The organism is Sulfidibacter corallicola, assembly GCF_017498545.1.
GTDB classification, from domain to species: Bacteria; Acidobacteriota; Holophagae; order Acanthopleuribacterales; family Acanthopleuribacteraceae; genus Sulfidibacter; species Sulfidibacter corallicola.
Window position 1 is genome coordinate 7,406,787 of record NZ_CP071793.1, and the last position, 115,343, is coordinate 7,522,129.

Genomic DNA, 115,343 nt, shown 5'->3' on the forward strand with positions numbered 1-115,343 from the left:
TGCTGGTGTCGCTGCGTTCGGCCGAGTTGCTGGATTTCCGGTTGACCCGCCTGGAAGCCAGTGTCTGGACCCCGGTTTCGGCCGATTCCTTCGCCGTCAGCGACAAGACCCTGACCTTCCAGAACCTGCCATCGGGCCAGTACACGCTCGAGGTGCGCAGCGCCGAGCCGGCCAAGCTCGGCAAGCGGCGTTTGAGCTACGGCTTCTCGGTCGAAACCGTGCATCCCAGCCTGTACCTGCCGTTCTTGGTGGAGGACGGCAGTTTCGGAACCTGGCTGGGCATTCTCAACCCTTCGGACAGCCCGACCGAGATCGCGATCGTGGGCCTGGACGCGGCCGGTGCCGTCGTCGAGACCAAGACCCGGACCTTGGCGCCGCGTCAACGGTTGTACCAGCCGTCGCTGGACTTTTTCGGCAAGGTCGGCAATGTCGAAAAGGCGCGCCAGATTCGCTGGGTCAAGGTGTTGGCGCCCCGGCGCCTGGTGGGCTTCTCCACCAGTGTCAGTCACGACGGTTCGCAACTGGTCAGTTCCGGGGCGCACCGATCGCTCCAATCCTCGGTCATGTTGCCGCACATCGCCCAGGCCACCCATCAATGGTATACCCGGGCGGTCCTGGTCAACGCGGCCGAGCGTCAGGGACGGCTCCAGTTTCATCACGAGCAAAACCAGACCGACCTGGAGAACGTGGCCAAGGACGGGCAGGCCGATTTTCGATTCTTCGACCTTTTCGGCGAGGCGCCGCCGGCTTGGGGCACCTTCCAACTCGACAACGGCGCCGCGGGCATCGCGGGTCTCGAGATCTTCGGTCGGAAGGACGGTGCCAAGCAGGCGGCCGCCCTGGAAATGTTGCCGACCCTGAACAACAATCCCAACTTCACCCGGGTGGGCAACGATTTGTATTTCACGCACGTGGCCAGGGACACCGTCAACTTCTGGACGGGCGTCGCGCTGATCAACCAGACCCAGGTGGCTTTGGGCTACCAGGTGTTCGGCTACGACGACGCGGGCAACGTGGTGGTGGAGCTGCGCGATCAGCAGCTCGGGCCGGGGGAGAAGTTCGTGGACACCGTCGCCCAGTGGTTGGGCGAGCCCTCGGCGCTCAGTTGGATCAGGGTTGAGGCCGACGCGGGCATCGCCGGGTTGGAGTTGTTCGGCACCAAGGCCGGCACCAGCCTGGCCGGCTTCCCGGCCGCCGATTACCTGACCGACCGGCTCTACTTCCCGTTCGTGGACGAGCGGGCGGGTGAGTCGTGGACGGGCATCGTGGTCTTGAACATCAGCCAGCAGGAGGTGGCGGTGACCCTGCGCGCCTTTACGGCCGATGGCGCCTTGGTGGCCGAACGCGTCGAGCGGCTGGGTCCGCGCGAGAAGCGGGTGGCGTTGCCGGCGGATCTCTTCGGTCAGGCCTTGCCGGAGACGACGGCGTCGATCGTGGTGGAAGCGGAGACCAAGGCCTTGAACGGTTTCCAGTTGTTCGGCTCTCTGGAAAACGGTCGAGCCGGCGGACGTCTGGCGGGGATCCTGGCCCAAACCGATTGACGGCGCCACGGTCTCTTCGCCTTTGGGGCCACCGGGCATCCGCCGCTCTGGATGCCAGGCCCCGACGCACTATCGGCATGGTTTGCATTTTTTTGCCATTCTGAGTTTTCAGGCCGCTTCATAGGACCAAATCTCAAGAATTATTCGAGGCCCAACGATGGGATTTTTATATCTGTAACCCATCCCGTGATCGTCGGCAGGAATCGCTGTCTCTTGTGGCTGTTGAGGTAGGTGATGAATTCCGACAGCCGCGACCATTTTCGAGGAGGCCTCGTTGAAACGCAACTGGTGCACCCTGATATTGGGAATTGGCCTGACGTTTTCTCCCGCCTGGTTACTCTTTGCCCAGCCACCGCTCGGAACCCCCGATGTGGATGATATCGAATACCCCGATGACGAACCGCCCGATCCGGCGGTGGTCTCCTTGGGGAAAACCCTGTTCTTCGACACCCGTCTCTCCAAAAACCAGAAGATGTCGTGCGCCACCTGCCACAATCCCGATCTCGGCTTCGGCGACGGCTTCGGCCTGGGTCTCGGATCCGAAGGAAACCGCCTCGGACGCAACACCCCGCACCTGTACAACCTGGCCTGGAACGTCTTGTTCTTTTGGGACGGTCGCGCCGCCAGCCTCGAGGACCAGGCCCTGGGTCCGATCGAGGCCGAGGGCGAGATGAACATGAATCTCGACGACCTGATCCCCCGACTGCAGAAGGTTCCCGAATACGTCGAGGCCTTCAGGAAAGCGTTCCCCGCGGAACAGGGCCGAATCGACAAGCACACCCTGGCCGCCGCCATCGCCGGTTTCGAACGCACCCTCATCAGTGACGATTCGCCCTTCGACCGCTACCTCGAAGGCGATGCCCAGGCCATGTCCGAGGAGGCCAAGCGCGGCCTGGCCCTGTTCAAGGGCAAGGCCAAATGTATCAACTGCCACAACGGGCCCAATCTCACCGACAACGGATTCCACAATATCGGTGTCGGCGACGGCAAGGACCCCGGCCGCGGCAGCATTCTCGCGGGCGTCACCACCCAGGGCGCCTTCAAGACGCCCGGCCTGCGCAACGTCGTCCTGACCGCACCCTACATGCACGACGGCTCGGTGGGATCGCTGGAGGCCGTGGTTCGCCACTACGTGGACGCACCCAAGCAGAAAAAGAACCTTTCGCCCTTGATGGTGGCGATCGAGCTCGACGATTTCGAAATTTTGGATCTGGTCGCGTTCATGGGGGCGCTGACCGATCCCGTGGAAATCAAACCGCCGGTGGTGCCCTGAACCGGGATCGGTGTGGGTTTCGCGGCACCACTGGTTCCGTATCTGAATGACTGCAAATCGAAACGTTCACTCGCGATGAGGAGACCAATATGAATGGGAAGTATTGTGGCCTTCGCGGCATGTCGCGCCTCGCCGGCCTCGCTGTCTTGCTGCTCGGCCCGGCATCGGCCTGGTCCGGGGAAATCAGCGGCACCATTTCCTTCGAGAAGAAAGCACCGGTGGTCGGGCTGATCTACCTGCCCGGCGACGAGGGCCTGGTCGGCAAGGACGGGCCCAAACTGGACCAGAAGGACCAGCGCTTCACCAAGCCGTTGGTGGTCGGGGCCAGGGGCTCCAAGGTCACGTTCAAGAACTCGGACACGATCGCCCACAACGTCTATGCCGAGGACACCAAAGCCGGGGCCAACTTCGACATCGGCTTGGCCCCGCCCGGTTCGGAGCACGAGACCGACATCGGTTGGAAGGAAGGCATGGTCGTTCAGGTCGGCTGTAAGATCCACCCCAAGATGCGGGCCTGGGTCGCCAACATTTCCAGCCGATTTCATCAGGTCCTCGAATTCGAGAAGGGGATCAAGACCTACGATTTCGCCTTTGAAGCGCCAGGCAACCTGAAAGAGGTCAGGGTCTGGCTGCCGCGCTACGATCCCGTGATGGTCGAGTTGGCCGTGGGCGAGGAGAAAACGGTCGACTTGATGAAAAAGGGCAAAAAATACGGAACCCTGCTGGTAAAACGCGGATGAGGCGTCGACCCGGCTCGGACCGCCGCATGCGATGGCACGTTGCGATCATCCGGCCCCGGTGCGCGATGGCGCTGGGAACCGGATTGGCCCTCACATGGTTGCTCGGCTGGTCCCTGCTTTCGGGGGAGATCCAGGAACCGGCGGAGGGGCCGCTCCCGGTGAACGACCTGTTGGCCCAGTCCTCGAGCCGCTTTGCCGCGCCCAAGGACACCGACCTGGCTCGGCTGGTCGAGGGCTATCGCACCGACTGGGAGCGGGTCTCGGGACTCGTCTTTTCCGGCATGCACTGGCAACAGTCGGTCGTCGTGTACGTCAACCGGGCCTCGGATGTCTATCGCCACAACCGGCAAGCCTATCTCGAAGAGTTTCAGCGCGCCGGGGAGGACGAAGATGACCCCGAATCCGCTCCGACCTACCGCACCTACCCGCGAGGAACGGTGATCCTCAAGGAAGCCTTTCGGATCGCCGACGGCCAGTCGGCCACGCCCCTGAACCTCAGTTTGATGGTCAAACGAGAAGCGGGCTTCGATTCGGCCCTGGGTGATTGGGAATTCATCCAAATCGCTGCCGAAGGGGACCTGATCATCCGTGGAACCAGTGAGAACCCGGCGTCGCGAGCCCTGTGCACCGACTGCCACTTGAACATGAAGCACCGCGATTTCGTCTACCACACGGCGGGCGGCCCTTGAGGACCGCGCCCGTGCCGGCATCGCGAATCGTGAACCCCCTGGACCTTGTTCTTACATGGAGCTGAGACATGTCGATGACCCGCTTACTTCGATTTCATGGGCTGAATGTCAAAACGCGGTTGTACCTGCTCTCCCTGTTCCTGTTCCTACCGTTCGGCGGCATCATTCTGTACTTCATGCTCACCGTCAACGAGATCAAGCACCAGGCCAGGGCCGTGTACGAAGACCACTTCATGACCGTGGTGGCGTTGAAGGATTGCCAGTTCGCCATTTCGCAACTGGTGCATGCCGGCGTTGGCCTGTCCTCCGAATCGATTCTCTTCGAGTCCGGTCAGGAGCAGATCCTGGCCTACGGTCAGGGCGAGGACAAGGCTGCCTCCCTGCCGCGCAATTGGACCATGTTCGATCAACGCTACCGCTCGTTGGACATGGCCCTGACCGTGGACCGCAAGGGTGCCAAGACCATTCTGTCCGAGAAAGAGCTGGTGTCCCAGCTTCGCCAGGGGATGGGCCGGTTTCAGGCCTTGCTGGATCAGGTCATCCGGATCATCGGCGACATCGACGAGGACGACTTCGAGGCATCCGAAATCAACGTGCCCGTTTCCGAAATGAGCTATTTGGGGATCGATCTCGAGAACACCATTCAAGATCTGGTTCTTTTGGAGGAACGGAAAGTCCAGGACATCGAGGATCGGCTCGAGCAGCGGGCCTCCCAAGTTCTGTTTCGGGTGCAGATCGCTTTCGTGCTGTTGGTCCTGTTCGGGTTTACCTACCTTTGGTTCCTGGCCCGCTCGGTCGGGGCGCCCCTCAGCGATTTGACCCAATTCTGTGCCGAATTCCTGGAAACCGGCAGGTTGGATCGCGCCATCGATATCGACGGTGATGACGAAATCGGTCGCCTGGGCCGTTATTTCAACGAATTCATGAAAAAGTTCCGCACGCTGCTGAAGCAGATTCAGGCCGGCGCCCACACCTTGAGCGAAGCTTCCCTGGTGCTTTCCGAGCAATCGCGCGAGATGTCGAACCACACCGAACAGCTCAATCAGTACGCCGGCGGGATCGCCGACCTGGTGCGCGAAATGGAGGAGCACGTCGACGATGCCTACCAGGGCGTCGACCAGGTGTCCGTGGGGATCACGGACCTCTCGCGTAACATCTCCGAAATCGACGAGGCGGTCGGACAGATCAGCGAAAACACCACCACCGCGGCCAACGAGAGCCGGCTCGCCGAGAACAAATCCTCGGAAGCGGCCTCCCAGATGGATCAGTTGGAGCAGAGCGTGTCCATGGCGCGCAACATCGTCAGCACCATCGAGAAAATCGCCGAGAGTTGCAAGTTGCTGGCCCTCAACGCCGGTATCGAGGCGGTTCGCGTCGGCGACCACGGCAAGGGATTCACGGTGGTCGCCAACGAAGTCAAGGAACTCTCGAAACAGACCTCGGCCGAGGTCAATGTCATTTCGGGCCATATCCAGGAAATGGTGGATGCGATCGGCGCGGCCAAGGGCCACATGGAGGAGATCGCCAACATCATCCGTCAGGTGGAAAAGAACAATTCCAGCATCGCCGATGCGGTGCACGCCCATCGACAGACCACCAACCGCGCCTCGCACCGCATGGGCGAGAACGCCGAAGCGCTGCGGAAAGTCCAGGCCAGTGTGCAGACCGCCACGGCCCTGTTCCAGAAGGTGGCCGGTTCCAACGCGTCCGAGGGTGCCAGTATTCGCCAATTGGTCACCGTTGCCGAACTGGTGGGTCGCAATGTCGCGGTGGTGGATGGTCACACGGCGCAATTGGCACAAATGGCGGAAAAACTACGGGAAAGCGTGGCGGGTTATCAGGTCTGAAGTGGGTGAGCCTGTCGCGCGAGCCTAGACCCTCGGTGTGGATTTACTCGTCAGCTAGACGGTGTGCCGTTTTGTTCGGTTTTTCCTGGAAATGATTGATTTGGGCGGGAAAAAGGTTTCCCCCGGCGTCGCTGCGGTATTACAATGGCGCTCGTGTCCCGAGACCTGCGCTCACGTGGCTTTTCTCCTGTTGTCACTTCGGGTTGGCCTCGATCGTCGTGTAAGTGGGATGCATCTGGGTTGCGTGGAGGCCTAAGAATGTTTTCTAGCTCTACAAGATTTTTTCCGATTGCAGCACTTCTCGCTGTCGCCGTGTTCACCTCCTCCTGCGGCACCGGTCAAGAGGCTCAGGCCCAAGCGCCCGCCTTTCCGCCGGCGGTCGTCGCCATTGCCGAACCCATGGTCAAGGAAATCGTGACCTGGGACGAATTCACCGGCCGTTTTCAACCCGTGGACCGCGTGGAGATTCGCGCGCGCGTCAGCGGATATCTCGAAGAGATTCGCTTCGAAGACGGCGAGATCGTCGAGAAGGGCGACGTGTTGTTCATCATCGATCAGCGTCCCTTCCGCATTGCCTTGGCCCAGGCCCAGGCGGATCTGGACCAGGCGCGTTCCCAAGTCACCCTGGCCGAAAAGGAATACGAACGCGTCGCGGGCCTTCGCAAGAGCCGCGCGGTCTCCGCCGAAGAGCTGGATCGCCGCACCCAGGAATTGGCCGTGGCCCGGGCCCGCGTCACGGCGCTGGCTGCGGGCGTCGAGGATGCCGAACTGAATCTCTCCTTCACCGAGGTTCGCGCCCCCATCAGCGGACGGGTCAGCGAGCGCAAGGTCACCCTCGGCAACCTGATCAGCGGCGGCTCGGCGGGCAGCACCCTGTTGACGACGGTCGTGTCGTTGGATCCCATCTACTTTTATATAGAGGCCAGCGAGGGCGATTTGCTCAAGTACGCCCGGGTCGATCCCATGGGCGTGGGTCCCGGCGTGCGGCAGCGGCGCACCCCGATTCACGTTCAATTGATGGATGAAGCCGATTTCGGTCATCGCGGCCACATCGATTTCATCGACAACGAGATCGATCCTTCCACCGGCACCGTTACCGTGCGCGGCGTGTTTCAAAACCCCAACCATTTGCTGAAGGCCGGCTTGTTCGGTCGCGCCCGCCTGGTGGGATCCGCACCCTTTCAGGCCGTGATGGTGCCCGACACCGCCATCGTCACCAGCCTGGGCCGCAAAGTGGTCTATACCCTGAACCAGGAGCAGATCGTGACGCCCCGCCCGGTGGAATTGGGCACCCTGTACGAGGGAGATTTGCGCGTGATTCGCGCCGGTCTCGAGCCTGGCGAAAAGATCATCGTGACCGGTTTGGCCAAGATTCGACCGGGCATGCCCGTACAACCTGAAGAGAAAACCATCGAAGAACTGCGTCAGCAAGCCGGAGCCGGTCCCGCACCGGGCTCCTGAGCCGCCTTGTACCTCACCCGGAAACCCTTTACCGATCAGGTTTATCTGTCAGGAAGCTTGCCAGCATGAAATTCACGCATATTTTTGCCGATCGACCCATTTTTGCGACGGTGCTCTCGCTGCTGATCGTGATCGTGGGTGCGATTTCCTATTTCACCCTGCCCGTCAGTCAAATGCCCCAGATCGCGCCGCCGACCATCGTCGTGTCGGCCAACTACCCCGGCGCCAGCGCCGCCACCATTTCCGACACGGTGGCCACGCCGCTGGAACAGGCGATCAACGGCGTCGAGAACATGCTCTACATGCTCTCGCAGTCCACCGGTGACGGCCAGATGCAGTTGACCATCACCTTCGAGTTGGGCACCGATCTGGAGGAGGCCCAGGTCCTGGTGCAGAACCGCGTGGCGATCGCCGAACCGCGCCTGCCGGAGGAAGTGCGGCGCATCGGCGTCACGACCCAAAAGAGTTCGCCCAACCTGATGATGGTGATTCACCTCTTTTCGCCGGATAACAGCTTTAATCAGTTGGACATCGGCAACTACGCGACGTTCCGGATGAAGGACGTGTTGGCCCGGGTCGAGGGTGTCGGTGATATTTTCGTCTTCGGTTCCGCCGATTACGCGATGCGGGTCTGGCTCGATCCCGACCGCCTCCACAGCCTGAACATGACCGCCGGCGACGTGATCGAAGAGCTGCGCGCCAAAAACGTGCAGGTCGCCGCGGGTGTGCTCAACCAACAGCCGCAGCCCCATCCCAGCGCCTTCGAACTGAGCGTCCAGACCCAGGGTCGCCTGCAGTCGCCGCAGGAATTCGAGGACATCATCATCAAGGCCGAAAACGGCCGGGTCGTCAAACTGGGCGACGTGGCCCGCATCGAACTGGGTGCCCAGACCTACGCCACGCGCAGCTACCTCAACGCCTATCCCGCCGTGGCCCTGGCCATCTTCCAGCGGCCCGGGACCAATGCGATCGCCACCGCCGACGAACTGCTCGAGCTGACCGCGGGGTTCGCCGAGAACTTCCCGCCAGGCCTGGCCTACGACGTGGTCTACAACCCCACGGCCTATGTGGAAGAGTCGATCGTCGAAGTGTACCGGACCCTGGCGGAAGCGATCATCCTGGTCGTGTTGGTGGTGTTGCTGTTCCTGCACTCCGTGCGTGCCGCGCTGATCCCGATCGTCGCCATTCCGGTTTCGCTGATCGGCACCTTCGCGGTGTTGGCTTCCCTGGGCTATTCACTCAACACGCTGACCCTGTTCGGGTTGGTGTTGTCGATCGGGATCGTGGTCGACGATGCGATCGTCGTCGTGGAGAACGTCGAGAGGAACCTGCGCAAGGGCATGTCGCCACGGGATGCCGTGCACACCAGTATGGACGAGGTGGGCATCGCCCTGGTCGCCATGGCACTCGTGCTGGTCGCCGTGTTCCTGCCGGCCGTGTTCATTCCCGGGATTTCGGGCCAGTTCTACCGCGCCTTCGCGATCACCATCACCGTGTCGACCGTGATTTCCGGCTTCGTGTCGCTGACCCTTTCGCCCGCGTTGGCGGTCATTCTGCTGCGGCCCCACAAGGTCGAAGAAAAGGTCCCGTTGTGGCGCATGCCGTTCCACTTCATCGTCACCAACTTCGAACGTATCCTGGTTCGCCTGACCGCCGGCTACGCCGCCCTGATCAAACGTCTGGTGCGCATGGGCGCGCTGGCCTTCGTGATCTACCTGGGCCTGATCGGGCTGACCTGGTTCCAGTTCGACCGCACGCCCACCGGGTTCATTCCCCCGCAGGACCAGGGCTACTTCATCTGCGCCATGCAGTTGCCGCCCGGTGCCTCGCTGGAGCGTACCGACAAGGTCGTGCGCGAAGCCATCGATCGCTTGCTGGCGGTCGAGGGCGTGAGGAACACCGTGGCCTTCGGCGGCTTTTCCGGGGCGACCTTCACCAGCGCTTCCAACGCCGCGGCGATCTTCATCACGCTCGAGGATTTCGAGACGCGCGAGGCCAAGGGCGTGACCTTCGACGGGCTGCTCGGCCAACTCAACGGTGCCGTGGCCCAAATTCAGGAAGCCTTCACCATCGTCATTCCGCCGCCCGCCGTGCAGGGCATCGGCAACGGCGGCGGCTTCACCATGATGATCCAGGATCGCGAGGGCCAGGGCTACGACGCCCTGCTCGGCGCCACCTGGGCCATGGCCGGTGCCGCGATGCAGGATCCCTCGGTGTCGATGGCGTTCACGACGTTCGAGACGCAAACCCCACAGCTCTACCTGGATGTGGATCGGGAGCGGGCCGAGCGATTGGGCGTCGACATCAGCGAATTGTTCCAGACCCTGGAGGTCTTCCTGGGTTCGGCCTACGTCAACGATTTCAACATGCAGGGCCGCACCTTCCGCGTGGTGGCCCAGGCCCAGTCCGACAAGCGACTGACGCCCGACGACATCCTGCGCCTGAACGTGCGCAATCGCGAAGGGCTGATGGTGCCGACCGGTTCCGTGGCCAGCATCGCGGACCACTACGGGCCCTCGCGCGTGCCGCGCTTCAATCTCTACTCCGCCGCGGCCATGCAGGGCAACATCACGCCGGGCTACAGTACCGGCCAGGTGTTGGACAAGATGGAGCAGTTGGCGACGCAGGTGTTGCCGCGCGGGTTCTCGTTCGAGTGGACCGACCTGGCGTTGCAGCAGCGCAAGGCCGGGGATACCGCCGGATTGGTGTTCGGATTGGCCGTGCTGTTCGTTTTCCTGTTGCTGGCCGCCCAGTACGAGAGTTGGTCGCTTCCGCTGGCCGTCATCCTGATCGTGCCCATGTGCCTGCTTTCGGCCATCACCGGTGTCATCATCGCCGGCATGGACAACAACATCCTGACCCAGATCGGCTTCGTCGTGTTGATCGGACTCGCCAGTAAGAACGCGATCCTGATCGTCGAATTCGCCAAGCAGCAGGAGGATCGCGGGTTGGATCGGTTCACCGCCGCGATCGAGTCCGCCCGTCTGCGCCTGCGCCCGATCCTGATGACCTCGTTCTCCTTCATCCTGGGCGTGATTCCGCTGGTGTTTGCCACCGGGGCGGGCGCCGAGATGCGTCAAGCCATCGGCATCGCCGTGTTCAGCGGCATGTTGGGCGTGACCTTCTTCGGACTCTTGCTGACCCCGATCTTCTATACCATTACCCGCACACCGCTGTTCTCGCGAAAGAAACAGGCGACCGAATCTGCAGATGAGCAGACACCGCCACCGTCGCCGACACTCGGGGAAGCGGCGCTGAACCAACCAAGGACGGATTCATGATTTGGATTGCCGAATGGAGAAGGCGTTGGCGAACCGGCGCCGTCGTGGCCGTGATCGGCTTCGGCCTGCCGCATTGCGCACCGGTGCGCCCGTACCAGATACCCGAGTCGCCCGAAATCCAGGACACGGCGTTTATCGCGGTGGAGAATCCACGCATTCGGACTGGGGAGCCCGTGGCCACGTGGTGGACCGAGTTCGAGGATACCGATCTGTCGCGGTTGATCGATCGGTCGATGGCCCACAACCACGATGTCCGTCAGGCCCTGGCTCGGGTGCGCGAGGCCCGTGCACTTTCCCGAGCGTCGGGATTCGATCGCTATCCGACGGCCACATCGAACCTGAGCGCGACGCGTGAACGCGCCAGTAAGGAGAGCCTGACCGGCGATTTCTTCGATCCCGAGTACAGCAGCTACAGCCTGGGTCTCAGCGCCAGTTGGGAACTCGACCTATTCGGCCGGGTTTCCCAGGGGATCGCCGCGGCCGAAGCGGGCGAGGGCTTTTCGAACGCCGATCTGGCCGATACCCAGGTGGTGGTGGCCGGCGAAGTGGGCATGGCCTACATGGGTCTGCGCGGTGCCCAGTACCGTCTCGACGTGGCCCGTCGCAATGTCGCCAACCAACAACAGACCTACGACATGATCCGGGACCTGGCCGAAGGCGGACGCAGCAGTGACCTGGACGTGGTCCGCGCCGAAGCCCTGCTCTCCCAGACGCGCGCCGCCATGGCGCCGCTCGAGGCCGAGATCGATCGCAACCTCAACCGGTTGGCCGTGCTGACCGGTCAACCGCCCGCGGCCTTGCGCGAAAACCTCTCGCAGGTGCGGCCCTTGCCCAGCCTTCCGGCGAGTGTCGATGTGGGCGATCCTGCGAGCCTGTTGCGGCGCCGGCCCGACATACGCCGGGCCGAACGCGGGTTGGCTCGGGTGTCGGCCCAGTACAACCTCGAAGCCACCGACATCTTTCCCCGGGTTTCCATTCTCGGCAGTTTGGGATTCCTCGCCACCAATTTCTCCAACCTGCTGTCGAGCGATGCCGTGACCTACAGCATCGGACCGTCCATCGATTGGGCGGCCTTCGATCTGGGCCGGCAGCGCGCCGAGGCCGAGGCGGCGGACGCCCGGGTCGAAGGCGCTTTGGCGGCCTACGAACAATCCGTGTTGCTGGCGCTGGAAGATGTGGACACCGCACTTTCCGCGTTCGCTCGCGAAGAGCAGCGCCGTCAGGAGCTGCAGGTGGCCGCACGCGCCAGCGCCCGCGCGGTGGAATTGGCGCGGCTGCGGTTCGATGCCGGGCTGGACTCGTTCCTCGACTTCCTCGATGCCGAGCGGACCCTGCTCAACGCCGAGCAGGCGCTGGCCGAGTCCGAGGTGGGCGTGGCGACGCGATTGGTGACGGTCTACAAGGCATTGGGCGGCGGTTGGAACATCGCCCCCGAGGGCGCCGCCGGCGAAGGTGCCGCCACCCCCGGCGAATGACCCCGAAGTACCCGCCTGTGCGTAAGTGACGCAACGCCTGCAGGTTGAGCAGCCTGCCTTACCGGCCCTACTCCACCAATCGAAGCTCGTCATCAGGGAGTGCCCGCATCCTGGAGAGGGTCGCCATGGCGGTAGGTTGGGCTGCCAGCCCGACGCGTCGAAGCTACCCAAGCAACGGTAAACAATGACACCAAAGTGCGAAGCCTCGCATCTCCCTCATCGAAGTCGTTGGGTCCCAATTCCCCGCATCGCGAGAGGGGCGTCGTCTCGGTAGGTTGGGCTGCCAGCCCGACTCATCGAAGCGTGTTGATTGGCAGTGCCCGCATTCAATGAGGGTCGTAAAGCCTGTAGGTGGAGCAGCTTGCTCCACCAATCGAAGCAACCCAGACAACTACAATCAATTGCGCCAAAGAGCAAAGCACAGAATCTCCCACGCAACCCCTATTCGAAGTCGGAAAGGTTGAGTCCCTGCATTGTGAGAGGGGCGTAAAGCCTGTAGGTGGAGCAGCTTGCTCCACCAATCGAAGCAACCCAGACAACTACAATCAATTGCGCCAAAGAGCAAAGCACAGAATCTCCCACGCAACCCCTATTCGAAGTCGGAAAGGTTGAGTCCCTGCATTGTGAGAGGGGCGTAAAGCCTGTAGGTGAAGCAGCTTGCCATACCTGCTGTGCTCCACCTACTTGCGTGATGATCCTCCCTCGATGCGGGAACTTTATGTATTGCTGCTGCGTTGGCGCGTTGCGCGGCTGATGCGCGGCTTCGTTCTTTGGTGTAATGGTTTGCTGTTGCTTGGGTAGCTTCGACGCGTCGGGCTGGCAGCCCAACCTACCGAGACGACGCCCCTCTCGCGATGCGGGGAATTGGGATCCAACGACTTCGATGAGGGAGATGCGAGGCTTCGCGCTTTGGTGTCGTTGTTTACCGTTGCTTGGGTAGCTTCGACGCGTCGGGCTGGCAGCCCAACCTACCGAGACGACGCCTCTCTCGCGATGCGGGGAATTGGGATCGAGCGACTTCGGAGAGGTTCGATGAGGGAGAAAATGTGCTCCGCTCTTTGGTGTAATGGTTTGCTGTTGCTTGGGTAGCTTCGACGCGTCGGGCTGGCAGCCCAACCTACCGAGACGACGCCTCTCTCGCGATGCGGGGAATTGGGATCGAGCGACTTCGATGAGGTTCGATGAGGGAGAAAATGTGCTCCGCTCTTTGGTGTAATTGCGTGGGGTTGCTTGGGTAGCTTCGACGCGTCGGGCTGGCAGCCCAACCTACCGAGACGACGCCCCTCTCGCGATGCGGGGAAAGCGGAATGAGCGACTTCGATGAGAGAAAAGGGGCTTCGCACTTTGGTGTCGTTGTTTGCCGTTGCTTGGGTCGCTTTGGAAAAACAGGATGCGATCGAGCGAAGCGAGCCTGCCCGCCCGAACACATCCCCGGAATCACCGCCACTACAGCGAGTGATACGACCGCCAGTCACACCCCCGATCCGGGTCGGCAAACCGACCCGGTGGCCGGGACGGCTACTGCCGGCTGCGGGCTTCCACTTCCTCGGGGCTACCCATGCGTCGCTGGTAGTAGTCGATGATGATGTCGTAGACTTCCGGATGCTTTTCGGCCAGGTTGTGGAGTGCCGAACTGTTGAGTTCCAAGGCTTCCACATTGTCCATGGCGGTCAGCGTGGCCGTTCTGGTCTTGCCGGTGACCAAGCCGATTTCGCCGAAGAAGGCGCCTTCTTCCAGGATGCGGACCTGCTCGTTGTGATTGGCCTTGTTGCTGACGTACACGCGCAGGTTCCCGTGGACCAGGACCATCAGGCTGGCGCCTTTCTCGCCCTCGGTGAACACGATTTCGCCGGGTCCGAACGAGCGCATTTCCAACATGTCCAACAGGGGTTTCAGCTCGTTTAGAGAGAACAGGCGGAACAACGGGGAGTTGACCAGGGCGTCGAGTTCCTGTGTTTCCTGCGGCGGTTCGATCGTCGTCTCGATCTCGTCGGCCTGGGGGTGGTAATGTTTGCCATGGGTGATGATCAATTCATCGGTGGCTTCCACCAGGCGGATACCCTCGTCGGGCGTGGCGAACGTCTGGTGCTTTTCCGGGGGCGGTTCTTCGGCGATTTTCGTGGCGACAATGTGTTCCTGCTCCTGGATTTCCCCGACCTTGTCCGGAAACAACCGCTTCATGTGTTTGAGGGACGCCAGCGCCTTGGTATAGAAGCCCGCGGTCATGAACTGTTGGACGATTTTGCTCAGCACGCTGTAGCTTTCGCGCTTTTTCCCGAGCTTGTAGAGCAACTCCGCCTGTTGTTTGCGAAAGAAATGGTTGCTCGGCTCCCGCGAGAGAACCTCGTCCAGACAACGCAGGGCGGCGTTGAATTTCTGTTTGGCGATCAATTGGTTCACTTTCATGACATCTTTGGTCATCAATCCCACGGTTATCCTCCAAGTTATGATTTTCTGGCGGCACGGGTAGGGGCAGCCCGACGCGGCGCCGACCTCGGCGACGATGAGTGGCCCGACAGCTTCGGTTCGAACGGCCTTTTCGGTTCGAGTCTTACCTGTTTGGGAGACCGAGGTTCGTGAAACGATCTCGCGATCGGATGCCGACGTTCGTGACGATAACTGCTGGGTCCGCATTGTAGCTCTTGTCCAGCCAAAGCCCAAGGTCAACCGACACAGTTTGTGCATCTTGAAGCGATGGAATCCTGAAAGAAATCGATCGGGTTCAACAGAATGCGTATTCGCGCTGTTGTTTTCATTCCCGCGGTTGTATGCTATAGGCGTGCTGGCATTTTTTTACTTCTCGAACCGCGGATAAATTCGATGCCGAACGATACTCGACCACTACCCCAGGAAAAGCCCGTTCAGGATGCGTCGAAAAGTGAGTCCGGTGGCCTCTTTCAACGGGAGGAGTCCGTGTTGGCACGGGCCCAGGCCGTTTTGGACGATTCCGGCACCGACGATCCGGCCCAATTGCGAGAAGAGATGGCCCTGTTGGCCAAGGGCTACCGCAAGCTGTTGCGTCAGACCGAGCGCTTGACCCGTATCAGCGATCGCCGTCAAAACAAGTACTACCGCGTTTCCAACGACCTGGAGTTTCACCTGGAGCGCCACGTGGGCGAGGCCATCAAGGACGAGATCCTCAAGGCGCCGCTTTCGGTGGAACGGGTGCGGATGCGCGAACTGGTCGTCGCCTTTCTCGATATTCGCGGGTTCTCTTCCTTTGCCGAGTCCCTGGAACCCGACCAGGTGATTCATTTCCTGAAAAGTTACTATGAGTACAGCCTGGCCATCGTGCACGAACACGGCGGTTTGGTGAAGTGTTTCATGGGCGACGGTGTTATGCTGGTATTCGGGTTTCGCCATCCCGAAACCGCTTCCGACCGAGCGCTGGCCTGTGCGCGCCAGTTGGTCGAACATCTGCCGCGGTTTCGCGAGCGTTGCGGCTGGCCGATTCAGGTCGGAATCGGGTTGCACCACGGCCCGACGGCGGTGGGTACCATCGGCACCGACAAACGCGCCGAGTTGGCGGTGATCGGCAGCACCGTCAATATCGCCAGTCGCATCGAGTCGATGACCAAACAGCTCAAGTTACCGGTGTTGTTCAGCGAGTCGTTCAAGGACCACCTCAGGAATACGGAGGAAGGGATCGTCCAGGCGGCCGAGGTCACACTGCGCGGCTTGACCAAATCCAGTCGGCTCTACACCTTCGAGGATCTCCTGCTGGACGAAAACGCGTAAGCACGCCGCGCCCATCGCCCCAATCGAGGTACCAAATGGCCTATGGGGTCCCCGTCCGTTTTCGCGTGGTTCGGGTCAACAGCTTGCGTCTTCACGAGTTGAAAGCACCAGGCCGCCCAAGACGCGGTAGGGGAGGGGTGCGCCCTTCTCGTATCACAACCGCAAGGGGTCGGTCTGCGGAGATCGAAACCGCAACCCGCGAACACCCAAAATGTGCGCTAGCTCGTGGTTGTGATCGTTGAAAAACGGAACACTCATGTATTTGTGATATATTACGACTGTTTGCGGGGGATGCGGGCTGGCTTTCGCAGCGACTGTTGCACATCTGATTTTCTATTTCGAGCGAGCTTTTTTCCGGTTCGTGCCTCTTGGCGGCCCGCCGGCACCACCTGCCGGCGCCATGGCATCCAGCCGAGTCGCACGCCGGGTTGTCGTTCTTTCATTCGATATCGATCTCTCTTCGTTGTATTTGTTCATTTCTTTCCTCTACCGCAGCCGCTACCTTCCCCGATTCATTTTTTGGAGGAGAAAGATATGTCTCTATGCTTGAGGGCCTGCCTCGCAGGTCTCTTGGTATGGGTGCCTCTCTGGGCCCAGGTCCCTTTCCACCACTCCCAATTGGGTGACAAAACCAACGGTGAGGAAGAGGCCATCAACCGCCGCGTCCAATGGTTCGCCGAGCGCCGCGGTTTGGACAGCACCCCCAATCCCAACGAATATTGGCGGAAAGCCATCACCGACACCCAGAGCCTGGCGGCGGAAACCGGATCCCGTTCGCCCGGCGCCATCTGGGTCCCTCGCGGACCCGCATCCATGACCATGCTTTCCTGGGACATGGGCCGGGTGGCCGGTCGGGTCAGTGCCTTCGCACACGACCTCGACGACGATCAATTGCTGTATCTCGGGACCGCTTCGGGCGGGCTCTGGCGCTCCACCGATGGTGGCAACAACTGGACGTCCATCTTCGACCAGGTGGGCACCCAAACGATCGGGGCCATCTGGATTCAACCCGGTTCGCCCAAGACGATTTGGGTCGGTACGGGGGAGCAGGGTAGTAGCTGCACCGGTTACATGGGCATGGGCTTGTACAAGTCCACCGACGGCGGCAACACCTGGCAGGCCTCCAACGGCGCGGGCGCCGGCCGCCTTGCCGCGACCTCGGTCGTCGCCATCACCGGCCATCCGACCGACAGCCAGGTCCTGCTGGTCAGCGGCGAGCGCGATTGTGTGGATCAGTGGGACGCCCCGGGCGGCATTTTCCGGTCCGCGGACGGTGGCGGCTCCTGGACCAAGGTCCTTTCCGGCTACGTGAACGACGTGCTGGCAGATCCCGAGAATCCCGGCACCTTCTACGCCTCGATCGGTCGTTGGTCGTCGTTGGCGGGCAACGGCATCTACAAATCCACCGACGGCGGCCTGAACTGGGATCGCCTGGAGAACGGGATCCCTTTCGAAAACGACGTCAGCCGCAGCCGGATCGCGATGGCGCCCTCCGACAGCAGCATTCTCTACATGTTGTCCTACGGCAGCGCGGGCGGGCTCTTCCGCACCGAAGACGGCGGCCAGAGCTGGACCCGTCAAAACGCCAATGCCTGTGAGGGCCAGTGTTCCTACAACCTGTGCCTCGACGTGCATCCGGACGATCCCGACACCGTGCTGGTGGGCAGCATCCGCTTCGCCCTGTCCACCAACGCCGGCGTCAACCTGAACTACCTCACTAGCGGTTGGGGCGGTGGCCAGAAGGTTCACCAGGATACCCACGTCGTGTCGTTTCACCGCGGGACCACCGGTTCGCCCGCCAACGGCAACCGGTTCTGGGTCGGATCCGATGGCGGATTGTGGCGGACCGACGACGGCGGCACCAACTTCGTCAACCTCAACGCCAACCTCAACATCACCCAGTTCTACGACATCGCCGTTCACCCCGACAATCCCGAAATCGTGCTGGGTGGTGCCCAGGACAACTCCAGCTCCCGCACCACGGGCACGCCCCTGTGGAACGTCACCATCGTGACCGGCGACGGGTTCATGAACCTCTTCGACCCCAACAACCCCGACATCGCCTTCCAGACCAGCTATCCTTCCTGGAACGGTTCGGGTTACGTGCCGTCGCTGGTGCGTTCCTACAACGGCGGCGAGCCGGGCACCTTCAACTGGCTTTCCATGGACGGGATTCCCACGGGCGAGCCCTGGGGCTGGGTGACACCGTTGGCCAACGCGGCCATTGGCGGAACCACCGACACCGCCATTTTCGTGGGATCCAACCGGGTCTATCGTTCCGTGAACGAGGGTGACAACTGGACACCGATCAGCACCGCCCTGAGTTCCGACCAGATCAGTGTCGTGCACGCGCAGTCGACCGGTTCCGATGTCGCGGTGCTGGTCGGGTACAGCGACGGCAAGGTGGGCATCACCTACAACGGGACCGCGGCTTCGCCCGATTGGCAAGACGTGACCGGCACCCTGCCTTCGAGCTGGGTCGCCGATCTGGCCATGGATCCCGACGACACCAACCGCATTTACATGGTGCGTTCGGCCTTCGGCGGTGCCAAGCTGTTTCGTTCGGACAACAGCGGCGGCACCTGGCTGGAGTTGGGTGCCGGCTTGCCCGACGTGCCCGCCAACGCCGTGGCCGTCGATCCGCTGCAAACCTCGCGAATCTTCGTGGGCAACGACGTCGGCGTCTTCGTTTCCGAGGATTTCGGGGCCAACTTCGTGCCGTTCATGGACGGGTTGCCGCTGGGCACCGTCGTCACCGACCTCGAAATCGACGACGACCCCTACTGGCTGACGCTGGGCAGCTACGGGCGCGGCGTGTGGCAAATCGCCCTGACGCCCTCCGACCTGGGTGTCGAAGGTGGGCCCAACGCCGAGACCTGTTCGGGCCGCGGTGTGTTGGTTTCCGTGACCGCGACCGGCGGTTCCGGTTCCTACAGCTACGACTGGCAGGTCGCCGGCGGTCCGGACACGGACCTGGACCAGTTCGACGACACCAGCCTCGCGAATCCCACGTTCACGCCCAGCGTGAGCGGCCAGTACACCTTGCGCTGTACCGTTTCCGACGGCAGTGGCAGTGCCAGCGCCGATGTGAGCGTTTCCGCGGGCAACAGTCTCGAACTGCTGTGGGTGGCTTCGACCCACTGGCTCGAGACGACCGGTTCGCCAGGCTGGGATCCCCAGTTGGATCTCGACGCCAACGGACGGATCGATCTGCTGGATCTCGTGTTGCGGGTCAACAACCCTGCATGTGACGAGTAATCGGCTGGAGCGTTCGGACGAATCCTGTCTCGTCCGAACCTAAAAACAGGCGCAGCCCCTGTCGGATGTCGGCAGGGGCTGCGCTTCTTTCATGCCTCGAAGCGAATGGTTTCTGTGGGGGAAGGGGAAATCGAGCGTCCGGATCTAGCCGTCAGGGCAGGCTTACCATCGCGGGATGAATCGGTTCGACGTGTCGGCCCGGCAGGCATGCCGCTCGGACCCAACCGACCGGATTTCCGCCGCCAGCGGTCATGCGAGCTCATGAGAGCGCGGGTTGCCAAAGTGCCCCGGGAAGGGGGTGCACGGAAACCTGAACCGGGCTCCTGAAAGCGCCGGGAAGCGCCGACCGAGCGCATCGATCGATCGAACCCATTCCGGCTCTTTCCGGCCTTTACTCGAAGCGTTCCTGAACTTCGAAGGCATCGAAGCGGAGGCGCCATTTGCCGTCGTCGCCTTTGACCCAGCGTTCTTCGGTGATGATGCCGCGGCCCACGTTCATGCGCCAGTCGGCGGAGAGCAGGACGGTCGTCGCGTCGATGACGGCCAGTTTCACGTTGCTGTAGACCAGCTCACCGGCTCCGGAATCGATGAACGAATGCCAGAAGGTGAAGATCTCGTCGTGGCCCCTGTATTCGCCGATGGGTTTGGCTTCCATCAAGGCGTCCTGTTCGTAACCGGCCGCGCAGGCCTCGGCGTTGCCCGCGTTGAACGAGGCGATCCAGGCGTTCGAGGTGGCCGAGACTTCGGCGATCAACGCGGCGCGATCGGAAGTGGAAAGAGTCTCTACGGATGCTTGGGTACTGTGCGTCATGGGTCATCTCCTTGTGGTCGTGATAGTCAAATCGAGGGCGTGATGTTCTTGGGGGAGTGAAGGGCGTTGCGGCGGCGAGGTGCGTCGCCGTCCGTCTGACTGTCCCTATTAAACCTGTGCGAATGTGCAAAAGCGATAGTGGATATTGAGAAGTAATTGTGCAAAAATGGACAGTATGGATTGGAATGATGCACGTTACTTCGTTTTTGCGGTTCGCGAGCGCAGTTTTCTCAAGGCCGGTGCCGAGCTGGGCGTGAGTCACACGACCGTGGCCCGCCGGATCCAGGCTTTCGAGCGCGAATGGGGCGTACGTTTGCTGGAGCGTTTGCCGGAAGGGTTGGTGCCGACCGTCGCGGGCGAACGTTTTCTGGAGCGGGCCCTGCGGGTCGAACGCGAGTTTTTGGCCATGGAGCGCGAAATCGTCGGCCTCGACGCCGGGCTGGCCGGCCAACTCCGCATCACCGCGCCCTACCTTATCTCCCGGTACCTGTTGCCGGCGCTGTGTCGCGAGTTTCGGCGGCTTCATCCCGAGATCGAGCTGCAGTGCATTGCCGCTTTCGAGCGCTTCAACCTGAGCCGGCGCGAGGCCGACATCGCCATCCGCGCCACATCGGCGCCGCCCGAGACGGCGGTGGGCCGCATGGTCGCCCACCTGAGCTGGTCGCTCTACGTGGCCGAATCTGAAGCCGAGGCCTGGTCCGATGCCGACGCGAGCCCGTGCTACATCGGCCTGGACGACGAGCGACCCGAACCCGAGTGGCTGGTCGAAACATTCCCCCAGGCGCGCCTGGGGGCGCGGGCCAACGACCCCATGTTGCTGATCGACATGGTCGAAGGCGGCATGGGCGGTGCGGTGCTGCCGGACTTCGTGGGGGCGTCGGTGGCGGGACTGGTGCGGCTGTGTCGGGTTCCCTCGTGGGATTGCGGCCTGTGGCTCCTGACCCACCGCGACCTGGCCCAGGGCGGTCGGGTGCGTGCATTCAACCAGTTCGCCGCCGACTGGTTCAAACGCAAAAACCTGGAAAATGCCGAGCCTTGATCCCCTGCCTCCAAGAGCGGCGTCGTGTCCGGTAGGCCCACCAGCCGATCCCACCGGCCCTGGCAAACCAATCGAAGTGATCTCTGTCGGGAGTTCCCGCATCATGAAAAGTGTTGCAATTGCAGTAGGTTGGCCCGCTGGGCCGACGCGTCGAAGCAACCCAAGCAACCTCGGCGGATTACGCCAAGGAGCGAAGCCCCAAGACTCGCCTGAATCTCAACCCGAAGCACTTCCTGTTGGGAGTTCCCGAATGCAAAAAATGGCGTCGTGCCCCGTAGATCAACCAGTCTGCCATACCGACCCAGATGGACCAATCGAATCCCTCCCACTAGGGAGTCCCCGCATGCCCAAATGGCCCGCCGCAGCAAGTACGTCCGACCCATCGCACCCACCAAACCTCACCCACCGACCCGATTCGATGGCTTCTGCGGTGTCCAGGTGAGGCAGATCTTCCGCAAGTCGTCGCTGTGGGCCACGACGCCCAGTTGATCGCCGGGTTCGATTGTCGGTTTCGCCTCCGGATTACTGATGATGTGTTCCTCCCCGGCCGGCCCCTCCTGGCGGTAGATACAGATCAGGTTCAAGCCATGCCGGGGTCGCAACTTCAGGTCGGCCAGCGCCTTGTGGAAGAAGCGCTCCGGCGCGGCGATCTTGGCCACGGCGAATCCGGCCTCGAGCGGGACGGCGCCCGACACGTTGGTGTGGACCAGGTTGTAGGCCAGGATGCGGGCCGCGTCGCACGCGGGATTTGACCGGAAATGTGAGCGTGCAACAAAACCCCAACGAAAGTGCTGGGCGAAGACGGCGGGCGGCGGGGACAGGTACGCGTAACCCCTTGATAATAGGGGAGGTGGGCGTGGAGTCGAGAGGTGGGGAGATTCGAAAAAAATGTATTGACAGCGATGAGGGGTTCCACTAGAATTTCGCATTGTCGCCCAGCGAGTGGGCGAAAAACCAATATTCCGGTGTAGCTCAGTTGGTAGAGCAGGTGGCTGTTAACCACCCTGTCCGCGGTTCGAGTCCGTGCACCGGAGCCACCATGAAGGCCGCGAATCGAAAGATTCGCGGCCTTCTCCCGTTTTGGGGCTCGGGTACGAGCGCCCCACGAAACCGCCTGTCCTACAGGGTCTAGCCTCAAACGAAATGCGGCATGGGTCATTTTTCGAGACCTTCGAAGAGACCCCACGGACAGCAACGAGTGGCCCGCAATCTTGTCTGCGATTTCACTTGGACTTCACTTCGCCTTCATTGATTCCGGTTATTAACAAATAAGAACGCGAATGGAGGGGTTGATGGTCGTAAAAAGGGTGGTCGCGCAATTCTTCTTGGCGCTTGCCTGGGTTTTTTTCCTCGGGTGGTCGCGGGTCCATATTCACCAGGCAATCCGGAAAACCTTCCTTCCTGGGTTTTTTAAGTGGGGTGATGTGGCCTCGGTTATGTACAGCCTCTACTTTGGTGTGGCGGTGGTGGTGGTGACTTGTGGTTTGTTGGTCCTAAGGAAATTTAAAACATCCAAATGGAGCGTTGCGGCGACCCTCTTTGGATTCTGGCTGGTTTTTCCCACCTATAAAAAATGGGATGTCACCTGGTTGGATTACATGGGGAGCCCAGAGGAGGAAGTCCGCATCGTGGCGCCCATTCTGCTTTCTGTCGAACACTTTGTGCTCATTGATGTCGATACCCTTTTCCTTCTGGCTAGCACATGTGTATTTTTGTACATTGTTAGGATCATCCAAAAAAAGACAATGTTCGGAAATACGCTTTCCTTTTTTTCCTGGCGGGAAATCGCGCCGTTCTTTTTCTCGGTTTTGGTATTGTTCGTTTGTCTTTACATATCCACTTATTACCTCATCTTGTACGGCATCTACGTCCACCTTTGACCTGATGCGTCACGGCAGTTTCGGCGGAATCACCAGGTCAAACCCTGGATCTACCAATCGTCCCAAGTTAGGAGACCCTGAATGAGCATGACATTGTTGTTTTTATTCACGATTTCTGTACAAGAAAACATATGGACCAACTACTACGTCGGAACCATTGGCGATTCGAACAAGATTCAGATGAGCCTAAGCGGGAATCTGGATAGTGACGACGTGTTGCGGGGCAGCTATTTCTATGAAAAACACGGGATCCCGTTAGACTTAAGACCAAAGGGAAACGACCTGGTCGAATACCACAAAGGTGATCCGACCGGGCGGTTTCCCCTCATTTTCGAAAAAAGTGAATCCGAATTTCAGGGGACCTGGCAATCGGCAGACAAGAAACGGCAATTGCCTTTCCACCTGAAACGAATTTCCGGGAGCCTGATCATTCGAATGGATTCCGATTTCGGAAGTTGTCAATCAGAAGTGCCCGACTTCTTCGGGGCCGGCTCGGCCCTGAAGGCATGGGCCGTCCAACGGCAGGCTCACGAAATCAAAAAACAGGTTCAAAGCCTGACCGAATCCGAATTGCAGCAATTGGAAGGGCCCATTAAGAGTGGCTTTACAATCTCCTACACCATTCACTATTACTCGGAAGCCTTGGTCAGCTTGAACATAGAGCATTCACACTATTCCGGTCCCCTTTACGCCGAAGGCCGCAGCGCGCTTATTCTGGTGGTTTCGGATGGAACGGTCAAAGAGCTCCAGCTCGGGGATCTGCTATTGCCTGGGGCCGAGGCAAAGTTGCTGTCCCGACTGTCCGGCGCACTGGAGGAAAGCCTGGCTGCAAGAGACGGTGATGAACCCATGACGACGGAAGACTTCGGGGACATCCCCTTTCTGATCACCCCCCTGCACATTCGATTCATTTTCGATCGCGATCCTGACAACGATGCCATTTTTCCCTACCGCGATCTGGTCGGGCTCTTGGATCCGCAGAGCACGGTCGGTCGTTTTCTACCCAAAACCGACAAATAAGTTGCCCTGTTCCTGCCAATCGTCAGCCCATAAGCCACCAGATCCCCACCGGCCTGACTTGAAAATCGCCATGGCCTGTCGTGGTGATTTCCCGAATTACCTAGTCCCGATTTTATGAATAACCGGCATGACCGCGCCTCTCTAACCATGGAACGAGTCGCTCCGGCACTCGAGGGCAAGGCAAAGCGGGATGCTCCGTGAGTGGGGCCAGTCGAGAGGTTCGATAATGGCTCGACTCCGTTAACTCCGTGACCTCCGTGGTAAAAATCCGCAGTCACCCCAAGTCGGGATGGAAACGACTCCTTCGACTCACCTCTCTACCATGGATAACCCGAATACTCCGCCGCCACATTTCACGTTAAAATGATTAACATGCTAACGAATTGTCCGCCGAGGAGCCCTTCCCATGACCAAACCCGACCCGCTCCACCTCGACCAGCAGCTCTGCTTCGCCTTGTACTCCACCTCGCTCGCCGTGACCAAGATGTACAAACCCCTGCTCGAATCACTCAACATCACCTACCCCCAGTACCTGGTGCTCCTGGTCCTGTGGGAAAAAGACGGCATCCCACTCAAAGAGCTGGCTCGGCGACTCCATCAAGACCCCGGCGCGATGACACCGATCGTCAAGCGACTGGAGGGCATGGGCCTGTTGGCGCGCCGGCGCGCGGCGAAGGACGAGCGCAACTTGGCCATCGAGCTGACCGAAGCCGGTCGGGACCTCAAACGTCAGGCAAGGAAAGTAAACGCCGAAATCGTGAAGGCCTGTGACATGTCGGGCGATGAAATGGTGGAACTCAGAACGGCCCTGATCCAATTGCGCGACCAAATCGCACGCTGAATTCAAACCCAACTCATTTGAATACAAATGCTTGAAATTTCCTCTCGAAAATGTGTTGCGCGCGAATGATTAATGCGTTAATTTTATTTGCATCAACCGCGCACGATGCACGAGAGGGCAGGGGCCTGGAGTGCCGCGCGTGCGCCTAGACGATTTGTTCGTTAAAGTTAAGCGCGTTAATTAAAAGCCCAAGGAGTTCCCGATGAAAGTTCTCTACACCGCTTCCGCAAGTGCTACCGGCGGCCGTGACGGCCGTGTCCACTCCAGTGACGGCATTCTCGACGTTCGACTCACCACGCCCAAAGAGCTCGGTGGACCCGGAGGGGAAGCCACCAATCCCGAGCAACTGTTCGCCGCCGGCTATTCCGCCTGCTTTCTGAGTGCCCTGCGCTATGTCGCCGGTAAGAAAAAACAGAAATTGCCCGAAGACACCGCGACCACCGCGCGGGTCGGGATCGGACCCGTCCCTTCCGGATTCGCGCTCGACGTCGAACTGCAGATTCAAGCGCCCGGTTTCGATCCGGACCTCCTGAAAGAGTTGGTGGAAGCAGCCCATGTCGTCTGCCCCTATTCTCACGCAACCCGCGGCAACATCGACGTGCGCCTGATCCTCACCTGAATCCGCTCCAATTTCCGGTGCAAAGTGGGGGACAGGCAAACGCAATTGCCAGAAACCATTGCGGTTGTTCAAGCCTGTCCCTCAATCCTCCTCGAACCTTCTGTTTTCTTCAAGCATGTTTCCAGGGTTCCTCCCTTCCTGGCTTCCTGCTTTTGTTCGCGGAAGTACCCGACACCTACCGGTGATTCGATTTCCGCGTTCGATCCCAGTCAAGGCATCGCGATACCGGTCAAGGTGAATGCTCTCATGGCGAAGAGCCCGAAAAATCCGAGGCTTCCATAGGCACCGTGGTTTTCCGCAAAGGCCTCTCGGATGGCAAATGCCGTTTGCAACGTGTTGCCGACGTGTTGGCAACGCGTTGGAACCGAGGCGCTAGCGCGATACCTTCTTCGTCGCGAACTGCCGAACCTTGTGACAATGATCCCAAACAAGTTGAAATAAACAACTTGACTGTTATTTTTGGTTGCCTGTCATGTGAAAGATAACCATTTTTATTTGGCATTTTTGTTGCCCCTCTGCTCTGAAAAACATCCGGCCTGATTCCGTGATCAGCGAGCCCACCGGGAATGCCGGCACCGATTCGGTGTCCGGCCAGGTGATCCACACATTGCACGGTCGTTCCGCAGGGCATCGTATGAAGGTCCCTTGTGAGAACGCCGGAATCCGCCATCGGCCGGCACCTTCGACCATTTCCCTTCGCGACCACCATCAAACCAGGAGAGAGGCAATGAGAAATGTAAGTCACCTATTGGCCAAGGACATTTTGATCGGGTTCATCCTGTTCGCTGTGGTTCCCCAACTCATGGCTGCGGAGGATTTCGCTGAATTGGAAGCGGATCCCGTCGGCATGAACTGGAATCTTTCCGAAGAATACGACATGGTTTTTCTGACCATCAGCGGGCCAAACTACTTCGAAGCGGAATATACCTTCGAACATGGAGAACGCGTCGGAATCCATCTCTATGACGAGCGCGGCAACCTCTTGGAAGACGGCGTCTATACCTACCAAATGACAGCATACCGCCTCGAGAGCAGCCGAATCTTCGACATTCTTGCTCGAGTGCGCGAGAACCAGAGCCCGGAGGAAATGCGCCTGGCCTTGCGCACATTCGGCGATCCCACCTCGGTTCAGGTTCAAACCGGAACCTTCGCCATTCAAGGTCGCGTCCCCTTGGTGCCCCATGAGGATGAAACGACGGACCAGGATGAGCTTGAGCGCGCCCTGGTTTACACAGATGACATAATCGTAATGGGCAGTGAGTGTGTCGGCGTAGATTGCGAACAAAACGAGAGCTTCTCATTCGACACAATCCGACTCAAAGAAAACAATTTGCGCATTCACTTCCAGGATACTTCCAGTAACACGGTCTACCCTACCGTCGATTGGCGCATCGTCGCCAATGATTCCAACCCGCATGGCAACGCGTTGTTCGCCATCGAAAACGCCGACTCCAACGTTCGGATCATGACCCTCCGTGCCAATGCCGGCGAGAACTCGCTTTACGTCGACGATCAGGGGGAAGTGGGTCTCGGCACCTCCAATCCACAAGAGATGCTTCACTTGATGGATGGCAACTCGCCTTCCGTCAGGCTGGATCAGGACGGCAGCTCTGGATTTACGGCACAATCCTGGGATCTTGGCGGAAATGAAACGAATTTTTTCATTCGCGACGTGACCAACAGTGAGCAACTGCCCTTCAGGATTAGGGCTGGAGCCGGACAGAATGCCCTTTATATCAATACCGACAACCGAATCGGCTTCGGTCTCGCCAACCCCGAATCCTATCTCCATGTCAAACCGGCTGGCGCTTACAATGACATGCTGAGACTTGAAACCGCCGGTTTCCCCCAAGTTATCTATGAACGGAATGACGCCAACACGCCTTTCACCTGGATTTCCGGTATGGACAATGACAGAGCCTGGGTCATCCGGCCCGATGACAATTCAAACAATGTTTTTTTTAAGGTCGATACCCAAGGTGACGTGACCCTGTATGACGATTTGACCATCGATTCGCTGATCGCAAACAACACGGTTTTTGCCAACAACGTCAGCTCGCCGAACGCCACGTTCTCGAACACCTTGACCGCCCAAACGATCACGGCCACCACCATCAACTACACCAACCTCGTGCAAAACTCGCCTAGAGGGCTCGCGCGCCAAGTGGATACGGGGGTACTGCTCGATGGAATGGAGAACCTCGATTTCTACACCTACGGGACTGAAAACGGTGTCGTCTTCGCGCCGAACGCATTGGCGTTCAACCGGTTGCTTGGCGGTCTCTCGGCCAACGAAAGCAAAGGGGGGATTTCCATCGGCAACCTGGCGACCGCGGCCATGGCAGGCGTCAAGGAGTTGGTTCAGCAATTGGCCGCACGCGACGAAGACATCGCAACCCTGCAAGATCATGCCGCCCACCTGGAGAAACGACTGATCGCCTTGGAAGCACGGTTGAGCGAGTGCGAATGCGTGAAGAATTCAAGCAAAAAAGCTGGAGAACCGGCGGACGCCACGATGGAGATGGGGGATCGGTGAGGACGGGGTGAATCGGCCGGCCGTGCTGAATTGGCCGGCCGCGCTGTTTCACCCATCGATCATCGGCGTTGCCTTGACCTGAGCATTTTCGCCTGAGTCTTGGGCCCGCATCCCAAAATCGAGCGATCCGGCGCCTCTCGAGGGAAGACTTGGTTTTTGGTTCCATGCCTTCTCGATTCGAGCGGTTGACGCTGTCAGGCGATAGAGACCTGGCAGCGTCTTTTCACTTTGTGTTCGCCCTTCCCAGACCAACTCTGGACCTGTGGTTTCGTGCGGTCATGTCCGAATGGTGTCCGGCAAGGGTCCTGTCGGGCGCACCCGCCGACCTGTGAATCAGTGCGACGAACCCTTCCCAGAAGTCTGAGCCTATTGGGATACATCTTCCTCCCCCTCCTTTCAGGCCGCGCGGGTGGCCTCTTACGATCCAGCATGAACCCTGGATGGATCCAAGCCGGGAAATCGTCCGGATCGACCCTTCGAGGGAGACGTCCCATGACCTCCCGTGACGACAAGGCCCTATGTTCGCAGTTGGTTTCTTGGGTTTTTCCCTTCCTGGCTTCCGGATTTTGTTCACGGAAGTTCCCGCTACCTACCGGTGCTCCAATTTCGGCATTCGTTCCCGATCCTCGCGCCGTATTTGCCAAATCAAGGCGCGGCAGCCTTTTCCTGTTCCCAAAGGCACGGCTCAACCGATCTGTTCCGTCGACATTCGCGACGACCCTCGGCGAACCCGGATTCGGTCGGTGCATTCCTTATTATTAAAGCCAACGCCGCCGCAAGCCGAAGGACCAAGCGTACTCTTCCTAAATAAGGGTGCGGCCAATATTTCGGCGCTTACCTGGGAAGTACGGTATTAGTGGTCAGCCATGAATAATAACCGTGGTCTTGTAGTGAATGACTGAAGGGAATGTGAAAAAAGGGAGCTGGGTTTTTTGTCTATGGGCCTGGATTCCTGTTTGTTAGATACTAGATCATGCAAGAGGGTTCAGGGATGACTGAAAATCGACGTGTTAACGGTGGAATTGTTTCCAATTTTAATAATAATACTAAAATTAGCAAAAAAATAGCGTACGGGTTTGGTTTTATTTTGATACTGTTGCTAATTGTTGCCGCCTTTTCTGTTTTTGGCCTTCTTAGTGCCAATCGAAATTTCAAGACCTATCGAAGTTACGCCCTGCAGACCAACCAGATGGGACGTGTGCAAGCGAATCTCCTGACGGCGCGCCTGCATGCCAAGGACTTCATTCTGAACAACACCGACGCTGCATCGAAGAAGGTTTCGGAGCGAATCGACACCACTGGGGACATGATCGCTGAAGCCGAGAAACTTTTCGAGCGTCAGGACGCGATCGATGCCATGAAGGAAGGCAGTCAGGTCATCGCGACCTATGCCAGCTCCTTTGGGGAGGTAACCGAGTTGGTTCGCGAACGGAATCAACTTGTGGACGAGATGAACACCTTGGGACCTCTGGCCGAAAAGGACCTGACCAAGATCATGGACAGTGCCTTCGCGGACAAGGACCCCAGGGCCAGTTATCTGGCCGGTTCGGATTTGCGCAGCCTGTTGTTGGCCCGGTTGTATGCCAACCGCTTTTTGGTGGACAACAAGCCAGAAAGCGCCGAGCGGGCCGAGGCCGAATTGGCGGAATTCGAACGGATCGCCCAGGACATGAAGGCCGAACTCCAGAACCCCGAGCGCAGGGCGCTGGCAAATTCGGTCTTGACGCGGGCTTCGGCCTATCGCGGTGCCTTCGAGAAAGTGGTGGCCGTAATCCAGAAACGCAACCACATCATCCATCAGACACTCGATGTCATCGGTCCGAACCTCGCCAATCAGATGGAGCGGATGAAGCTGGAAAACAAGGGGTTGCAGGATGAACTGGGGCCGCGGGCGACCCAAAAGGTGCGCAACTCCCTGGTGATCACCTCGATCATTTCCCTGGTCTCCATTCTCGTCAGTCTGTTCCTCGCGATAAAAATCGGACGTGCCATTTCCGAGCCGGTGGTCCACATGACCGATACCATGAACGAACTGGCTGCCGGTAACCTGGAGGTTCGCGTTCCCGCGCTCGATCGAACCGACGAGGTGGGAGATATGGCGCGAGCCGTGGAAGTGTTCAAGAAGAATGCGGTGGAAGTCGAGGCCAAATCCCAGGAACTCGCGCATATGAACGAGACGCAAAGACAACAGGAAGCCCGCGCCAAACAGGAGGCACAACGCGCGATGTTGGGCCTGGCCGACGATTTCGACTCTCAGATCGGCTCCCTCATCGATCGATTGGTCAACTCCTCGTCGACGATGATCCAATCCTCCGAAAGCATGAAAAAAGTGGCCAAAGATAATACCGAATCGAGCATGGGCGTGGCGTCTGCATCCGAAGAGTCCAGTACCAATGTCACCAATGTCGCCCTCGCCATGGAAGAAATGGTGGCGACGAGCAACGAAATCGCCAGCCAGACCCTGATGGCCCAGGCGAAGTCGAGGGATACCGCCACCTACGCCAGCGATGCCCATGCGACCTTCGCAAAATTGAACAGTCGGGTTCAGAATATCGGCGACTTCGTGGTGGCGATTCGCAAGATTGCGGAACAGACCAATTTATTGGCACTGAACGCAACCATCGAGGCCGCCCGGGCGGGTAAGGCCGGCACGGGTTTCGCGGTCGTCGCCGAAGAGGTGAAGAACCTCGCCGCGGAAACGGCACTCAAAACCGAGGATATCAGTTCGAAAGTCACGGAAATCCAATCCGCCTCCCTGGCTTCCCTGGAAGTCATGAAGAGCATCGGTGCGAACATCGCTGAAATCGAGGAAGCGATCACGGGCGTCTCTGCCGCGGTCGAGCAGCAAAACGCCACCTCCGAAGAAATCAATCGGAGCGTCGTGGAAGCCTCCAAAGGGGTCCAGCAAGTTTCCCAAATCATATCGGAAGTCAAGGATGGGGCCTGGGAAACCGGGGTTTCTGCCGATTCGGTGCTCGAAGCCGCTGACGGTGTGGCTGAACTGTCTGACACCCTCAAGACCTCCGTCGAGAGATTCCTCGATCAAATTCGGTTGAATTACCAGCACCAGTCCTCCTGAAGGACCGGCCCGAAACCGGGGATGTGGAACCTGTGAAGGGAAGGGTTCCACATCCAAACAGGGTTTTTGGTCCTGACTCTCCTCGCTCTCGTCCGGCGATCGATTATGGGGAGACATGTCGATCTGTGCCAGGTCGCTTTGATTGGTTGAGCAGGCTGCCATGCCGGCCGTGCTCAACCTACGGGTTTTAGGTCTCCTGCGGGCATGCTGGTTCTCCGGATCGGCTCGCTTCGCGTTGTTTTTTTCTCGAGATCAAGCTGGGTATGCCTGCGGGTTCGTGGCTCTCATGGAGCGAAAAGGCGACACATTGGGAAAAATGCGAGCCACTGTATGGCGTTGTGCCTTGAGTATGCGCGGGTGATTTTCGGGTATCCGCTCATTGTCGCCGGAGCGTGGCTCGGCCTATTGACTTGAAGAGGGTTGATTCAAGGGCTAGAAGAAAAATCGAAAAATTTGGCGGACTTTCCTCGTGGGTGGGATTTACGAAGGTGGGCGGCTCATTTTCGATAAGACCGGGACCCGCAGTGAACCTGTCTCGGCCGGACACTCCCGAGACCCTCCGAGCCGCACTCCATGGTGGACCATCGGACAGGGCGATTCTTCCGATGGTGTCGCCTAGCCGAGTCCGTGCGGGTCCCGTGTGAATGAGAGAGGAAACGTCCGAACACTTAACTTTAGGAGTATTTCAATTCATGAAAAAGCAATGGATGATGGTGCCCGTCGTACTTGTCCTGGCGGGCACTTTTGCTTTGGCACAGGACTATCCGGTGGTGGCTTACGAGGACAACTACACCACCGCCTGGGATTCCGTGTTGACCGTCGCGTCTCCCGGCCTGATGGAAAACGACCGAGCCCAGCAGGGCGATACCCTGCGCGCGTTCCTGGTGAACCCGCCCCAAGTCGGTGAATTGACGCTGGGCGAAGACGGCGCTTTCACCTACACCCCCGAGGTCAATGCCCAAGGGCCAGTGACGTTCCTCTATGGCATCGAGAACCAAGACGGCGACACCGCCTATGCGAACGCCACCATTCTGGTCACCCCCGGCAACAAACCGCCCCTGGCGATCACGGACTACTACACGATCCGCTCGACCGATCGATTGATCGTGCCCGCGCCAGGTGTCCTTGCAAACGATATCGACTTGGATGGTGATCTGCTCGGTGCCGAACTGGTGACGGTCCCCCAGACCGGTATCCTGGATTTGGACGAGAACGGCGGCTTCTGGTACCAGCCGAATTCCTACTACTCCGGCCATTACAACTTCCACTATCGCGCGGTCGATGCCCGCGGTGGCGTGACCGAAGGGATCGCCTACGTCACGGTGGTCAGCCCCAATGCGCCGGTGGCCCAACCCGATCATTTCGAAGCGTTCGTGGGTCAAATGACGCCCCTGTACGTGCTGAACAACGACAGCGATGCCGACAGCAATCCGTTGCGTGTGGTCGAGGTCTCGACACCCAACCTGGGGTCGGTGGAAATCCATCGGAGCGGCGTGATCCTGTTCACGGCCGATGAGGACGATCTGGGTCGGGCGCAATTCACCTACACCATTTCCGATGGCGTTCACCGCGCCACGACCACTGTGACGGTGGATGTGACCGATGGCGACGAGCCGCCCGTGGTCGTCGACGATTTGGTGTCCGTCAATCAGGGCGACACGGTGCGGTTCAATCCGCTGGCCAACGACTACGACCCGAACGGCAAGCCCCTGATCCTCGAATGGACCAGCTCGCCCGTCTTGGGCAGCCTGCAACGGTTTGTCGGAGATTGGATCTACACGCCGGATCCCCAGGGGGTTCCGGGCGTCGAAACGCTGTCCTACACGGCTTCGGATGGCTTTTACAGCACGGAAGGGACCGTGACCATCGAGGTGGGTTCACCGAATCGCGCGCCTATCGTGAACGACGATTACGCGGTGGTGCCACTGAATCGCGTCATCAACCCCTATCCGGTTTTGAACAACGATATCGACCCGGACGGCGACGACCTGACGATCTCGCGCTTTTCGGCCCATGGGACCGACTACCTGAACATTCATCGAACGCAGGATCTCAAAGGATTTTCGTTCCAGGTGTTTCGTCCGGGAACCTACCGCGTGGACTATTGGGTGACGGATGGCGAGCTGGAATCCCAGGGCGAGCTGGTGATCTTCGTGGATGGGCCCACCGAGAACATCGCACGCGACGATCACTATACCGTCCCGCGAGGCGCGAGCATCACGTTGAGCACCTTCGCGAACGACGTGTACTACGAGCATTCGCGGTTCACCGCCCCGGAACACACCAGCGACGTGCCAGGCGTGTTGACCTACAGCAATGGCGATTTCCACTTCATGGCCAACACTCCCTTCCTGGGTGACACGCAGTTCACCTACACCTTGCCTGGCGGCTCCACCGCCACGGTGACCCTCACGATCATCGACACCGAGTGATTTCGGGCAACCAACGGCGGCTCCTCGAGGAGCCGCCTTTTGTCGGTGCGCCGGGCAAAACCACCGACGGCGTTGGTTGTAAAACCTGTGGCCTCGCAGGGTCTACACCGTGCCTGGTGCGGTGGTCCTGTGGTATGAGGGGCGAACCCGCTCCTTGTCCAAGGTGGTCAACTGCCCCTGTTTCAACAGCATCACCCCCTGGGGTGGTCCGACCGTGATGGGAGCGGGCTGTCGACCGATAAGGTCGCTCAGAATCGAGCGTTGGGTGCCGGTGATCATGGTCGTCCACCTGTTTGGATAGTAAATCGGGTTGGAGAGCCCGTTCGCGAATAGTCACCCGATCTTTGGAAATGCCCTTGTGCAGGGCATTTCGCCATTTTTCATCAAGACAGACCGGAACCCCGATGAACCTGTGAGAAGCCCGGAATGCGAAGGGAAGAGACGTCTCGTTCGCGGTTCCCGGCTCATGAACACACCTCCGAAAGGTTGCAGTCATGCTGAAAACGCTGGTTCAGGTACTGTGTTTTTTCGCCGCCCTAAACTCGATGGCAGCCACCGAGCTCGTCTACCCCTGGGTCACCAAAAACACCCTCTTCCGCGGAAAGGTCATCGTCAACAACCTGAACGATGCGGCGGTCGAGGTCACGCTGCGGGCCGTTCGACCCGACCCCAACGACCCCAACGGGGCCGAGGAAACCGTGACCCTTCAGCTCGGACCCTTGGCGCAACAGGTGTCGGAAACCTCCGAATTGTTCCCTAATTTACTGGATGGAAGTGGGTTTGCGATTTTTCTCTCCAGTTCGGCCGATCAGATCGAGGGCGCCTTCGTGGTGACCGGTACCAAGGAAGACGGACAGGGCAGCTCGCCCGCCCAGGGGAATGTCGTGCCGGCAACCGAGGTGGGAACCGTTCTCTTGTTCAGTTATCTGCCCAGTCCGGACGATCCCGTGGCGTCGTCGGCGCCGGTGGTGGTCAACATGGGTAGCCAGAGCACCCGGGTCACTTTCTACGCCTACCAGGAAGGAATGCGGTTCCAGAGCGACAGCACCTTCGAAATTCCCGCCGGACGCCCCTTTGCCGCGTTGACCAGTGCCATCTTTCCCGATCTCGAAGGCGATCTGTACCTGGTGGCCCAGGCGGACCAGCCGCTCATGGGCATGGCCTTCCTGTTCAATGAAGCGCGTGAACCCTCCATGGCGAACGCCACCCTCATCGACTCGGTTCCGGAACCCGATGACGCATCTACCAATGAGTTGCAAGCGGGCACCAATCAAATCACGATCGATCAAGAAATAGACGGGGCCACCGTTTCCAGGTCCGTCTACATCAAAGCACCGGATTCTCTCGATCACACTCAGAAGTACCCGATCGTTTTCGCATTTCATGGAGCCGGCGGGAGTGGAAGTTCCTTCCTGAACAACGAGCACCTGAACCAATTGATCGATTCCGGCGCGTTCATCGGCGTGTATCCGGACGGGCACTCGAACGATGGTGGGAATGGTGGATTTTGGAATTTGGGCACCGAGCCTACCAATGCCGATGATGTGCAGTTTGTCGACTTCATCGTTCAAACGCTGGCGACCTATCGCGAATTGGATACCACGCGAATTTACGGCCTGGGCTTTTCCAATGGCGCGGGCATGATCAACTTACTGGGCAAGTCGACGGCCCATTTTAGGGCGATTGCTCCGCTGTACACCCAACAATCGACTTCCACGGGAGAATTGACACCCCCAACCGTCTTGTCCGTATTTCAACTCAATGGAAATGTCGATACCTTGATACCGGTAGACGGCGGCCCATCGCCCGTCGGCGAGTTTTTGTCCGCTCGGGATAGTGCGCTCAATTGGGTGAATTTCTTCAATTGTTCCTCGTCCCCACAGGAAGAAAGCCTGACCTGGGGCGGCGTAAGCTTGGATTCATTCACCTACGCCAATTGTGAAGCCAATCATGAAATAAAATACTTCATCGCGTTGGGAATCGGTCACAGTGGTTTTGCGGACGCGGAGGCGACCAGCACCATGTTTTCGGAAATATGGTCTTTCTTTCAACGGCACTAGACAAGGAGAACGCTGGCGGCAGTCGACGACAAGTCCGCGATTGCCGCGCCGACGATCCCGATCATGTGGCCGAAATCCGCGATGGGATCACGCGACACAGGCTCTTGGGCCCACTGGATCGCACCCACGGACGTTCGCGCGCGGCCACGCGATCCTGGCTGGGCGGGACGGGTTCTTTTCGCTTGCGGGCGCGACGCATCGAAAACCAGAAAAAATTCAGGACACCCCCGGCAGACGGATGATGGGTGTCCTGGGATACTGCGAAAGATCTCCGCGAATCAGGTCCAGGTCCGCCATACCAGCGAACCGGCCAGGTAGAGCATGGGCACGAAGAATACGACGACGATCGCGACGGCAACCCAAGAACCGCCCTCGTCTTCATCTTCATCCTCGCCATCGCCGGTGAGCTCGGCGAGTTTCTCCATGCTCGCGTCCTGGTCCTCCTCGGAACCGTACAGCATGCTCTGGAACATCTTGCCGATCGCCTCACCATGCTCGGCGGGATCGACCGGCGTCTTGTAGAGATCCAGGTCGTATTCCACGATCTCGGTCTCGTCCTCTACGATCGTTTTGGGGATCACGATCCCGGATGCGTCGAGGGCGGGGTTGGCTGGTTGGGCTTCTCCCTCCTCGTCTTCATCTTCCTCACCGCTCAGGCCGAGGGCGCCCATGATGGCGTCGTACATGACGTAAACCACGTAGGCGCAGATGGACAGCCCAAAGAAGGTAGTCAGGTAGGCGTTGGGTGATGCGCCGGCCTGATAGCTGGTGTAAAACACGAAGACGGAGCCGATCAGCGGCACCCAGGCGATCAATAAATCGAGCGGGCGGGTGAAGGCGGCCAGGTTGGATCGGTTGGTGATGAACAGTACCGCCATCATGAAAAGGACCATGTAAATCCAGACGTACCAAGGTGCAGACATCTCAGAATTCCTCCGTATTTTCGAGCAGTTTCGCGGCGACCAATTGGTCTTTCACGGCGATGGGCAGGCACACGAGGGCGACGTACTCTTCGCAGTCCCCGACAAACAGGGTGTAGGCGTGGTTCGTGGCCAGTTCCAGCTCCAGGTGGGTGAGGAAATTTTCCGATTGAACCCCGTGGTAATGCTTGAAACGCCAGCGTTTCCACCCGCCCCCCTGCTTGAAATCCAGGCGGACCAATTTTTCGGTCTCGTCAAAACTGACTCGGACATGAGATGCATAGAATCCGGGCACGACTCCGGCGACTTTTTCCAAGGCGTGTCCGTAATCCTCGACACCCTCGAATACTTCCCACCCCCAGAGGAAGGTTCGCTCATCGAGCAAATCCACCAGGAGATCGTCGAAACAGAGTGTGTCGTCGTCGTCATAGTCGCAGTGTTCTTTGGCTTTCTGAATGATTTCCGGAGTGATCTGGATCAGTCCGTTGGTGTTCAGGATGTCTAAAAAGGTGTTCAGACGCGGGTTGTCCGTTGCGCCCTTCATGAGTCCTCTCCTTCGTACTCTTTGATTTCCTCGAGCAGGTGTCTGAGCAAGCGTTTCCTTTCCTCGAGGTCGGCTTCACCTCGCATCACCCGGCCCAGCAGGAAATAGGGCTCGAGTTCCCGTCGCGCCCGGACAAAGATCCAGAAGGCGTGACAGGTGCCTGCGACGACCAGGACGAGTGCGGCCCATGCGCCGGCGACCACACCGAAGATCACCGAACCGCAGATCCACATGAGCAGTCCGACGGCGGCAGTGTAGGCGAGCCGGAACAGGAGGATGCGAACCTCTCCCTTGTAGAGCCTTTGAAAGAACGTCACTCCAATGTCCCCGCACCGTGAAGTTGGCCGAATGTCAGGTTTTGAATCCGACACCCTGTAAGTCCCGCCAGTAAGAAAAAACCGCCAAAAAAATTCTGAGGGACGCTTAAGTAGATGATTCGAGGGTGGTTGACGCAAGAGATTCAAAAGTTATCTGTGGTTTATTCGGTTCGGAGAGGCTTTGCGAACGGCCGTTCGCATGAGGGACCACTCGGGAACGTTTGGAGCTGGACCTATTCCGCGAGGCGTGACGAGGGCCGGGGCCACCATTCCCCGAGGTGCTTGGTGATTTCCGCGATCGTTTTGGGAGCGCAAACGAGGGCGGCGGTCGCACTGGGAGCCAGGGTCGTCGGGAATCCGGCAGGCCGTTTCGCGCGCTCGGTCTTCCGGGCGGGAACGGGTGCCGAGCGATTCAGCGTTGAACGCGAACAGGCGCCGAACGATACACCGCTGGCATCGTTCGGCGCCCGGACCTCATTCGGACGCGACAGGGATCGCGGCCGCCATCGACGGCTGCCGCAGGTTGTTGAAGACGAAGGTCGTGCCCGTGAGGGGCGTGCCGTCCAGCGATTGAACGGTGACGGCCGCGTGGTCGGGGAGCGGAACCTCCGGGAACAGGTCGGCCAGCAGCGTGGCACGCGGTCGATCACCCGTAAGGTCCAGCTCCTGGGTGGCGATGATGGTTTGGTCTTCGCCATACAGCGCGAAACGGACCGGGGTGGTGGCGTCATCGGTGCGCTGGGCGGCCACGACGAGCGCCGGAATCTGATCGCCGGGAAGGTAGGGGAAGGCGAGCCCGGATTGAAGCCGAGTCACGTCCACCGCTTCGGTCTGGGCGGGCGAGGATCCGCCGGAAACCTCTTCCCGGTTGACGATCAGGAAGGAAGCCAGCAGGCGATCGCTGGGCGTATCGATTCGAATGGTATAGCCGCTCAGGCCTGGGAACAAAGCCTCGGCGGAGATATCCATCGTGGTTTCAGCCGCCAGGATGAGGGTCTGTTCGGCGCGCGAGCCGTCCACCGCCACGGCTTCCAGGTGAATGGAGTGCGCTTGGACGTCCTCGTTCACGAAAGCGAGGGTCGTGTGCCACTGGGCGTTGTTCACGACCCAGGGAATCACCCGGCGGGGAACCATCTCGGTCGCGATGGGCTCGAGCCGGCAATGGTGGCGACGAACCGCGGTATAGGCAGTGACCAGACTGTCCTGTAGAGGAACGATGCTCTGGGCTTCAATCCCGTTGGGGAAACGGTGAATGGTCCAGGAGAGACCATCCGGGCTGGACCACAGTTCGGAACGGGGCGGACGGTATTCTTCGCGCCAGGCTTCAAAGGCGATGAACTGGTCGCCATTCCAGTAAACCTGATTCCACGAGTATCGCGACGCGGTAGGGCGCACCTGCCAGGTAACGCCGTCGTCGCTCCAAACCATGGTGCCTTTATCACCGACGCCCACGTAGATGCCGTCGCCAAAAGCCAATTTGACAATCGGCGGCAAGGCCTCCACCGGATGGTGTTGCCAGGTGTTTCCGTCGGCGCTGACCAGCGAGCCGAGTGACGTGTAAATGACGAATCGCGAGCCGTCCCACACTAGGTCGTAGGCTTGTGCGTCCGGAACAATTGCGCGGACGACCCCGCCCGGGTTGGCCGCATCGACCGTGACCACCGAAGCGCTGCCGTTCACTGCGACCAGGGCCGAATCGTTTTCCGCCAGGCCGCGGATATCTTCCAGGCTCGTGGCGAGCTGCATCCATTCGGTGCCGTCAAGGGAGACATGAATCGTTTGGGAAAGTAGTGCGAAACGGTGCCCGGTCCAGCGCAGATCAAAGCGGTTTCGGGCGCCCTGAAGATCGATGTGATGCCAGACCCGGTCATCGCCGGCGACGGAGATGGTGCCGTGATTGTCGATCAAGACCAGCTTGTCGTTGCCGAAAGCGGCCAATTGGATGGCGTTCCCGGCCAAGAAGGTCTCCTCGCGCCAGGACTCGCCGTCCTCGCTGATCAGGATCCGGTAGTCGTCTAGATCGAGGCGAAAGTCTTTGCCACTCCAGTAGACTTTGGCCACGGGGCCGGTCCCTTCGGGCAGGGTGACCTCGCTCCATTCGGTGGCGTTGTGGGTCGCATAGAGGCTGCCGCTTTGATCGAGTGCCAACAAGGTATCGTCGTTTTGGGCCAGGCTGACAAGCGTATCCCGCGTTAACGGGACCACCCGTTCCCAGTCGGTGGCGTTGCGGCTGACTCGGATCGTGCCCCGCTCGCCGACGACCACGAACCGGCCCTGGAACGCCGTCACATCGCGAACACCGCCATCGGGAAGAAAGCTGTTCGGATCCAAGGACTCCCAAGCGAGGCCGCGATCTGAGCGGTACCAGGTATTGCGCGCTACCACCAGGTAGACGTTGCCGTTGTAGGCCAAACGGTTGGGATAGTATTGGCTGGTTTCCAATGAGAGCACCTGGCGCCAACTGTCCTTCCGCCGGGAGGCGTGAAGGCCGGTGGTGGTCAACGCCCACCATTCCGATCCATCCCACAACAGGTCCTCGACCGGGTCGGGCGTCAGGGCTGGATCCCAGGTGACCGCGTCTGTGCTGCGATACAGGAAACCTTGGCTGTCGAGAGCCATCAATTCGCGGGCGTTCCCGATCAGTCGCTGCCAGCCGGACCCTCTCGTGGATGGCCAAGGGGCCACGGTCGTCTGGCCATCGTCCAAGATGCCGATCACCGCATGATTTTGGCGCCCAAGCCGTTCCGGCGCATAGCCTGCGACGACTGTCTCGCCTTTGAAGGTCGTGCCCAAATGGGTACCCCAAAGCGAACTCATGAAGTCGGTCGGTGCCGTCGCCAGACAGTCTTCCGCGGCGCGGGCGGCCGGAATGCCGAAGAGGGCGATGGACAGGAGCATGGCGAACGGGATTGCGCGGGCCGTCGTGTTTGACGGGCGTCGTTCGGTCAACACAGGGGAGCCTCCGATGGTGGAATTGGCGTGGCCGGGATGGCGAAGTTGCGTGTGGCGATACGTCGGGCCACCTGGGAAAAAGGGGTTCATCGTCCAGCCTCCGTGGGGATCGCACCGGCCATCGAGGGTTGGCGAAGGTCGTTGAAAATGAAGGTGGTTCCCGCCAAACGGGCACCATTTTTGGCGCGCACGTGAACCGAAACTGCACCGGTCTGGAGTTCGGGAGGAATCAGGTCACTGGCCAAAAGCACCGTGGGAAAGTTCCGGGCGAGGCTGCGGGTGACTTGCCATTCCTGGTCCCTGTCGAGGTTTTGAAACGTCATCGTGATTTCTGTGTTGCTGTAGGGGCATTCGGGTGCCACCAACACGATCGACGAGATACCCTCCTCGGGAAGATAGCCGAAGGTCAGGGATTCGGACCACTTGCTTTGCGGCCAACCGGTACTCTGTGAGGGGGAGGATCCGCCGGAGATCTCCTCCAGGTTGAAGGTCAGGAACGAAGTGATGACCTCTTCACCCGCACCGTAGACCATCAGGCTGTAGCCCGTGAAGTCGCCGAACAAGTCGGTAGATTGACGGGCAAGGACCGAACGCGGGGGGAGCCGAAGGCTTTTTTCATACCTGCTCCCGGTTTGGGTCACAGCCACGAGGCCCAGGGTTTTCTCCTCGTCGCCGGGATTCATGAAGCTCACGCGGCTCGACCACTGCTCGTTGGCCACCATCCAGGGAATCACGATGTCGGGGGTTTCCGTGGTCGGCGGCGCCACCTGGCACCGCGCGATGCGATAGCTCCCCCCGTCATCGAAAATCATGGTGAAGTCGGGACCTTGGATAATCCTTTGTACCGCGATCAAGTCGTCGCCATCGAGCGTCATGGCTCGCCAGTTGAGGCCATCGAAGCTGACGCGGCTGGCCTCCGACTCGAAGGGATTGGTGAGCACGAAGGCCTCACCGATCCGGGTCAGGTGGGTTGCCGCGGCCTGGTTGAAGATCCACGTGCCCGGAGACCAGGAAACCCCGTCGCGGCTGAGATGAAGCTTGGAACCATCGAAGCTCAGGTGTACTTCGCCGTTCGAAAGGACCTCGCCACCCGGATTGCCGCGGTGGGGCACGCCCTGCCACGCGATTCCGTCCTCGCTCATGTAGGTACGATCGCCGCTGAAGGCGTAAAGCCGGCCGTCGCGCGCTTCCAAGGTGCGTGGTCGGTCGCTCAGAACCAGATCCGAGGCTACCCAGCCGGTTCCGTGATTGGAGACCATGACGCGTCCCTCACTATCGAGTAGCCACCATCGACCCATGAGGTACTGCACGCTTTCCAAAGTGGCATCCGGGTTGCCCCACGACCGGCTGGTCCAATCCTGTCCGTTGCGGGACGTACACAGGGTGCCTTCGCGACTGATGGCCACCAGTCCGGTATCGCCTCGACCCACGTCCGACATGGCGCCCTCGTTGCCGATGTTCAGTTCTCGCCAGAAATAACCGTCCTCGGTCATGTACATGTCGTTGTCGGCGAACACGTAAAGGGTGTCGTCCAGTACCTTGCCCACCGCGTCCGCGTCGAAATCGGGCAACAATCGCATCCATTTGCCACCGTTCTCTCGGCGGTATACGCGACCCTCGGATCCCAGCGCCCAGAGAGCCTCTCCCTGCCAGCGCACGCGGTTGAAGGCGACCGGTTTGGTGACGGGCTCGTGGGTCCAGGTGTCTCCGTTCGAACTGCGGCGCAGCCCCGTCGTGTCCACTTCCCAGAATCTGGAGCCATCCCACGCCATGCCCAGGTGATCGGGGAGCTGGCCGGTGGATTCGATGGCCCACTCCCTGCCATCCCCGCTGGTCAGCAGGGTGCCGTCCTCGCAGCGTGCCAGGAACCGATTGCCGCCCCAGGCGACCGACACGATCGCGGTATCCGGGTCCAAGTCTTCGGTGACGTCCGCAAAGGTCCAAAAGAACGAGTCGATGCTGAACAGGATCGTCCGATTATCGCCGACCGCGACCAAGACCTCCTCGTTGCCCGTGACATCCAGAAGGTCTTCGTCGGTCACGAATTCGATCAACGGGTTCCAGCGCCCACCGTCCAGGCTGCCGTGGAAAATGCGCCCGTTTTCGGCGGCGCCCACGAATCGAAAGCCTTCGAAATGAACGCCGTTGATGCGAGTCTGCGTGTTGGTTTCTTCCCAGGTGACGCCGTCCTCGCTGTAGAGGATCTGGTTGCCCTGGGATTGGATGGCGACGAAGGCGTCGCCGCTGTGGGCGAAGGCGGATATCGGATGGGCAGCGACGGCATCGGCCTGTGCCCAGCGAACGCCGTCGGGGCTGTGCCAAATGCCGGGCGTTCCCTGGCGGGCACCGCCCAGCAGGTGCACGTTGTCGGTAATCAGGATGTCGTGATAGGTGGCATTCAAATTGGCGTTGACCGAATCGTCGCACTGAAGGTCCTGGGCCTCTAAAGGCGTGAAAAAAAGCAAGCTCGAGAAAAGCGGGTAAATCAAACCGAGGCAGGGAATCGAGAACCTGAAAATTCGCATGGATACCTCAAATTGCAACATGTCGCATGCTCATATAGACGCACGGGTGTTTGTGTGTGGGAGCGGCATCGGTCCCACTACCGAAAGCGGGAAACCGCGAAAAAAGGGCTCAAAAAACTTACCGCCCGCTACGTGAACATGGCCGCCGGAAGGGTCCTGGCGGCCAGGACCGGATGATCGGAGGCGCACCTGCAGTGGATGCGGCGATGGAAGAACGTGGGTGAAACGCGTGGTTCCGTCCGCGCCCGGAGGGGCGTCTGTTCCATTTATTCCCGTCAGAAAGGAATTCCCGCCAAAAAAACAATGTGCCGGTGGCGTAGCTTCTCCGAAAAACGAACCTTCGGGAGGAAGGGGACCGGGTCGGCGCCCCTCCGAATTCGGGCTGTCAGGGACACTCGGAATCGTGGTCGGCGAGGGCACCGCCGAGGATGTCGAGATTGTTGTGGGTCGGCCAGGTGTCGAAGGTCGGGGAGAAGCCCTGTTGCCGGTTGTCGAGCATCCCACCATTCGGAGCCGTGGGCCAGATCGGCGGCACGGAAGGGCAGGTGACCCTGCCACACCTCCCGTTCAAACGGGTGATCAGGGTCGATCCCGTTCCCTCAGATATTTGATCCAGCCGCGTTCGGTGTGGCTCTTGGGTTTCACTTCGCCCCGCGAGGCCCGCACGAAGTGAGCCTGATCGGCGTTCACCGGTTCGAGCCGGCCTTCGGTGAGATCCAGGAAATAATGGCCGACGGTTTCGATGAGGTGTTTTTGGCGGGCGGAATAATTCGTGCCGCGGACCTCGAAACCGCCCTTCAGCAACGAGGCGATGTGGTCCTGGGGGTAGTCGATCGACAAGGCATGGACGTAGGCCAACACGTAATCGACCACCTCCGCCTGATCGAGCACGCCACGGTGGGTCGCCGCGAATCCCCGGAGCTGGGTCGACTGGTTCTGGGCCTCGGTGCGCAGTTGGCTCGAGAGCGGAACCACGCCATCGCTGTTTTCTCCCCACTTCAGGGAGCGATCGTTGGCGAAGGCGTGGATCAGCACGTGCTCGAAGCGCGTCGGTCGATGGCGGAACAGGTGCGCGACAAAGTCGCTGTGGGGATTCAGGTCTCGCCACGAAGGCAGCACGATCATGCCGTGTTTCTCGCCCATGGCCGCGGCGGGATGGCCGCCAAAGGGCGACGCCATCGAAATGAAATGGAACGGGGCGTTGCGGCCGGGTTTCTCCTCCAGTTTGTTGAGGGCCTCGCGCACGACCAGGCCGCCCATACTGTGGGCCACGATGACGGTGGGGATGCGGTCATTGTCGCCGAGATAGCGGGTGCTGAGAAAGATGTCGTAGAAAAAGTCGGCCATTTGCGAGAGGTCGCCACCGGAGGGGTAGTAAAAGTAGAACGGTTTGAAGAACCTGCGATCCAGCTTCGCCAGCAGGGCATCGAAATTCCTGGGCGAACCGCCGATACCGTGTACGAAAACCACCGGGATCTTGTACGCGATGTCCTTTTCCAACGCATAGAAGAGCTGGGGTGCCGCCTCCAAAAACGAAGCGGGATCGTATTGGCCCAGGGTGACCATTTCGTCGTCGAAGACGGGGTCGTCCAGCTCGCGAATACTGCCTGCCGGATAAAAAACCGAATCCCGAATCCGGGATCGCCGGACTTCGATGGGCGCATCCACCGAAAAGGGAATCGAGGGCGTATAGGCGAAGTCGCGAAAGGCCATCACCTTGATCTCCCGGGGGAAGCGCTCGCCCTTCAGTGGGGCATGGCCGATGGCCTCGTCGCTCCCGTAGAACCCATCCCGATTGCGATCGTGGAGCACGTACAGGCGGTAATCGCCCTGCGGCAGGTTCAGGCCGAAAATGCCGCTGCTGCCCACTTGATGGAAGATATCGACCAGTTCGTTTTCGCGAAACCGGTTGGAAAATGCCGCCACGGCGATGCTGCCCCGAACACCCATGCCCCTGGGGAGTTTCAGTTTACCGTGCACGATGTAGGTCTCCTCCTCCAACATGTGTTTGAGGTTCAACATGGTCGGATCGGTTTCCTGCAGCGTTTTGTAGCGCTTTTGGATGGCGGTGTGTTTCAGGTAGGTGCAATTTGTCAGCATGACCAGAAACAGGGCGGCCCATACGGCTTTCATGGATCGATGTCCCCCTCGAGTTGGGGGGATTATACCCAAGTCGGTGTGACTTGCCCATGCGTTGGTGAGGTGTCGTGGGTTTCTCGGCGCAGGGCCATTTTGTCCACGGATCACACCAATGACACGAATCAAGGCATTTCCACGGAATGGTCTTGGCAGTGCGGATGGGTCGTTCAAAAATCGGGAAAACGGGATCGGAGGATGGTTTTGAATTCGTGTCGATCCGTGTGATTCGTGGACATACTTTTATGGTTTCTGATCCGTGTACCCAAGTCCGGGGGCAAGCAGCTATTGGATCTCCCGATAATCCACGTTCCGTTTCAAGACCCGGTCGAGACAGTCCGTTTTGGATCCCAGCCAAAAGCCCTGGTATCCCATGAAGATCGCCTTGGGTTCCCTGGCGACGTGAAACTGGTGATCGGGCTCCCCGCTGACATACCTGCCATTCAGCCACAGGGGTTCCCTGGCGATCAGTAAATCACCCTCTTGCGGATCGTTCTCCAATCCCCACAGTGGTTTGCACGACATCAGGGTCTCCTGCAAAGCCAGGGTGACGAGAAAATGCTCCAGCGAGTCGCAAACCTGTTCGAAACCCTCGCAGTGTTCGTCCCACAGCATTCCGGCATCCGAAAAGACGGGCGGATCCTTCTCTCCGAGCCTGGTTTTGCACGACCAGTTGCCCTGGTTTTCCCAACTGAAGGTGACCATGCCGTCTTCATACTCCAGGTCCGCGATGGAACCGAGCATGTCCTGGGTGTTGAAGGGGGCGGGTTCGTCTTCGATGGCGGTCATCCTGCCGAACTCCAGATAAAACCGGCGCAACGGATCGGGAAGCTCGGCGGGAACGCGATGCTCGGGCAAACCGGCCGCTTCGCGATCGGTCTCGTACCACCAACGAAGAAAGCGAAAGAGATCGTCCAGCGACTGGATGTACATGTGGTTGCCTCGGGGTTTTTTAGCATTTTAACAAAGCCGATCCAACACATCGAGGTAGCTGGCAGCGAGCCCAGGGGCCGTTTTCCATTCCGGCCAACCTGGTTCCTCGCGAAGGAGCCTGGATCCTTAATTGATGAAAATGAATCAGGAACCCAAAAAAGGCGAAATCCAGGAAGAAGCATCCAATTGGCATTTCATCATGGTGATGCTTATCCTGGTTTTCAAAATTCCAGGGTTCCTGATTGGTTTTCGACTACCTATGATTCCTGATCCAGGAAAATCCAGTATCAGTCAGACAGGTCGGCCAGAATCTGATCGAGGCTTTTTTGATCTTCGGGATCCTCGATATCCAGTTTCGCCTTCTCGAGAAACTCGATCGCCTCCTTTTTCATGCCCAACCCATCCATCACGAGGGCCAAGGTCTTGATGGCCGCGATATCGCAACAACCGGATTGTTTCATGGCGAATTGCGCCTGTTTCAGGTTGGCCTTGACCGGTTTACCGCTGAGATACCCGCTCCAGGCAAGCGCTCTCCACGTTTCGGCGCTTGCGTTGACGGTGGCGAGTCGTTCGGCCATGTGAGCTGCTTTCTCCGTTTGTCCCGATCCCAAAAAGGATTGATAGTAATTACCAAGTTGTTTCACGAATGAGCGCTCTCTTGCGGTCAGTTTGGTCGCCTGAGCCGGCGATTTGGGGTTCGTGTTGGGTGTCTTGCGTGTGGATTCCCAAATTTCGAAGATCTTATCGATCCGTTTATCGGCTCCAATCGACAAGAACTCCTCGTAATCGCGCCGCTCGAGAAGTTGATCTTGAATCAGGGGGAACATGATCTTGTGAACTCGATCGTTGGCGTTCTTGAACACATAATATCGCTCTAGGGATTTTTCGCTTTCGCCCAGTGCATTGTTGAATTGAGTGTAAGGTCCAAACAAGTGAATTACCTGGTTTAACTCGACTTCGCCAGGTTTTAACTGGGCCGCGATCTCATCTCGCCGGGCAGCCAGCAACTGGCGTGCGGCCGGAATCCTGTCACGTAAGCGGCCAAGGTAGAGAATGGTCATGAACTTGGTTTGGTGCGCGCCTTCCGAATCGATGTGTTCATCTTGAAAAACCTCTTTCAACATCTCGAAAGCTTGTGCATCCTTGGCCTCTTTCATCAGGCCAATGGCTTGGAACAGCCGTTGTTCGAGCTTGGCCAGAGATTCCGTGGCGGCGGGCTCGTTTGCCGGCGATGAATGTGTTCGGATGGGAAGCCCAGTTGCTGGGTAAGCCGGTGCATGAAAACGAATTTCTAGGCCCGGATGATCCCCATCGGCGGGAATGAATAGGGGTTTTCCGTCGGCGATGGCGACGATGACTCTTTCGTAATCCTTCGATGTCAACTGCATGACAAAGCCGTCTTCCAAGAACAGGCCGGCGTTCTGCTCCTCATTGCGTTGAAAGAGGATGAAGTTTCCTGTCCTGGCCCGTGCCTGGGAGCCCATTTCCTGATTCAGCCAGCGATCGGGTTTATTGGGCCACCAAACGTAAGAAGCGTCCGCATTGGGATCCGGAAGACAGAGCGTGGCAAGTTCCATCGAATCATCGGCAAGGTATCCGGGTAATTTTTCCGATGCAAGCGGGGTCAACGTCAAAACCAACCGATCTTGATCGTTCTCGCCACCTGCCACGTGGTGGGTGACCGAAACATTGGGAAACGCGGTTGTAAATATTTGAGATAAAACGCTCTTTTTCATTGTGTCGCGATCGATGACGGGCGTGCGCCTTCGATCGGACCAGGCGATGGTGGGATAATATCGGTATACATTCCCTAGGAGGGACATGATCCGGGTGGGGCCGTAACTGCGCAAGAGTTGCCCCTCTTCCTTTGGGAGGATGAGCCCCAGCAGGAAGGTATCGGGATAGTCGACACCTTCAAATCGTTGTTCATGGGTGTAGAGGACCCAACTGAGTGCGTTATTCTTGAGGAACCAAATCTCTTCGGCCATAGCCGTATAGTCCCCAACATCCACATACTTACCCTTGGAGGCGAGGTGGTGGACAACCTTGAAGTAGAAAAACAGGCCCGGGGCTTCGACCTCGGTCAACTCTGGATACTTCTTGACCGTGATGACGATTTCTTTTTGGCCTTGGTTCGCCAGCCCCTTCGTGACATAGGTCCAGCAGGGAATGGGTCCGTCGAAGGTGTCGATCGCATGTTCGTAGACCCTGATAAACAGCTCCTTCTCAACCAGTTCGAAGGTGGCGATCGGGTTTGGGCCAGCCAAGGCCGGGGAAACCCCCGCTATGATTGTGATGAGTAAAAGAGACAGGCGGGGGCTCAGTAATGGCATGTGACTCTCCTGGGATGTCATTCATGAGTCTAGGACCCGATAGAAACATATCATGGTTACGACTTGGATGGCATGTACCCCCTTTGGGTCTGGGAAAAAAGTGAATCGAAATCCGTCTACCTGGGGAAGATGACCTTTGATTTTTGGCGTCGTTCAAGGCAGTCCAGGCTGGAAGGTGCACCAAACTGGGCTGGCCTTGCAGGAACCCCTCGCGGCCACACCTTTTCGAAGCCGAGCGCCTCAGTTTGGTAGGCCCCTGTTCCGCTTGGGCGCGTCGTTCCCACTTGGGCTACGTGAGTCAATGAAGCCTTGGCCGCTTCGAACAGATTCCAAGGCGGGTTGGGAAGCCGGTCAGGCTGGGGCCACTTCTGTGGTTTGCGGGAACTCCCGACAGCCGAATGTTGGTTCGCTTGGAAAAAATACCCGGATAAAGGAAGCGACCGAACAGGCGCGCCCCCGACCATGGCTTGGTCACGATCGGAGGACGAGCCCGCGTGACCCTTAGGCGCCGGCGGTGACGGTGGAAACCACTTCGCCTCCCAGCAGGAAGTTGCTGAGGCGACCCTTGCCGTCGAGGTCTCCTTGGGAGAACAGGACCTCGAAGTCCGCGTCTTCGACTCCTGTTTGGGAAGAAATGTTGGTCACCTTGAAAAAGACGATGCGCGTGCAGGCCTGCCAACCTCCCGCACCCTGGATCAATCCGCCCGTCGGACTCATCGCGGTGACATCGTTGTTGGTGGATTTCACGTCGTAATAGAATCCGCTATCGGGTGAACCGAAGAAGTTGGCGGTGATCCGAATCACGTTGCCCTGGGTGAGGTTGGGGATTTTCAGGACAGGTGTGTCTGCCCGGCTGGGAGAGGTTACGGCGATGGACCAGGTGCCATCTTTGGATACAAACTCACTCATGTTCGCTCCTTCAAGCTTGAGATCCCCAGCCAAGAGGTTCGAAGTCTTGGCGGGGAGATGGTTCTGATAAATTGGTATTTTCGGAAAGAGGTGAGTTTATTCTATGACTATTTTCGTTTATTTTCTCGATGAATTTCTTCGATTGCGATCTCAGTGTTTTCGCCGAAAGGTGCAGCGTTAAAACCGCTTGGCCCCGGCGTTTTGATCGATGGTGTAGGCGGCGTTCGCCTGGAGTTTGGGATGGTTCGTCGTTTCCCCGTTGGGCCAATGAATGGTGACGTCCACCTCTTTCGCCGAACCGAGACCCATATGCTGCTGTTTGGGATGAACCGAAAGGTAGCCGATACTTCCGTGGACTTCCCGCCAAAACACCTGGCCGTCGGCCGTTTTGGCCAGGATCCGGGCACCGATGGCGTCGCGATTCGTCTTTTTGGCCGGATCGCCCACCAGTTGGATTTTCAGCCAATTGCCCTTCAACTGTTCGGCGTTGTTGCGGTAGAACACCGCGGTCCCGTGGTAGTTGTGCAGCGCGATGTCCAGGTCGCCGTCGCTGTCGTAGTCCAGGTAGGCCGCGCTGCGGGAGTTCCCGAGCAAATCCACGCCGCTGCGTTTCGATTCGTTGACCAGCTTGCCGCCCTGGTTGACGAAGAACACGTTGGTTTCCATGGGGCTTACCGGGATGTGGACATCGGCTTTCGCGTTGTCGTCGGGGTCGGTGTAGTATGGGTTTTCCGAGGAATAGACGAAGTATTCGTTCATGCCGTTGAGGCAGTACAGGTCGTCGTCGCCGTCGTTGTCGAAATCGAAGAAATCCGCGTCCCATGACCAGCCGGTCGACGAATAACCCCGGCCCACGGCATCCGACAATCGGTAGCCCGCCAGTTTGCCGTCCTTGGTGTGGGACATGAAGAGGTCGTTGGCCTCGACCACCCGCATGTTGGCCAGCTTCTTGGGGTTGAATTTCATCGTGGTGTCTTCGCTCGGCATCACGTATTTCTCGTCCTTGTTCATGGTCACTATGTTGGAAATGTAGATGTCGGGGTGAAGGTCGCGATTGAGATCGGCGATGCCCACGTTCATGGTGTAGGACGGTTTGTTCGTGCCCAAATCGGCGGAAACGTCGAGGAAGGTGCCGTCGCCGAGATTGCGGTAATAGGCGTTGACCCCGAAATCGTTGCCCACGATCAGGTCTTGCCAGCCGTCCGAATCGAAGTCCGTATGGGACACGGCCTGGGTCCATCCGGTATTGTCCAGGCCGCTGCCGTCCGTGACGTCCTCGAAACGGAATCCACCGACGTTGCGGAAGAGCTTGTTGGGGAGACCGTTGGTGTTGCGGCGCTTCAGCGTGGGTAGAATGCTGCGGAGATAGTCGCCGAAATAACCGATGTAGACGTCCAGCAGGCCGTCGCGATCGAAATCGAAAACCGTCGCCGGTCCGGCGACCAGGCCTTTGCCGCCCAGTCCGCAGTCGGCGGTCACGTCGGTGAAGGTACCGTCCCCTTTGTTGCGGTAGAGGCGGTGGGCGTCGTCCACGTAGATGACGAGGATGTCCTGGTGGCCGTCATTGTCGAAATCGGCGATCAAGGGTTGCCGTGCCTCGCCCGGATGTCCATCCTCGGGGCGCCGCCAATCGAGCCCTGCCGAACGGGTGACGTCCACGAACCGCTTGCCGCGATCGTTGTGGTAGAGCTTGTTGCCGGTACCGCTCAGGAACAGGAGATCGGGCAGGCCGTCGCCGTCGAAATCCTCGGCGGCGACCCCGGATCCGCCGAAGGCGGGCGGGATGGTCAAGTTGCCGACGCCTTTGTCCTTGTGCAGGAAACTGCGGAGGAGGCGGCTCAGCCAGTCCGAGCTGCGGTGGTCGACCGCGATGCCCACCGCGGGTGTGACGTCGGTAAAAAAGTGCCCCTTCGTCGATGTTTCGCCATTGCCGCTGGAGACGATTTCGCCGGTGGTGATCTTTTCCGGAACCACCGCGGCATGGGCGTCGATCTTGGCCTGAATGCGGCGCAGCGCCTTTTCGATGTGACTCGGTGCCAACCGCTCGGCCTTTTCTTCCTTGGCCGTCTGCCCGGCCACACGCAGGATCAGCACGCCGAACTGGGCGATGTTCTCGGCCAACAGTTCACCGGCGAAGGGATCCGGTTCCAGGGTTCCGGCGAACTCGGGATTCTCGATCGCATATTGCAGGTAGCGCCAATGAACGCCGCTGTCGCGAAAGGCGTCCATGTCGTAGGATTCGATCGTGATCCGTTCCGCCGCGGGCAGGTTGGGGAAAAAGATCGCGTCCTCGTATTCGTTGATTCGATGCGGTACGAACGTTTGCATGAACGTCGCCACATCCTCGACGCGAATCAGGTCGTGACGGTTCCGGCTGGCCAGCTTCTCCGAGCCCAACATGCTGTCGGCGGCGAATTGAACCATCGCCTGGGTGAACCATTCCTGGAAGATCTTGCCCTGCTTCTCGTCGTCCGGCCAACGGTGACGGGCGAAATAAACCTGCAGGTTGCGCACGAAGACCGGCATGGAAATGTGGTTGTAAGCCTTGTAGGAGGCCACTTTCTGTTCGACGATCCGCTTGATCAGGGCAAACTTCGGCAGGGGGGTGCCCCGCGATTCGGCCGGTGCGGCGGCGACCGGAGGCGCCGCGGCGGGTTGGCCGTCGGTGGGCGGTGCCAAACGTTGCCAAGCCTTCTCGAAGTCGTCCGCGGAGACCTCGTACCTGTCCGCGCCGCGGGCGGCCGCATCGGCCAACTGGAGCGCGATCAGGGTGTAGATGTCCAAAAAGTCCTTGAAGGCCGCGACCGCGTCCTGCGTCAACGGCGGCAGGTTCAGGGCCTGCAACATGTTTTCCTGTTGCACGGCCAAGAGGGCGCGCAGCGCGTAGGCCACACTGGAATACTGGCGTTTGTCGCGGCTGGTCAAGGCGAGCTTCACGCCGTCGGGAAGGGTGACGACCCAGTCGCCGTTGGGTTGGGCCGACTTGGGCAGGGCCCGTTCGAGCACGCTCTTCAGAAGGTCGGCCCCGACTTGCTGTTTGTTTTCGCGCCGAGCGACCTCAGCCGCTTCGTTCCAGATGTTGCGGATCAACTGTTTCTGTAGGTCGATCTTTTTGACGCGGGCTCCGTCGTTCAGGGGGGTGCCGTACATGAAATTTTCAAGGCGGGTGGCCGTGGCGTAGCACTTCGGATCACGATCGCTTTCCAATTGGTTGATCTGATCCATGATGACCTCGACCCCGTTGGTTTCGGTCGCCGGGGTCTGTTCGCCCGCCGTCGCCTGTATGGCGAGCATCAACATAATAATAAGCCACTTTCCAAGGGTCATCGGGTCCTCACTCTCTTTCGATTTCCTTCGTGGGAAACCGGGTGATACGCGTTTTTCGATTTGGCTGACAAACACCATTTTAGAAACTCGTGCGCCAAGTCGCAAATACCTGTCGCTTTTACCGGTTTGCACCGTGAAATGCGTCTCATCCTCTGGATGACGGGGAGGCGTTACCAGGTCGTCTTCGCACGAGTCTTGGTGGGTTGGGGCTCGAAAGGATCATGAAATCGAGATCGTTACACAGGGGAAGCTAAAACGGGATTGTGGAGGAAATTTGGAGATCGAGCACAAAACGGGGAGCGAAGGAGGCCGGAGAGTTTGTCCGTTTCGCGGAGGGCCGATCCTGGATAACCCGGAGCCGTCGGTCGGGGCCAACCGGGAGGAGCGGCATTTCCGGGCGAATCCGCTCGACTCAGCTTTCTTTGGCGGTTCCCGGTGCGCGGCCGTTTCCTTGTTCCTCGATGTGGGCGGCCAGGGCTTCGTGCCCGTGGTAGCGAGCCCATCCGCTGGGGACGTCGCGATAGGTGGCGTCGCGAACCGCTGGATCGGCACCCCGTGCCAACAGCCAATCGACCATGTCGCGATGTCCGGCCATGGCGGCCTTGTGAAGGGGCGTGTGGCGGTAGCCCGAGACTTCGCGGCCGTTGACGTCGAACCCCAGGCGCACCAGAAGGGCCGCGGACCGGCGCAGGTTTCGCCCCGCGACCTGATGGAAAATCTCGCGATCGCCATCACTCAGTTCGGCAACCAGGCCCGGGTGAGTGGCCAGCAAGGCCTCGATGCCCTCGACGTCCTCGTTCAGGCAGGCCCCCAGGAAACGATCGGTGGGCGTCGCTTCGGTGGCGGCACCGGCGTTCGCCAGGATTTCGGCGATGTCGTATTCCCCATGCCGGAGCGCCGCGCGATAGAGCGTCCATCCTTCACCGGAGTCGGCATTGGGATCGGCGCCGTGGCGCAACAGGAATTCGACGCGCGCGACAAGGCCGACCTTGGCCGCATGACAGAGTAGGTAGTCCAGGGTCCTCATCGGGTTTTCGCGGGTCCAGTTCACGCGATGCGAGGGGTTCAAACCGAATTCCAGCATCAACTCGATACAGGCCTCTCCCGGCGATTGCATCCAGTTGTAGAGTGCCTGGCCGTCGTTGGGATCGGCGCCGTGACGCAATAGCAGCCGCGCGATGTCGAAGCCGTCCGGCAGCGGCGGCAGCCGATCCGGGCCGCGTTCGCCGTTGCCCAAGGCGCCCGTCACCGCTGTGAACACGTAGGTGTCGCCCCACAGCCAATGGACGTTCGGGTTGGCGCCTTGATCAAGGAGAAAGGCCACCACCCCCTTACGATCTTGAACGACACCGTCCCAGGCGACTCGGCCGTAGGTCGCGTAGAGCAGCGGCTCCCAGGAAAAAGGGCCGCCCTTGGCGTCGAGCAGCTCCGGGTGTTCGGCCAATCGCCGGCGCACCGCCGCCAAGTGCCCCGTCGCTGCGGCGGTGTACAGATCGGCCTCGGCCAAGCCCGCATGGCGATCCAGTAACGCGGTGGCATGCCGCCATTTTTCGGGTCCGTCCGATTCGTGATAGTTCAGGCAAGCGTGACGCAGGTACTCCGTCACGATGTCGTCGGTGGGTGTTGTCACCATGGATACCTCGATTCGATGTCTTTGGGAATTCTCCGGCATTTTCCCACAAGGGGTGCCCTTCCTTCCAGGTTCCCGCCCACCGCGCCGAAGCCGCGAGAACACCAGCCGGCTCGTCGCCGAGGATGGTTTTTTCATTCGTGTCAATCTGCGTGATTCGTGGGCGGACTTTTTTGCCGAAGATGAGCCGGAAGCTGAATGGACCCTTCTAAAGCTCGCCTCCAACCCCACGTAAATAGAAGGAAGTTCCCTATTGATCCAAGCCTCGGTTACAATGGAGGTTAACCAAATCCATAGAAAGCCAAGGGTAGCCCGAGTCGACGAGGCGGACTATCGAAATTACGCATTGCGCGCAAACGGTCGATGAGCCTGCAACGGATTCCGGATCCCGACGATCAGCGATGATGAGGTTGGAGAGGCGAACATGTTTTATACCAAGAGTTTTCCCACAGTGCTAATAGGGTTATTTTTGGCGTCGGTGCTGGGGTCGACCTGGAGTTTTTCCGGGACCATCGGCGTGGCCAAAGACGTGGATACCGTCGGTCGTAGCGTGCAGTACACCATTTATGTAGAGAACCTGGGTACGGACGATTTGACCAATCTTTCGATTCCCGACAACCTGGACGCGGTTTTCGGCGCCGGAAATTATTTCATCGCCACCGCACCGGCACTGATTTCCGGTCCCGGGACAGTGGTTCCCAACGCCTCGTTCGACGGCAGTGCCGATCCGGAGCTGATCGGTTCCGGATCGTTGCTGGTCGGCGAGTTGGCCCGCATCGAATTCGAAGTCGAGATCACCACGTTTTCGGATCAAGGTAACGGGCTGGGGATCTATCACAACCAAGTCACCGCCACCGCCGACGACACCATGATGATGATGGTGTCCGACCTTTCCGATTGGGGTACGGATCCCGATCCCAATGGAAACGGCAATCCCGGCGACGCCGGTGAGGACGATGTCACCGTGGCCGCGCCCACCGAGAACCCCGTCATCGGCATCGCCAAGAACACGATCATCAGCGGCAACTCGGTCACGATCGACTTCTATTTGGAAGCCTTCGGCAACGTCAATCTCACCACCGTTTCCGTCCTGGATGACCTGGACGCGGTCTTCGGAGCCGGTAATTACTCCATTACCACCGCACCGATGGCCGTTTCCGGGGCCTTGGTCGCCAACCCCAGTTTCGACGGTTCCGGTGATCAGGAGCTGATCCAAAGCGGCACGCTCGCCACGGGCGCGACCGCCCAGATCCAAGTGGTCGTCAACGTGGACAACGTGGTCGATCTGGGCAGCGGCCTGGGGGTCTATTCGAACCAGGTCACCGCCACCGGGATGACGGCCAACATGAACGATACCTCAGACCTCTCCGACAACGGCGTCGATCCCGATCCCGACGGCAACGGGAGCCCCAACACCCTCGGTGAGAACGATCCCACCCCCATCGTGCTCGGCGAAGAACCGGCCCTGGGTCTGGCCATCGACGCCGCGGTGGTCGGCAGCGTGGTGAACCTGAACCTGTACCTGGAAAACCTGGGCAACACCGATCTGAGCGGGCTTTCCCTTCCCTTGGATTTCAACACGGTCTTCGGCACCGGGAATTGGTTCATCAGCACGGATCCCGCATTTGTGGACGATCCCGGGACCATGACGCTCGACGTCAACTTCGATGGCAATTTCACGACGGAACTCGTCGACACGGGCAGCCTGAGCAGCGGCGATACGGCGCAAATCAGCATGTCGGTCACGATTCTCCAAATCTCCGACCAGGGCTCGGGCACGGGGATCTATTCGCTGAGCACCACCGTCTCCGGTACCGCGCCCGGCGGGGCGGTGGCCCAGGACACGTCCGACGACGGGACCGATCCCGACCCCAACGCCAACGGGAACCCGGACGAAGCCGGTGAAAACGATCCGACCGCCATCACGGTCGCCGAAATCGCGTCGATCGGCCTCGCCGTAGAGTACGAGGACGGTGGGCTTTTGGGCGGCACCGTGCCCCAGGTGCTCCTGCGCTACAAGGTGACCAACTACGGCAATGTGCGCATTTCCAACGTCAGCATCACCCAGGACCTGAACGCGGTATACGGTGCCGGAAACTTCCAGCATGTGGAAGATCCCACCCACGAGGGGGGCCCCGAAAACTTCAATTACAACACCGCGTTCAACGGAAACAGCAACACGGCGCTGCTGAACGGCGGTAGCTTCATCGATCCCGCCGAAACCATCACCTTCACGATTTTCCACCGGGTTCTCAACGTCACCGATCAGGGCAACGGTCTTGGCATCTTCCACGCCCAGGCCACGCTTCTCGGCACCGATCCCGGCGCCAATCCCGTGTCGGATCTCTCCCAGGAAGGCACCGATCCCGATCCCGACGCCAACGGGGATCCCTCGAACAACGGCGACGTGACGGTGATCAACGTGAACTTGGTGACGTCCTTCGGGGCGGCGCTCGACGTTTCCGTGGCGGCCAACGTGATCACGTTCGATGTCTACGTCGAAAACCTGGGCACCTTGGCGATGAACCAAATCGCGTTGGCGCTGAATGTGGACAACGTCTTCGGAACGGACAATTACACCATCAGCCAGGCGCCGTTCTTCGTGGACGATCCGGGGACCATGGAGTTGGGGACCTGGAACGGGTTGACCAACGATCCGTTCTTCGACATTCCCGTGAGCAGCCTGGCGGCGGGCGATACGGCCCAGGTGCGGTTCCAGATCACCGTGTCGAACGTCGTCAACGCCCAGGGTCTCGGTCTCGGCAACTATTCTCTTCAAGGGACGATCAACGGTATCTCCAGCCAGGGACTCCAGTTCGTGGATCTCACCGATTTCGGTACCGATCCCGACCCCAACGGCAACGGTTTCGCCAACGAAGCCGGTGAACAAGACGCGACGACCTTCACCATTCCGGTCGACAATCCGATCGGTGTGGCCCTGGATGCGGCGGTGGCCGGCTTCGACATCACCATCGACCTCTATCTCGAGAATCTGGGCGCATCCAATCACAGTGCGGTCGATGCCGTGCTGGATCTGGACGCGGCCTTCGGTGCCGGTAACTACACGATCACCACGCCCCCGGCCTTCATCGCCGACCCGGGGACCTTGACCCTCGACGGTGCCTTCGACGGGTCGGGCAACAGTTCCCTGCTACAGCCGGGGACTTCCACCCTGGCTGGGGCCGCCACGGCACAGATCCAATTGGTCGTTCGCGTGGATACTGAATCCGATCAGGGTAGCGGTTTCGGGATCTACTCGATCCAGGCTACCGCCCTCGGTACCCAGCCCAGCGGCATCATCGTGTCCGACACGTCCGACGACGGCACCGACCCAGACCCCAACGCCAACGGCGATCCCGGCGAAGCGGGCGAAGAGGATGCCACCACAGTCGTCATCGTCGGCAATCCCGCGATCGGCATCTCCAAAAAGGCGATCGTGAGCGGAACCCTGGTGACCCTCGAGTTCACGGTCGAGAACCTGGGTGATTCCACGCTGTCCAGTGTGATCATGGAAGATCCGCTGAACCCGGTGTTCGGCAGCGGCAACTACTCGGTAACCAGCCAGCCGACGCTCGTGAGCGGCGCCACCGGGCTGATCCTCTCCACTCAATTTTTCGGATTCAGCGTCTTCGATGTCGTGATCGGCGGCGGTCAATTGCGGCCGGGCGAAAGCACGCTCTTCAGGGTCCAGGTCAACGTCACCAGCGTGACGGACCAGGGCAACGGACTCGGCGTCTATCACAATTCGGTCACGGTCACGGCCAACGATCCCGGCGGCAACCCCGTCTCCGACATTTCCGACGACGGCAGTGATCCCGATCCCAACGGCAACGGCAACCCCGGCGATGCGGGCGAGGACGACACCACGATCATCACGATCGGTGACGAAGCGGTCCTCGGTGTGGCGCTGGACGTGAACGTGACCGGCCAACAGGTGACCTTCGATTATTACCTGGAGAATTTCGGGGGCAGCGCCCTCAGCTCCCTGGCCCTGCCGAACGATCTGGATGCGGTGTTCGGTGCGGGCAACTACGCCCTCAACGGCATGGCCACCCTGGTCGACGATCCCGGGACGATCGTCCTCGAGGCGGGCTTCGACGGCTCCGGAACGACCGCGATCATCGGCGCCGGCAGCACCTTGGCGTCCCTCGACACGGCCCAGATCCGCCTCGTCGTCGACGTCACCAACGTGGCCGATGTGGGCAATGGGTTCGGCCTCTACCAGAACCAGGTCACCGCTTCGGGGGCGGCCCCGTTGGGGACGCTCACCCAGGACGTCTCCGACGACGGTACCGATCCCGACCCCAATGGGAGCGGGTTCCCCAACGATGCCGAAGAGAACGATCCCTCGAGCTTCAGCGTGGGGTTCACCTCGGTCGGCGCGGCTCTGGACGTCACGGTCAACGGCAGTTTGGTGACGTTCGACTATGCCGTCGAGAATTTGGGCACCACGGCCTTCGCGGCCGTCACCATCAGCGACAACTACGACGACATCTTCGGGGCCGGCAACTACGTCATCGACACGGTGCCCACCATGTTCACCGTGATTCGCAACTGGTTTCCCAACGAGGACTTCGACGGTTCGAGCGATACGTCCGTCACCGCTTCCGGCGGAATTCCGCCCAGCGTCACCGAGATCATGCGGGTCGTGGTGGAAGTCCGCACCTTGGCCGACATGGGTTCGGGACTGGGCGTCTACAACAACCAGTTCACCGTCAATGCCGATGCCGAAATGGACCTCTCCGACGATGGGACCAACCCCGATACCAGCGGCAACGGGCTCGCCAACGACGCGGGTGAAGACGACCCGTCGAGCTTCACGGTCTCCGAAGATCCCGTGATCGGGGCGGCGCTTTCCGCTTCCGTTTCCGGCAGTGTGGTGACTTTCGATCACTACCTGGAAAGCTTCGGCAACGTGGACCTCTCCTCCGTCTCCCTGCTTCACGACCTGAATGCCGCGTTCGGTGCGGGCAACTACAGCATCAGTTCGGCGCCCGTGTTTCTCGACGACCCGGGTACCCTGACGCTCAACGGTTCGTTCGACGGCAACACCCAAACGGATCTGTTCTCCAGCGGCACCCTCGCCCTGCGGGACACCGCCCGAATCCGGTTCGCCGTGACGGTCACCAACGTCACCGATCAAGGATCCGGCCTGGGCATGTACAGCAGCCAGGCGACCGCTTCGGCCCAGGGGCCCTCCGGCGGCATGACCTCCGACACGTCCGACTCGGGTACGGATCCCGACCCCGACGCGGATGAAAATCCCGACGAGACGGACGAAAACGACGCGACCACCTTCACGGTCAACGAAGATCCGGTCATCGGCCTGGCGGAGCAAGTGTCCGTCATGGATGCGCAGGTGACCTTCACCTTCACGCTCGAGAACTTCGGCAACGTCCAGCTCGGCACCTTCTCGCTGAGCAAGGACCTCGACACCCTTTTCGGCGCCGGCAATTACAGCGTCGACACCGGCCCGACTTTCACGACCGATCCGGGCACCCTCACCCTGAACGCGGGCTTCGACGGCAGCGGCACGACCGGCCTGATCAGCTCCGGAACCTTGGCCGCCGGAGGGCTGGCGGTCTTCACCGTGGTGATCGACCTGAACTTCATCATCGATGCCGGTTCGGGTATCGGCGCCTTCTCCGACCAGTCGACCGTCAATGCGGACGGCCTGGGCGGCGGCATGACGTCGGATCTCTCCGATTCGGGTACCGATCCCGATCCCAACGGCAACAGCGATCCTACCGAAGCGGGCGAAAACGATGCGACGACCTTCAACGTCATGCCGGCGACCATCGGCGACTTCGTCTGGAACGACTTGAACGGAGACGGCGTGCAGGACGTTGGTGAACCGGGCCTTTCGGGGGTGACGGTCTTCATCGACGCCAACAGCAACGGCAGCCTCGATGGCGGTGAGCTTTCCGATACGACCGACGTCAGTGGCGGTTACGACATCACCGGCCTCGTGGCCGGAACCTACAGTGTGCGCGTGGACCTGACCACGGTGACCATGGGATTCACGCTCACCGGCGGCACCAATCCCAACTCGGCGACCATCACCACGGGTGAGGATTTCAACACGGCCGACTTCGGCTTCCAGCAACAGGACGCGTCGATCGGCGATTTCGTGTGGAACGATTTGAACGGGGACGGCGTGCAGGACGCTGGCGAACCGGGCCTCTCGGGCGTGAGGATCTTCCTGGACCTGAACAGCAACGGAAGTTTCGACGGCGGTGAGCCGAACAACATGTCCGGTGCCGGCGGTGCCTATGACATCACGAACCTGGCGACGGGCACCTACCAGGTCCGCTTCGATTCGGCCACCGTCACCGCGGGATTCGTGCAAACCGGTGGTATGAATCCGTTCTCGGTCAATTTGGCGGCCGGCGAGGATCACAACAACGCCGACTTCGGCTTCCAACAGCAGGACGCGTCGATCGGCGATTTCGTGTGGAACGATTTGAATGGCGACGGCGTGCAGGACGGTGGCGAACCGGGCCTTTCGGGCGTGACGGTCTTCCTGGATCTGAACAGCAACGCGGCCCTCGACGGCGGCGAGCCGAGCGATACCACCGATGCCGGTGGTGCCTACGACATCACGGCCTTGGCCACCGGTACCTACTCGGTGCGCATCGACGGCACCACGGTACCGGCCGGGTTCGTGCAGACGGGTGGAACCCTCCCGCAAAGCGTCCCGCTCGCCGCGGGTGAGGACTTCAACACGGCCGACTTCGGTTACCAACAGCAGGATGCGACCATCGGTGATTTCGTGTGGAACGATCTGAACGGGGACGGGGTGCAGGATGCCGGAGAACCGGGCATTTCGGGTGTGACCGTCTTTCTGGACCTGAACAGCAACGGAAGCCTCGACGGCGGTGAACCCAGCGACACCACCGACGCCGGTGGCGGCTACGACATCACCAACCTGGCGACGGGCACCTACAGTGTTCGGGTCCAATCCAGCACCATTCCCACCGGGTTCGTGCTGACAGGCGGCACGAATCCCGTTTCGGTCAATCTGGCCGCGGGTGAAGACCACAACAACGCCGATTTCGGCTTCCAGCAACAGGATGCCCGCATTGGTGACTTCGTGTGGAACGATCTGAACGGGGATGGCGTGCAGGATGGCGGCGAACCGGGCCTGTCCGGTGTGACCGTCTTTCTGGACCTGAACAGCAACGGCACGTTCGACGGCGGCGAACCGAGCGATACCTCCGGCGCCGGGGGCGCCTACGACATCGAGAACTTGGCGACGGGCACCTATCAGGTCCGCGTCGATTCCACGAGCGTCCCGACCGGGTTCGTTCAGACCGGCGGATCGAATCCCTTCTCGGTTTCCCTGGCGGCGGGTGAAGACCACAACGCCGCGGATTTCGGGTTCCAACAGCAGGACGCCAGCATCGGCGACTTCATCTGGAACGACCTCAACGGCGATGGCGTGCAGGACGCTGGGGAACCGGGCATCTCGGGCGTGACGGTGTTCCTGGACCTGAACAGCAATGCCGCTTTGGACGGTGGCGAGCCGAGCGATACCTCCGATGCCGGCGGCGCCTACGACATCACCGACCTCGCCACGGGTACCTATCAGGTTCGCTTCGACACCGCCACGGTGCCCACCGGATTCGTGCAGACGGGTGGAACCGTGCCCCAGGCCGTGTCGCTCGCGGCGGGTGAGGACTTCAACACGGCCGACTTCGGCTTCCAACAACAGGATGCGACCATCGGCGATTTCGTTTGGAACGACCAGAACGGGGACGGCGTGCAGGATGCCGGCGAACCGGGCCTGGCCGGGTTGACGGTGTTCCTGGACCTGAACAGCAACGGCACCCTCGACGGCGGTGAACCTTCCCAAACGACGAACGCCAACGGCGGCTACGACTTCACCGACCTGGCCACGGGCACCTACTCGGTTCGCGTGGATACTTCTTCGGTCGGCACCGGGTTCATCCTCACGGGCGGGGTCAATCCGCTGCCGGTAAATCTCGCGGCGGGCGAAGACTTCAACGATGCCGACTTCGGCTATCAATTACAGAACGCCAGCGTCGGCGACTTCATCTGGAACGACCTGAACGGCGACGGCGTGCAGGATGCCGGGGAACCGGGTCTGGCAGGCGTGCGGGTCTACCTCGATTTGAACGAGAACGGGGTCATCGACGGGGGTGAACCCGAAGCCACCGCCGACGGTTCCGGCAATTACGACATCACCAACCTGGCTCCGGGAACCTACGCGCTTCGCATCGTGCCCAGCAGCATTCCGCCCGGGTTCGTACTCACCGGCGGGACCGAGCCGCTGCCCGTGACGATCACCACCAGCGAAGATTTCAACGATGCCGACCTCGGTTTTCAACAACAAGACGCCAGCATCGGCGATTTCGTCTGGAACGACCTGAACGGCGATGGCGTGCAGGACGGTGGTGAACCGGGTCTCTCCGGGGTGACCGTCTTCATCGACGCCAACGAGAACGGTGTTCTGGATGGCGGTGAGACGAGCACCGCGACGGACGGCGACGGCTTGTACGACTTCACCGATCTGGCCGCCGGCACCTATCGCATCCAAGTGGACGAAAGCACCGTGACCACGGGCTTCGGGTTGTCCGGTGGGACCAATCCCGCCATCGTGAATCTCGCGGCTGGCCAGGACTACGACGATGCGGACTTCGGCTTCCAGCAGCAGGACGCGAGCATTGGCGATTTCGTCTGGAACGACCTGGATGGAGACGGCGTGCAGGACGGCGGGGAACCGGGCCTGTCGGGATTGACGGTGTTCCTCGACCTCAACAGCAACGGAACGCCCGATGCCGGCGAACCGAGCGATGTGACGGACGCGAGCGGCGCCTACGACATCCAGAACCTCGGGTTGGGTACCTACTCCGTGCGTTTGGACGAGAGCGGCTTCACGGCCGGCTTCGTTCAGACCGGCGGCACCAACCCCGTGTCGGTGACCATCGCGGCCGGTGAAGACTTCAACGATGCCGATTTCGGCTTCCGGCAAATCGACGCATCCATCGGGGACTTCGTCTGGAACGACCTGAACGGCGACGGCGTGCAGGATGCCGGTGAACCCGGCTTCGCCGGCATGACGGTCTTTTTCGACGACAACGAAAACGGCAGCTTTGACGGCGGCGAGACCTCGACCGTCACGGATGGCGATGGCCGCTACAATTTCATGGACCTGCCGGAAGGCACCTACCGGGTGATGTTGGACGAGAGCGGCTTCACGGCCCGGTTCGTTCAAACGGCCGGCACCAATCCGCAAGTCATCACGCTGACACCGGGCGAAGCCAACATCGGTGTGGATTTCGGCTTCCAGCAACAGGACGCCAGCCTGGCCGGCCTCGTCTGGAACGACCTGGACGGGAACGGCGTGCAGGACACCGGTGAGCCGGGATTCGAGGCCTTGACGGTCTTCCTGGACGACAACGCCAACGGCACCCTGGACGGGGGAGAGGCCTCCACCACGACGGATGCGGACGGCAACTACACGTTCATCGAGTTGCCCGAAGGCACCTATCGCGTCATGGTGGACGAGAGCGGGTTCACAGCCGGCTTCGCCAACACCACGATCGGCAACCCCATCGTCGTGACCCTCACGCCCGGTGAGACCCGCGACGATGTGGACTTCGGTTGGCAACAGGCGGACGGTGTCATCGGCGGTACCGTCTTCAACGACCTGGACGGCAATCAGATGCAGGACCCCGGCGAGACCGCCTTCGCCAACGTCACCTTGGATCTCTATCGCACCTCGGACCTCGTCCCGGGCATCGGCCCCGTTTTCATCGGAACCGCGACGACCGACGCCGGCGGTGCCTTCCAGTTCGACACGCTCATCAGGGGCAACTACCTGATCGACGTGACCGACGTGAACAGTGTGCTCGACGGCTTCATTCCGACCTTCCCGAACGATGTCTTGTCCGTGGAACTGGGCAAAGGCGAAGAGATCGCGGACCTGCTCCTGGGATACTGCGAATTGCCGACGATCGTGCTGCAACCCCAGGATCAGGAGCTCTGTATCACCACCGGCTTCACGCTCGCGGTCCAGGCGACCAGTTCGGACGCCCTGACCTACCAGTGGCGCAAGGACGGCATGGACCTTCCGGGCGAGACCGGCACGGAGCTCACGGTCGCGTCGGCGGATTTGGATGATTCCGGCGAATACGTCTGCGTCGTCTCCGACGGATGCGGCGACGTCACGTCGGATGTCGCCACCGTCACCGTGTCGCCACTGGGCGTGACCCTGACCCCGTACCGGGCGCAGGGTGTCGTTCCGATGACCTTGACGGCGGATATCACCTGTTCCATCCCGCCGCTTTCCTGGATTTGGACCGATCTCGACAGCGGCATGGACTTCGGCGAGGACGAGAATCCCGTCACCTTGGACGCGATCCTCACGGAGACCACCGCCTTCGAGATCACGGTGAACGACGACCTCGGCGATCCGGCTTCGGCGACCCAGACGATCTTGGTCTCCCTTGATCCGCTGTTCCTCGACCTCAACGAGGACGGCTGCAGCGACATCCGCGACATGTGGGCCTTGGCCGAGATCTGGGTGACGGAGGGCAGCGATCCCAACGGCGACGAAGTCATCGACATCCTCGATTTCTTCTACATCAACATCGAGGGGATCGGCACCTGCGGCGAATGATCGTCGATCCATGGGCGTCGAGGTTGACCTCGGCGCCCGCGGGTTCGCCATCCGAAGTCAGGGCCTTTCGTGAGGGCTTGTAAAGGTCCTTTTGCAGCCCGAGTGGCGATGACTGTGACAGTTCGGTGCCTGCTCTCGAGCGGTTGCCCGTGCTCCAGGGTCAATTTCTCTAGGGAGTCCCCGCCCAGATCGGGGGCCGGGTTTCAAGTGGGTAACCATGGTCCTGCTTTTCCAGGTTTCGATCATTCCTGCCTTCCTGATCAAGATTTGGCGACAGCAAGACCCTACTCAGATTGAATGCACCTCTTTGTTTCAAGAGAGGGAATGCTCGCGTGACTTCTCGGAGCGCCGGAATCGCTTGCGGGAAGGGCCTGGAGAACCGTGTGGGGATCGTCTCAACGCGTTTTGTTTTAATATTTTGGGTCATCTCCACTTCCCGAATCGCACACTTTGGGTATAATACATCCGAACCCGTGAACAATTAGGAACCATTTGATCAGTCGAGTCGTGCTTTGCGTGCACCCATGAGGTGGAAACGATGTCTTCTTCGGTCAACGTGTTCAGTATATTGGCAGTATTGTCCGTGGCCGTGGTGGGTATCAGCTTGGGCACCGGGCTTTACACCTTCAAGTATGCCGAGGGGGGCTCCTATTTCAGCAAGGACCCCGAGGCCTGTGTCAATTGCCACATCATGCGACCCCAGTTCGATAGCTGGCAGAAATCCAGTCACAAAGCCACAGCCACGTGCGTGGATTGCCACCTTCCCCACGATTTCGTCGGCAAGTACATCGCCAAGGCCGAAAACGGCTGGAACCACTCGAAAGCCTTCACTTTGCAAGACTTTCACGAACCCATCATGATCAATGAAAAGAACAGCCAAATATTGCAGGACAACTGCATCGATTGCCATCGCGACCTAACCCACGCACAAGTAGGCCTCAACCCTATTTCAGAAATCGATCACGAAATGACCGGCCAATTTACCTGTGTACACTGTCATCCCGGGGTGGGTCACGGTGAACGGGCCGGTTTGGGTGTTTTGGACGAGTATCGGGGGCGTGCCGGTCTCGAGCGGCTCAAAGAGAAACTGAAGACCGAATAATTGCCGGATGAGGGAGTCATCGATGGCGGAACACAACAGCAGCGGATGGTTGACCAGCAAGAAATTTTTGTTTTTTGTGCTTGTTGCGGGCGCGGCGGTCGGCGGTTTGGTAACCGCGCTGCTCGTCAACGTGTTTGAACGCAAAGTGGAAGCGCAACAGTCTTACGTTCAGTTGGTCGAGGTGACCGAGGACGATACCGATCCTGCCAAGTGGGGGCAAAACTGGCCGCGCCAGTACGATTCCTACAAGAAAACCGCGATTTCCACCCGAACCCGTTTTGGGGGCCACGGCGGCTCCGAAGCGCTGCCCGAGCAGAAGATCGAGCGCGACCCCTGGCTGAGACGCATGTTCCTGGGTTACGCCTTTGCCATCGACTATCGCGATCGGCGCGGCCACGCCTACATGCTCGTCGACCAGGAGGAAACGGAACGCCAGACGAAACCACAGTCCGGATCCTGCCTGCACTGTCACGCCTCGGTCATGCCGCTCTATCGGAAGCTGGGCGACGGCGACGCCATGAAGGGCTTCACCGGTACCCACGCCATATCCTACAAGGACCTCAGCGCCATGCTGCACGAGACCGGTGAGGCGCATCCGGTCTCGTGTGTGGATTGCCATGAGCCTGGAACCATGGTCCTTCGCGTCACGCGACCGGGCTTTATCAACGGCATTCAGGCCCTGGCCAATTCCGACGCCGAAGTTCCCCACCTGCCCTCGATCCAGGAGTGGCGCAAGGGCGACCGAAGCACGCCGTACGATCCCAACACCATGGCCACGCGCACCGAAATGCGCTCGTATTCCTGCGGCCAATGCCACGTGGAGTACTACTGCTCTTCGGATTTTCCGCTGACCTTCCCCTGGGGCAAGGGGATGAACGTCGAACAGCAAGAGGCCTTTTGGGATGAAACCAAGCTGTCGAACGGGGAACGTTTCTACGATTACAAGCACAAGGAAACCGGTGCCGAAATCCTCAAGGCGCAACACCCCGAATTCGAGCTCTGGAGCCAGGGCATTCACGCCCGCAGCGGTGTTTCCTGCGCCGATTGCCACATGCCCTACATGCGCGATGGGGCCACCAAGGTCAGCGATCACTGGGTGCGTTCGCCGTTGCTCAACGTCAACCGCGCCTGCCAAACCTGCCACCACTTCTCCGAGCAGGAGATCCTGGCGCGCGTCGACGTCATTCAGGACCGCAACCATAAGTTGCTGCAAAACGGCGGCAAGGCCATCATCGCGTTGATCGATGCCATCCTTGCGGCCAAGGAAGCGGGTGCGAGCGACGAGCAACTGCATGCCGCCCGCGAATTCCAACGCAAGGCACAATGGCGACTGGACTTCATCGCGGCCGAGAACTCGATGGGGTTCCACGCGCCGCAGGAAGCCGCCAGGATTCTGGGCGAGGCCTCCGACCTGGCCCGCCAGGGTGTCGTGGCCGCCATGAACTGGGAGTCCTATTGACGAGAACCCACCTGGAAACACCGGTTTTTTGAATTGGTTTCTCGAAACCGGTGTCCACATCCACCAGGACGGCGACCTTTGGCGAAGGCGCATCGTTGCGGGAGAGCTCTCCCGCAACGATATCTCCCATGACACGCGTCGCCCATGTCAGGAGCCAGCTTCGGGTGAGCCTTCCTGTTGTTTCAACTTTCTGTAAATCCAAGATTTGGCGATTTTGAGATCTTTGTAGATCTTGGTCTCCGAAATGCCCAGAAGTTCGGCGATTTCCGATTTCTTGAAGCCGACGAAATAGCTCAGGCCCAAAACCTTGGCGAGATGGGGATGGATCGCCTCCAGTTGTTCGAGCGCTTCGTTCAGCGCCGCGAAGTCGGTTTCCATCGGCGGGACGTCGCTCCAGTCCTGAAAGGTGACTTTCAGGACCTCGCCGCCGCGCTTTTTTGCATTGGCCGCCTCGGCATAGTTCAAAATGATTTGGCGCATGGCCACGGCCGCATACCCCAGCAGATTCCGCCGATCGACGTACTGGTGATTGCCTCCGAACAGCTTCATGTAGGCCTCGTTCACCAGCGCGGTGGGCGATAGGGTGTGGTTCCTGCGGCGTACCTGGGCCCTGGCGAGGCGATGAAGCTCGTCGTAGAGCAATTCCAAAACGCGACCGCGGGCCTCGCTGTCGCCCTGGTTGCTCTGTGCCAACAATTGCGTGATCGCCGTGACGTCGTCCAAATTATCGCTCCTGATGCAGTCCCGATCCAGGCCGTATCGTGGGAGATCACCACAATGCGGGATGAGGTTTCCTGGCCTCGAATCTTAATAAAATAGCAGAAGACTTTCTAACTGAAAAATGACAATGGCACGGTAATTCACGCCGTAGCATATGGATCCTGTTTCAGAGAAATATCCCTGGTTCTGTGAGCGGATACGCAAGGTGCCTCGAACTCGCCTACAAGGCCGATGTCGGAGGAATTTTCGCCGGAGATCGATGTGGCTGCGGGTGTTCACCACAAAATGGCTGGGGAAGCTCGGTCTCCTATGCAGGAAAGAAAGGCTTGAGGAGATTCTTCATGGGGGAAGGGATGTTTACGTATGAGCTTTTCTAAGCCACAGATCGGCTGAGAAGACAAAGTCTCCCTAGGCAAGGAAGAGACACTTGAACGGTTTCCTGGAATCGGGATATTTTGCCCACGAATCACTCGACTTACACGAATCAAAGGATTTCCATGGAATGATTCTCGCGGTGCCGCCGACCTTTCAAAAAATCGGGAACACGGGATCCAAGGATGATTGATTCATTCGTGTGAACTCTCTTGAAACAAAGTGGTGCGTTCAACCTGAGCTGGGCCTTGCCGTGGCCAAATCTTGATCAGGAAGACAGGAATGATAGAAACCAGGAAAAGCAGGGCCATGATGTGTCACCAAATGCCGATCCGTTCCTGGATTCCGATGTTCCTGGGTTCCTGCTAAATTTTTCGGATGAACGTCTGCAGCGTTTTCCGGTAAAACGGTGTCGTACTCGGGACGGTGGTCTTTTTCGATGCACATGGGACAATTCATCAGCCACGAGCCTCCCCCGGTCGCGCTATGGCGGGCTCCCTCGGGTTGGCGTTCAGGGTGAGCCATTCGCCCGTCTCGCCCGTATACCATTGATAATCGACGCCAATCACAACCCACTGATTTCCAGGGAGGAACCTCATGTTGGAGGTTTTCTTGTTTCTTTGTTTGGGAGTGGACGCAAGTCACACGGAGGATCCTCCAAAACTCGCCGATTCCTTTCATATCGAGCGCACCAGCGGGACCATCGACATCGATGGCGATCTGTCCGACGAGGGATGGCAGGGCGCACGGCCGATCGAAGGCTGGGTGGAAACCAATCCCGGCGACAACGTGCGTCCCAAGGTGCGCAACCAAGGGTATCTGACCTACGACGACAAGTACCTCTATGCCGGCTTTCGCTTTTTCGACCCCAATCCCAAGGGGATTCGCGCACCGGTCGGCGATCGCGACAACGTGCCCTCCTACACCGACTACGGCGGCGTCATTCTGGACACCGACAACGACGGCCGGTCGGCGCGAATGTTCCTGGCCAATCCGCGCGGCATCCAATACGACGCCATCTCCAACGACGCCTCGGGCGAGGACTCCTCACCGGACTTCTATTGGGAGTCCAAGGCCCGAATCACCAAGGACGGTTGGGTGCTGGAAATCAAGATCCCTTTTGCCTCCTTGCGTTACGACCGGGCGGACCCGCAAACCTGGGGAATCATGCTGTACCGCAACTGGCCGCGCGATTTTCGATACCAGATGTTCACCTCCCGATTGCCGCGGGATCGAAGCTGTTTCATCTGCAACGTCAAACCGCTCGAGGGCCTGCGTAAGCTGCCCCAGGGTGGGAACCTGGTGCTGGCGCCCTTCGTCTCGGCGGTCGAAGAATCTGCGCCGGAAGGCGAATTGGGCACGCCACTCGATGCCGAGGACCCCGATTACGAGCCGGGCCTGGACGTGAAGTGGATACCCAACCAAAACCTGGCTTTGGACCTGACGATCAACCCGGACTTTTCCCAGGTGGAATCGGATACGGCCCAGATTTCGGCGAACGAGCGCTTCGCCCTGTTCTTCCCCGAAAAGCGACCCTTCTTCCTGGAAGGCATCGATTTGTTCTCCACGCCGGTACAGGCCGTCTATACCCGCACCATGACCGCTCCCAAGTGGGGTTCCCGTGCCACCGGTCGCTATGGCCGTACCGCTTTCACGGCCCTTGTCGGCCAGGATCGCGGCGGCGGATTGACCATCATTCCCGGCGCCAACAGTTCGTCGCTGGTGGATCAGGACTACGCCTCGGACGTGGCCATTGCCCGGGTTCGGCGTGACATGGGCGAATCGTTCGCGAGTTTTTTGATGACCCACCGCAAGACCGATATCGGTGGACGCAATACGGTGCTGGGCCCCGATTTTCAGTGGCGACCCACCGACTCCGACCAAATCACCGCCCAGTACCTCTACAGTCTGGGCAAGACGCCCGACCAACCGGAATTGACCGACGAATTCGACGGTCGCTCGCTTTCCGGGCATGGCGCCGAAATCGAATGGGAGCACGAAACCAGCACGGTGGATTGGGAGCTGGAATACAGCGATTTCTCCGAGGAGTTCCGGGCCGACAATGGGTTCGTTCCCCAGGTGGACTACCGCAAGGGTTTTGGCGAGGTCGGTTACACCTTTCGGTTCAAGGACCGCTTCATTCACCGCTTGCGCATCTACAGTTTCGGCGATTACAGTGCCGACCTCGACGGCCGCCTGCTGACCCAGTTGTTTTCCGCCGGGTGCGGCATGAGCGGACGCTATAACTCGTTCATGCGCTACCGTTATGCTCGAGAGGAAGTGCGCGCGGGCGTCGAGACCTTCGTGCGCGACCAGTTTTTCTTCACCGTGGAATTCTCACCGGGTGGTTTGCTGTCGTCGGTGTACCTCTACGGCTTCGCCGGGGACGAGGTCGACTTCGCCAACGCCCGCCTGGGCAAGGGCCTGACATCGGAGTTGGAAGTGACTTTTCGTCCGGGCAACGCCCTCCAGGTGGAGTTCGACGGCAACTACCGCTACCTGGACGTGGACGACGATTTGGGTGTCGACCGACGCCTGTTCACCGCCTGGGTCGCCCGCCTGCGGGGGACCTATTTCTTCAACGCGCGGTCCTATTTCCGCCTGATCGGCCAGCGGGTCGAAACCGAGCGGGATCCGTTGCTCTACACCGACGAAGTCAGCGAGAAGATCGGCCACTTCACCGGCTCCGCGCTGCTGGCCTACAAGCTGAACTGGCAATCGGTGGTGTTCCTGGGCTACGGCGACGATCGCGAGCTGTCGGAGCTGAACCGGTACGAGAAAAGCGGCCGTCAGGTTTTTTTGAAGGTCTCTTACGCCTACCAGCGCTGAGACCGCGAGCTCTGTAATCGATCGTCGATCGAGGTTGGCGATCCGCTTCGGTGGAATCGCCAGCCCTCGCCCGAAGCCAACCTGCCCGAAGTGCCCGAATGCCGAGAGATTCGTCGTGTTCGGTAGGTTCAGCAGGGGCGGTAAGCCCGCCGGTTTAACTTGCCGAAGCGACCCATAATCAGAGTTCCAGCATGTTTTGAGAGTCGGCACCGCAGTAGGTTGGCCGGCCCGGCCGACTTTTCGAAGTGATCCAGGCAACGGTTTTTTAGGAAGCCCAAGAGCGAAGCCACTCACTCCGTATCACGTCCATGTCGAAGTACGTTGCCTCCATAGTTCCCGCATGCCGAGAGAGACGTCGTCGCAGTAGGTTGGCCGGCCCGGCCGACTTTTCGAAGCGATCAAAGTCGCGCAGATCCGAAACGCCAAGGAGCGAAGCACCCAAATGTAAGCAGGGGGCATTCGGAATGCGTTGGGGGTAGGTCCAAAATGCCCATCCTTGCCTGGTTCCCTGAGTTTCGGGTTTTCAGGAGAATGACCCATGGCTCCTGGCCAGAATCGGAATAGGTGGTTCTTTCCCGAAATCGGCCGGGATTGCCCGCTGGTCCGCGACTCTTTCGATGGCTGGTTCCTGGATTGGGAAGGGCGACCTGGGCGAGGGCTGCGGGCTCCAAGTCCCGTTTCGCGGGGCAACTAAAAAAGCGTTTTGAGCTGGCGGGCGTAGCGGCGGCTCATGCTCAGCGGTTCCGCCAAGTTTTTCATGAAGACCTGGTAGCTGTAATTGGCGGATTTTTCGATGCGCTCGATATGCGCCACGTTCACGATCGTCGAGCGGTGGACTCGGACGAAACTCTTCGGGGGAAGCCGCTTTTCCCAATCGGCGAGGGATTTGAGGATCATGACGCTCTGGCCGTCCTCGGTGAGAATGCGGGCATAGGGGGTTTCGGCCACGATGCAGACGATGTGTTGGACCTTGAGGAAGTGCTTTCGATGGCCCGACTCCGCCAGAATGTGGTCTTCACAGGCCAAAGCGCCGCCCTCTTTCGACGGCCGCGCTCCGGTCTGGATGCGCCTGATCGTCTTCTTCAGGCGGGCCATTCGCACCGGTTTGAGCAGATAATCCAGGGCGTTGACTTCGAAGGCCCGAATGGCAAACGCATCGTAGGCGGTCACGAAGGCCACCTGAATCGCGGGATCGATGCGTTCCAGGACCGAAAATCCCGACTCGCCCGCCAGTTGAATATCCAAAAAAACCAGATCCGGCCTCAGATCGCCGATGATGGCGACCGCGCCCTGCACGTCCTCGGCCTCGCCGATCACCTGGTTGCCCGGGCATTGCTCCAGCATCCGCCGCAGTTGGCTTCGGGCCAACCGTTCGTCGTCCACGATGATCGAGCGCAGCGGCTTCGTCATGGCGGTGATCCCGGGTTGCCGATGGAAATCCGGGCGCGGACCCAGCCGTCCGCCTCGCGAACGGTGAAGCGGTGCCCATCGGGATAGCTGAACTTCAGGCGTTCCCGAACATTGCGCAATCCAAGCCCCGTGCTTTGCCCCCACTCATCGTCTTTGGTCGCCTCCGGGTCGACCCACCGCCCCGAATTGGCGACCTCGATGTGAAGTGTGTCCTCGCGGAGCACGGCGGAAAGCGACAGGCGCAGCGGCTTGGGGCTGGTCTTCATCCCGTACTTGACCGCGTTCTCCAACAGGGGGTGGAGCAGGAACGCGGGCAACAAGCATGACGCCGTTTCGGGTTCGATCTCGAAACGCCACACGAGTTTGTCTTCGAAGCGGATTTTTTCGACGGCCAGATAGCTGCGCAGGGTGTCGATTTCATCGCGCAGGGTGACCTGGCTGACGGCTTCGCGGAGCAGCGAGCTCCGCAGGAAATCCGACAGCTCTTCCACCACTTCTCCCGCCGATTCGGGGTTTTCGTGAATTAGGGACCGGATCGAGTTCAGGGAATTGAACAGGAAATGGGGGTTGAGCTGGTAGCGAAGCATTTGGAGCTGAGCTTCCCGGGCCAGGGCCTCCGACCGGAGCAGGCCCTGTTTGTGGACCTCGACGTCGAGCCAGTATCTGGTGCCGAAATACAAGGCGCTCCAGGCCAGAAAGACCATCGAATAATCGAAGGCCAACTTGAGGTACATGGAGGGACCCGAGACCGCGAGATCGGGGATGAGCCTGGGCAGCAAGGCGACCTTGAAGCCGAACATGAGGGCCAGGCCGCATCCGACCGAGCAGATCGCACCGATGGCTCCAAGGGTCAGGTAGGAACGGGAACGGGCCCAGAGCCGGCGATACAGGAGGTGCAGCAGCAGGGTCATGGAGAAAGCCATCGTCACGCGCACCATCTCCGCGAGCAGGATCCTGGCCGGGCCGATGTACATGCCCATGTAGGTGTTCAATGCCAGGAGCCGTGCCAAATACGACCCGAGCCCGTACAGGCCCCAGCCCAGGAATTGCGCCTTCCAGAAGAGGGTCGCCCGGTCGGCCGTCCAGCGTTCGGCAAGGGTGGCTTCGCCCGGCCAGCTTGGCGGGCCTGTGCGCGGGGGCGCTCGGTTGAATTCGAAACGATCGGCGTCTGGCATGAAAAGCATTCTATCAGCAGATGTCATGGCTCATGGGCTGGGGGCGGCGGTTTTTCGAAGGGGGTTCCGTTCACTGACCATCCCTCGCTTCGACGAGAAGGCGCTCGGCCTCTTCGCGCACCCGCCGCAGCTCGTGGCGCCGGGCGAGATCCAGACATTCTTTGCCGTATTTGACGGCTTCGTCCATTCGGTGCTCGGCCAGGTGAATTCGGGCGAGGTCCAAAAGCTGCACTGCGGTGGCCGCGTGGGCCTGGGTTCTCCGGGTCACTCGCAGTCCTTCCGACAGCCAGGCGATGGCCGTATCCGTGTCTCGCCGGTGTTCGTAGAGGAAGGTCGCCAGGGTGGAGATCGCGAAGCCGGTCCCGGACACCGAGCCGGCGCGACTTCGGGCGGTCACACAGCGCCTGAAATACAGTTCGGCCTCGGCGAGTCGGTTCTCGTTCAGGGCAATCTGGCCCAGGTGACGCAGGCAATACCCGAGGACCACGGGGTTGCCGCCTTTTTCCGCGGCGGCGGCGCCTTCCCGGTACCGTGCGGCGGCGCGTTTCGGATGGCCTGCCCGCTCGGCGAGGTAACCCATGTGGAACAAGGACTCGCCCAGGCCCGACCAGGCGCGGGGGTCTGCCGGTGTGGCTACGACCAACTCGCGGTGGATGGCCCATGCCTGCTCGTGCAGGGCGGTCAAGGCGTCAAAGATCAATTCGGTCTCGAAACCACACTGCACCAGCATGTTGTTGCCCATCGCGTTCAGGGCCGCCGCTCGGGTCAGGTCATCTCTTCCCTCGGTGGCGAGCTGCCTCGCTTCGGAAAGGACGTCGTCGGCGGCGTCGAAATGCCCTTGCCTGGTCAAGGTCCTGCCCAACTGTTGGAGGATCCGCGCTTTCCAAGCATTGGGCGAGGCCGAGTCCGGGGCGACGTCCAGGCCCAATTCGAGCAGCGCTCGGCTGTGCACGTACCGGTTCGTCAGGCGGTATGTCTCGGCCAGGTCGAGCAGCGGCGGGAGCAAGGCATCGCTGGATTGGTTCAGTACCGCGTTCGGGTCGGCAACATGCGGCCCGTGAACGTCATCCGCCATCGGTGGATGGGCTGTGCAGGTGAGCGCCATCCCCAAGCTCAGTGCGAGTATCGCGAATTTGGATCTCTTCTTCATGCCGTCTCCCTGTTGGTTTTCGTGGTTTGACTCTCGCTCGAACGCATGGAAGCTACCGGGATCGATGACGGAACCGCGGCCGGATGCGAGGCCTTTTTCCCAAGATGGATCTCCACAGCCGCGCGCATGCAGCCCGCGCAGGAGCGCTCCCGTCCAGATCCACGATACGGATTCAAGTTGGATAGCTCATTCTACGGACCCTGTTCCGCGTCGAACCGGGCCGGTACCGCAAGCGGTCGATCCGATGGTGTAAGCGGTCAATATCCGTCGCGAGCGGTTGGGGACTTGTTCGAAAATGCCGTCAGCCGTCGCGCTTTTCCGAACCGTTTCTTCCGGATGGGTGTTGGCTGCCCGCATGAAACAAACCGCTCCAAGTTGCCGCGGTGTGGGAGATTCGTCGTGCCGGTCAGGTGTGGCAGCCATACCGGCCGTGCCCAACCGGCCGTGGCATACCGGCCGTGCCCTACCGGCATCGCACGCCGAATTCGCTTGCGTTCGAAACATACCCAATAGATAATGTTTCGCAATAAAAATTGAGATTGAGTCCTAAATTTAGAAATTGAGGTTTGTATGCGCTTGTCAGTTGCATTGCTGTTGTGCTCGTGTTTTGCCTTCTCGGCCGAAGATGCCGTGAAGCTCGACCAACAACCTGAAAAGAAGGAACTCGAAATCAGCTCTGAACGTCAGTTCATCCTGAACGATTCAAAACCGGCCACGGCCGCCGTCCGGCAAAAGGCAACCGTCATACCCGCTCAATTGAACTCGAGCGCCGCGATGCCCATGGCGCACGCAGCGACACCAGTCGTCGCAATGATCGCTGACGAGGACAAAAAAGAGGCGCCCGCTAAAAAGGCTGAAGAGGCCGAGACTAAAGAGGAAATGGTCGTCATCGGGAAGTACCTGTACACTGACCTGATCAATGCGCTGAGAACCCCAACGCCGATCATCGACGTGCCGCAAAGCCTTTCCATCATGACGGCCGTCCAGCTCGAGGAGCAGGGCTTCACGAGCATCGGCGACATCATCAACTACACACCTGGTGTGAATACGTCGCAGGGCGAAGGCCACCGTGATGCGATTGTCTTCCGTGGCGTACGGTCCACGGCGGATTTCTTCATCGATGGCGTTCGCGATGATGTTCAGTATTACCGTCCTCTCTACAATCTGGAGCAGGTGGAGATTCTTCGTGGCCCGAACGCGCTTCTCTTTGGGCGTGGCGGCACAGGCGGTATTTTGAACCGCGTCACGAAGAAAGGCAGGATTGGCGAGCGTTTCACGAGATATCAGGCCGGATCCGATTCGTTTGGCGAATTTGGTCTCCAGATCGACAGCAACTTCGGCGTTAGCGACAGGCGAGCTTTCCGGATTAATGCTTTTTACGAAAGCCTTCAAAATCACCGCGATTTTTATGATGGTGATCGGATCGGCATCAATCCGACCGTCAAGTTCGCGCTCGGCCCGTCGACCACCCTCGACTTATCCTATGAATATGCCGATCACGAGCGTTTCGTTGACCGTGGTATTCCGACAGGAGACGACGGGCGCCCGGTTGAAGCCCTCGAAGACGTGGTTTTCGGGGATGGAGAGCTCAATACGACGGAGCTCGAGGCCCACTTGATTCGCGCGAAACTGGAGCACAAATTCTCGGAACACATCAAGGGCAATTTCAGCGCCTTCCACGGCAACTACGACAAGCTCTACCGGAACTTCTACGCCAGCGACTACGATGAAGCGACGAACATCGTCGAGCTTGACGGATATGTGGACACGACCCTGCGTAAGAACACGATTCTGTCGGGAGACCTGATCGGCGAGTTCGATGCGGCCAACGTTCGGCACACGGTGATCTTCGGTGCTGAATTTATCGACACCTCGTCGGACCAGAATCGCTACAACTCGTATTTCGATACTTCGGCTGCCGATGTCGCTGCCGGCGTGCCTGGCGCGAGAACCGACCAGGCGAACTTTTTGGCGACGCGTCCGATCGTTCTCACGAACGGTGTCGGCGTTCTGGCCGACGGCCGGACCACAAACAACAGTTTCTCGACAAATCTCAATGACGACACGCGCGTGAACATTGAAGTGTTGTCGTTCTACCTTCAAGACGAGATCGAAATATCGGACAAATTCGATGTCACCCTCGGCGCTCGCTTCGATAGCTTCGACATCGAGGTTTTCAACGTTCCCGCCAATGAGGTACGGACCCGGGAGGATCAGGAGGTCTCGCCGCGCCTCGGATTGGTGTACAAGCCAAAGGAGAACACCTCCTTTTACGCCAGCTACAGTGAATCCTTCCTGCCACGCAGCGGCGAGCAGTTCGCCAACATCAATGGTGACAACAATCGGCTGGATCCGAACACCTTCACCAACCTCGAGGCGGGTGTGAAGTGGGACTTCGACCGACGCCTGAGCCTGACTGCCGCGGTCTTCGAGATTGAACAGGAGTCGCCGGTCGTCGCCGATTCGGACGCCGGAACCTTTGACGTGATCGAAACCTCGGTCGAAGGAATCGAGTTACAGCTCCAAGGGCAGGTTTCGGATCGATGGTTCATCTCGGGTGGATATAGCTATTTGGATGGTGAGCAGGCGGACGGCGTTCTGCGTCCGCGCGAGCTGCCGGAAAACATGTTCTCGGTCTGGAACAGCTTTAAAGTGACGGAACTGTTTTCTTTGGGGCTCGGGATGACCTACCAGGACGAGAGCTTCATCAACAACAGCAATAGCGCGGTTTTGCCGAGCTATACCCGTTTTGATGCAGCGGCTTACTACGACGTGTCAGACAAGATTCGGATTCAGTTGAATATCGAGAACCTGACCGACGAGCTCTATTTCCCGAACTCACACAGTACCCATCAGGCGACCGTGGGAGCGCCTTTTAACGCACGTCTGTCACTCAAGGGGCAATTCTAGGGTCTTTTTGGTGATGTCGACTGGCGTGACGCGCTCCCGAAAGGGGGCGCGTCTTTTGGCGTGTGGCCGAGGTAACCCTTTGCCTCGCCTGATTCCTCGTATCGCAGGTATATTCTCAATTTCCTGGCGGGGCTTCACCGCGCTTTTTTGCACCATTTTTCATCGCTCACTACAATCTTCGGTGGGCACCATCCATTGGTCGAAACTCGCATTCGCATGCGCCCATTGGTGACCTTCTCGATCAACGGAGACTGCCATGGAAACCGCCGTAGAAATATTTGCCGCCGTCAATTTCGTGATCATCGGGCTCTCCCACATCACGCAACCCACCGCATGGGCCGAATTCTTCGTTTGGCTGCGGGAACGGGGTCATGCCGGCGTGTTCGTGAACGGCTTCATCAGCCTTGGCTTTGGGTCGATCGTGGTTGCGTTTCACAACGTGTGGACGGGCATCCCCGCGATTCTGACGATCTACGGCTGGTTACTGATCCTAAAGGCCTTGGTTGCCTTCACCCTGCCCAGCTACGCCATGAAAAGTCTGCAACTCGTGAACCCCGCCAACGCCAAGAAGTTCGCGGTTGCGGGTTTCGGATTGCTGCTTCTCGGCGGCTTGCTCATCTTTAGTATCGTCAGGTGATTGCGTCATCTAGGTTACGTGGCCTCGAGTCGCTTTGCGGGTCGAGCTTTGACGGCGCTGACGATGGGGAACCTGCGATGCCTGTCCCTGGGGGTACTTTTCGAAGGGATTCAAGTCGGGAGTGCCCGCATGCTTCGAGGGTCGGTACGGCGGTCGGTTGGCCACGGCCGGTAAGCCGGCCCGGCCGACAGGCTTCTCGCAGGTTGGGGCTTCAATGGACGCGTGGCTGCCAACTGGAGTTGCTTCGCTCTTTAAGTGTTCGGAAAGATGGCGTTATGTGGCTTCGATTGGTGGAGCAAGCTGCTCCACCTACAGGCTTTACGTCTCTTGCGTGCATGCGGGCTCCCCGAGCCGGCTCGCCTCGCCTTGAATCTTTCGCGACATCGAGCCGGGTATGCCCGCTCCGTTTGTTCGGAGTGCCTACCTGGCTCGGCGCTTCAAGGTCGCACCGTGGCTGAATAGCCGTTCCTGGATGTCGTCCAGGGCATCCGGGTCAAGGCCGTCGCCATCGCCGTTGACCAACGTGATCACGCCGATGCCCGTGTCGGGGTTGAAGAACATGAAGGTATCGGCACCCGATTCTCCACCGTCGTGGCCGACCAGGTTTTGGTCGAACTTCCGGGTGGTGAACCACAGCAGACCCTGTGAGACGGTGTCTTCGTCATCCTGGCCCTGGGGTACCTGCCGGTCCGCCAGCATGGTCTGGATGGTTTCGGCGCGAAGCACGCGGGTGCCGTCGAGGGTTCCGCCGTTCATGACCATGGCGAGGAACCGGGCCAAGTCGGCCGCGCTGGCACGACACTGCCCGTTGGGATAGTCGGGAAAACCGTAGTGGCCCACCGCCTGGAACTGTCCGTTCGCGGCGACCTCGTAGGGAATCGCCACATCCGCCGGGTTGAAGTCCGCCAGGAACCAGCCGGTACGGTCGAGGCCGAGCGGAGTGAAGACCTGGTCCTTGCAGTAGGTGGCGAACGGCGTTTCGCTGACTCGTTCGATGAGGTAGCCGACGAGTGCCGTGCCCACATTGGAGTACTCGGAAGCGTCGCCAGGTCGGTCTTCCAGAAAATTGACCTCCTCGTCGTACCACTGCCCGCCGGGCGTGAGGTACCCCGCGAGGAAGGTGCCGAGCGCGATCGGCGAGTCGGCCCCGTAGGTGTAGGATTCCTCGGTCACGTCCTCGTTGTCGACGATGCCCGAGGTGTGGGTGAGCAGATGTGACGCGAGGATGGTTTCGCCGGCCACCCAGGGGTTGTCCACGCGAAACGGCAAGATGTCGTTGATGGGCGCCTCGATGGCGATGAGGTCGTTTTCCCAGGCCTTCATGAAGATCACCCCGGTGATGGCCTTGCTGATCGACGCCAGGAGAAAAGGCGTCTCGGCCGTGACGGGCCGGTCGTTCGTCACATCGGCGAGTCCGTATCCGCCGGTCCAGGCCACCTTGCCGTTGACCACGATGGCGGCACCGAGACCGGGAATGTTGCCGGTAGCCATCTTTTGACGAATGTAGTCGCCCATTTCGTCGGTTGCGGGTACGTACCGGCTGCCCGGGACGGCCACGATCTGGCTGACGTCGTTGCGGAAGGTCAGGGCGAACGCGGCGACATCACCCGTGGCGTTCAGGGTCAGGTTCGCTTTTTCGGGCACGTTGTCGCCGAACAGATCCGCAGCCATCGCCACGAGTTTGCCGTGGGGCGGGACCGTCCGGGTGATACTTTCGCGAAAGCTCTTGTCATGGGCGGCGAGGGTCAAGGTGAGGGTGACTGTGGTTTCACCGGTGTTGGTCACCGCGAACCCGCTCTGTTGGGCCTCGTCGTTCTGCAACAGGGGCAGCAGCCAATCGGTACCCGTTTGGGTCATCAAGGGCAGGCTCGAGGTGCCACCGCCCGACACGTGGGTGAAGCGCATCAAGCCGCTGAGGTTTTCGTTCGCCGTCGTCAGGTCCAGCCAGCCCTTGGATTCGGGAGCTTGGGGGAACAATTCGGTGATGGCCTGGTCGGAGCCCTCCAGGTTTGCGAGGGACAGGGTGGTCGAGCCCAAATGGGTACCGCTTTCGCCATAGGCTTGAATGGTGACGGTCGCGGCCTGGGGGTCCGGATTGACCAGGCTCAACCGCGTCTCCCAGGCTCCGTCGGCAAAGGTGAAATGGGGCAAAATGATGCGTCGCTCCTGGGCGTGCGTCGGTGCCTGACCAAAAAGCACCAAACTGAACAGCAAACACGCGACTCCTCGCTCGAGGTCTTTCATGCACATACATTCACTCCTGTTGCGGCTGTCTTTCGGCACGACCGAAGGTGGGGCTTCCTGGAACCATGGGGTGCCATGGGCTCCGAGGGAAACCGGATGCCGAAGGTTGTCTTTCCGGCGTTGGGTCGGGCTTCCATTCTTCGCTTGATTGCGCGGGCGTCGATAGGATGTATCGGCCCTGGCCTCGAAAGACATCATTTCCCACTACGGCCATCGAAGGGCCAAACCCCTACAGCTCGTGCTCTAGCGGCGGTGCCCTCGCGGCCGTACCCTACCGGTCCTGCCTTACCGCACCTACTACCGGGCACGACGCATCTCTCGGGATTCGGGCGCTCCAAGCAGGTTTGCTTCCGAAGGGTCGCGGACCAGCGGGCATACCCAGCTCGATTTCGGGTAAGAAACCACGCGAAGCGAGCCAGCATGGTGGTCCCGGCTACCTGAGAGGATCGTCGGGCAGGGCCGGTAAGGCCCAGTAGGTGCGACCGCTGGTCGCACATTCCGAAGCCGAATGCTTCAATGCTCTAGCAATGGGCTGGACTTCTCTCTTTCAAGTCTGGAACCTGCGATGCGCGGATCACTTCGACAAGTTCATCCGGCGGGCTTACCGCCCCTGCTGAACCTACCGGGCACGACGCATCTCTCGGCATTCGGGCACTCCAAGCAGGTTTGCTTCTGAAGCGTCGCGGAACAGCGGGCATACCCAGCTCGATTTCGAGTAAGAAACCACGCGAAGCGAGCCAGCATGGTGGTCCCGGCTGCCTGAGAGGATCGTCGTGCCCGGTAGGTGCGACCGCTGGTCGCACATTCCGAAGCCGAATGCTTCAATGCTCTAGCAATGGGCTGGACTTCTCTCTTTCAAGTCTGGAACCTGCGATGCGCGGATCGTTTCGACAAGTTCATCCGGCGGGCTTACCGCCCCTGCTGAACCTACCGGGCACGACGAATCTCTCGGGATTCGGGCGCTCCAAGCAGGTTTGCTTCTGAAGGGTCGCGGAACAGCGGGCATACCCAGCTCGATTTCGGGTAAGAAACCACGCGAAGCGAGCCAGCATGGTGGTCCCGGCTGCCTGAGAGGATCGTCGGGCACGGCCGGTATGGCAGGGCCGGTAAGGCCCGGTAGGTGCGACCGCTGGTCGCACATTCCGAAGCCGAATGCTTCAATGCTCTAGCAATGGGCTGGACTTCTCTCTTTCAAGTCTGGAACCTGCGATGCGCGGATCGCTTCGACAAGTTCATCCGGCGGGCTTACCGCCCCTGCTGAACCTACCGGGCACGACGCATCTCTCGGGATTCGGGCGCTCCAAGCAGGTTTGCTTCTGAAGGGTCGCGGACCAGCGGGCATCCCCAGCTCGATTTCGGGTAAGAAACCACGCGAAGCGAGCCAGCATGGTGATCCCGGCTGCCTGAGAGGATCGTCGGGCACGGCCGGTATGGCAGGGCCGGTAAGGCCCGGTAGGTGCGACCGCTGGTCGCACATTCCGAAGCCGAATGCTTCAATGCTCTAGCAATGGGCTGGACTTCTCTCTTTCAAGTCTGGAACCTGCGATGCGCGGATCGCTTCGACAAGTTCATCCGGCGGGCTTACCGCCCCTGCTGAACCTACCGGGCACGACGCATCTCTCGGGATTCGGGCGCTCCAAGCAGGTTTGCTTCTGAAGGGTCGCGGACCAGCGGGCATCCCCAGCTCGATTTCGGGTAAGAAACCACGCGAAGCGAGCCAGCATGGTGATCCCGGCTGCCTGAGAGGATCGTCGTGCCCGGTAGGTGCGACCGCTGGTCGCACATTCCGAAGCCGAATGCTTCAATGCTCTAGCAATGGGCTGGACTTCTCTCTTTCAAGTCTGGAACCTGCGATGCGCGGATTGCTTCGACAAGTTCATCCGGCGGGCTTACCGCCCCTGCTGAACCTACCGGGCACGACGCATCTCTCGGGATTCGGGCGCTCCAAGCAGGTTTGCTTCTGAAGGGTCGCGGACCAGCGGGCATCCCCAGCTCGATTTCGGGTAAGAAACCACGCGAAGCGAGCCAGCAAGGTGGTCCCGGCTGCCTGAGAGGATCGTCGTGCCCGGTAGGTGCGACCGCTGGTCGCACATTCCGAAGCCGAATGCTTCAATGCTTTAGCAAGGGGCTGGACTTCTCTCTTTCAAGTCTGGAACCTGCGATGCGCGGATTGCTTCGACAAGTTCATCCGGCGGATGAACCTACCGGGCACGACGAATCTCTCGGGATTCGGGCGCTCCAAGCAGGTTTGCTTCTGAAGAGTCGCGAATTGCTCAACCAATCGAAGTGACCTGGCATGGATAGAAATCGATCATCGAGAGATCTGGAGGCGCGACTTATCTGCTTCGCTCTGTTACTACTTGCTCTTGCGAAGCCTGGGCCGCTTCGAAGTGTCGGCCGGGCCGGCTCTCAAAGCATGCGGGAACCCCTCGTATGAATCACTTCGACAAGTTCATCCGGCGGGCTTACCGCCCCTGATGAACCTACCGGGCACGACGCATCTCTCGGGATTCGGGCACTCCAAGCCGATTCGTTTCAAAGGAGCGTGCTTCCGTCAATCGCGCTTGTAGACATCGAGGTCTTGGTTTTTCAAGGTGAACAGGGCGTCGAGGGTTGTATCCCGATCCTGCTCCAGCAGGCGTGCGGCCACGTAACGGCCCAGTGCCGGTCCGTGTTTGTAGCCATGACCCGCGCCGCCACCGACCATCCAGACGTTGGGCCACTCCGGATGCCGATCCACCAGGAAATCACCATTGACGCTGTCCGTCACCTGGCAGACTCGGGTTTCGATGATCGGCTGGTCGGCCAGCAAGGGGAACCGATAGGCCAGAAAGTCGCGAACACGCTTGGTTTGGTAGGCGTTTACATGGCGGCCGTCCATGTCCGGGTCGATGTCGTTGCGCTCATCCATCGGACAGAGTTTCATGCCCCGGCCTTCGAACGAAGGGAAACCGTAATAGGTCGCGAACCTGGGATCTTTGGCCGGGCCGCGAAAACCCCAGACGGGAAGCTCGGGGACCGAAAATCGAAGATCGCCGGCTGGTGGGCCGACGAAGAATACGTCGCGGCGGACCGGCCTCAATTTCCTTCCCAAAACCTGGGGAAAGAGCTTCGGCAACCAGGGACCGCAGGCGAACACGAAGATGTCGGCGTTCAAATGCGTGCCGTCACTCAACGACAGGGTCTCGAGTTTGGCCTGTTTCACCTTGCCGGGCTGGGCCTTGGCGAGCCGAAGGGATCCACCGGCGGTGCGAAACCTCTGGGCCACGACGCGGCAGGCCTCGCGCGCACGCAACAGGCCAGCAGTCGGATTGTAGAGACCCAGCTCGATGCCGTCCATGTGAATTTGGGGCCAGCGTTTCACGAGCTCCTGCGAAGACAAAATTTCGCTGGGTACCCCCGCCGCTTCCAATCGATCCCTGGCGGAAAGGCAGGTTTTGGCACCCTTGGGGGAGGCGAGCAGGAGACGCCCGGTTTTCGTGAACAAGGTCGTGTTCCATTGGTCCTGCCAATGCCGCCACAGCTCCATCGCCTGAATCGCCAGGTTCATGTAGGGCAGGCGCGTGCCGTAATCCTCGCGGATCAGCCGCGTTTCTCCTCCCGAGCTCGATCGCGAATGGCCCGGTGCATAAGCGTCGACCAGCGTGACTCGTGCGCCGGCGAGTTGGGCGTACCAGGCAGTCCAGCCGCCAAACACGCCGGCTCCGATGACCACGACGTGCGGTTTGGGTCCTGACCTTCGGGCAGGCGCGGTCCTGGCCGCGGATGCACTCCCGAGCGCTCCGGTTTGAATGGCTGAGATCTTGAGAAACGTTCTTCTATCCAAAATGATCCTTCCTCATCCGTTTGTTGCTCGATTCACGAGGGTGGCCTCATGTGTGGGACCTGTTTCGGGTGGCTGGGGTGACCGGATTCCCGTCTTCCAAAGCCGATGGGCACGGAAGCACCGCCCCAGGTCACGTGTTGACAGGGGACACGCCACGATAACCGAAAGGCCCCGTTCCTCCTGTGCGCCAAAAGGCTTGGTTTCGCACTTGAACTCGAGGGTTTCATAGTATGTGATGGCGTGCTGTGACCAGGAGGATTCGGAGTATGTGGCCTCGGAGCACTCCAGGATTCAAGCTCCATGAATCTAGGGTTTGAGGTATGGTGGGCCGGCTCGAAAATGGTTGTGAGATTGGCGGGAATGTGGGGAGCGTTCGATTCTGAAAATACATCTGAACCGAATATGGCGATTAAATGAAAAAATAATTCTATTACCTTCGTTGTAGGAGACCGTCCATCCCATACTAACGGGAGCGTCGTTCCGAGGCAAGTGGTAAATGAGAAGGGGTTATCGTTTTTTTGCGTGAAGGCCCAAAGGCGATCGGGGATGAGTCCCACCAGGCACCGCACCGCAGGCCCTCTCCATCAAGCATCGAGCTGCATCGCAAAGCAGAGATTCATGGCACCGCGGCCGTGCCGCCGGCGACCTCGTGCTCGTGCTGGCGATCGGCGTCATCCAGAACGAGGGCCGAATCCGGGCGCGCGAGGCTGTCCGCTGATCTCCCGTTCCAGTGCGGCCACGTTGGCGGCCGAATCCGGGCGCGCGGGGCTGTCCGTCCGAGAAAGGCTTCAGGATCGACGGACTTTGTGGCGCCCGCCGTCAATCGGTGGCACGCCGCGCCAGGATGAGATCGCTTTGGTAGGCTTCCACCCGCCCAATCAAGATGCGGCTGCCGTCAGGCGACAAGGACAGTCCCGGGTACGGCGACAACATGAAGATCGGGTAGGTCCGCGTGACCTGGGTTTTCGAAAACTCGTGAAAGGCCAGCTCCAAACCTCGGCGTCCCCGGTCGCGGACGTAATAAATACCCTCGTGGCCCGGTATCCAATCCATACCGTTGACCGGATCGAGGTCCGCCACCACGCAACTCGCTGGGCCGCCCGCGAGCGGCATGCTCCAGATCCCTCGATCGTCGCGTTTGTGGAAGTAGAGACGGCCGTCTCGTACTCCCTCCACGCAGCGAAAGCCGCCCTGGGTGGTGACTGGCTCCAGCTCGTCGGTTTCCGGGTGTTTGCGCCATATCTGCCAGTCGCCTGAGCGGTTGGAACCGAAGTAAATCCAGCCATTCGAAGCCCAGAACGGCGCCACGACCAAGTGGTTGTCCGCGTGTAGCGATCGAATCTCACCGGCTTCGGTCGACACGATTCGCAAAGCGGCTCGGCCGTCCTCGTGCGTGTCGAACACGATCTCCGAGTCCGACGGCGACCAGGAGAAAGACGCGATGAACGGACCATGCAAATGTGTCACGCGTCGCGGGGTCCCGTTTGCCGTGGCCTGCAGCCAAATCTCCGTCGCACCGGTCCGATCGGAGATAAAGGCCAGGCCGACGCCCTTCCCGTCGTAACGCGGGTGGTATTCGAGTCGGGTGGACGCCAGATTCGAGGGGTCTTGGGTGAGGACGCCATCTGCAAGGTTGAGGGACATGATGTTGGGGTCGCAGGAAACTTCCTGGAATACGAAGCCACCCGCATCATGAGCGTCGGGTTTGTGCGGGTGCTTGGCGGGGACCGGCAGCCATTGCACGGACGCCCTGTCGGGATCGACGCGCCACAAGGCTCGTGGCGGCGTGCGATCCGAGGAAAACACCAGGCCGCCGTCACTGTCCCAGGTCAGTCCCACGATCCCGGCGTGATCGAAGGTCAGGCGCGTCAACTCCCGCGTCGACACGTGGTACAAAAACAAATCACCGCTCCAAGGCGACCATGTGCGCAAAAAAGCGAGGCGGTCTCCCTCGGGCGAGAAAATCGGGTCGCGATCACCAAGTCCCCGTTCGCTCGGCGCCACGGGGAGCTGGATGTCGCCTTTCGTCCGATTCCATAATCCAAGGTGGAACCGGCCCTCCACCTGAAACGCAAAGACCAACGACTCGCCGTCCGGTGACCAATCGACGGATTGGATGAGGTGCCGATCGCCCGTGTCCACTCGCGAAATGTCGCCGGTCGCCAGCTCATACATGAAAAGCCCGGTTTCTTCGGCGCCCGCGCCGGCGCGAATGAAAGCGATCATGCGACCATCGGGCGACCATGCCGGGGCCAGATCGTCGCCTGGCGCCCGCGTCATTCGGACGGGCTCACTACTGGCCAGATCGCGCAGGTAGAGGTCGTATTCGGCGTGCATATTGGGTCGCCATGCGAAGGCGATGCGCTTGCCATCGGGTGAAAAAGCGGGGTCGATTTCCAGGCCCGGTGAACTGGTGAACGGCGTCACCGCATACCGCACGGGGTTCGGTGCGACCTCCTGGGAAGGGGAGGGGGCGGGGGCTGGCCGCCACCACCAGACGAGCAGCACGGCCACGGCCAGGAAAAGGGGGGCTTGCCATTTGAATCGGATCTTGGAGTCGGAGGCGCGAGGCCCTGTGTGCTCGACCGTGGGCGATTCGGCCTGGTCCGAGCTCTCCGGGCCGGGTGGGCTCGGCTCGCCCGGGACGGCGATCAACCGGTAGCCGACCCGCGGTACCGTTTCGATGAATTCCGGGGTTCGCGCCTTGTCGCCCAAGCACTTGCGTAAATCCCAAATCAAATGTTTGAGGACGCTCTCGGACACCTCGTACCCACCCCAGATGAAGACCCGTAACTCATCCTTGGTCACGGGATTGGGCGCATGCTCCGCCAGGCACACCAAGGCGCGCATCATCTTTGGTTCGATGGTGACGACGCGATCGCCCGCTTGGATGCGGTTCAAGCCGGGAAACACTAGGTAGCGACCCATGGAAAAAGGGGCGGTGTCCAAACCGCTGCCTCCGGAAAAAGGGTTCCCTAAGGGTAAAGCGAGCATCCGCATTTCGGAATGCGGCCTACGCGTCATTTTAGATCACAAACGCACCCCATTCGGCAAAAGACACCAAAAAGACACCACGTCAAACCGGCTGCAGGTTTTTTTCAGTTTGTTGTTTTTATTGAAGTTAGGTGCCAAATCGAAAAGACACCGAAAAGACACGATCCTGTGAATCGCGGCCCCCGTACACTGGTCGAAATTACCGTAACCAAAAGGGCGATCCAAGCGGAACACCCGATTTCACGAGGGGGAAAGGAGATGTTTAAATTCGTTTTCGCGATGCTGTTGGTGTGGGGCCTGAGTTTTGCCACGGCACATGAGCTCACCGCGTTCCGAAACGTCAACGTGATTCCGATGGAAGGTGCCAAGGCCATCCTCGTGAATCAAACGGTCGTTGTGAAACACGGCATCATCGAGCGAATCGGGCCAACCGCCAAAATGACCGTTCCCAAAGATGCGACCGTGATCGAGGCCAAGGGCAAGTTTCTGATTCCGGGTTTGGTGGATACCGCGATTTATGGCTTGGATCCCCATGCCTTGTTCGACTGGACCTCTCACGGCATCACCGCGGTGCGACACATGCGCGCGGCGGAAGTCGTCCAAAGCTGGCGGCCACGCGTGGACCATGATTTTTTCCTGGCGCCGGACCTTTACTTGAGCTGGCACCTGATCGCGAGTACCAACGATCGTATCCGCGGGCCTTACATCACGGTTGACGATGAGGACGACGCCAAGAAAGTCGTCAGGGACCATGGGGATCGCGGTTACGACTTCATCCGCGCCACACGCGACCTCACCCCGACCGCGTTCCACGCGCTCCTGACCGAGGCGAATCGGCATGATTTCCCGGTGTTGGGTTACGTTCCCAAGGGCGTGCTTGTGGAAGACATGGGACCCATGATTTCACTCGAGGGCCTGGATGCCCTGGTCGCCTCCTCGCAATCGAAAGATTCGCCTTTTCGAGATGGTGTGCCTCGAAGCGACGGGGTCCGTGCCTATGGCTTCATCGACGAGGCCGCCTTCGCCCGCAACGCGGCGCTGCTTGCGCGACGTGGGGTGGTCGTCTCGCTGTCTTTGACGGGTCTGATGTCGGCCCGCGCGGACGAGGCCCAAACGCGCGCCTTCTTGGCCCGACCCGAATGGCGCTTCGTGGGCCCCGAGTACCAGCGTTTTTTCGATCCCTTGCGAAATGCCGAACAAAGCGAGGCGGAACGGGCCGATCTGGCCCAGGCCAAAGTGCGATTGCCTCGGCTACTCGAACTGTTGCGTGATGCGAAGGTGCCCATCGCGATCGGGAGCGCCGCGACGCGTGGGCTTCACTTGTCGGGATTCGACTATGGCCGCGAATTAAATCTGCTCGTCGAGATGGGGTTCACGCCCGCCCAGGCATTGCGTGCCGCCACCGTGAACGGCGCCCGAGCGCTGAACGCGAGCCGCACCCTCGGCACCGTGGTCGAGGGGAAACGCGCCAATCTGGTGCTGCTCAACGGAAATCCGCTGGAACGAATCGAGCACGCGGGCGACCTCGCGGGTGTCCTGCTGCGTGGCCGCTGGCTGCCTCGAGCCGAACTGGAGCGTCGCCGCGCGGAACGGGCCGTTTTCTTCGAACGCGAGATCGAGTTATTGAAGCGAATCCGCGAACAAGGTGCTGCCCCGCTATTGGCCGAGTACAAGGCCGCCCGCGAGAAAGACCCCGATCTGCAATGGTTCCGTGAGTGGACCCTGGTTCGCGTGGGTTACAACTATCTGTATCGCTCGAAGGATCTCGAACGGGCGACCGGGGTGTTCGAACTGATGGCTGCGAGCTACCCTGACCTGTTCAATTCCTACGATTGCTTGGGTGAAGCGCACCTGGTCGCTGGTCGACTTGACCTGGCCAAGTCCAATTACGAGAAGTGTTTGGAGTTGCGGCCAGGCTTCCAAAACGCGCTCGAGAAGCTGGCGGAAATCAACGCAGCGGCGACGAACTCGGCCAAGGGAAAGGAGAGTCGGCCATGAACGGGCGATCCATACTCTTTGCGATTTGGTGCGGGTTCACGTTTGCGACGCCCGCATTGGGACAAGACATGGCCAATGCTCTCGACCTCCTGGCCAGCGCGCGAGAGAGAGGCGCCGTCACCGCGTGGCGCTCGGCTCATGCCGCCTTCGAATCCGCGACAAACCAGCCGGCCCACCAAGTGGAGGCCCACTACTACGCCGGATTCTGTAGCTTCGCACTGGCCGTGACGCCCGGTGTGGAAGATCCCATCCGTTGGATGAACGAGGCGGTCTCTCATTTATTTCGTGCTCAGGACATCGATGCGCGCCATGCCGAGGCGAGCGCCCTACTGGCCCTCGCTTTGGCGCTTGGCAACCGGCTCGACCCCAAACGATGCACCGCGGGTTTCTTTAACCCCGGTGCCCTGGTCAATCGCGCCCGGCACGAGGAGCCCGACAACCCGCGAGTCGCGTTGATCGCGGCGATGTGGCTGACGCTCAACCAGTCGACGGTCAGCGACTCGCACGAGAAAATCCGAGGGCGTTTGTCCCGGGCCGACCGGCTCTTCGCGAATGAGGCGGAGCGCGACGCACCGAAGCCGTGGGGCTCGGTCGAGCACCGGGCTTGGCGGACCCTCGTGTTGCGGACCCTGGACGACGAACCCCGAACGGCAGGGATCCCCGCGAGCTGGGCCGACCAAACCGTCCTGCCGCGCCTGTTCCGGACAACGGCCAATGCGACCGACAGTAAACCGGGACCGCCCTAGGGGGCCGGACCCGCCGAGGGCGCCAGGGGAGACGCCCGATGGTGCCCGTCTTCTTTTTACCTGTGGGGTCGGAGAAGGTCGGGCACCCCTGGTGTCTCGGTGTGCTTTCCGGGATTCGAATGTGGCCTGTTGCGAAGTCGGTATCGGTGCCGGTTCCCATCGTGGGCCGAACCCGGATCCTCACGGGAACGCGTGGGACCCAGGCGCGTCGTGGGCTTCCGGGCTCCTTTAAAAACTCCGCCGGATGGTGAAGAAGAAGCTTCTTCCCGGTTCGGGAATGCGGGTGCCGTCGCTTCTCAATTTGCGCGACAGGTGTTCCGCATACTCCTCGTCGAACAGGTTCTCGACGTTGACCGACAACGTGAACCCGGCCAGGTCGTAGGAACCCCGCAGGTCGGCCGTCGAAAAGCCCTCTGTGGGCGTTTCCGAGAAGAGGTGGGACACGCGATCCTGGTCGTCGACCCAACGGAACAGGAGACCACCCGAAAATTGCTGGCGCTGGTACTCGGCGCCGAGCCGCCATTCCAGGGGCGGCATTTCGGGCAGGGGATCGTCGGCGCCCTCGTTTTCTCCGCGGACGTAGTCGGCGGTGGTATGGAGGTGCCATGCCGGATGGGGCCGGTAGTCGAGGGTCAGGTCACCGCCGTAGCGAGTCGCGTCCTCGATGTTGAAGAACTGCTTCACACCCAATACATTGTTGGTGCGCGGCGCGACCAGGTCGGTCTCGCGCGCGGAAATGAAGTCCTGGTGGTCGCTGTAGAACACCGTCGCCTTCAAGGCGAACTTTTCGAAATGGGTTCCGAAGCTGAGGTCCACCTGGCGGTTCTCTTCGGGTTTCAAGTTGGGGTTGCCGAGATAGTCGTAGCGATCCAAGCCCAGCGGGAACAGGTAGATGTAGCGTTCGCTCGCGTTCGGTGAACGGGTTCCCAGGCCGGCCGAGACGCCCCATTCCAGGTGATCGTTCGGCCGGAAACTCAGGTGCGCGAAGGCGCTGACATTGCTGTCGCGTTCACTCAAATCGTTACCGTAAATGGCCGAGAATTGGGGATCCGGTCGCTTGGCGATCGATTCCACCTCGTCGAGACGCACACCGGTCGCCATGTTCACCAGGTCGCCGATCGCACGGCGATACTCGGCATACACGCCGATGGTGTCGTGGTCGGTGTCCGCCCAGACGATGTCCTGCATCTGCCTTCCCGCCATGGGGCCCATCAGCATTTCCCGGGTGCGGATGCCGTCCTTCACACTCGTGAAGTAGTCGGACCCGAAGGTCAGCATGCCATCCCACAGCAGGCTCTCGGCTTCGATGCGTGCACCGCCCGTTTGGGTTTCGGCGTCGGTGACGGCGGCCATGCGCGTGGCGATTTCCCGCCGTTTGTTGGTCATCAGGTGCTCGTTATCAGTGGCATAGACCCGGGCACTCAGGGACTGCACGGCCGCGTGTTCGAAACGTTGCCGAAACTCGAGGGAGGCCGTCAGGACCCGACTCAGATCCATGTCCATCGGCAGGGCGGGAAACAACGCGTCCGTGGTTTCACCGCGGTGGATGGCCGCCTTCAGGTCGGCATGGGCGGTCAAGGCCGTCTGGTACTTCAAATGGATCGAATCCTGTTTGAACGCGCCGGGGATCGAGGTGCCCTCGGCGGCGTCGTAATCGGCGTAATCGCGGATGCCCAGTTGCAGTTGCAGGGCGTGGCGCGACCCGCCCAGACCGAGCTCCACATTGCCGGTCTTGCCCTCTCCGTTGGTTTCGTAACCCGCTTCCACCGCACCGGAAAAGGAGGTCCCGTCGTCGCTGTAGTGCAGGTCGCGCGAGACCATGTTGACCATGCCCGCGAACACCGCACCGTGGCGAACGGCGTAGGGGCCCTTGACCACCTCCACGTGTTTCAAACTCTTGAGGTCGATGTGGGCGCTGGGAGGATCCATTCGGTTGGGGCAGGCGTATTCGACCCGCATGCCTCCGTCGCAGCTCAGGTTGAGGCGGTCCTGCTGCGCGCCGCGCAAGACCGGATCCCCATTGGCGGCGCCGCGTCGCACCGTATCGCCGCCCGGAATCTGACCGATCAGGGCGGCCGCTTCATCGGGCGTGGCGCGTGCGATGATGCCGCGATCCACCGTGGTTTCGTAACTCAAGCGATGCGTGTCGTCCACAATGACGATTTCCTCGTGCAGGTGGGTTTGGGGCATGAGGTCGACACGCAACATCCCATCCGGCAGCCGATCTTGCCAAATCGTGATGCGGAGGGGTGCGTAGCCTTCCTTGCTGAACACGAGCGTCATCTGGGTCGCGTCCGATGTGCTCACCGTAAATGAACCGTCTTTCTCACTTTTTGTGGAGAAATCCTCAGTCGCTGCGTGAATATCCACGGACCCGAGCGGTTCTCCATTCAGGTAATCGAAAACTCTGCCTTGCACCTCCATGGCGAAAATGGGCGGTAACCATAGGGAAAAAGCCAGCAGCGCCGGCCAAACGAGTGCCTTCCTCATATGCGTGCTCCTATGTGATGTATTACCTGCCTTCCCATCGGGAATTATCCAAGGCAAGATTGGGTCCGGAATGGAACTTCGCCGGCGGCGTACGCGAAAAGAGTCGCGCCCCGGTCGAGTGAGGACCGCGTACTCACTTCAAATGAACATATGGGCGGGGCCCAGGTGGCGCGGTCGAACCCGAGCGGAACCGGAAAAACTGCGGCAAATTGGAACGAAGATGCCGCTTCGGTCCGTAAAGAATACTATTCACCCTTAAAACGATCGTCTCCGGCGATCACCGATTGCTGAGGAGGACCCATGTCCCACATCTCGAAGCCCATGCGCTCTCTCGGATTCGTTTGGTTCGCGGTCGCCGCCGTCTTCCCGCTCTTCGCCCAGGTCCGCTTGACGGAAGACTTTGAAAACGGTCTGGATCGCTGGGTTCTGGATGGAGCACACGGGATCCGCACGGTCGACTCTGGCGATCCCGCGCATGGCAAGGTGCTCGAGTTGGCCGCCCAGGGACCCGTCAGCGTTCTGGCTAAAGATTCGGAACAGTGGGGCCCCCTGGCCGTGGAAGGCGCATTTTATTTTCCCGTCTCGGGTCGGGCCTACATCGGCTTCCTCTACCACGCCACGAGCACGGCGAGCCGGCGCGATTTCGGCTGCCTCTACGTCAAGGGAAATGGTAGTTACATTCGCGCCAACCCCTGGCGGGACGGCAACGTAAGTCGCTTGTTATACGAGGAATACAAGACCAAGTTACATGGCGAGGCCGCGGTGAAGCCACGCGTCTGGCAGCGCTTCAGGCTGGAGGTGGCGGGCAAGGATTGCCACCTGTACATCGGCGATATGAGTCGACCCCAAATCACTTTCGATCTCTACGAAGGGCGTTCGGGTGCCGTCGGTTTTCAGCCGCGGATCGTGGGCGATCCGGTCTGGATCGACGACGTGCGCGTGACCAGCATCCAAAAGCTCAGCTATCAGGGACCTCCGATCCCCGAGATTACCTATGGGGCCGATCGCCTCTTGACCGACTGGGAAGTGATGGGCCCGCTCAGTCGACCCTACCGTGCGGTCGAATACGAGGACGCCCACCAGGCCGAAGGTCGCCGCTGGCAGCGGTTCGAAACCGACCGGCGCGGCGCTGTGGTGACCGGGCGCGTGACCCAATACGACGGCCCCCTGGGAACCGCCTATTTCCGCACCACCGTAAAGGTGGACCAGGCCCAAACCCGGTTCCTGCACATCACGACCACCGACGAGTTGGCCCTGTGGGTCAACGGGCGTTATGAAGGCTTCGTCTACCGCGACGGATACATGTCGGGCGAGAAGAACGACTGGAACGCCTGGTTCGATTTTCTGGATGAGGAAGGCCACCGGGGAAGGCGGCACGATCTCCAGTTACAGCCAGGAGAGAACCGGATCGTGGTGCGCGTGCGCAACGGGCAGTTTGCGTCCGGCGGGTTTTTCGCCGCCCTCGAAAAGGCTCCCTGATCGCATTTCGAACCGCGCCCAATCCGCTCTCGATCGTCGGTGATTCGCGCGATTCGTGGGCGCAGGTTCTCGCCCGACCCCTCGGTATCGGGGGCGGGCGAAGGAGGCAGCCCACGAATCGCACGATTCATCTCGAATGGGTGATGAGGGAATGGGTGATGGGGGACAGGTACGCACAAATGATGTGATTTCAGGTGCGTACCTGAATCAGGATCAATCGCTGCGGGATTTCACGCCCAGGGGATCGGTGCCCGTTACCTTGTAACTGCCCGAGTCTCCGTCCTGGACGAACGTCTTGACGTTCTCCAGGTTCTGGCCGTGAGCGTAATCCTGCGGGGACTTTTTATCCATTTGGCCCCGCTTTTTCACCAGGGCGTTCACTTCCGCGTACACCTGGTTTTGCTGGCTGGAGCTCTTGGTGGTGTCGAAATCTTCGATGAACAGGCCCTTCTCGTGCAGTTCCTGGATTTCCAGCTCTTCGGGGAGCGTATTCGGTGCCGACTGGTTCAAGGAGCTCATCGTGATCTTCGCGGGGTCCAGATCCTTGGGCGGGGTCAACACATAGACCGGCATTTCCTCGGTGCCTTTGACTTCCTTGGAAACTTCGTAGCCGATCGCCAACAGGGCACGGACCTCGCGCAGCAACGCGGAGGCTTCTTTTTTGCCCGATCCCCGTTCCAAGTTGTTCTTCGTGAGCGGACCCACCAATTCAAAGTTTTCTTTGCGATGAACCGCGCCCATCAACCAGGCGAAGTTGCTCTGCATGTCGTGACCCTTTTTCTCCGGACCTTTATAGGGTGTGGAAACGGGATCGTCTTTGTTGGGCTTGTTGAGGACGTCCTTGGGTTTCGGTTCCAGTTGCTTGAATTTCTGCTCGACGCCGACGGGATCGTAGATGATGCCCTGGCTGTGAAGATGGTTTTCGGCGGATACCGCCTTGTCGAAGAAATAAGGCTTCGGCAGGGTTTCGGTGGCGTCGCCATCGCCTTTCCACGTCATTTCCACGGAATGGAGCATGGTTTGAAAGGTGCGGTATTCTTCCGGGGGTCGCTGGCCTCGGCGGTGAAGCATACGCGGGCCCTCCACGTCGTTACCCAGCCGAAAATGCTCGTACAGGACTTCCGCGCGTTCGAGGTTCCTGTTGATGGTGCTCAGTTCGGACCGCATCTCGTCGGTATTGGGTTCACTGGCCATTTTTTGAAGTAAGGCGGTTTTCTCCTGCTTCAGGCCCTGCTTGAACGACTCGAAGGTCATCAACCAGCCCTTTTTCGCTTTGGATGCCGAAGGGGATTTGGACGGACCGCCCATGTCCTTGACGGACACGCCATGGGAACCGTCGTCGGAACTCTTGTGTATCCCTTGGTTTTTGGATGGGGAAACCGAGTGGGTTTGTTGGGTTTTTCCTGTCGTTACGCCCAATGGTCTGGTAGACATAGTGACTCCTTCCGTTTTTTATGATTCGTGAACGGTGCGGCAGAATTCGAAGCGCGTCGCGCCATGCGGTACCGTGACTCGGGGGCCCTGGTGGCGTGAAGGCACCTTCGGGCCGAGGCATGGCGGTCGCGGGTCTGCTCAGTGTTGGTTTTTGGGGCGGTAAGTGATGGGCGGCATCTCTTAGACGAAATGCCCCATCATGCGATCACTGGCCTGATCGATTGCGGGTGCGCTTTGGGCCGCGTGAGCGGGGGCGTCGTTGGACGGGGCCGGTTGTGATTCGAACCGAGCCTTGGCGGAAACCGCGGTTTCCAGAAAATTGTCGATCAGGTTTTCCAAGATTGTGGCGTCCAAATCGGCGATCGGATGTACGTAGTGCAGCGTCAACGTTTGTGTGCGCGCATTGATGGAGAGTGTGGTGTTGTCGGTATGCTGTCCCATGAAATTCATGTTCATGGCTTGGTTGAGCATGCCCAGGCGCAGCGTTTCGTCGGCGGGTACATGGACGAGCGGCGCAGCCAGGTAGCAGTGAACGCTGCCTTCGGGGACTTCGATGCGCAGTCGGCCTTTGCCTTCGAATTCCAGGGCGCACACGCCTTCTTCGTTGAGCTCGAGAAAGCCCAATCCCAATTTGGCGTCGAGGGTTTTCAGGTACGCGTCGACCGTGTTGCGCTCGGCCGAGTGATGGTGGGTCATGGGTGCCTCCGAATGAATATGATCGAATGACCGCGAGAGGACGGAAAAGGGCCGCTACTTCTTTGAAAAGACCTGAGGCGGCTCCATGAAATAGGCGCGGCATTCCGTGGCAAATGAAGAGTATCTTCGAATCGTGGAGGAAAAATGGAGAATTTGAAAATTTCTCCATGGTTAATTTTGGAGGAAACGTGATCGCTGTGGTTGACAGATCCGTTCTGTTTCGTTCCTGGCTATTTGGCGGACCCTTCCTCCGGCGGCGGTGCCGATCCGTAACTCGGTGCGGCGCGCATTTGGGCGTCGATGACCTCGGGACTGTAGTAGTACCGGTCCAGCCAGGATTGGGGGCTGTCGCGATAGCGACCACCGCGAATTTCCATGGCCCAATCGCGCAGTTGCCAACCCAACCCGTAGTCGATGGCACGTTGGTCGGTTTGGCGTTCGAACTGTCGATGCCACTTTCGGGAGATGAAGGAGAACCCGATCGCGAAAAACTGAAAGAACGACTTCTTTTCGAACCAGGCCGTGTGCGCCAGTTCGTGGCCGAGGGCTCCGATGCGCGCATTGAAGCTCATGTTGCGCAGCAGGGCCGGTGACCCGGCGAAGCGATCTCTTTCACTGATGCCGATGCGGTAGACGCGCCGCTTCTTGGCGCGAAACAAAGTGCCGATGTAGGGACGCGAAGAAATGGGTGCACGCGATTTGAGCACGAACTTGATGCGCGTGTCGCGCAGGTCCGGGAAGTGGGAGAGCGCCACCAGGATTTCCAATTCGTATTGCTTGGGAATGTCCTTGTGGCGACCGTACAGCGACCGCAGTGTTTCGAGATGCGGCGCCATGTGCTCGGCGCTGTAGGTCGGAATGGGCTTTCCAGGCACGAACGGTAGCGCGAGGTGGGGGGTCGACGCTTTCGAAACCGCCAACGACTCGGCAAACAACCAAAGGGCAAGACTGAAAAGCATGGGTCATACTCCTTCGACGCGTGAAAAAATGGAAAGGGGATGGCGACCGGGATTGCCGTGAGCTTCGTCGGGGGCGATTTCGCGGTGGACGGACGGAGGAAAACGCCCTGTCTCGTCCTACAACGTCGAAGCCTCGCGCTCCACTTCCATTTACGCTTTTCATCGGAAATTATTCGGTCCACAATAAGGAATCCTGGTTCTTCTGTGACATGTCTGTACCGTCGATCCGAGCCTCGACGCGACACCGATTCCCGGTGGCGCCGACCGAGGTCTCAAGTATCTCGTCTGGAAAAGGATCGACTCAACCATCTTTGAAATCACAACGGCCTCCGCTTCGTTGCGACCGTGATCCATTCCCATTTATCCAGGACGCGATGGAGTGGAACTCAAAAGGAAGGACGACGTGACGGAATTATTAGAGCATCCGGCGAAAGCCCTCGAGTGTGGCTGCAACCTCGCCGAAGCCCCGGACATTCGCGTGTTCCCAGGCAAAACCACCGAACTGGGCGGTGGTTTGCGCATCAATCGGGCACTTCCCGTTCGCGGCAAGCGAATGGTGGGCGCCTGGTGTTTTCTCGACCATTTCGGACCTCTCGATTTCGATCGGCGCGCCATGAACGTGGCGCCTCACCCCCACATCGGTCTGCAAACGGTAACCTGGCTTCTGGAGGGGGAAGTCGAACACAAGGACAGTCTGAACTGTCACCAAATCATTCGGCCCGGCCAACTCAACCTGATGACCGCCGGTGTCGGCATCACCCATTCCGAAGAGACGCCTGCGGACCATGGAACCCGGCTCCACGGTCTCCAGTTTTGGATCGCGTTGCCCGATCGCGACCGCTTCCGCGATCCTTCGTTCGATCATTTTCCCGAAGTGCCGCAAACGGAGCACGAGGGCATGGATATTCAGATCTTCGCGGGGGCGGCCCTTGGTCACCTTTCTCCCGCCCCGACGTACAGCCCGCTGATGGGGATCGACGTGCGCATCGAACGTTCCGGCGCGCATTGCCTGCCCCTGAACCCGGCCTTCGAGCACGCGTTGCTGGTGGTCGAGGGGTCGATCTCCGCGCAGGGACAGCCCTGTGTCATCGGCAACCTCTACGATCTCGGACTCGGTCGCGAGGAGGTTCGCTTCGAGACCGGTGCTCCGGCGCGTTTCGTCATCGTCGGCGGTGAGCCGTTTCCGGAAAAGATTTTGATGTGGTGGAACTTCGTGGCCCGCACCCACGAGGAGCTGCAGGCCGCCCGACAAGACTGGGAGGCCGGCGAGCATTTCGGTCCGGTGTCTCTGTACCGAGGTGACCGCCTGGCGGCACCGCCCTTGACCATGCGATTGAGCTGATTGCACCCGATCGGCTCGTCCTCGCGGCGGGCCGATCGATTCTTCGGACAACACGCCACCTCCAGCGGCGAGTCTCTCGAACAAACTCGCTCGGGGTACCCGAATGCCGAGAGATTCGTCGTGCCAGGTAGGTTGGCCGGCCCGGCCGACACTTCGAAGCGGCCCAGGCTTCGCAAGAGCAAGTAGTAACAGAGCGAAGCAGATAAGTCGGGCTTCCACATCTCTCGATGATCGATTTCTATCCATGCCAGGTCACTTCGATTGGTTGAGCAGGGCCGGTATGGCAGCTTGCCTTACCGGCCCTGCTCAACCTACATGCTTTACGTCGCTTGTGCACATGCGGGTTCTCCAAGCTGGCCCGCTTCGCGTTGTTTCTTTCTCGAAATCGAGCGGGTTTGCCCGCTGGTTCGCGGCTCTAATGTAACAAGCCCTGTAAAGTTCGAAGATAAAGCTAAAAACCTAAACAGGCGGATGCGGGGGGAGTTCGTCAATAAATGTCGGCCCAGCGGGCTTACCGCCCCTGACCAACCTGCCGCGACGACGGCTCTCTCGAAGATGCGGGAACCTTGGACTATGTAACTCCGACAAGTTCAGCGGGCCGCTGAACCTACCGGGCACGACGGCTCTCTCGGAGATGCGGGAACTCCGAGAGGAACGACTCCGAAATGTCGGCCCAGCGAGCTTACCGCCCCTGACCAACCTGCCGCGACGACGGCTCCCTCGAAGATGCGGGAAACTTGGACTATGTAACTCCGACAAGTTCAGCGGGCCGCTGAACCTACCGGGCACGACGCCCCTCTCGTGCATGCGGGAACTCCGAGAGGAACGACTCCGAAATGTCGGCCCAGCGGGCATACCGCCCGTGACCAACCTACGGCGACGACGGCTATCTCGGAGATGCGGGAACTCCGAGAGGAACGACTCCGAAATGTCGGCCCAGCACCCTGGGCGGCGACTCCGTATCGATCTTGGTGAACTCTGTGGACTCAGTGGTAAAAAACAACTTCCACCCAAAAACCATGCATGGACCGGAGCACCACTCCCCACCTCCGAAAACTAAATCCGAGGTTTGTTTCCGCTCGTTTTTTAGGAAGACCCGACGTCGAAGTCGCTTTGTAAAAAAAGCGATTTTGACGGAAGTATCAACTTCCGAGGAGCCAGGAGCCTATCTCAAACTTTTCGGGTTAGAATGAATATCAGTGTCACCGACTCCTGATGGGACGAATCACTCCAGATGCAGATCGCTACTTATCTTTTCCTCGGCTGCGGTTTATGGCTTTGGTTTCAGCAGCCTGACGTGGGTTCGCTCGAGGCCAAGCTCCGAGATGCGCAGGGCAGCGAACGTGTCGGTGTCTTGTTGGAACTGGCGAAGGCATTCGAGGAACCCAATCCCGAGCGTGCGATCCATCTGTGCAATGAGGCGTTGAACCTGTTGAAGGAACGGCCCAATTTGGGACAGTCGTTGAAGGCGCTCGAGGTGATGACCTGGGGGCAGATCTACCTGGGCCGCTACGAAGATGCCGAGACGGCCATCTCGCGGCGCATGACCCTCAGCCAGGATCGGTCGGATCATCGCGATGCCTACATCGAGGCCCTCAAGGATTTGGCGATCGTCCACTATTATCGCGGCGATTACGAGGAGGCCCTGGCCGAATACCGACGCCTGCTCGATCTGCAGGAAGAGCAGGGGCAGGAGCGCGAGCTGGCCGACACCCTCAACAATATCGGCCTGATTCACCGCAAGCGCGGCAGCTACGAGGTGGCACTGGACTACTACCTGCGGGCCTTGGACCTCTACGAGAAACACGGCTCGCCCAAGAATATCGCCTCCGGTCTGAACAATATCGGCGTGGTGTACGACGCCATGCAGCGCGACCACGAGGCGTTGACCTATTTCAATCGGGCGCTGGAGATCAAGGAGACCCTCGGCGACCAGAAGTCGATGGCCTTTACTATCAACAACATCGGGTTCCTCCACATGAGCTTGAAGGAATACCGCGAGGCGCTCGCGTTCTTTCAGCGGGCTCTGGACATCCGCCTCCAATTCTCCGAAATCAGCGACATCGCGGCGTCCTATCAAAACCTCGGCAGTACCTACCTGTTTCTCGAAGAATACGACAAGTCTCGCGAGTTCCTCGAAAAAGCGCTGGCCATGAAGGGCGACATCGGCGACAAACTGGGCATCGCCAAGACCGAAATGCGCCTGGGCCAGCTCTTTCTGAGGACCGGCGAGCCCGAGAAGGCCCTGCGCCACCTGGAGCGGGCGCTGGAGTTGGCCGAGACGGTACAGGCGCGTGAGGTGATTCGCGACAGCCACGAAATCCTTGCGAAGGTTCACGCGGCCATCGGCGATTACCGAGCGGCCTACCGGGAGTACCAGGCCTTCAAGCTGATCCACGACGAGATCTTCAACCTGGAAGCGACGCGCGCCATCAGCAGTCTGCAAAGCAAGTTCGAGGACGATCGGCGCAAGGAGGAGATTGCCGCCCTGCGCCGCGAAAACGAACTCAAGGCCAAGGAGGTCGGGCGCCAGCGAACCATGCGCAACCTGATCGTGGTGAGCCTGATGGCCGTGTTCCTCCTGGGCTTTCTGCTCTATGCGCGCCACATGGAGCGGCGCAAGCTGGCACGCGAACGCCGGCTCAATCTCGAATTGCGTCGACTGGACCGTTTGAAGGACGAGTTTCTGGCCAATACTTCCCACGAGCTGCGCACGCCCTTGAACGGGATCATCGGTATCGCCCAATCGTTGATGGAAGGGGCGACGGGGCGGTTGGACCAGAACACCTGCGCCAACCTCGGCATGATCGTCTCCAGCGGTATGCGGCTGAGCCGCCTCGTCGACGACATTCTGGATTTTTCCAAGATTTCCAACGACCACCTGGTGTTGCAACTGGGTTCGGTGCCCGTAGGCGCCTTGGCGGACATGGTGCTGGCGTTGTCGGCGCCGCTGGTCGGCACCAAGCCGCTCAAGCTGGTCAACGACATTCCCGACGACCTGCCGCTGGCACGCGCGGACGAGAACCGGCTCCAACAGGTGCTCCACAACCTGGTGGGCAACGCGATCAAGTTCACCCATGAAGGCGAGGTCCGGGTGGGCGCCGAGCGCAAGGGCGACATGCTGGAAATCCGCATCTCCGACACCGGTATCGGGATTCCCCAACACAAGCAGGCGACCATTTTCAATGCCTTCGAACAGGGCGACGGCACCATCGTCCGCAGCTATGGCGGTACCGGTCTGGGCCTGGCGATCAGCCGCGAATTGGTGCGCCTGATGGGGGGCGGCATCGGCGTCGAGAGCGAAGTGGGTAAAGGCAGTACCTTCTTCTTTTCGCTGCCCTTGTGCACCGAGGAGGTATCGCCACAGGTGGAGGACGATCGCCGGGAATACGATCCGTCCAACCTGCCCGTGCGCACCATCATTCCAGAGTCCCTGCCACCCTCCGCCCAGCCCGCCAAACTGGAAGCCTTCGCGGGTGCCCATATCCTGGTGGTGGACGACGAACCCGTCAACCGCCAGGTCCTGATCAATCAACTGTCGTTTTTCGATTGTCGCATCACCGAAGCCGGCGGTGGCCAGGAAGCCTTGAAGTTGATCGATGGAACCGCGACCTTCGATCTGGTCCTCCTGGACCTGATGATGCCCACCATGTCCGGTTACGAAGTGTGCCAGCAGATTCGCGAGCGATTTTCCCAGAGCGAGCTGCCCATCATCTTTCTCACCGCCAAGAACCGATTGCAGGATCTGGTGACCGGGTTCGACTACGGCGGCAACGACTACCTCATCAAGCCCGTGGCCAAGGAAGAGTTGTTGGCGCGGGTGCGCACCCATCTGGCGCTGCTCCACGTCAATCGCCATCTGGAAAAGGAAGTGCGTGCCCGGACCGGCGAATTGCGCGAACACAACCGCGAACTGGAAACCCTCAACGATGTGGTCCAGACCATCAACCGCGAGGTCGAGCTCGGCGGCCTGACCCAGGCTTTGGTGGACCAGGCCGTCAAACTGCTGCCCAAGGCCAAACGCGGCGCCTTCCTGCTGCGCGATCTCAAAACCAGGACCTACAGCTTCACGGCCGCGGCCGGATACGCCTGGGAGGACATTCGGTCGATCGAATTGACCGAAAAGGAGGCCTTGGCGCGCTACTCCGGGCATCGGGAGCTGGACTCGGGCGTCAATCTCATCGAGGTGGACGACGCCCTGGCGGGCGCCCCCAAGTTCGCGTCGCTCCAAAAGCCCAAAGCCATGCTGGCCATGGCCATCACGCTCGAGGACGAACTGCCCGAAGGTTTTCTGATTCTCGACAGCTACCACGAAACCGAAACCTTCGACCATCGCGATCTGGCGCGAATCCAGCGATTCCGCGAGCACGCGATCACCGCGGTCAGCAAGGCGCGCCGGGTCCAAATGCTGCTGGAAACCACGCGGCGCCTGCGCGACACGCAGCGCCAACTGATCGAGGCCGCCCACCAGGCCGGCATGGCCGAAATCGCCATCAGCGTGCTGCACAACATCGGCAACTCGTTGAACTCCATCAAGGCTTCGGTTTCGGTGATGCACCAGCGGACCATGGATGCCCGGCCGACCCGGGTGATTCGCGGTATGGCCAAGTTGCTGGAAGAAAACCAGACCAAACTGGGGCCCTTCTTCGAGGAATCCGAAAGCCAGGGCGCCAAACTGATCGTCGCCTTGGAGCGCATCGCCTCGCTGCTGGACGAGAACACCCTGAAATTGGGTCACGAGGTCGGCCTCGTGCGCGATTATGTCAACCAGATCCAGGAGATCATCGCCGCGCAGGAGGAATACGCCCAAGTCCCCGGACTGGTCGAAACGGTCGATATCAATCAATTGATCGCAGAGGTCATTCAAATGGAAATGTCGCATTTGGATGAGGCGGGCATCGAGGTGCAGAGCCGATTCGAACCCCTGCCGGAATTTCCCATCCAGCGATTCAAGATGATCACCATGCTCAACCATCTCATCCGCAATGCGGCCGAGGCGATCAGCGCGAGGGATGGCGTGGCACCCGGCCTGTTGATCATCAGCACCCGTTCGACGGAGGACGGCGGTTTCGAAATCGAGATCCGCGACAACGGCATCGGCATTGCCGAAGACCTCCTGGAAATCATCTTCCGGCGCGGCTATACCACCAAACCGCGAGCGCGCGGGTTCGGGCTCCACTTCGCGGCAAACGTCGTGGCCGACATGGGCGGACGGCTCTGGGCCGAAAGCAACGGTGTCGGCAGCGGCGCCAGTTTGCGGGTGCGCCTGCCCGCCTATCAGGCCGAGCCGAACCACCAACTGGTCGGCTGAGAAACGCATGGAGCCATGCCGCCCCCGCCGTTTTTGCCGCATTCGGTCGAACGCGATTCTAAGACCCTTCTCTCATCCGATTCAAACGCGCTAGAATACATGAATCAGTGCCCATCCAGAAAGGGAGTGATGCCTTTTCCCGGAACGAGCCGGCCCCGTGTCCTGGTTCTCTCTCGGGAATCCGACGGTGCTCAGGTCACCGGAAGCCCACCCGAACCGCGATGTGCGTTTCGCGAAAGCCGGGAGCGCTTCGATTCGGACGATTCCTTTCACGCACGCCACCTTTCGGTTGGCGCCTGATTCCCCGGTCAACGCAATCGGCGTCGACCGTGCGTTCCCGGGAATGCGCGGGCCAAAGCGACGCCAAAAAATGAATTGAAATTCAACGAGGCAATTTATGACCCAACTCAAAGGCAAGACCCTCTTCATCTCCGGCGCCAGTCGCGGTATCGGCAAGGCCATCGGTCTTCGTGCCGCTAAGGACGGAGCCAACATCGTGATCGCCGCCAAAACCGCCGAGCCCCACCCCAAATTACCCGGCACCGTCTACAGCGCCGCCGAGGAAATGGAAGCGGCCGGCGGTCAGGCGCTTCCCTGTATCGTGGACATCCGCGACGAGGATCAGGTTCGCGACGCGGTCGCCAAGGCGGTCGAGCGCTTCGGCGGTATCGATATCCTGGTCAACAACGCCAGCGCCATCAGCTTGACGCCCACCCTGGAAACCAAGATGAAGCGCTACGACCTCATGCATGCCATCAACACGCGCGGCACCTTTTTGGTCAGCAAAACCTGCCTGCCCCACCTGCTGAAAGCCGAGAATCCCCATGTACTCAACATTTCGCCGCCGCTCAACATGGAAACCCGCTGGTTTGCGGGCCACGTGGCCTACACCATGGCCAAATTCGGTATGAGCATGTGTGTCCTGGGGATGGCCGGCGAATTCAAGAAAGACGGCGTCGCCTTCAACGCCCTCTGGCCGCGGACGACCATCGATACCGCCGCGGTACGGAATCTCCTGGGTGGCGAGCAGATGTGCTCCCGGTCACGAACGCCCGAGATCATGGCCGACGCGGCCCATGCCGTCTTTTGCCGGTCCAGCCGCGATCTGACCGGTCAGTTCCTCATCGACGAGGATGTGCTTCGCGAAGCGGGCATCACCGACTTTTCCAAATACAAGGTCGATCCCAATTTGCCGGAATCCGAGTTGATGCAGGACTTCTTCATCTGAGCGAGTGCCCATCCAGAATGAAAATCGTTACCGCTTTCCAGGCGATCCCGCTGGATGGGCTCGGGATCGCGGCCCCTCCGGCGGGTCCGTCCTTCCAAAAACAAAAAAGGAGCCGGATATCGGCTCCTTTTTTCGTTTGTGACCTCGCGGCCTCAAGCTTCGGTTCTGGCGGGCAAGGGCGTCTCGTGGTGGCTCGCGCAGGACGAACAGGCCTGCACCTCGCGAACGATTTCCCAACCGCGGCCGCCGGGATCTTCGCGATACTCCGGCTTCTTCTTACGACGTACTTTATTCGCTTTGTGCCGCGCGGGGTAGTTGCGCGCACGTGTCTCGATCACTACCGGATTGGATTTGTTACGGGGGGGCACCACCGTGCCGCACAGATGACAAACAAACATTCACATTGGCCGTACCTCGTCCATTCTGTACCTCACGGCCGGCCTACCGTGCGGTCTTTCCCGGGCAATCTTCGACCACCGTCAGGTGATCGCCAAAAAGCCCTGATTCGTGTTGTAGATTTTGGGGAAATCGAGCGCCCCGAAGAAGCTGATCAGTGCCTTAAACGGATTCCACGGCAGGAAACTGCCTGAGAGATCAGTGCTGAAAAGAGTTGGGTTGGTGGGGTGTGCGCTCAAAATTTCCTTCATAATACATATGTATGAAAACAATAGTGGGGCGGCCAGGTCAAGTTAAAATCCTGCAAAGACCTGAATTGGGGCCACACTCTCGATTTCTGTCTCCGTATGGGAAGACGTTTTTAAAATTAGCATAATCAGCATGTTATGTCGACCGGCTGAGGCGGGAATCGCCGGGGCGGCGCTTTGCCGCGCCGTGCCACCGCACCGCAATCGCTCGGTCTCCGGTGAGGCTCGGCATTTTGGGGCTCCCAGCCTTACCGGCCCTGCCATACCGGCCCTGCCATACTGGCCGCAACCCGACCGCCCGCGATTTCCGCGGACGGCCCTGCGAGATCGGCGGTCGAGGGGATTCCCGATGCCCGAAGTCGGGCTCGGGAAACCTGCGACCGCGATGGCGGACGCTCAGGGTGCACAACTGCAGTCGCCGTTGAGCAAGGCCGTGTAGGTCAACACCGAGTAGACCGAGGTGTCGCCGCAACTTGCGCTGCCCGCCTGCCAGGAGGGGAACAGCTCGCGAATACAGGCCGGAATCTCCACGCCGCCGCACTCGCCGTTGAAGATGCAGTCCACCCATTCCGGAAAGTCGACGAACGGGTTGCGGTTCCCTTGGAACTGATAGACGATTTCGTTGCGCCGGCGCTCCTCGTCGTCCACCGGATCCGCCTCGTGCCATTCCAGCAGAACCGACAGGCGGCCCATGTAGCCCGTGTCGACGTTGCTGCCGGTGGTTTGGATCAGGCCGAGGTTGTCGGTGAGGATCAGGTCCGGTTCGCTCATCTCGGTGGGGGCGTGGGACCCGCCTTCGTAGCGCACATCCATATAAAGGATGCTGCGGGCGATGTCGCCGCGCCGGTGGAACCACACCTCGAAGATGTCCTGGCCGTTGTCGTACCAGTTCGAGTTGCCTGGATATTGGCCCGTGCCGCCACCCACGCCGTTGTTCGCGTCGGTGGGCAGCTCGTTGCAGCCCGCGTCGCAGTTGCCGTAGGGCGTGTTGCTGCGGGTGGAATTGGTGGGGCCGTCGGAAATGCGAAGATGGTGGCAATCCGTGTACGCCGAATTGTGGAAGGTGTTGTCGGGGAAACCGTAGGATTTGGGCCAGGTATGCTCGCGGTTGTAGGGCCCGTTTCCGCCGCCGAACTTGGTGTACGAGGCGTTTTTGTAGATGGTGATCACGCTGTCGCCATTGCCGGGGTTCTCGTCCGCCAACTCGAGGATGTCCCAGGTGTCGGTTTGGTCGTCGGAGTAGGGATGGTAGACGTGGTCGTCGATGGCGTCGTGCAGGGCGGTGCGGAAAGCAGCCTGGGCGGCGTCCGGGTTGACGCTGTTGTAGTAGTCGGTGCGGCCGACGCGGTTGACTCGGGCTGGCGTATTGTACGCCTCGCCCACTTCCACCGAGCCCGAAAAGCCGTCGAGCCCTTCGCCGTCGAAGTCGTTGCGGAACCAGTCCGCGGCGCTATCCGTGTCCCGGTAGTAGGGCCAGCGTGAAGCGCCGCCGGGGGCGTTGGCGCCCCTGCGAAGCGTCAGCGTCAGCACCGTATCCGAGTACACCAGGTCGCCGTGGCGCTCGTGGCTGACCGCGACGCTGTCGTAAACCACGTCCCAGCGCATCTGGTCGATGGTGCCGTTGTCGTCGCTGTCCAGGTCCATACCGACGGAACCGTTGAAGTTGGCGACGGCGTAAATCGTGGCGGTACCGTCGGGAAAGGCGTCGCTGACCGCACCGGTGGCGTAGAAACCCACGTTGTTGGTGGTTCCGGCCTGCATCGCGACCAGCACTTCACCCGGGTTGGCGGAACCGTCACCGTCCAGGATCAGCAGCCAGGTCTCGCTGTAGTCCGCTTCGCGCTCGCCGAAGATTTCGATGAATTCGGCGGTGTCCTGGCCGGTGTGGTCCAGGAGGAATTCGGTGATGATCGGGGCTGACGGCGGGGGCGGTGATTGCGAGTTGGGCGCGCCGGGCGTGTTGACCGCCTCGTTGCTATCCAGGGTGCCTGGCAGATTCGGCAGGCCGGCGCCGTGAAAGTCGTTGCGAATCCAGTCCGCATCGGTGCCCAACGGTTTGTCGGCAGGCAGGAAGGAGGCGCCGCCGACGGTGAAGCTGATGCCGTCGTAGTTCTGTTCCAGGGTGAGGCTCGCGTAGCGCGGGTCGCCGGAGCCGTCGTCGACACCTACCTGATCTACGATGGAGGTCCAGGGGGCCACGTCCAGGGTGCCGTCGTCGTTGGTGTCCAAATCGTTGCCGGCCTGGCCGCTGAAACCCTCGACCAGGTACAGGGCCATCGAACCGTTTTGCACGACTTCGCTGAGAAAACCGGTCCACCAGTAGCCGGACGCGTCCGTCGTGCCGACAGGGTGAACGCTCAAGATGGTGCCGGTGTCGTCACCGACATCGCCTTCGATTTGAAGGACCGTCAGGTTGCTGAAATCCGTTTCCGGCGTACCAAAAATCTCGATGTATTCGAAGGTGTCCTGGCCCGTGTGGTTGGCGTTGAATTCGTTGATGCGTTGGGCCATGAGTGAGCTGGAGCCGAAGCAAACAAAGACAAAACAAAGCGCTATATACATATGAAAACGAAGGGGGCCAGTTCGTCTGTTCCGGTTGGCCCGACCCTTGGTTGGGAAAGCATGAAGCAGAGGCATGCAACTCTCCTAGGAAGATGGTGAAACGGCGTTGGGGGCTTGGCTTGGTGGGACTGTGGCCTTTCGAGCGGTCGAGCTGCGGGCCTCTTGCGGGTGGCCTCGTCGCTCGAGAGCTCGGAAGAGCGGTTCGTACCGATCCGAGGGTGATGGTCCGTGTGGCATGATATGAATAATAGATATAAAGAGTGGAAGTGCGATGATTTGGCGGCATTCGGGCCCTCGCCCGCCTTGGCGAAGCGATGTCACCGGCCGTCGCCGGCTCCCGTTCACGAACGCTTGGAGATCGGTTCCCACGGAGGGCGCCGGGGCGTGTTCGACCCGGCCCCATCGGGTTGGGGGTGAATCGATCCCGGAATGAGTGGTTCGGACGGAGAGCTCTTTTGAGCGGAGGTTCAGGAACGGTTCGGACGCACGAAAACGGTACGCCCCGCGGTTGCCGGAGCCGATGATGCCCAAATACATGTTAAGAAAGTCGCCGTGAACGTTCCATCCAGGTGAAAGTCGCACCCAAAACCAAGGAAGCGTCATCCCAAAAAACGCCGGAAAAACATCATACCCCATCGGCGGTGGGTTTGGCGTGATTCTTTTGCAAGAGCGGTCGATCACCCGCAATCGAAGCGAATGACGTGAGTTTTCGGTAAGCTATTTATTTTCATGGGTTCGGCAGCTCGTGCTGCAGATGGAATTCCCGTTGGCGCTCTGCCGACGCTCGGTCCTGATGTTCGTGAAACGGGGTGAGTGTGATAATAGTCGCCGTGGAGAAATGTCGCCGAATTGAAAGTATCGTTTTCGAGGTTCTACATGGCTTCGCCAACTATGTGCCCATCCGGCGAATGGGCACGGTATCGGCCGTCAGGTCTCGGGTAATACCCAAAAGCGAGGAGTTCGGCCAAAGGCCGATTCGGTACCGGGCGATGGCGTTTGGGCATGTTTCCAAAAGTTGGCGATCAGGCGACAGGTATGGCTGTGAGTGTTGCGGCGTGTCGCTGCTGAAACCTGGGAGCCGACACCGTGGCCATCCGCGACGGATGGCCGCTCACATCCAACCGAAGACGAGAGGGTAGAGGGGAAGGGAGACGAGCGTGGCGAAGAGATTTCTTTTCAGGCTCTTGTCGAACGGCTGCCGGCGTCGGAGGCGAATGGCCACGTCCCGGAACAGGAGCGGCATGCAGGCGTATACCAGCCACATCATCGGGTAGGCGCCCGCCATGTATTCCTCACGTGTAAAGAGGGGCAGGGTTTGCCGTTCCGCGAGCCTGCCGGCGATGGGCATGGCCATGGAGAGGTAATAGATGATGGTGCTCCAGGTGGTCAAGCTGGGGCCGTTCCAGGTCCTCGGTTCGGACGAGTTGGTCAGGTATCGGTCTTTCGGGGTGGTCATCCCTGGCCTTCCCTTGGCATCGTTCGTGACACCGGTCGTTCGCGACACCGGTCGATCGCGACACCGGTCGATCGCGGCAGCGACCGACCGCGGTTCCCGATTCAGTGCACGGATTGATCCTCGCGTGCGGCCATGGCCGGGCCCCACGACTCGGGCGGGCAGTGTTCGAACACGTTCTGTCTGGCTTTGTTGACCCACGTCACCGCGTGGATCACACAGGCTTCCGAGGAAAGCGTCGACTCTTTGGAAGCGGTGAGTTGCCCGGCCTTGAGGGCCATGGTCAGGTAGGTCAGCCCGGTGAGGATTTCGACGGCCGGCAAAGCCCTGGCGAAGGATTCGATGAGCGCGCACGCGATCCCCAGACCGATGAACACGACGAAATGCACCGAGGCCAACACGAACTCTCGTAGGTGCTTATGAGATTTCCAGCGGCTGTGGTCGAGCAGGCACTTGACGCGCACTTCCTCGCCGTAGGCCTCGAAAAGGGCGCGCAGGCTGCCCTTCTCGTCGGAAGGCAGGGAGGGTGGTTCGGCGGGTGTCTCTTTCACATCGCGGTGGTGGAAATAGCCCGCGGCATAGGCGCAGACAGCACCAACAATCACAAACGCAATAATCAGCATAAGAAACTCCTTAGGCTAAAGGGTTTGTCGTTTTTTTATGATCTGGGGTTTTGTGAGGATTTAATTCTTTATTGTAACCCAACCCCCGCCGGAGATCAGGGGAAAGTTTTGTTTTTCAAGTGGGAAAGGGAGCGGAAGCCCCGTTTGTTCGCGACTTGGCCGGTTGGGGGGTCAGGCCCGCCCGGGATTTTCGCGCGGGCTGGAACTCGGTAGACGGCGGTCTTTTTGTCGTGTGGGGGTGGTGCGATGCCGCCGGACTTTTTGAGGGTGCGCGCGGGTTATCACCGGTAAATTCCCCGCTTCGGGGAATCTGGGTCCCGTCGGGGTCGGAGTTGCACATTCGGGGTTTGGGCGTTACTGAAGAAAAGTCACGAGTTTATAAGGTTGTCACGCTGGCATTTTTGCGTTATTGTTGGGTAAACCCCTAGAAAAGCACGTTCTTTTTTCAGAATGTTCAAAGCCGTTTCATTGCCGCATAGCGCGTCACTGTCGAATGATCGGTCGGCCGCGGCGGATCTACAAGGAGGTATTATGGATATCGTAGTACCGGGCATCTCGGGATTTATTGGCGTGCTGGTCATGACCCTTTTCCTGCGGCGTGCCAGATTTCTCCATTTGCCCGAGTCCCAGATGGTGCGCGCTATTGGCTCGATGATTACCAAAAATTACGACACCTCGTTGATTCCCGGAACGATTGTGCATTTCACCGTCGGTACTTTTTTCGGTTATGTGTATTGGTTCCTCTTACAGACGGCTCCTGAACAACAACACTGGCACACCATGGTCTATGTGGCGGCTTGCGGCATGATGGGATTGGTCCACGGATTGGTGGTCACCCTGTTCCTGGTGATCGCGGTTGCCCAGTATCACCCCGTGGAACGGTTCCAGAAATTGACCCCCAACGACATGGTGTCCCACGTCATCGCCCACTTGGCCTATGGGATCACGGTCGGTTTTTTTCTCAGTTCCCTGCCTGGCATGCTGGGATGAGTCTCGGCGCCGTGAATGCGGCGGCACCCGCCCGGTCGGACCTCGTGTTCCTCGCGCCGATCGGGTGAGATTCCGGCTGGTCTCGCCCGAGGGAGGTGGCACATGGCCAAACGGTATCGCGACATCGTCGGCGACGGAGGTTCCGACGTCGACGGCCAGCTCGAGCAACTGCGGCATCGCCTGAGTTCGCGCCTGGCTTCGATTCGCCACGTGGTCGCCGTCATGAGCGGCAAGGGCGGGGTGGGCAAGAGCACGCTCACCACCAATCTCGCCGCCGGATTGGCGATGAAGGGCCACGCGGTCGGCGTGGCCGATGCCGACATCTACGGGCCGTCCCTCGCGCGCATGCTCGGCGTCGCGGAACGACGGCCGAAACCGGGGCGCGACGGCGTGGCACCACCGCGAACGGTGTTGGACATCAAGGTCATGTCCATGGCACTCTTTCTGGAGGACGCGCAGGCGCCGGTCGTGTTCCGCGGCCCTTCGCGCGAGGCTTTCACCTGGAAGGGGATGCTGGAAATGCACGCCCTGCGCGAGTTTCTGGCCGACACCGACTGGGGCGAACTGGACTACCTGCTGATCGACCTGCCGCCGGGCACCAATCAATTCGCCACGCTTCACGATCTGATCCGTCCGGCCGGGAGTTTGGTGGTCAGCCTTCCCAACCGCCTGTCGCGAGAGGTGGTGGGGCGTTCGCTGGTTCTCGCGCGCCAGGTCTTGAAGGCCCCGATGCTGGGCGTGGTCGAGAACATGGCCGGTTATTTCTGCAACGGCTGCCTGTCGCGCCAGCCCCTGTTCGACCGGCAGGCGGAGGCGGACTACGACGGTTTGCCGATCTTGGGGCGGATTCCCTTCGATCCCAGGTTCGTGGACGCCTGCGATGCCGGACGTCCCTACCTGCTGGACTACGCCGATGCACCGCCGGGCCAGGATTTGATGGGCCTCTGCGACAGGCTGTGTGACCGGTTGGCGACGGTGGCGTCGGCAAAGGAGCCTTGCTTATGAAATTCCTGTGTGTGGAATGCGATGAACCCATGAAGTTCGATCAATTTGGCGGCATGGACGACGACGGTTCGCTTGCGGTGACCTTTCGTTGTCCCAGTTGCGAGTGGGGGGTGACGATGCTCACCAACCCGCAGGAGACCCAGATGGTGCGCAGCCTGGGCGTCCAGATCGGCAGCGAGCGGACGGCACCGGCCCCGATGGCGATGTTGCGCCAGTTCATGCCGTTCGACGCGCTGGACGGGGTGGATGGGGAGGCATCGCCGGTGGAGGCGTCCGCTTCCGGTGCTTCCAAGTGTCCCTTCGCCAAGATGATCAAAGACATGGACACCTGATCGGCGGTGGTTTCCCGGTGATGTGAAACGAGCGGGCGGTCGTCCCGGACCAATGCACGCGGAATGGCGCCGCGACCTCGAACGCATGCCCGGATGGGGGTGTTCCGGGCGAAACCACGCGGGATGGGTGCGCCGCCTCGAACGGGAGCTTGGATGGTGGGCGTGGCGGGGGAAACCACGCGGGATGGGTGCGCCGCGTTAGACGGGAGCTTGGATGGTGGGCGTCCCGGGGGAAACCACGCGGGATGGGTGCGCCGCCTCGAATGGGAGCTTGGATGGTGGGCGTGGCGGGGGAAACCACGCGGGATGGTGTGCCGCCTTAGACGGGAGCTTGGATGGTGGTCGTCCCGGGCCAATCCTGTAGGGATGGCCAACCGTATGTTTGGATGGCTATTGATAAAAACGCGCGCCTTTGGCGCGCCACCAGCAGGCGTCCTGAAGGGACGACACAGAACAGCGAAGGGTTAAGGAGCCAGAGGCGACGCAACCCTGGTTGATCGGGGTGCCCGAACACCAGCCCCAACGGGGCGGAACTATTCGGACCCTCGCGGAGTTGTCGCCATGTTCGAGGAGTCCTTCGTAGTCCCGCCCCTTCAGGGCTGGGGTCCGGGAACCCCAGGGAACCAGGGTTGCGTCGCCTTAGACGGGAGCTTGGATGGTGGGCGTCCCGGGCCAATCCTGTAGGGATGGCCAACCGTATGTTTGGATGGCTATTGATAAAAACGCGCGCCTTTGGCGCGCCACCAGCGGGCGTCCTGAAGGGACGACACAGAACAGCGAAGGGTTAAGGAGCCAGAGGCGACGCAACCCTGGTTGATCGGGGTGCCCGAATCCCAGCCCCAACGGGGCGGAACGACGGAGAACCTCTTGGAGTTCACGTCGTTTCCCCGAGATTCTTCGTAGACCCGCTCCTTCAGAGCTCGATGCGGGAACTCCCGACAACCAGGGTTGCGTCGCCTACGGCTCCTTAACCCTTCGCTGAAATGTGTGACCCTTACAGGGTCCCTGCTGGTTGCGGGCCAGAGGCCCGCGTTTTAAATAATTTGTGGTCCAAACATGGCGTTGGCCATCCCTCCAGGATTGGCCGCGAACGGAAATGATCCGGCCGTGCGGTTGATCGGGGAGTCGTGCATCCATGGTGTCGTGAAACGCCAGAGAGCGATCACCGATGGATGAAGGCGTGGCACCCGGGGCCATCCCTCCAGGATTGGCCGCGAACGGAAATGATCCGGCCGTGCGGTTGATCGGGGAGTCGTGCATCCATGGTGTCGTGAAACGCCAGAGAGCGATCACCCATGGATGAAGGCGTGGCACCCGGGGGCATCCCTCCAGGATTGGCCGCGAACGGAAATGATCCGGACATTGGGTAGATCGTGGGGGCAGGTGCATCCATGGGATCGTGAAACCCCAAAGGGATCGTGAAACCCCAAACGACGATCACCCAAACATAGTCCACACCTTTCGTCCATGCCGGCCCTTCGAAAGCGGCCGTCCATACCGGCCGTCCGCAACCGGCCCCCCGAAAGCGGCCCTCCGCAAATACCGGCACTGCCGCGGCTTTCACTTCACCGGGGAAACTCGAACCACCGCTGCGAACCGCGCACCGCGCCGGCCTGCCCTCCCGTGGCGACTGGAGGATAACTCTCCCGTCGGTAAGCTCAATGAAGTCAGCATTCATTCCTCGATACATTCACGGGGGCTCTCTTTTTTGAGGTGAATGGGGACACAAGGTTGTCTTTATTTTCGGAATGTTGCTTTTTCGTTAAGGGATGCTGTAAGATCTGTGGTGAAAATCCTTGTTTTGAAAAATTGAACCGTGGCTCAAAGACGAAAACCATAGGAGGTTTTCCATGGTGAAGTCTATCTATGTACCTGTCGATAATTCCGACTTTTCCAATCGTGCTGTAGAGATTGCAGTTAACTTGGGCGCCAAGACCGGCGCCAAGCTTACCGGCTCCCATGTTTACGCCGCGAGCATGCACGATTATCGCTTCAAGCAGATGGAATATACACTGCCTGAAGAATACCTCCAAGAACAGGAACTTGAACGCCAGCGAAAAATTCACGACAGCCTGATCACCATGGGGCTCGAGCTGATTTCCGACAGTTACCTCGACCAGATGGAAGCGGCCTGTCGCGACCGTGAACTGCCCTTCGAGCGCAAGATGATGGACGGCAAGCACTACACCGAAATCATCAAGGACATCGAGGCTTCGGACTACGACCTGACGATCATCGGCGCCCAGGGGATCGGCAAGGTCAAGGACAGCCAATTGGGTTCGGTCTGTGCCCAGGTGACCCGCGCGGTGAATCGCGACATGTGGGTCGTCAAGGAGTTCCGCACCAAGAAGTTGGCCCATCGCGACACCATCCTGGTGGCGATCGACGGCAGTCCGCTCTCCTTCGGCGGCCTCGTCACGGCCTTCGAATTG

67 protein-coding genes and 1 tRNA gene (2 of these 68 cut by a window edge) are annotated in these 115,343 nt (G+C 60.0%); 37 read left to right on the plus strand and 31 right to left on the minus strand.

All coding sequences use genetic code 11. The features are described 5' to 3' along the window. The 8 genes from J3U87_RS22805 to J3U87_RS22840 form a co-directional block, all read left to right on the plus strand. On the plus strand, positions 1-1,541 hold the 3' portion of the coding sequence (locus J3U87_RS22805; protein WP_237378079.1) for a PKD domain-containing protein. It extends 3,163 nt beyond the left edge of the window; only the last 1,541 of its 4,704 coding nucleotides appear in the window; the start codon falls outside the window, past its left edge; its stop codon occupies positions 1,539-1,541. A gap of 274 nt (positions 1,542-1,815) precedes the next feature. After that, positions 1,816-2,814 carry a cytochrome-c peroxidase gene (locus J3U87_RS22810; RefSeq protein ID WP_237378080.1) on the plus strand — a complete coding sequence of 333 codons (999 nt, stop codon included), beginning with the start codon at positions 1,816-1,818 and terminating at the stop codon, positions 2,812-2,814. Between the two features lie 89 nt (positions 2,815-2,903). Beyond that, positions 2,904-3,554: a cupredoxin domain-containing protein gene (locus J3U87_RS22815; protein WP_237378081.1), complete on the plus strand. Its 651-nt coding sequence runs from the start codon at positions 2,904-2,906 to the stop codon at positions 3,552-3,554. Positions 3,555-3,580: 26 nt separating this feature from the next. Beyond that, the gene (locus tag J3U87_RS22820) at positions 3,581-4,243 is read left to right on the plus strand and encodes a cytochrome P460 family protein (RefSeq protein ID WP_237378082.1); all 663 of its coding nucleotides are present in this window, start codon (positions 3,581-3,583) and stop codon (positions 4,241-4,243) included. 68 nt (positions 4,244-4,311) lie between these two features. Continuing rightward, the gene (locus J3U87_RS22825; protein ID WP_237378083.1) at positions 4,312-6,090 is read left to right on the plus strand and encodes a methyl-accepting chemotaxis protein; all 1,779 of its coding nucleotides are present in this window, start codon (positions 4,312-4,314) and stop codon (positions 6,088-6,090) included. A gap of 258 nt (positions 6,091-6,348) precedes the next feature. Continuing rightward, positions 6,349-7,551 carry an efflux RND transporter periplasmic adaptor subunit gene (locus tag J3U87_RS22830; protein ID WP_237378084.1) on the plus strand — a complete coding sequence of 401 codons (1,203 nt, stop codon included), beginning with the start codon at positions 6,349-6,351 and terminating at the stop codon, positions 7,549-7,551. 65 nt (positions 7,552-7,616) lie between these two features. Next, positions 7,617-10,832, plus strand: coding sequence for an efflux RND transporter permease subunit (locus tag J3U87_RS22835; RefSeq protein ID WP_237378085.1), 3,216 nt, complete (start codon positions 7,617-7,619; stop codon positions 10,830-10,832). Further along, complete coding sequence (locus tag J3U87_RS22840; protein ID WP_237378086.1) at positions 10,829-12,307, plus strand: efflux transporter outer membrane subunit; 1,479 nt, start codon at positions 10,829-10,831, stop codon at positions 12,305-12,307. The genes J3U87_RS22835 and J3U87_RS22840 overlap by 4 nt, the downstream gene beginning before the upstream one ends. A 1,518-nt stretch (positions 12,308-13,825) precedes the next feature. Here J3U87_RS22840 and J3U87_RS22845 read toward each other — a convergent pair. Continuing rightward, complete coding sequence (locus tag J3U87_RS22845; RefSeq protein ID WP_237384529.1) at positions 13,826-14,728, minus strand: cyclic nucleotide-binding domain-containing protein; 903 nt, start codon at positions 14,726-14,728, stop codon at positions 13,826-13,828. A gap of 399 nt (positions 14,729-15,127) precedes the next feature. Between J3U87_RS22845 and J3U87_RS22850 the strand changes: the two genes are divergently transcribed. After that, positions 15,128-16,045 (plus strand): adenylate/guanylate cyclase domain-containing protein, encoded by a 918-nt coding sequence (locus J3U87_RS22850; RefSeq protein ID WP_237378087.1) that lies wholly within the window; start codon positions 15,128-15,130, stop codon positions 16,043-16,045. Between the two features lie 534 nt (positions 16,046-16,579). Next, the gene (locus tag J3U87_RS22855) at positions 16,580-19,303 is read left to right on the plus strand and encodes a hypothetical protein (protein WP_237378088.1); all 2,724 of its coding nucleotides are present in this window, start codon (positions 16,580-16,582) and stop codon (positions 19,301-19,303) included. A gap of 391 nt (positions 19,304-19,694) precedes the next feature. Here J3U87_RS22855 and J3U87_RS22860 read toward each other — a convergent pair whose 3' ends face one another. Continuing rightward, a complete protein-coding gene (locus J3U87_RS22860; protein WP_237378089.1) occupies positions 19,695-20,114 on the minus strand; it encodes a YybH family protein in 420 nt (139 codons plus the stop codon). 175 nt (positions 20,115-20,289) lie between these two features. Here J3U87_RS22860 and J3U87_RS22865 point away from each other — a divergent pair, with 175 nt between their 5' ends. Beyond that, positions 20,290-21,153 carry a LysR family transcriptional regulator gene (locus J3U87_RS22865; protein WP_237378090.1) on the plus strand — a complete coding sequence of 288 codons (864 nt, stop codon included), beginning with the start codon at positions 20,290-20,292 and terminating at the stop codon, positions 21,151-21,153. A 398-nt stretch (positions 21,154-21,551) separates the two neighbouring features. On the opposite strand, the gene J3U87_RS22870 is transcribed toward J3U87_RS22865, so the two are convergent. After that, a complete protein-coding gene (locus J3U87_RS22870) occupies positions 21,552-21,848 on the minus strand; it encodes a TrkA C-terminal domain-containing protein (protein WP_237378091.1) in 297 nt (98 codons plus the stop codon). Positions 21,849-22,114: 266 nt separating this feature from the next. On the opposite strand from J3U87_RS22870, the gene J3U87_RS22875 reads away from it, so the two are divergent. The 8 genes from J3U87_RS22875 to J3U87_RS22910 all read left to right on the plus strand — a co-directional run bounded on the left by J3U87_RS22875 (position 22,115) and on the right by J3U87_RS22910 (position 33,560). Then, positions 22,115-22,190: transfer RNA gene (locus J3U87_RS22875), tRNA-Asn, on the plus strand. A 255-nt stretch (positions 22,191-22,445) separates the two neighbouring features. Beyond that, complete coding sequence (locus J3U87_RS22880; protein WP_237378092.1) at positions 22,446-23,033, plus strand: hypothetical protein; 588 nt, start codon at positions 22,446-22,448, stop codon at positions 23,031-23,033. Between the two features lie 81 nt (positions 23,034-23,114). Continuing rightward, positions 23,115-24,053 carry a hypothetical protein gene (locus J3U87_RS22885; RefSeq protein ID WP_237378093.1) on the plus strand — a complete coding sequence of 313 codons (939 nt, stop codon included), beginning with the start codon at positions 23,115-23,117 and terminating at the stop codon, positions 24,051-24,053. Between the two features lie 406 nt (positions 24,054-24,459). Beyond that, positions 24,460-24,894: a MarR family winged helix-turn-helix transcriptional regulator gene (locus tag J3U87_RS22890; RefSeq protein ID WP_237378094.1), complete on the plus strand. Its 435-nt coding sequence runs from the start codon at positions 24,460-24,462 to the stop codon at positions 24,892-24,894. A 202-nt stretch (positions 24,895-25,096) separates the two neighbouring features. Continuing rightward, positions 25,097-25,513: an organic hydroperoxide resistance protein gene (locus tag J3U87_RS22895; protein ID WP_237378095.1), complete on the plus strand. Its 417-nt coding sequence runs from the start codon at positions 25,097-25,099 to the stop codon at positions 25,511-25,513. Positions 25,514-26,240: 727 nt separating this feature from the next. Then, positions 26,241-28,049: a hypothetical protein gene (locus J3U87_RS22900; protein WP_237378097.1), complete on the plus strand. Its 1,809-nt coding sequence runs from the start codon at positions 26,241-26,243 to the stop codon at positions 28,047-28,049. 991 nt (positions 28,050-29,040) lie between these two features. Then, a complete protein-coding gene (locus J3U87_RS22905; protein WP_237378098.1) occupies positions 29,041-31,128 on the plus strand; it encodes a HAMP domain-containing methyl-accepting chemotaxis protein in 2,088 nt (695 codons plus the stop codon). A 692-nt stretch (positions 31,129-31,820) separates the two neighbouring features. Next, positions 31,821-33,560 carry an Ig-like domain-containing protein gene (locus tag J3U87_RS22910; RefSeq protein WP_237378099.1) on the plus strand — a complete coding sequence of 580 codons (1,740 nt, stop codon included), beginning with the start codon at positions 31,821-31,823 and terminating at the stop codon, positions 33,558-33,560. Positions 33,561-33,662: 102 nt separating this feature from the next. Here J3U87_RS22910 and J3U87_RS22915 read toward each other — a convergent pair whose 3' ends face one another. Continuing rightward, a complete protein-coding gene (locus J3U87_RS22915; RefSeq protein WP_237378100.1) occupies positions 33,663-33,839 on the minus strand; it encodes a hypothetical protein in 177 nt (58 codons plus the stop codon). Between the two features lie 215 nt (positions 33,840-34,054). Between J3U87_RS22915 and J3U87_RS22920 the strand changes: the two genes are divergently transcribed. After that, positions 34,055-35,620 (plus strand): CE1 family esterase, encoded by a 1,566-nt coding sequence (locus J3U87_RS22920; protein ID WP_237378101.1) that lies wholly within the window; start codon positions 34,055-34,057, stop codon positions 35,618-35,620. A gap of 278 nt (positions 35,621-35,898) precedes the next feature. On the opposite strand, the gene J3U87_RS22925 is transcribed toward J3U87_RS22920, so the two are convergent. The 11 genes from J3U87_RS22925 to J3U87_RS22975 form a co-directional block, all read right to left on the minus strand. Then, a complete protein-coding gene (locus J3U87_RS22925) occupies positions 35,899-36,543 on the minus strand; it encodes a hypothetical protein (protein WP_237378102.1) in 645 nt (214 codons plus the stop codon). 1 nt (position 36,544) lies between these two features. Then, positions 36,545-37,084 (minus strand): hypothetical protein, encoded by a 540-nt coding sequence (locus J3U87_RS22930; protein WP_237378103.1) that lies wholly within the window; start codon positions 37,082-37,084, stop codon positions 36,545-36,547. After that, on the minus strand, positions 37,081-37,401 hold the full coding sequence (locus J3U87_RS22935; RefSeq protein ID WP_237378104.1) for a polysaccharide deacetylase family protein: 321 nt from the start codon (positions 37,399-37,401) through the stop codon (positions 37,081-37,083). Before J3U87_RS22935 ends, J3U87_RS22930 begins: the two co-directional genes overlap by 4 nt. Positions 37,402-37,875: 474 nt before the next feature. Continuing rightward, positions 37,876-40,443, minus strand: a complete 2,568-nt coding sequence (locus J3U87_RS22940; RefSeq protein ID WP_237378105.1) for a WD40/YVTN/BNR-like repeat-containing protein — start codon at positions 40,441-40,443, stop codon at positions 37,876-37,878. Next, the gene (locus tag J3U87_RS22945) at positions 40,440-42,878 is read right to left on the minus strand and encodes a WD40/YVTN/BNR-like repeat-containing protein (RefSeq protein WP_237378106.1); all 2,439 of its coding nucleotides are present in this window, start codon (positions 42,876-42,878) and stop codon (positions 40,440-40,442) included. The genes J3U87_RS22940 and J3U87_RS22945 overlap by 4 nt, the downstream gene beginning before the upstream one ends. A gap of 579 nt (positions 42,879-43,457) precedes the next feature. Continuing rightward, entirely contained in the window at positions 43,458-45,011 is a 1,554-nt protein-coding gene (gene maoP, locus J3U87_RS22950) for a DUF413 domain-containing protein (RefSeq protein WP_237378107.1), read from the minus strand. A gap of 288 nt (positions 45,012-45,299) precedes the next feature. Next, a complete protein-coding gene (locus J3U87_RS22955) occupies positions 45,300-45,947 on the minus strand; it encodes a hypothetical protein (protein WP_237378108.1) in 648 nt (215 codons plus the stop codon). 287 nt (positions 45,948-46,234) lie between these two features. Beyond that, on the minus strand, positions 46,235-48,280 hold the full coding sequence (locus J3U87_RS22960; protein WP_237378109.1) for a tetratricopeptide repeat protein: 2,046 nt from the start codon (positions 48,278-48,280) through the stop codon (positions 46,235-46,237). 501 nt (positions 48,281-48,781) lie between these two features. Beyond that, positions 48,782-49,189, minus strand: a complete 408-nt coding sequence (locus J3U87_RS22965; RefSeq protein ID WP_237378110.1) for a hypothetical protein — start codon at positions 49,187-49,189, stop codon at positions 48,782-48,784. A 177-nt stretch (positions 49,190-49,366) separates the two neighbouring features. Further along, a complete protein-coding gene (locus J3U87_RS22970; RefSeq protein ID WP_237378111.1) occupies positions 49,367-52,516 on the minus strand; it encodes a CRTAC1 family protein in 3,150 nt (1,049 codons plus the stop codon). 412 nt (positions 52,517-52,928) lie between these two features. Further along, a complete protein-coding gene (locus tag J3U87_RS22975) occupies positions 52,929-54,149 on the minus strand; it encodes an ankyrin repeat domain-containing protein (protein ID WP_237378112.1) in 1,221 nt (406 codons plus the stop codon). Here J3U87_RS22975 and J3U87_RS22980 point away from each other — a divergent pair. The 4 genes from J3U87_RS22980 to J3U87_RS22995 all read left to right on the plus strand — a co-directional run bounded on the left by J3U87_RS22980 (position 54,148) and on the right by J3U87_RS22995 (position 67,352). Further along, positions 54,148-54,381 (plus strand): hypothetical protein, encoded by a 234-nt coding sequence (locus tag J3U87_RS22980; protein WP_237378114.1) that lies wholly within the window; start codon positions 54,148-54,150, stop codon positions 54,379-54,381. The two genes, J3U87_RS22975 and J3U87_RS22980, sit on opposite strands and share 2 nt — an antisense overlap. Positions 54,382-54,570: 189 nt before the next feature. Continuing rightward, a complete protein-coding gene (locus J3U87_RS22985) occupies positions 54,571-64,791 on the plus strand; it encodes an SdrD B-like domain-containing protein (protein WP_237378115.1) in 10,221 nt (3,406 codons plus the stop codon). A 538-nt stretch (positions 64,792-65,329) separates the two neighbouring features. Continuing rightward, on the plus strand, positions 65,330-65,893 hold the full coding sequence (gene nrfH, locus J3U87_RS22990; RefSeq protein WP_237378116.1) for a cytochrome c nitrite reductase small subunit: 564 nt from the start codon (positions 65,330-65,332) through the stop codon (positions 65,891-65,893). Between the two features lie 22 nt (positions 65,894-65,915). Then, positions 65,916-67,352 (plus strand): ammonia-forming cytochrome c nitrite reductase subunit c552, encoded by a 1,437-nt coding sequence (locus J3U87_RS22995; protein WP_237378117.1) that lies wholly within the window; start codon positions 65,916-65,918, stop codon positions 67,350-67,352. 147 nt (positions 67,353-67,499) lie between these two features. On the opposite strand, the gene J3U87_RS23000 is transcribed toward J3U87_RS22995, so the two are convergent. After that, positions 67,500-68,075: an ECF-type sigma factor gene (locus J3U87_RS23000; protein WP_237378118.1), complete on the minus strand. Its 576-nt coding sequence runs from the start codon at positions 68,073-68,075 to the stop codon at positions 67,500-67,502. 981 nt (positions 68,076-69,056) lie between these two features. Between J3U87_RS23000 and J3U87_RS23005 the strand changes: the two genes are divergently transcribed. Next, positions 69,057-71,273 (plus strand): carbohydrate binding family 9 domain-containing protein, encoded by a 2,217-nt coding sequence (locus J3U87_RS23005; RefSeq protein ID WP_237378119.1) that lies wholly within the window; start codon positions 69,057-69,059, stop codon positions 71,271-71,273. A 690-nt stretch (positions 71,274-71,963) separates the two neighbouring features. On the opposite strand, the gene J3U87_RS23010 is transcribed toward J3U87_RS23005, so the two are convergent. The 3 genes from J3U87_RS23010 to J3U87_RS23020 form a co-directional block, all read right to left on the minus strand. Then, complete coding sequence (locus J3U87_RS23010) at positions 71,964-72,683, minus strand: LytR/AlgR family response regulator transcription factor (RefSeq protein ID WP_237378123.1); 720 nt, start codon at positions 72,681-72,683, stop codon at positions 71,964-71,966. Continuing rightward, positions 72,680-73,858 carry a sensor histidine kinase gene (locus J3U87_RS23015; RefSeq protein WP_237378124.1) on the minus strand — a complete coding sequence of 393 codons (1,179 nt, stop codon included), beginning with the start codon at positions 73,856-73,858 and terminating at the stop codon, positions 72,680-72,682. The genes J3U87_RS23010 and J3U87_RS23015 overlap by 4 nt, the downstream gene beginning before the upstream one ends. A 70-nt stretch (positions 73,859-73,928) precedes the next feature. Beyond that, complete coding sequence (locus tag J3U87_RS23020; RefSeq protein ID WP_237378125.1) at positions 73,929-75,008, minus strand: tetratricopeptide repeat protein; 1,080 nt, start codon at positions 75,006-75,008, stop codon at positions 73,929-73,931. A gap of 810 nt (positions 75,009-75,818) precedes the next feature. Between J3U87_RS23020 and J3U87_RS23025 the strand changes: the two genes are divergently transcribed. Then, on the plus strand, positions 75,819-77,918 hold the full coding sequence (locus J3U87_RS23025; RefSeq protein ID WP_420038317.1) for a TonB-dependent receptor: 2,100 nt from the start codon (positions 75,819-75,821) through the stop codon (positions 77,916-77,918). Between the two features lie 256 nt (positions 77,919-78,174). Further along, positions 78,175-78,555: a hypothetical protein gene (locus J3U87_RS23030; RefSeq protein ID WP_237378127.1), complete on the plus strand. Its 381-nt coding sequence runs from the start codon at positions 78,175-78,177 to the stop codon at positions 78,553-78,555. 420 nt (positions 78,556-78,975) lie between these two features. Here the strand turns inward: J3U87_RS23030 and J3U87_RS23035 are convergent, their stop codons facing one another. From J3U87_RS23035 to J3U87_RS23045, 3 genes are all read right to left on the minus strand, one after another. Next, a complete protein-coding gene (locus tag J3U87_RS23035) occupies positions 78,976-80,769 on the minus strand; it encodes a serine hydrolase domain-containing protein (RefSeq protein ID WP_237378128.1) in 1,794 nt (597 codons plus the stop codon). A 2,584-nt stretch (positions 80,770-83,353) separates the two neighbouring features. Beyond that, the gene (locus J3U87_RS23040; protein WP_272932517.1) at positions 83,354-84,514 is read right to left on the minus strand and encodes an FAD-dependent oxidoreductase; all 1,161 of its coding nucleotides are present in this window, start codon (positions 84,512-84,514) and stop codon (positions 83,354-83,356) included. A gap of 930 nt (positions 84,515-85,444) precedes the next feature. After that, positions 85,445-87,574, minus strand: a complete 2,130-nt coding sequence (locus J3U87_RS23045; protein WP_237378130.1) for a winged helix-turn-helix domain-containing protein — start codon at positions 87,572-87,574, stop codon at positions 85,445-85,447. 303 nt (positions 87,575-87,877) lie between these two features. Here J3U87_RS23045 and J3U87_RS23050 point away from each other — a divergent pair, with 303 nt between their 5' ends. Together J3U87_RS23050 and J3U87_RS23055 are read left to right on the plus strand one after the other, a co-directional pair. Further along, on the plus strand, positions 87,878-89,617 hold the full coding sequence (locus J3U87_RS23050) for an amidohydrolase family protein (protein ID WP_237378131.1): 1,740 nt from the start codon (positions 87,878-87,880) through the stop codon (positions 89,615-89,617). Beyond that, positions 89,614-90,363 carry a hypothetical protein gene (locus J3U87_RS23055; protein ID WP_237378132.1) on the plus strand — a complete coding sequence of 250 codons (750 nt, stop codon included), beginning with the start codon at positions 89,614-89,616 and terminating at the stop codon, positions 90,361-90,363. The genes J3U87_RS23050 and J3U87_RS23055 overlap by 4 nt, the downstream gene beginning before the upstream one ends. Before the next feature lie 228 nt (positions 90,364-90,591). Here J3U87_RS23055 and J3U87_RS23060 read toward each other — a convergent pair whose 3' ends face one another. Next, positions 90,592-92,853, minus strand: a complete 2,262-nt coding sequence (locus J3U87_RS23060) for a TonB-dependent receptor domain-containing protein (protein WP_337249539.1) — start codon at positions 92,851-92,853, stop codon at positions 90,592-90,594. 300 nt (positions 92,854-93,153) lie between these two features. Between J3U87_RS23060 and J3U87_RS23065 the strand changes: the two genes are divergently transcribed. Beyond that, entirely contained in the window at positions 93,154-94,332 is a 1,179-nt protein-coding gene (locus tag J3U87_RS23065; RefSeq protein WP_237378133.1) for a hypothetical protein, read from the plus strand. A 213-nt stretch (positions 94,333-94,545) separates the two neighbouring features. Here the strand turns inward: J3U87_RS23065 and J3U87_RS23070 are convergent, their stop codons facing one another. The 3 genes from J3U87_RS23070 to J3U87_RS23080 all read right to left on the minus strand — a co-directional run bounded on the left by J3U87_RS23070 (position 94,546) and on the right by J3U87_RS23080 (position 97,421). Continuing rightward, the gene (locus tag J3U87_RS23070; protein WP_237378134.1) at positions 94,546-95,766 is read right to left on the minus strand and encodes a hypothetical protein; all 1,221 of its coding nucleotides are present in this window, start codon (positions 95,764-95,766) and stop codon (positions 94,546-94,548) included. A gap of 180 nt (positions 95,767-95,946) precedes the next feature. Further along, a complete protein-coding gene (locus tag J3U87_RS23075) occupies positions 95,947-96,462 on the minus strand; it encodes a CesT family type III secretion system chaperone (RefSeq protein ID WP_237378135.1) in 516 nt (171 codons plus the stop codon). Between the two features lie 230 nt (positions 96,463-96,692). After that, the gene (locus J3U87_RS23080; RefSeq protein ID WP_237378136.1) at positions 96,693-97,421 is read right to left on the minus strand and encodes a hypothetical protein; all 729 of its coding nucleotides are present in this window, start codon (positions 97,419-97,421) and stop codon (positions 96,693-96,695) included. Positions 97,422-97,824: 403 nt separating this feature from the next. Between J3U87_RS23080 and J3U87_RS23085 the strand changes: the two genes are divergently transcribed. The 3 genes from J3U87_RS23085 (at position 97,825) to J3U87_RS23095 (ending at position 105,302) form a co-directional block, all read left to right on the plus strand. After that, entirely contained in the window at positions 97,825-98,763 is a 939-nt protein-coding gene (locus J3U87_RS23085; RefSeq protein ID WP_237378137.1) for a pirin family protein, read from the plus strand. Positions 98,764-100,060: 1,297 nt separating this feature from the next. Next, entirely contained in the window at positions 100,061-104,074 is a 4,014-nt protein-coding gene (locus tag J3U87_RS23090) for an ATP-binding protein (RefSeq protein WP_237378138.1), read from the plus strand. 397 nt (positions 104,075-104,471) lie between these two features. Next, positions 104,472-105,302, plus strand: coding sequence for an SDR family oxidoreductase (locus J3U87_RS23095; protein WP_237378139.1), 831 nt, complete (start codon positions 104,472-104,474; stop codon positions 105,300-105,302). Positions 105,303-105,454: 152 nt separating this feature from the next. On the opposite strand, the gene J3U87_RS23100 is transcribed toward J3U87_RS23095, so the two are convergent. The 5 genes from J3U87_RS23100 to J3U87_RS23120 all read right to left on the minus strand — a co-directional run bounded on the left by J3U87_RS23100 (position 105,455) and on the right by J3U87_RS23120 (position 110,584). Continuing rightward, positions 105,455-105,700, minus strand: a complete 246-nt coding sequence (locus J3U87_RS23100; RefSeq protein WP_237378140.1) for a hypothetical protein — start codon at positions 105,698-105,700, stop codon at positions 105,455-105,457. 81 nt (positions 105,701-105,781) lie between these two features. Then, positions 105,782-105,937, minus strand: coding sequence for a hypothetical protein (locus J3U87_RS23105; RefSeq protein ID WP_237378141.1), 156 nt, complete (start codon positions 105,935-105,937; stop codon positions 105,782-105,784). A 405-nt stretch (positions 105,938-106,342) separates the two neighbouring features. Then, positions 106,343-108,457, minus strand: a complete 2,115-nt coding sequence (locus J3U87_RS23110; RefSeq protein ID WP_237378142.1) for an endonuclease I family protein — start codon at positions 108,455-108,457, stop codon at positions 106,343-106,345. 1,162 nt (positions 108,458-109,619) lie between these two features. Further along, a complete protein-coding gene (locus tag J3U87_RS23115) occupies positions 109,620-109,964 on the minus strand; it encodes a hypothetical protein (RefSeq protein ID WP_237378143.1) in 345 nt (114 codons plus the stop codon). A gap of 101 nt (positions 109,965-110,065) precedes the next feature. After that, positions 110,066-110,584, minus strand: coding sequence for a hypothetical protein (locus tag J3U87_RS23120; RefSeq protein WP_237378144.1), 519 nt, complete (start codon positions 110,582-110,584; stop codon positions 110,066-110,068). A 531-nt stretch (positions 110,585-111,115) separates the two neighbouring features. On the opposite strand from J3U87_RS23120, the gene J3U87_RS23125 reads away from it, so the two are divergent. The 4 genes from J3U87_RS23125 to J3U87_RS23140 all read left to right on the plus strand — a co-directional run. Next, positions 111,116-111,574, plus strand: a complete 459-nt coding sequence (locus J3U87_RS23125) for a hypothetical protein (RefSeq protein ID WP_237378145.1) — start codon at positions 111,116-111,118, stop codon at positions 111,572-111,574. Positions 111,575-111,676: 102 nt separating this feature from the next. Then, positions 111,677-112,579, plus strand: coding sequence for a P-loop NTPase (locus J3U87_RS23130; protein ID WP_272932409.1), 903 nt, complete (start codon positions 111,677-111,679; stop codon positions 112,577-112,579). Further along, on the plus strand, positions 112,576-112,911 hold the full coding sequence (locus J3U87_RS23135; RefSeq protein ID WP_237378146.1) for a hypothetical protein: 336 nt from the start codon (positions 112,576-112,578) through the stop codon (positions 112,909-112,911). Before J3U87_RS23130 ends, J3U87_RS23135 begins: the two co-directional genes overlap by 4 nt. A 1,850-nt stretch (positions 112,912-114,761) precedes the next feature. Then, positions 114,762-115,343, plus strand: the 5' end (the start) of a protein-coding gene (locus J3U87_RS23140; protein WP_237378147.1) for a universal stress protein. The gene runs 1,485 nt beyond the window's last position; only the first 582 of its 2,067 coding nucleotides appear in the window; its start codon is at positions 114,762-114,764; the stop codon falls past the right edge of the window.

Bases quoted from the DNA above. Each gene is read 5' to 3' on its own strand.
- J3U87_RS22815 (WP_237378081.1), top strand. From the start codon at position 2,904: ATGAATGGGAAGTATTGTGGCCTTCGCGGCATGTCGCGCCTCGCCGGC.
- J3U87_RS22820 (WP_237378082.1), top strand. From the start codon at position 3,581: ATGCGATGGCACGTTGCGATCATCCGGCCCCGGTGCGCGATGGCGCTG.
- J3U87_RS22825 (WP_237378083.1), top strand. From the start codon at position 4,312: ATGTCGATGACCCGCTTACTTCGATTTCATGGGCTGAATGTCAAAACG.
- J3U87_RS22830 (WP_237378084.1), top strand. From the start codon at position 6,349: ATGTTTTCTAGCTCTACAAGATTTTTTCCGATTGCAGCACTTCTCGCT.
- J3U87_RS22835 (WP_237378085.1), top strand. From the start codon at position 7,617: ATGAAATTCACGCATATTTTTGCCGATCGACCCATTTTTGCGACGGTG.
- J3U87_RS22840 (WP_237378086.1), top strand. From the start codon at position 10,829: ATGATTTGGATTGCCGAATGGAGAAGGCGTTGGCGAACCGGCGCCGTC.
- J3U87_RS22845 (WP_237384529.1), bottom strand. From the start codon at position 14,728: ATGACCAAAGATGTCATGAAAGTGAACCAATTGATCGCCAAACAGAAA.
- J3U87_RS22850 (WP_237378087.1), top strand. From the start codon at position 15,128: ATGCCGAACGATACTCGACCACTACCCCAGGAAAAGCCCGTTCAGGAT.
- J3U87_RS22855 (WP_237378088.1), top strand. From the start codon at position 16,580: ATGTCTCTATGCTTGAGGGCCTGCCTCGCAGGTCTCTTGGTATGGGTG.
- J3U87_RS22860 (WP_237378089.1), bottom strand. From the start codon at position 20,114: ATGACGCACAGTACCCAAGCATCCGTAGAGACTCTTTCCACTTCCGAT.
- J3U87_RS22865 (WP_237378090.1), top strand. From the start codon at position 20,290: ATGGATTGGAATGATGCACGTTACTTCGTTTTTGCGGTTCGCGAGCGC.
- J3U87_RS22880 (WP_237378092.1), top strand. From the start codon at position 22,446: ATGGTCGTAAAAAGGGTGGTCGCGCAATTCTTCTTGGCGCTTGCCTGG.
- J3U87_RS22885 (WP_237378093.1), top strand. From the start codon at position 23,115: ATGAGCATGACATTGTTGTTTTTATTCACGATTTCTGTACAAGAAAAC.
- J3U87_RS22890 (WP_237378094.1), top strand. From the start codon at position 24,460: ATGACCAAACCCGACCCGCTCCACCTCGACCAGCAGCTCTGCTTCGCC.
- J3U87_RS22895 (WP_237378095.1), top strand. From the start codon at position 25,097: ATGAAAGTTCTCTACACCGCTTCCGCAAGTGCTACCGGCGGCCGTGAC.
- J3U87_RS22900 (WP_237378097.1), top strand. From the start codon at position 26,241: ATGAGAAATGTAAGTCACCTATTGGCCAAGGACATTTTGATCGGGTTC.
- J3U87_RS22905 (WP_237378098.1), top strand. From the start codon at position 29,041: ATGACTGAAAATCGACGTGTTAACGGTGGAATTGTTTCCAATTTTAAT.
- J3U87_RS22910 (WP_237378099.1), top strand. From the start codon at position 31,821: ATGAAAAAGCAATGGATGATGGTGCCCGTCGTACTTGTCCTGGCGGGC.
- J3U87_RS22915 (WP_237378100.1), bottom strand. From the start codon at position 33,839: ATGATCACCGGCACCCAACGCTCGATTCTGAGCGACCTTATCGGTCGA.
- J3U87_RS22920 (WP_237378101.1), top strand. From the start codon at position 34,055: ATGCTGAAAACGCTGGTTCAGGTACTGTGTTTTTTCGCCGCCCTAAAC.
- J3U87_RS22925 (WP_237378102.1), bottom strand. From the start codon at position 36,543: ATGTCTGCACCTTGGTACGTCTGGATTTACATGGTCCTTTTCATGATG.
- J3U87_RS22930 (WP_237378103.1), bottom strand. From the start codon at position 37,084: ATGAAGGGCGCAACGGACAACCCGCGTCTGAACACCTTTTTAGACATC.
- J3U87_RS22940 (WP_237378105.1), bottom strand. From the start codon at position 40,443: ATGAACCCCTTTTTCCCAGGTGGCCCGACGTATCGCCACACGCAACTT.
- J3U87_RS22945 (WP_237378106.1), bottom strand. From the start codon at position 42,878: ATGCGAATTTTCAGGTTCTCGATTCCCTGCCTCGGTTTGATTTACCCG.
- maoP (WP_237378107.1), bottom strand. From the start codon at position 45,011: ATGAAAGCCGTATGGGCCGCCCTGTTTCTGGTCATGCTGACAAATTGC.
- J3U87_RS22955 (WP_237378108.1), bottom strand. From the start codon at position 45,947: ATGTACATCCAGTCGCTGGACGATCTCTTTCGCTTTCTTCGTTGGTGG.
- J3U87_RS22960 (WP_237378109.1), bottom strand. From the start codon at position 48,280: ATGCCATTACTGAGCCCCCGCCTGTCTCTTTTACTCATCACAATCATA.
- J3U87_RS22965 (WP_237378110.1), bottom strand. From the start codon at position 49,189: ATGAGTGAGTTTGTATCCAAAGATGGCACCTGGTCCATCGCCGTAACC.
- J3U87_RS22970 (WP_237378111.1), bottom strand. From the start codon at position 52,516: ATGACCCTTGGAAAGTGGCTTATTATTATGTTGATGCTCGCCATACAG.
- J3U87_RS22980 (WP_237378114.1), top strand. From the start codon at position 54,148: ATGGATACCTCGATTCGATGTCTTTGGGAATTCTCCGGCATTTTCCCA.
- J3U87_RS22975 (WP_237378112.1), bottom strand. From the start codon at position 54,149: ATGGTGACAACACCCACCGACGACATCGTGACGGAGTACCTGCGTCAC.
- J3U87_RS22985 (WP_237378115.1), top strand. From the start codon at position 54,571: ATGTTTTATACCAAGAGTTTTCCCACAGTGCTAATAGGGTTATTTTTG.
- nrfH (WP_237378116.1), top strand. From the start codon at position 65,330: ATGTCTTCTTCGGTCAACGTGTTCAGTATATTGGCAGTATTGTCCGTG.
- J3U87_RS22995 (WP_237378117.1), top strand. From the start codon at position 65,916: ATGGCGGAACACAACAGCAGCGGATGGTTGACCAGCAAGAAATTTTTG.
- J3U87_RS23010 (WP_237378123.1), bottom strand. From the start codon at position 72,683: ATGACGAAGCCGCTGCGCTCGATCATCGTGGACGACGAACGGTTGGCC.
- J3U87_RS23015 (WP_237378124.1), bottom strand. From the start codon at position 73,858: ATGCCAGACGCCGATCGTTTCGAATTCAACCGAGCGCCCCCGCGCACA.
- J3U87_RS23020 (WP_237378125.1), bottom strand. From the start codon at position 75,008: ATGAAGAAGAGATCCAAATTCGCGATACTCGCACTGAGCTTGGGGATG.
- J3U87_RS23025 (WP_420038317.1), top strand. From the start codon at position 75,819: ATGATCGCTGACGAGGACAAAAAAGAGGCGCCCGCTAAAAAGGCTGAA.
- J3U87_RS23030 (WP_237378127.1), top strand. From the start codon at position 78,175: ATGGAAACCGCCGTAGAAATATTTGCCGCCGTCAATTTCGTGATCATC.
- J3U87_RS23050 (WP_237378131.1), top strand. From the start codon at position 87,878: ATGTTTAAATTCGTTTTCGCGATGCTGTTGGTGTGGGGCCTGAGTTTT.
- J3U87_RS23055 (WP_237378132.1), top strand. From the start codon at position 89,614: ATGAACGGGCGATCCATACTCTTTGCGATTTGGTGCGGGTTCACGTTT.
- J3U87_RS23060 (WP_337249539.1), bottom strand. From the start codon at position 92,853: ATGAGGAAGGCACTCGTTTGGCCGGCGCTGCTGGCTTTTTCCCTATGG.
- J3U87_RS23065 (WP_237378133.1), top strand. From the start codon at position 93,154: ATGTCCCACATCTCGAAGCCCATGCGCTCTCTCGGATTCGTTTGGTTC.
- J3U87_RS23070 (WP_237378134.1), bottom strand. From the start codon at position 95,766: ATGTCTACCAGACCATTGGGCGTAACGACAGGAAAAACCCAACAAACC.
- J3U87_RS23075 (WP_237378135.1), bottom strand. From the start codon at position 96,462: ATGACCCACCATCACTCGGCCGAGCGCAACACGGTCGACGCGTACCTG.
- J3U87_RS23080 (WP_237378136.1), bottom strand. From the start codon at position 97,421: ATGCTTTTCAGTCTTGCCCTTTGGTTGTTTGCCGAGTCGTTGGCGGTT.
- J3U87_RS23095 (WP_237378139.1), top strand. From the start codon at position 104,472: ATGACCCAACTCAAAGGCAAGACCCTCTTCATCTCCGGCGCCAGTCGC.
- J3U87_RS23100 (WP_237378140.1), bottom strand. From the start codon at position 105,700: ATGTTTGTTTGTCATCTGTGCGGCACGGTGGTGCCCCCCCGTAACAAA.
- J3U87_RS23110 (WP_237378142.1), bottom strand. From the start codon at position 108,457: ATGGCCCAACGCATCAACGAATTCAACGCCAACCACACGGGCCAGGAC.
- J3U87_RS23115 (WP_237378143.1), bottom strand. From the start codon at position 109,964: ATGACCACCCCGAAAGACCGATACCTGACCAACTCGTCCGAACCGAGG.
- J3U87_RS23120 (WP_237378144.1), bottom strand. From the start codon at position 110,584: ATGCTGATTATTGCGTTTGTGATTGTTGGTGCTGTCTGCGCCTATGCC.
- J3U87_RS23125 (WP_237378145.1), top strand. From the start codon at position 111,116: ATGGATATCGTAGTACCGGGCATCTCGGGATTTATTGGCGTGCTGGTC.
- J3U87_RS23130 (WP_272932409.1), top strand. From the start codon at position 111,677: ATGGCCAAACGGTATCGCGACATCGTCGGCGACGGAGGTTCCGACGTC.
- J3U87_RS23135 (WP_237378146.1), top strand. From the start codon at position 112,576: ATGAAATTCCTGTGTGTGGAATGCGATGAACCCATGAAGTTCGATCAA.